A 114,005-nucleotide genomic window follows, 5' to 3' on the forward strand; every position below is an offset into this window, starting at 1 on the left:
AGCTTTCCCGGGGGACAAAAGCAGGTGACAATAATAGCTCCCTTTTCCGTCAACAGGAGCTGGAATGCATATTTGGGTTGATGCGGACGCGTGTCCAAACGTGATTAAAGAAATTTTGTTTCGTGCCGCCGAGCGCACGCAAACGCCGATGACGCTGGTGGCAAACCAGGCGCTGCGGGTACCGCCGTCGCGCGTTATTCGTACCCTACGCGTACCGCAGGGCTTTGATGTGGCCGATAATGAAATCGTTCGCCTGTGTGAGCCGGGCGATCTGGTGATTACCGCCGATATTCCGCTGGCCGCCGAAGTGCTGACCAAAGGCGGCGTGGCGCTCAATCCGCGCGGCGAGCGCTACAGCGAGGCCACCATTCGCGAGCGCCTGACGATGCGTGATTTTATGGAGACGATGCGGGCCAGCGGCGTGCAAACCGGCGGCCCGGATACCTTATCGCAGCGCGACCGTCAGCAGTTTGCCGCCGCGCTGGAGAAGTGGCTTTCAGAGACTAAGGATAGGTAGCTTAAACCCAGCTATCGTCATCGCTGCCGATGTCGTCATCGCCGAAACCGGCGTCGAAGTCGGAGCTGTAGGTACTGTTATCCGCAAGGAACTGATTGTCGTCCTGGCGGAAGAGATCGTCCGACGCGCTGCTATCCGCCGCCTGCGTGAGGTCAGCCTGCGGCTTCTCTTCAATGATATTGACGATCTCCTGCGGATGCGATCCGCTGAACATATTGGTCAGCATGTTGCCGAGCACCACGCCTCCCGCTACGCCTGCGGCGGTCTGGAGCGCGCCGGCCATAAAGCCGCCGCCGCGAGCCGCCTGAGGAGCATAGTTCTGCGGCTGCATTTGCGGGGCATACTGCGGCTGCGCGCTGGCCTGCGGCCGACCGTACTGCTCCGCGCCCGGAATAGGGTCGGAACCACGCGACTGCGACTGGCCGCCGCCGAACAGGCCGGAGAGAAATCCGCCGCTGCTCGGTTTTGCCGCCTGCAGCTGCGTCACCTGGCTTTCCAGCGACTGGATACGATCGTTGAGCTGCTTAATCGCCGCTTCCTGAATGAGGATCGTTTGCGCCATGTAGTAGGGGGCGGCCGGCTGCTCCTTGATGTGCTGCGCAATCCGCTCCTCGGCGCTGGCATCGCGCGATGCGCTCTGCGTCCCGGCCTCTTTTAGTCGGGAAAACAGCCCATCAATAAGGCGTTGTTCTTCAGATTGCATGATACATTCCTCTGTCACACTGATAAATTACGGTCAGAGTGCGTCTGAACTGACCATGTTGTAAATATGTTGCAGCGTAAAGCTTTGCATAAATGTGTTACCGTTTACGCCAGCCAGCGGCTAAAAAATAATCCCTAAGTAGCGGTAAATCTGGCGCAACATTTAATGCAATGATAAGTTTACATGCCAAATCCCTTTGCTCTCTATGATGAAAGGGAATATCTGATTATTTGTAACGTTTATTTTACGATTATCGTGACGCCGCTTTGCAGGTATCATTGCTTACTTTTCGTATTCATTTTCCCGCAAAATGCGGAACCAGAGGGTCTTCGGTAATGACACAGCCAATCTATCTCATCGGTCCGCGTGGCTGCGGTAAAACGACGATCGGCCACGCGCTGGCACGGGCGCGTAATTACCAGTTTACCGATACCGATCATGCCCTGCAGGCGCATGAGCAGCGTACGGTCGCGACGATCGTCGAGCAGGAGGGCTGGGATCGCTTCCGCGAGCTGGAGTCGCAGGCGCTAAAAGCGGTCACCCAGCCGGGAACGGTTATTGCCACCGGTGGTGGCATTGTGCTGATCGAAGAGAACCGTCAGTTTATGCGCGAAAACGGCGTGGTGATCTATCTCCAGGCCTCGGTATCAGCCCTGATTGACCGCCTTGAAGCGTATCCGAAAACCGAACAGCGCCCGACCCTGACCGGCAAACCGATCCGCGATGAAGTTGGCGAAGTGCTGGCACAAAGGGAGGCGCTGTACCGGGCTACCGCGCACCATATCATTGATGCGACCGCCGCGCCGGATGAGGTGGTCGGGCAGATTGTGGCGACGCTGCAGAGCGCCTGTACGGTCGCTAATTAATCCTTCAGGCTGGCGGATAACGGAGCGAGTTAGGACTTTACCTACGGTAAACAGAGCGCGGGTATCTATACTTTATAGCTCGTACGCTAAAAGAGGGAAGAGCTATGCCAGACCGACCGCCATATCCGCGAGAAGCGCGCGTCGTCGCCGTTGAGAAAGGTCAGAAGGGCCAGACTGAGACCTGGTACCAGCTGCGCGCCGATTATCCCACCCCCGATTCACTGATTAGCGAACATCCTGTCGAGAGCGAAGCGCTGGACGCCAAACGGCGCTATGAGGACCCTGATAAATCGTAACCCTCCTTCTGCGCTGCTGCCTGTCAGTGAAACCGCTGGCAGGTTTTTTTGACTCCGCTCACTACGTCGCTCTCCGCTGATTAGCGGATCTGCGCGGCGACCTGCTTGCTCAGTCAGGGGGTAAAACAGGATGTCCGTCACATTTTTAATTCATCACGCGTACTAATGAATACCTAAGGTGCGGATTTTTCAGGAGAGCTCCTGACTCATCCGGAATCTTTACACTCTACTGGAGCGCTAAGCTGCTACGCTTCTGGACGGTTGATTTTTAGCCACCAGGGGGGCGGATATTATGCGGTAAGCCTGTGCTGAAGGTGTGGAAGTGAAAAGGTAGATGATATGAGTACGACGATGGCCATTTTAACCGTTGGCGTGGTGCCGGTGGCGGAAGTCCTGCCGCTTTTAACCGAACATATCAGGGAAGAGCAGATCACGCATATTAGCCTGTTAGGTAAAATGACGCGCGAAGAGGTTATGGAGGATTATGCCGTTGACCCCGACGACGAGCGCCTGCTTACCTTACTGAATGACAACCGCATGGCCGAGGTCTCGCGGTGGAAGATTGAACGTGATTTAAAGCACCTTATCGCGGTGCTCGACCGGCAAGAATATGACGTCATCCTGCTGTTGAGCTCCGACATGCTCAGCGGCTTTACGGCGCACAACGCTATCCTGCTGGAGCCACAGCGAATTATTCCGCCGCTGGTGGCGTCGATTGTCGACGGTCATCAGGTGGGAGTCATCGTTCCCGTCGCGGACGCTCTGCCATTGCAGCAGCAAAAATGGCTCTCGCTGAACAGCGCGCCGTACTACGCGCTGGCGAATCCGGTTAGCGGCGGCGATAGCGATTTGCTCGATGCCGGAAGGGCGCTGCTGGAACAGGGGGCCGACGTGCTGGTGCTGGACTGCCTCGGCTACCATCAGCACCATCGGGACGTGCTGCAAAAAGCGCTGGACGTGCCGGTTCTGCTCTCCAATGTGCTGGTTTCGCGGCTGGCGGCAGAACTTTTGGTTTAAGCCGTTTTGCGGCTGCCGGCGCTCCGGCGCACCCTGACCGGTAGGCAAACGCGGTCGCCGCGGCCATCCCGCGTCACAGGATGGGCATTACGCGTTAATTTTACGTGACAGAAACGAGGAGCGCCCCCTATATTGAGGTTTCAACAAAAGATCATAAGGGCTTGTTTATGCTTCAAAGTAATGAATACTTCGATGGAAAAGTGAAATCGATTGGTTTCACCAGTAGCAGTACGGGCCGCGCGAGCGTGGGCGTGATGGCGGAAGGTGAATATACCTTTGGAACCGCACAGCCGGAAGAGATGACCGTGGTCAGCGGTGCGCTGAACGTTCTGCTGCCTGGGGAAACCGAGTGGAAAGTGTATGCCGCCGGTGAAGTATTCAACGTTCCGGGCAGCAGCGAGTTCCATCTGCAGGTTGCTGAGCCAACGTCCTATCTGTGCCGCTATCTGTAATTCAGATTCTGCCATCCTGCCGCAGCGCGGCAGGATGAAGATCCGCTTAATCGATTGATTCTGCGGATGTCATTCAGCTGATTAGCGCTGGGCTTCTCCGCCCAGGCCTTCCACCAGATTCTGAATCAGCGCGGCCAGTTCGCCGGTCATCAGAATAAAGTCGGCATCAAAGCGCTGGGCAAAATCTTCCCGATCGATATCTTCGTTCTGATCGCGCAGTTCGTCACAGAACTTCAGGCGCTTGATTGATCCATCGTCGCACATCAGGAACTGAATACGCTGCTGCCAGTCGAGCGCCAGCTTGGTGACGACTTTCCCGGCTTCAATGTGCACGGCAATTTCGTCGCTGACCAGATCCTGCTTCTTCGCGCGGATCACGCCGCCGTCTTCCAGCATGGCCTTCAGCTCGGCCTCATCCAGCAGCTGGAAGCCTTGCGCCACGGTGCCGGAGCGCACCCATTCGGTGAGCGTCAGCTCGATCGGGTTTTCCAGCGCCAGCGGAACAACCGGCAGCGATCCTAAGGTTTTGCGCAGCAGGGCCAGCGTATCTTCCGCTTTTTTGGCGCTGGCGCAGTCCACCATGATCAGGCCGTTGACGGTGTCGATCCACATCATGGTCTGGCTGAAGCGGCTGAAAGCGCGCGGCAGCAGCGAGTGCAGCACTTCGTCTTTCAGCGAATCTTTTTCGGTTTTCTTCAGCTTACGGCCCTGTTCGGCTTCCAGCTTGAAGATCTTCGCTTCCAGCGCCTGTTTGATCACCGGCGACGGCAGGATCTTTTCTTCTTTACGCGCGCAGATAACGATCTGGCCGTTTGTCGTGTGCGTCAGCGCATCGCTGTGCGATCCCATCGGCGATACCCAACCGGTTTTCGCCATATCCTGGCTACCACAAGGAGTAAACGTCAGCTCGGCCAGCTGTTTTTCCATCTCCTCGGCACGCAGGGAAATGTCGCGGCTGAGACGGTAAACCATTAAATTTTTGAACCACAGCATGATAATTTCCACGGCTTTGTCGTTAAATCCAGCGGGCATGATAGCGAATTGTCGCTATGCTTGCATTGTTAATCGGGGAGAGGAGCTTACAGTGCGTATTGGTATTGATTTAGGCGGCACGAAAACGGAAGTCATTGCCCTGAGCGATAAGGGAGAGCAGCTATTTCGCCACCGTTTGCCGACTCCGCGGGATGATTACCGGCAAACGATAGAGAATATTGCCACCCTGGTCGATATGGCAGAGCAGGCGACCGGAGAGCGCGGCAGCGTTGGAATGGGGATCCCCGGTTCGATTTCGCCGTATACCGGCGTGGTAAAAAATGCCAATTCCACCTGGCTCAACGGCCAGCCGTTTGATAAAGACCTGAGCCAGAGGCTGAATCGCGAAGTGCGGCTGGCGAATGATGCCAACTGTCTGGCGGTTTCGGAAGCGGTGGACGGCGCCGCGGCGGGCGCTCAGACCGTATTTGCGGTCATTATCGGCACCGGCTGCGGCGCCGGAGTAGCGTTTAACGGTCGTTCGCACATTGGCGGCAACGGCGCCGCCGGCGAGTGGGGACATAACCCGCTGCCGTGGATGGACGAGGATGAGCTGCGCTATCGCGCGGAGGTTCCGTGCTACTGCGCAAAGCAGGGATGTATCGAAACCTTTATCTCCGGCACCGGCTTTGCCACCGACTATCGGCGACTGGGCGGTCAGCCGTTAAAAGGCAGTGAGATCGTGCAGCGCGTTAGCGAGCAGGACCCGCTGGCGGAACTGGCGCTGAGCCGCTATGAGATGCGGCTGGCGAAGTCGTTGGCTCATGTGGTGAATATCCTCGACCCGGACGTGATCGTGCTCGGCGGCGGAATGAGCAACGTCGAGCGCCTGTACCAGACGGTGCCCGCGCTGGTTAAACCGTGGGTGTTTGGCGGCGAGTGCGAAACGCCGATCCGCAAAGCGCTGCACGGTGATTCCAGCGGCGTGCGCGGCGCGGCCTGGCTGTGGCCGCTGTAGACGGCTGAGGAGAGGCTCGTCGTCCCGGTCTCCCGGCGGCGCCGCGCTGCCGGGAAGCCGGGTGGACCTTTACTCCACCGCGTAGGCCTTATCGAGACGGCTGTATCCCAGCCCGTTGATTTTCTTCACCTTGATCTGCACAGGGATGCGCTCTTTCATCGCTTCGACGTGGCTAATCACGCCGATCGCCTTACCGCTGGCGTTGAGGGCATCCAGCGCATCCAGCGCGGTATCCAGCGTTTCGCTATCGAGAGTGCCGAACCCTTCGTCAAGGAACAGCGAATCAATGCGCGTTTTATGACTCACCAGATCGGATAGCGCCAGCGCCAGCGCAAGGCTGACGAGGAAGCTTTCGCCGCCGGAGAGGGTGCGGGTATCGCGCACCGCATCTGCCTGCCAGGTATCGACCACCTCCAGCTCCAGCGCTTCGCTGGCTTTTCGCTGCAGCTGATAGCGGCCGTGCAGGCGGTTGAGCTGATGGTTCGCCAGCCAGACAAGGTTATCCAGCGTCAGCCCCTGGGCAAATTTACGGAATTTATCGCCTTCTTTGGAGCCAATTAGCGAATTGAGCCACGCCCAGTCCTCCAGCTGCCGCGCGGCGAGCGCGATCTCCTGCTGCAGCGCCTGCTGGCGCTGCTGATTCTCGGCATTCTGCTTCAGCTGCTGGCGGATCTCCCCCTGACGGGCGCTATTTTCCCGCAGCAGCAGGGCCAGCTGCCGCAAGCGGGCCTCAATCTCTTCTACCGGCTGGGTGATGTCGGCATCCGCCGGCGGCTGCTGCCGATGCTGCGCCAGCGCTTCGCGGGCCCGCAGGGCGAGCGCGCTATTTTGCTGGAGCGTATTTTCCAGCGTTTGCCTGAACTGCTCCAGGCGCTGACGGGTCTCCTCATCGAGCAGGGCGTCGAGAAACGCCTGCTGGTCGGCAAACGGGCTGGCGGCGAGGGCGGCGGCGAACTGGCCCTGCGTTTCTGTCAGCAGCCGCAGCTGCTGGCTCTCCTGCTGGCCAAGAGTGCGCCACTGGCTCTGCAGCGCCAGGCAGTCGTCGTGCACCTGGCGCCAGCCCTCAAGCGGCGCGGGCGCTACCGCCTCTTCCGTCTCCGGCAGCGTCTCCAGCAGGGGGATCAGCTGCTGCAGGCGCTCCTGCAGGGTGACGGATTCATCGTGTTTGGCCTGCCAGCTGCGGGTTTCCTCCTCGCGCTGGGCCAGCCAGACCGCCGCCTGTTCAGCCTCCGGTGCGCTGAGGGTAAACGCCGCGAGCTCGCCGTTCAGGGCGCTATGACGCTGCGTCAGCTCCTGGCGCAGCTGCTGTAGCTGCAGCTCGCACTCCTGCTGCTGGGTCTGCCAGGCCAGCCGCTGCTGATGCTGATACAGCTGCTGCTCCAGCTCCTGCTGGGCCTCCAGCCAGCCGGAAATATCCTCCTCTGGCTGCAGGTCAATGCGCAGTTCGCCGGTGACGGCCTGCCACTGAGAGGTAAGCGCTTGCTCCTGCTGGAGCAGCGATTCTCGCTCCTCTTTTTGTTTAAGTTGTTGTTTCAACAGCGCATCCAGCTCGCCGCGCAGCTGGGCGCCTTCTTCCGCCAGCTGTTTAACCTCGCGCTCCAGGGCTTCGCGGCGGGCCTGATTAACGCCGGGCGTCAGCGCCCGATATTCGGCGACTGCCGGGTGTTCGCAGGAGCCGCAGAGCGGGCAAGGCGCGCCGGGCTGCAGGCGCGCGCGCTCCTCTTCCAGTCCGGCAATCCGCGCTTCCAGCTCGCAAATGGCTTTTACATCGCTGAACTGCTGGTTTTTATCTTTATAAGCCTGGCGCCGCTGGGTCAGCGTCGTTTCCAGCTTCTCCCGCTCCTCGCGGCCGGCCTGCTCTGTCGCCTGCAGCTGGCTGAGGCGCTGGCGCAGGGGCAGCAGACGGCTGTGCAGGGCTGCCAGCTGCTGACGCTGCGGGCGGGCGGCGGCGTGGCGGGCAAGGTCGTCGCGAACCCGATCGGCATCCAGCGCCAGCGTCGCCGGCGGCAGTTCGCCGAGCCGACGGCGGGTTTCCGCCAGCCGCTGCTCCAGCCCGGCCTGCTGCTGCGCGTCGCGCGCCTGCTGCTGGAACGCCGCCCGCCAGCCTGCCAGGGCATTGCCCCACTGACGATAGCGGTCGTTGGCCTGCAGCCATTCGGCGAGCGACTGGTGGGTCTGCTGCAGCTGGCTCGTTTGCTGTCGCGCCGCGAGACGAATACCTGCCCGCAGACGCAGCCGTTCGTGTAAGCGAGTATTTACTTCTTCCACCTGGCGGCGGGTCTGCGCCAGCGCGGCGGCCTGCTCCTGCTGTCGGGTCCACAGCGGACGCAGCTGGTCGGCAGGCTGGGCCTGCTCCAGCGCCGCAAGCTGCGGCCGGGCCTGCTCCAGCGCCTGCTGCGCCTCGCGCAGTCGCGCCTCGGTCTGGATCTGGTCGCGGCTTAGCTCCTGCTGGCGCAGCAGCCATTGCCGCGTATTTTGCTCGCGGGCCTGCTCGGCGAGCCGCTGCTGTTCTTCAGCAGTAAGTACTTGCAAACTTTGCTGCAGCACCTGCTGCTGCTCATCGCTTAACAGCACAACGCCGGAGGCCTGGGCCTGCAGTTTTTCCAGCTCGCTGCGGGCGAGCTTGTGCTTTTCAAACACCTGGGCGGAGATCTGACCGTAAATTTCGGTGCCGGTGAGCTCTTCCAGCAGCTCCGCGCGCTCTTTGGGTTTGGCGTTAAGAAAGGCGGCGAACTGGCCCTGGGAGAGGAGCATCGAGCGGGTAAAGCGGCCGTAATCGAGGCCGGTGAGCGAGGCGGTCATCTCCAGCTTGTCTTTGACTTTGTCGGCAAGGATTTGCCCATCGTCGCAGCGGGCCAGCTCGACACGGGGCGCCTGCAGGTTGCCGTCGGGCTGGTTGCGCGCGCGGTTCTGGCTCCAGAAGGCGCGGTAGGCGGTGCCTTTTACCTCAAATTCAACTTCTGCCAGGCATTCGGCGGTATTGCGGGTCATCAGATCGTTTTGCGATTGCGACACGCTGCTCAGGCGCGGCGTTTCGTGGTACAGCGCGAGGCAGATAGCGTCCAGCAGCGTCGTTTTTCCGGCGCCCGTCGGCCCGACGATCGCAAACAGCCCGTTGCTGGCGAACGGTTCGGCGGTGAAGTCGATTTTCCACTCGCCTTTCAATGAGTTAAGGTTTTTCAGGCGCAGACTCAGAATTTTCACAGGTGCTCCTCACCGTTCAGGCTGTGCAGCGTTTCGTTAAACAGCTGTTCGAGGCGCTGCTGCTGCTGCTCTTCGAGACTCTCCAGGGCCAGGCGACGGGCAAAAACGTCCTCAACCCGCAGTTCGCTGAGGGTTTCCCGCCGCTCTCCGGCCAGGATGCGCTCGCGCTGGGCGCGGCTGCGGCGCACCAGCAGCACTTCGACCGGCAGCTCTTCGCAGCGGGTCTGAATCTGGCGCTGAATATCGTGCAGGTATTCGTCGCTGGTGATTTCAATATCCAGCCAGGTGGCGGGCAGCCCCGCGCTATCCTGCCACTGGTCAAGCTGTTCGCTGATGCTGGCAAAATCGCCTTTTAGCACCGCCAGCGGCTGGACTATCGGCACCGTCAGCGGGCTAACGTCCGTCAGGCGGCCGTCGGTAAAGGTCACCAGATTGACGCTTTTATTTTTCCCGGTCTCATCAAAGCTCAGGGAGATTGGTGAACCGCTGTAGCGTATATGCTCGCAGCCGCCGACGATCTGCGCCCGGTGGATATGACCCAGCGCGATATAGTCTGCAGGAGGGAAATGGCTGGCCGGGAAGGCATCGAGGGTGCCGATATAGATCTCGCGCACCGCATCGCTTTTGCTGGCGCCGACGGTGGTCAGGTGGCCGCTGGCGATAATCGGCAGCGTTCGGTCGCCGCGCAGGGCGCAGGCCTGCTGGTACTGCTGCTGATAATAGTCGCTGATGGCGGTGAGCAGCAGCTGCTGCTTTTCACCGCTGGAGTGCCCGGCCTGGCTGGTGACCAGCTCGCGCGGGCGCAGGAAGGGGACCGGGCAGAATATTGCGCCCGGCGCGCCGTCGCGCAGCGGCAGAACGAAGGGAGCGTGGCCGGCGTTAGCCACGACCGTGGTTTTTAAAAAGGCCAGGATGTCGCGCGATTCATTCAGCGTGGCGACCGAATCATGGTTGCCCGCCAGCACCACCAGCCGACAGCCGGTTTGCTGAAGCTGAACCACGAAGTGGTTATACAGCTCGCGGGCGTAGCTCGGCGGCGAGCCGGTATCAAAGATATCGCCGGCGACAATAATGGCATCGACCTCGTGCTCCTGCGCGCTGGCCAGCAGCCAGTCGAGAAAGGCCGCATGCTCAGCGGCGCGGCTTTTGCTGTAAAAGTTTTGCCCGAGATGCCAGTCAGAGGTGTGAATGATGCGCATAAATATTCCGTAGCCTAAGAGCGTTGCCGCCATTATACCATCGACGGAAGGGGAGTTAAGTGCGTGTCACAATTCAAAATCCTCGATCGTCATACGGCCATTTTTTTTCATAAATCTGTCACAAAACTGACGCATAATGGCGCCGCACTCTATACTGATGGCTAAAAAATACAGGGTAAATAATGGCGAGAAGAATTCTGGTCGTTGAAGATGAAGCTCCAATCCGCGAAATGGTCTGCTTTGTTCTGGAGCAAAACGGCTTTCAGCCCGTCGAGGCGGAAGATTATGACAGCGCGGTGAACCAACTCAATGAACCCTGGCCTGATCTGATTCTCCTTGACTGGATGCTGCCAGGCGGATCGGGTCTGCAGTTTATTAAACTGCTCAAGCGTGAGGCGATGACCCGCGATATTCCGGTGGTCATGCTAACCGCTCGCGGCGAAGAGGAAGATCGCGTTCGTGGCCTGGAGACCGGCGCCGATGATTACATCACCAAGCCTTTCTCGCCGAAAGAGCTGGTGGCGCGAATCAAAGCCGTGATGCGGCGAATCTCACCGATGGCGGTGGAAGAGGTGATTGAAATGCAGGGGCTGAGTCTCGATCCTTCCTCCCATCGCGTGATGACCGGTGAAAACCCGCTGGACATGGGGCCGACCGAGTTTAAGTTATTACACTTCTTTATGACCCACCCGGAACGCGTATACAGCCGCGAGCAGCTGCTGAATCACGTCTGGGGGACCAACGTGTATGTAGAAGACCGAACGGTAGACGTGCATATTCGCCGTCTGCGTAAAGCGCTGGAACAGAGTGGCCATGACCGGATGGTACAAACGGTTCGCGGCACGGGATATCGTTTCTCCGCCCGTTTCTGAATGTCGACAGGAGTGTGAACCGTGCTGGAACGGCTGTCATGGAAAAGGCTGGCGCTTGAGCTTTTCTTATGTTGTATCCCGGCCCTGATTCTCGGGGCGGTATTTGGTCATTTGCCGTGGTTTTTACTGGCGGCGGTGACCGGACTTCTTATCTGGCATTTCTGGAATTTGTTACGCCTCTCATGGTGGCTGTGGGTGGACCGCAGCATGACGCCACCGCCGGGAAGCGGCAGCTGGGAACCGCTGCTGTACGGCCTCCACCAGATGCAGATGCGTAATAAAAAACGCCGACGCGAGCTGGGCAGCCTGATCAAACGCTTTCGCAGCGGGGCGGAATCGCTGCCCGATGCGGTGGTGCTGACCACGGAGGAGGGGGCGATCTTCTGGTGTAACGGCCTTGCACAGCAGATCCTCAATCTGCGCTGGCCGGACGATAGCGGACAAAACATCCTTAACCTCCTGCGCTACCCTGAATTTGCCAACTACCTAAAAAACAAGGATTTCAGTAAACCGCTCAATCTGATCCTTAATAACTCCCGTCATCTGGAAATTCGCGTGATGCCCTACAGCGACAAGCAGATGCTGATGGTGGCGCGCGACGTGACGCAGATGCACCAGCTTGAAGGGGCGCGGCGCAACTTTTTTGCTAACGTCAGCCACGAGCTGCGCACGCCGCTAACGGTGCTGCAGGGGTATCTGGAGATGATGCAGGAGCAGGTGCTGGAAGGGGTGACGCGGGAAAAAGCCCTGCATACCATGCGTGAGCAAACCCAGCGTATGGAGGGGTTAGTTAAACAGCTGCTGACGCTATCGCGCATTGAGGCGGCCCCGGTTCTGGCGATGAACGACAAAATCGACGTACCGATGATGCTGCGGGTTGTCGAGCGGGAGGCGCAAACTCTCAGCCAGAAAAAGCATACGCTGCACTTTGTGGTCGATGAGTCGCTGCAGGTTCTCGGTAATGATGAGCAGCTGCGCAGCGCGATCTCGAATCTGGTGTATAACGCGATCAACCATACTCCGGAGGGCACGGAGATTACCGTCAGCTGGCAGAAAGCGCCGCACGGCGCGCTGTTTAGCGTTGAGGATAACGGCCCGGGGATTGCGCCCGAGCACATTCCGCGGCTCACCGAGCGCTTCTATCGCGTGGATAAAGCGCGCTCGCGGCAAACCGGAGGCAGCGGTCTGGGGCTGGCGATCGTGAAACATGCGGTTAATCATCACGACAGCCGGCTGGATATTGAGAGCACGCCCGGCAAGGGAACGCGGTTTAGCTTCCTGCTGCCGGAACGTTTGATTGCCAAAAAAAGCGACTAACCGCCGCTCTGTCAACATAACTTGTCAATGACCAGCTTAGGCTGGTCATTTTCGTTTGCAGTCAATTTTCAGCTGCGTAATTAACGAACGTCCGCTGCTTTTTTGTTCGCATGATTAGCCATATGTTTTCCTTCATCATGGTTAATAAAGCCAGGTATTAATGCAGACTTAGCATAATCATCTGCTTTTACGATCCCGCCTTGCTTTAAAACGTTATAAGCGTTTAAATTGCGCCCCATGCAGTCGTAGACAGACTGTTTTTGCGTGGTAATTCAAAAAACAATTCTTTCCCACGCCGCTTCGGGAGCATATCTCGCTGAGTTTCCGGCAATAGCCGCTGTATCATCCCTAAGGGAAGGCACGGTATTTTTCCGTTTAACACCACCACATCCACAGGCAGTATGAATTTATGACCCATCAGTTAAAATCTCGCGACATCATAGCGTTGGGCTTTATGACCTTCGCGCTGTTCGTCGGTGCAGGCAACATCATCTTCCCCCCAATGGTTGGTTTACAGGCTGGTGAACACGTCTGGACCGCCGCTATCGGCTTTCTGATCACCGCCGTGGGTTTACCGGTGCTGACGGTCGTGGCGCTGGCGAAAGTCGGCGGCGGCGTTGAAAGCCTGAGCACCCCGATTGGTAAAGTGGCGGGGATCCTGCTGGCCGTGGTCTGCTATCTGGCGGTGGGGCCGCTGTTCGCGACTCCGCGTACCGCGACGGTCTCCTTTGAGGTGGGTATTGCCCCGCTGACCGGCGATGGCGCGATGCCGCTGATGATTTACAGCGTCATCTATTTTGCCTTGGTGATCCTCGTTTCGTTATATCCCGGCAAGCTGCTGGATACCGTCGGGAACTTCCTCGCGCCGCTGAAAATCATTGCGCTGATTATTCTCTCCGTCGCGGCGATTATTTGGCCCGCCGGCCCGATCAGCAACGCGCTGGAAGCCTACCGCACCGCGCCGTTCTCAAACGGCTTCGTCAACGGCTATCTGACTATGGATACCCTCGGCGCGATGGTCTTCGGGATCGTGATTGTTAACGCCGCGCGCTCTCGCGGCGTCAGCGAAGCGCGCCTGCTGACCCGCTATACCGTGTGGGCTGGCCTGATGGCGGGCGTCGGCCTGACGTTACTGTATCTGGCGTTGTTCCGCCTCGGCTCCGACAGCGCGACCCTGGTCGATCAGTCGGCTAACGGCGCGGCCATTCTGCACTCGTATGTCCAGCACACCTTTGGCGGCGCGGGGAGCTTTATGCTGGCGGCGCTGATTTTCATTGCCTGCCTGGTTACCGCGGTTGGCCTGACCTGCGCCTGCGCGGAGTTTTTCGCCCAGTACCTGCCGCTCTCCTACCGCTCGCTGGTGTTTATTCTCGGCATCTTCTCGATGGCGGTCTCCAACCTGGGGCTGAGCCACCTGATTCAGATTTCGATCCCGGTGCTGACGGCTATCTATCCGCCGTGTATCGCACTGGTGGTATTAAGCTTTACCCGCAACTGGTGGCATAATTCGTCCCGCGTTATTGCGCCGGCCATGTTTATCAGCCTGATGTTTGGTATTATTGACGGCATTAAAACGTCGGCGTTTGCCGATATGCTGCCAGCGTGGACCGCGCGTCTGCCTTTGGCAGAGCAGGGGCTGGCCTGGCTGATGCCGACCGCCGTGATGGTGGTTCTGGCGGTGGTCTGGGATCGCGCCGTAGGGCGTCAGGTGACATCCAGCGCGCACTAGCCGGCGTTTAAAATCAGTGTTAAACCACGGGACTTCAGGTCCCGTGGTTTTTTGTTTTTCAGGTAATCCTCTTTTGATCTTCGTCCGGCGAAGGCTAAAGGAGAAAAAACGGCATGGAATACGATGGAAAGTAGTAACAAACTTAAGCGCGGGCTAAGTACTCGGCATATCCGCTTTATGGCGCTGGGTTCGGCAATTGGCACCGGTCTGTTCTATGGTTCGGCAGATGCGATTAAGATGGCCGGCCCGAGCGTGCTGCTGGCCTATATTATAGGCGGCGTGGCGGCGTACATTATTATGCGCGCGCTGGGCGAGATGTCGGTGCATAACCCCGCCGCCAGCTCATTTTCACGCTATGCGCAGGACTACCTCGGCCCGCTGGCGGGCTATATCACCGGCTGGACCTACTGCTTTGAAATCCTGATTGTTGCCATCGCCGACGTGACGGCCTTCGGCATCTATATGGGCGTCTGGTTCCCGACGGTCCCGCACTGGATCTGGGTGCTTAGCGTGGTGCTGATTATCTGCGCCGTCAACCTGATGAGCGTGAAGGTGTTTGGCGAGCTGGAGTTCTGGTTCTCCTTCTTTAAAGTCGCCACCATTATCATCATGATTCTGGCCGGTTTCGGCATCATTATCTGGGGGATCGGCAACGGCGGTCAGCCGACCGGCATCCATAATCTGTGGAGCAACGGCGGCTTCTTCAGCAACGGCTGGCTGGGGATGGTGATGTCGCTCCAGATGGTGATGTTCGCCTACGGCGGAATTGAAATCATCGGTATTACCGCCGGTGAAGCGGAAGACCCGGAGAAATCCATCCCGCGCGCCATTAACTCGGTCCCGATGCGTATTCTGGTGTTCTACGTGGGCACGCTGTTCGTGATTATGTCCATTTATCCGTGGAACCAGGTCGGGACTAACGGTAGCCCGTTCGTCTTAACCTTCCAGCATATGGGCATCGCTTTTGCCGCCAGCATCCTTAACTTCGTGGTGCTGACCGCCTCGCTTTCGGCCATCAACAGCGACGTATTCGGCGTCGGGCGCATGCTGCACGGCATGGCGGAGCAGGGCAGTGCGCCTAAAATGTTCGCCAAAACGTCGCGCCGCGGCGTGCCGTGGGTGACGGTGATGGTGATGACCATCGCGCTGCTGTTCGCGGTCTACCTGAACTACATCATGCCGGAAAACGTCTTCCTGGTGATCGCCTCCCTGGCGACCTTTGCGACGGTGTGGGTGTGGATTATGATCCTGCTGTCGCAGATTGCCTTCCGCCGTCGTCTGCCGCCGGAAGAGGCCAAAGCGCTGAAGTTTAAAGTGCCGGGCGGCGTGGCGACCACGGCGGTGGGCCTGGCGTTCCTCGTCTTTATCATTGCGCTGATTGGCTACCATCCGGATACGCGTATTTCCCTGTACGTCGGCTTTGCGTGGATAGCGCTGCTGCTGGTTGGCTGGAAGCTGAAAACCCGCCGTGACCGCCAGCTGGCGCAGGCGCGCTAAGCGGGCCGCTCTCCCGCCGGCTATGTTCGCGCTAGCCGGCGGGATATTTTCGCTTGAGCGATATCCTCCTCCGCTCTCCTCCCCCAATAATTCTGCCGATGATGAGTCATACGCATACGCGCTGTGGCAAGGTGTGCCCATTCTGTAAAGAGAGGAATAACGATGTTGAAGGCATGGCACCTGCCTGTTGCCCCGTTTATCAAGGAGCAGCAGGGACGACTCTTTATCACCCTGTGGGTCAGCGGCGATGAGTTGCCGCAGCGCGTTACGCTGCGCGCGGAAGAAGACAACGAAGAGCTTTCGCTGCCGATGCACCGTCTGCGCCAGGAGCCGCGGCCGGGCGTCGTCGCGTGGCGCGGAGAGATTAATCTTGCCAGCGGCCAGCCGCGTCGGCGCTATAGCTTCAAGCTGCTGTGGGCCGACCGGCAGCGCTGGTTTACCCCGCAGGGCTTTAACCGCTTCCCGCCGGCGCGGCTGGAGCAGTTTGCGGTCGATCTGCCGGACAGCGGCCCGCAGTGGGTTGCCGATCAGGTCTTTTATCAAATCTTTCCTGACCGCTTTGCGCGCAGCGAACCGCGCGCAGCCGATCAGGACCGGCCCTACCATCACCACGCTGCCGGACAGGATATTGTTCAGAAACAGTGGGATGAACCGTTAACCGGCGAGGCGGGCGGCTCAACCTTCTACGGCGGGGATCTGGACGGTATCAGCGAGAAGCTGCCGTATCTCAAGCAGCTCGGCGTCACGGCGCTGTACCTGAATCCGGTGTTTGTCGCGCCGAGCGTGCATAAATACGACACTGAAGATTATCGTCGCGTTGATCCGCAGTTCGGCGGTGACGCCGCGCTGCTGCGCCTGCGGCACAATACGCAGCGGGAAGGGATGCGCCTGATCCTCGACGGCGTTTTCAACCACACCGGAGATTCACACGTCTGGTTTGACCGCCACCAGCGCGGCAGCGGCGGCGCCTGCCACAGCACGGATTCACCGTGGCGCGACTGGTTCACCTTTTCCCCAGAGGGCGAAGCGCACAGCTGGCTGGGCTACGCCAGCCTGCCGAAGCTGGATTATCAATCCACCAGCCTGATCAATGAAATCTACGCCGGTGAAGACAGCATCGTGCGCCACTGGCTGAAAGCGCCGTGGAGCATGGACGGCTGGCGTCTGGACGTGGTGCATATGCTGGGGGAAGGCGGCGGGGCGCGTAATAACCTGCGCCATATCGCCGGTATAACCCAGGCGGCGAAGGAGACGCAGCCGGAATCCTTTGTTTTTGGAGAACATTTTGGCGACGCGCGCCAGTGGCTGCAGGCCGATGCCGAAGATGCGGCGATGAACTATCGCGGGTTTACCTTCCCGCTGTGGGGCTTCCTGGCGAATACCGATATCTCTTACGATCCGCAGAAGATAGATGCGCAAACCTGCGTGGCGTGGATGGATAACTACCGCGCCGGGCTGTCGCACCAGCAGCAGCTGCGGATGTTTAACCAGCTTGATAGCCACGATACGGCGCGCTTTAAGTCGCTGCTGGGTAAGGACGTCGCGCGTCTGCCGCTGGCGGTGGTCTGGCTGTTCTGCTGGCCGGGGGTGCCGTGCATTTACTACGGTGACGAAGTGGGCGTTGATGGCAATAACGATCCTTTCTGCCGCAAGCCCTTCCCGTGGGACCCGGCTTTGCAGGATGCGACGCTGCTGGGGCTGTATAAACGCATGGCGAAGCTGCGTAAGGCGAACCAGGCGCTGCGCTACGGCGGGTGTCAGGTGATTTATGCCGAAGAAAACGTGGTGGTGTTTGCCCGGGTTTATAAAAATCAGCGCGTGCTGGTGGCTATCAACCGCGGTGAAGCCTGTGAGGTGGTGGTTGAGGATTCACCGCTGCTGGACGTGGGCGAATGGCAGCTCAAAGAGGGCAGCGGCGCGCTGCACGACGGCGTGCTGACGCTTCCGGCCATCGCCGCCAGCGTGTGGTTCAGCCGTCAGGGATAAAGCTGGTGTAGAAACGGTTCTTCGAGAATGGCTTCCCGCCACCAGCGCTGGGCCAGGCCGTCGTTATCCGTGCGCCAGGCCATGTAGGCGATATCCTTTTCGCGAAAAGAGATCACGGTTTTCTCCACCAGCTCGCCGCTCGCCAGCCACGGCTGGGCGACGTGGCGGGGGAGAAAACCGCAGCCGAGTCCGGCCCGCAGCAGCGCCACTTTACTGGCAAAATCATCGACGCGAATTTGTGACTGCTCGGTCAGAAGGTTGCTGTTGAGCGGGTGACAGTAGCGGGCGCTATCGCTAATCACCACCGCGCGATGCAGGCTGAGCTGCTTGTTGGTCAGCGGCTGTACCGTTTCCGCCAGCGGGTGGCCGGGGGCGACAACAAATACGTTATCCAGCGTTCCGAGCATTTTCCACGACCATTCGGCGGAGGTTGGCGGTTCGTTAATCGCGCCAAGAATGATATCCGCCCCGTTGCGGGTCAGCTCTTCCCAGGCGCCCGCCAGCGTGTGGTGGGTAAAATTGAGGCGGGTTTGCGGATTTTGCGCGTAAAACGCGTCGATAAGCGGGAGCAAACGATCGAAAGGGAAGGAGGCATCCAGGGCGATGGCGAGATCCCGCTCCCAGCCGGCATTCAGCTGAACCGCCTGCTTTTCCAGATCCTTTGCCGCATTGAGCAGCAGCCGGCCCTTTTCCAGCACCATTGTACCGGTATCGGTAAACTTCGCCCGATGTCCGCTGCGATCCAGCAGGGTGATGCCGAGATCGCTTTCCAGCTTTTGGATCATGTAGCTCAGGGCGGCGGGCGTTTTATAGAGCGATTCCGCGGCGGTGGCGAAAGAGCCGTGGGTCTCCAGGGCATCGAGGATCAGCAGTACATCAAGATTCAGGCGCATCGGCGGCTTACCGGTCATAAATAATCCCTCTGTTTTACCGAAGCCGGATGCTCAATACCAGTGAATAATTTAGAACTCTTACCCGCAAATTTTTGATAAACATCATTATCACCCTATTCACTAATAGCGGGTTTTTTATTTATTGCCTTTTATTTTTAAAATAAGTCAGAAAAATTTCTTTAATAACTCGTTAGAAATTACTGACTATACTCACCATGCTTTATCCGTCACGATCCAGACCCACAGCAGCGTTTATCGTCTCTTTTTAACTCATTGATTAAGAAGGTATGTTATGTCTATTCGGGAACTGATCGATCCAACTAACTCAACTCTTATCTTTATTGACCACCAGCCCCAGATGTCTTTTGGTGTCGCCAATATTGATCGCCAGACGCTTAAAAATAATACCGTTGCGCTAGCTAAAGCGGGCAAGATTTTTAATGTTCCGGTGATTTATACCTCCGTGGAAACAAAAAGCTTTAGCGGCTATATCTGGCCGGAATTGCTGGCCGTGCATCCGCAGGTTAAACCGATAGAACGTACCTCAATGAACTCATGGGAAGATGCGGGTTTTGTTAAGGCGGTACAGGCCGCCGGGCGTAAGAAACTGATTATCTCCGCGCTGTGGACCGAAGTCTGCCTGACTTTCCCGGCGCTGATGGCGCTGGAAGAGGGATATGAAGTGTACGTTGTGACCGACGCTTCCGGCGGAACCTCCGTCGATGCGCATGAACGCTCGATTGACCGGATGGTGCAGGCCGGCGCGGTGCCGGTGACCTGGCAGCAGGTGCTGCTTGAGTACCAGCGCGACTGGTCGCGCAAAGAGACCTACGATGCGGTCATGGATCTGGTTCGCGAACATAGCGGCGCGTACGGCATGGGGGTGGATTACGCGTACACCATGGTGCACGGCGCGCCGGAGCGCCAGGCCTAAATACACTTCATCCTTCAAGCTGCCTCTTTGTTGGCTTCGTTTGCCCGCCTCGATGCAGCATGAATGATTTTGTGTATTGTCATCGTCCTTCAAGCTGCCTCTTTGCTGGCTTCGTTTGCCCGCCCCGGCGCAGCTTGAATGATTTTGTGTATTGTCATTTATGGCTGCTGGCGGGGAAATCCCGTCACTCACCTGCAGCAAGGAACTCCCAATGGCGCAACAGAAATCGGTAACGCTGGTCATCAGTCATATGCTCGATCCTGAACACGGTAAGCGCTATGAAGAGTGGCTCGGAAAAATTATGCCCGTGGCGGCGGAGTTTCCCGGGCACCTTGGCGCTAACGTCATCCGCCCGGGCGCCGGGCAGAATCTATGGAGCGTGATTATTCGCTTCGACACCATTGAGCATCTCTATGCCTGGACGCAGTCAGAAACGCGCCGCGAGCTGGTTGCTGAAATCGCGCCCCTGCTCAATGAAGGCGATCGTACGGAAGTCCGTACCGAACCGGCGTTCTGGTTTACCCCTCCGGCGGTCAACGTGCGCCAGCCGCTGCGCTGGAAGCAGTTCCTGATGACCTTGCTGGTTATCTTCCCCAGCACCAACCTGGTGCCCTGGCTGACCGGCATGCTGCTGCCCTCAATGCGGGGAAGCCTGCTGCTGCATTTGATAAATGATGCCTGCGTGGTCGCGCTGGTGGTCTGGTTCTGGATGCCCATCGTGACCGGCCTGTTTGCTGGCTGGTTAAAGAAAAACTGAGTCAGCCTCCTTAAGGAGAGCGTTATGTCACAAACTGCCACACTGATCCTGACTCATGGTCGGATCCACACCCTCGATCGCAGCAACCCGCTGGCCGACGCGGTAGCGATCGCCGACGGTAAGATCCTCGCGGCCGGTAGCCACGATCGGATCATGAGTTTTGCCGCCGAAGGCACGCAGATCATCGATCTGCAGGGCCATACGGCGATCCCCGGCCTGAATGATTCCCACCTGCACCTGATCCGCGGGGGGCTGAACTACAACCTTGAGCTGCGCTGGGAAGGCGTTCCGTCGCTGGCGGACGCGCTGCGGATGCTTAAAGATCAGGCCGATCGCACGCCTGCGCCGCAGTGGGTGCGGGTGGTCGGCGGATGGAGCGAATTCCAGTTTGCCGAGCGGCGCATGCCGACGCTGGAAGAGCTAAACCAGGCGGCGCCGGATACGCCGGTATTCGTGCTGCATCTCTACGATCGCGCGCTGCTTAACCGCGCGGCGCTGAAGGCCGTCGGCTATAGCAAAGAGACGCCGGATCCGGCGGGCGGCGAAATTGTTCGGGATGGCAACGGCAACCCGACCGGGATGCTGATAGCGAAACCTAATGCCATGATCCTCTACGCGACGCTGGCGAAGGGGCCGAAGCTGCCGCTGGAGCTGCAGGTGAACTCGACGCGCCAGTTTATGCGCGAACTGAATCGTCTCGGGTTGACCAGCGCGATTGACGCCGGCGGCGGCTTCCAGAACTACCCGGAAGATTATGAAATTATTGAGCAGCTGCACGCTAACCGGCAGATGACCGTGCGCATTGCCTATAACCTGTTTACCCAGCGTCCGAAGCAGGAGCTGGATGATTTCGAACGCTGGACCGATATGCTGAAGCCGGGGCAGGGGACCGACTTTTTTCGCGCCAACGGCGCCGGCGAGATGCTGGTTTTTTCGGCGGCGGATTTTGAGGATTTCCTGCAGCCGCGTCCGGATCTGCCGGCCGGAATGGAGGATGAACTGGAGCGGGTGGTCCACCACCTGGTTGAACACCGCTGGCCGTTCCGCCTGCACGCCACCTATGACGAATCGATCGGCCGGATGCTGGACGTCTTTGAAAAGGTGAACCGCGAAATCCCGTTTAACGGTCTGCACTGGTTCTTTGACCATGCGGAAACCATCACCGAGCGCAATATTGAGCGGGTGAAGGCGCTGGGCGGCGGGATTGCGGTGCAGCACCGGATGGCCTTCCAGGGCGAATATTTTGTCGACCGCTACGGTATCGATGCGGTGAAACACACGCCGCCGGTGGCGAAAATGCTGGAAATGGAGGTGCCGGTTGGTCTCGGCACCGACGCCACCCGCGTGGCGAGCTACAACCCGTGGACCGCGCTCTACTGGCTGGTTTCCGGGCGTACCGTCGGCGGTATGACGATGTACGACGAGAGCAACCGCCTGCCGCGCGACGTGGCGCTGGAGCTGTGGACGGCAGGCAGCGCCTGGTTCTCCAGCGAGCAGGGTAAAAAAGGGCGTATTGAGCAGGATCAGCTTGCCGATCTGGTGGTGCTGTCGAAGGACTATTTCAGCGTGCCGGAAGAGGAGATAAAAGGCATAGAATCGGTGCTGACGGTGGTTGATGGCAAAGTGGTTTATGCCGCCGGACACTTCTCGCCGCTGGCGCCGCCGCCCATCCCGGTGCTGCCGGAGTGGTCTCCGGTGGTCAAGGTTCCGGGGCACTACCGCTCGGCGCCGCCCGCTGCGGCAAAAATCGGGGCCATCGCGCAGATGCACCAGTGCTGCGGCAGCTGCGGCGTCCACGGGCACCAGCATGATATCGCGCGCAGGTCGGCGATTCCGGTTGCCGATGAGCAGGCGTTCTGGGGCGTGCTAGGCTGTTCCTGCTTCGCGTTTTAACGTTTAAGCGCAGCCCTTACCCGCGAGTAAGGGCTCGCTGTTTTCTGAAATGTCGCTCACTTTCGCTACAGGGCAGCACAAATGCAATAATTTGTGTCAATCTACCCGCTTCTGAATCAGTGAAGGTGAAAACATGGATGAGCTGCTGATCCTTGGCTGTATTGCTCTGTTCTTCGCGCTGGTGGTGGTTCCCGTTCTGGCCATTGTCGCATTTAATCGCAGTTCGGCGGTCCGCTCCGAACTGGAAACCTTGCGTCGTCGGATCGCGGAGCTTGAGCTGCGCGGTGGCGCAGAAACGCCCGTGGCGCCGGCCGTTGCGCGTCCCACGATGCCTGCGGTTTCTCATGCTCCAGCGGAGCCGGTAAGGGGGACGGTACCTCAACCCGTCAATCCGCAGCGTCCGCCGCCAAAAGCGCAGACGGCAGAGAAGAGCGTCTCTTCACCGAAAAGCGCGCGACCTTCCGCATTGGGGGGGATGGTTTCGTCGCTGGTATGCTGGTTTATGCAGGGTAACCCGCTGGCGAAACTCGGGATCCTGCTGCTGTTTTTCGGCCTCTCTTTCCTGCTGCGCTATACCGTTGAACACTCACTTTTCCCGCTGGAGCTGCGCCTGGTGGCCGCGGCGCTGTTTGCGATCGTTCTGCTGGCGGTGGGCTGGCGGCTACGGCATAAGCAGCCGGTCTATGCGTTAATACTGCAGGGCGGGGCGACGGGGGCGCTCTATCTCACCGTGTTTGGCGCGTTCCGCTTGTGGCAAATGCTGCCGATGACCCTGGCGTTTGCTCTGCTGGTGGTGATTTGTGCGGCCAGCGTTGGGCTGGCTATCCTGCAAAAAGCGCTCAGCCTGGCGATGCTGGCGAGCCTCGGCGGCTATCTGGCGCCGCTGCTGCTCTCAACCGGCGGCGGCAGCCACGTGGCGCTGTTTTCGTTCTACCTTTTGCTGTCGGTGGGCATTCTCACCATCAGCATCTGGCAACAGTGGCGCGAGCTGAATCTGCTCGGCCTGCTGTTTACCTTTGGCGTCGGGGGATTCTGGGGGCTGGACGGCTATCGCCCGGAGTATTACCTCAGCTGCCAGCTGTTCCTGATTGCCAATATCCTCATTTTTGGCGTGCTGAGCGTGGCGCTGTCGCTGCGGGCGCAGGGCAAAGGCCAGCAGATTATTGACGGCGTGCTGCTGTTTGCGCCGCCGCTAATCGGCTTTGGCATGCAGTACGCCATGACCCAACATATGGCGTACGGCCCGGCGCTCAGCGCGCTGGGCTACGGGGGAGCCTATCTGGCGCTCGCCTGGCTTGTGCTTCGCCGCTATCCCGCTTTCGGCAGGCCGCTGGTGCTGGCCGCCCTGGCGCTGGGGGGCGCGTTTACCACTCTCGCCATTCCGCTGGCGCTTTCAGCGCGCTGGACGGCGATGGCCTGGTCGCTGGAAGGGCTCGGCATCCTCTGGCTGGGCGTGCAGCAGCGGCAGCAGCGGATGAGCTACAGCGGCACCGGGCTGCTGGTTCTGGCGGTGTGCAGCGCGCTGTGGGCGCTGGTCAATGGCACAACGGCGCTCTCTTTGCTGCCGATCTTCACGGTGCTCAGCCTCAGCTGGCTGGCCGCGGCCTGGCTGTGGCGCGGTATTAAACGGCAGGTAAGCTGGGCGCTGCTGGCGGGCGGACTGCTGTTGTGGATAGCCGCGCTCGTTGCCGTATCGCAGCTGGGGCTGAAGAAGGATTCGCTGGTTGTCTTTGGCGTACTGGCGCTGCTGGCGGCATCGGCGTGGGGCTGGCGCACGTTCGCCGCGCGTCTGCGGTGGCGAGAGCTGGATATCAGCAAATGGCTGCTCTGGCCAATGATGCTGGTGGTGCTGATTTATCAAATATCTCAGCAGCAAATCGCGGCGGCCGGCTGGCCAAATCTGGCCTGGTGCCTTGCGCTACCCGCAGCGGTAGCTCTGCTCTGGCGTGACGGAAATTCATTGCCGCCGCGCGTATCCATGCTGGTTCATCTGTCGTTGTTCTGGATGATTTTGCTGGCGCTGGCGTGCGAACTGTTTTGGTTTACGCAGGATCTGCCCTGGGGAATGGCGGCCTGGGCCAGCGGTTTGCTGATGGCGGCCGGCGGTTTGCTTATCTTCCTCGTTGCCGAGGCCACCCGTCGCCAAATCTGGCCGTTCCGGGTCTGGCCTGCGCTGTACAGCTCTCTGGCGACGATCCCGGTGGCGGCGACTCTGGCGTATCTGCTGGCGCTGACCAATTTCCAGGACGGCGTGGTCTATCGTCAGACCTATCTGCCGCTGATGAATCCGCTGGAAGAGGGGGCCGCCTTTGCGCTGCTGGGGCTGGTGATTTTTTATCGCGTTTCGCTGCGCTATTTCCCCGAGACGCTGTCGCGGTGCCGCTCCTGGCCGGTGATTGCCCTGGCGGCGCTTAGCTTCTGGTGGCTGAACGGCGCGCTGCTGCGTGCGCTAGCCTGGTACGGCGAGGTGGCCTGGAACCTGGAGTCGCTATGGCATTCACGACTGATTCAGACCTGCTTTGCCCTGTTCTGGATGCTGGCAGCGCTGGTGGCGATGCTGAACGCGACCCGACGCCTTTCTCGCCGCGAATGGCTCTGCGGGGCGGCGCTGTTAGGGATTGTCATTGTCAAACTGATGCTGGTGGATAGCGCGCGCGGCGGCGGGCTGGCGCGCGCGGTCGCCTTTATTGGCGTCGCTATTCTGGTATTAATCATCGGCTATTTCTCACCGTTACCGCCGAAAGCTGGAGCAGAAAAATGAAATGGATAAAAGCGGTGTTATGCAGCGTCCTGCTGGGTGCGACAGGAGCGGCACTGAGCAGCGAGAGCGAGCGGGAAGCGCCTGTGGACTACGCGACGGGGATCATGCTGGAAACTCCGGGCACATCGCCCTGGTATCGCATTAAGCTTCCTCAGGCCGTCTACCAGAGTACGGCCTGGCCAGATTTACGCGATGTGCGGGTATTCAATCATCAGGGCGATACGGTACCGTTCGCCCTCGAAGCGCAGAAAGCTCAGCCCGCGATGCCACAGACCATGACGCTTCGACTTTTCCCTCTGGATGTTTCGCCGGTTACGCCAAAGGATGAGGGGCGTCGCGGCGTAAAATCGTGGGTCTTACGTTCAACGGCGGGCGTTGAGATCCAGCTGGAAAGCGACGATATCAACGCCGTCGGGCAGAGCTATTTGCTGACCTTGCCGGAAACCAGCACCGACGCCTTCTCGCTGGCCCAGCTGCGCCTGAACTGGCACATTCCTGAGGGGAGCTGGCAGGGGAAAGCCTCCGTTTACGCCAGCCGTGATTTAACCTCCTGGAGCACGGTACAGGAAAATGCTCCGCTGATGGACCTGAAGCGTGATAACGATCGGCTGAAGCTGGACGCTATTAGCGCCAGGCTGACGCTCTCCGCGCAGGGTAATCGCTATCTGCTGGTGATTCTGGACTCGCAAAGCCCGGCGCTGGCGCTGGAGAGCGTCAGCGCGGTCGCCGGGAGCGCTGAGCCGGAGCCTGAACGCATCGTGCTTGACGCGCGTGCGGACAAGCTCTCGGATCGGCAAGCCGTCTGGCGCTGGAGCCAGCCGCAGCCGCTGAGCTCGCTGAGGATCGATCTGCCAGGCGAAGGGGTGTTGCCGGTAGAACTGGCGTGGCGCAGCGGCGACAAGGAGCCGTGGCGGCCGCTGACGCAAACCGTGCTTTACCATCTCGACGGGAAACGCTCGGAAGATATTCACCTTGCCGGGCAGCTGGTTGAAGCGGTTCGCATGACCACAATTAACGCCAGGCTGCCTGAGACGCTGCCAGCCCTGAGCGGCGCGCGCGATAGCTATCAGCTGGTGTTTAACACCCAGGGAAAAGGCCCCTATATGCTGGCCTGGGGAAACCGGGCGGCGGCAAGGGCCGATATCGGGCTGGATATGCTGATCCCGGCGTCGCTGCGTAAAACTCAGCAGGTGAATTACCTGCCGTGGGCCATTATTACGCAGGAGAGCGTCACCCTGGGCGGAGAGGCGCGGCTGAGCGCAACTTCGGCTGCCGATCGGCAAGGCTACTGGAAAATAGTGCTGGTATGGGGGGCGCTGATCCTCGGCGTGGCCGTTCTGCTCATGATGGCATGGCGGATCTGGCGCGAGGTGAAAAAGGGCGGCGCGGCGTGAAGCAACAAAAAAGGCTCGCGGGTGCGAGCCTTTTTATGAACGGCAGCCGATTACAGGCTGGAAACGTTCTCGGTCAGGTATTTAGCCACGCCTTCCGGAGAAGCGGCCATCCCTTCTTTACCTTTTTCCCACTGTGCCGGGCACACTTCGCCGTGCTCTTCGTGGAACTGCAGCGCGTCAACCATACGCAGCATTTCGTCGATGTTACGTCCCAGCGGCAGGTCGTTCACAACCTGGTGGCGAACAACGCCGTTAGCGTCGATCAGGAAGGAGCCGCGCAGCGCAACGCCTTCGTCCGGATGTTCGATACCGTAGGCTTTCTGGATTTCACGCTTGATGTCAGCAACCATCGCGTATTTAACCGGACCGATGCCGCCCTGGTCTACCGGGGTGTTACGCCATGCGTTGTGGACGAATTCGGAGTCGAAGGAAACGCCAACAACTTCTACGCCACGCTTCTGGAATTCTTCATAACGTTTGTCAAAAGCAATCAGCTCAGACGGGCAAACGAAGGTGAAGTCCATCGGCCAGAAGAACAGTACGGTTGCTTTACCGTTGGTGTGCTGTTTGAAGTTGAATTTCTCAACGATTTCGCCGTTACCTAAAACTGCTGCCGCGGTAAAATCCGGAGCCTGACGAGTTACCAGAACCATATGATTCTCCTGTTAATACTAAGGTTAATTGAAACGCAACGCGGGCAAGTATAGGGGCAGGGACTGACGAACTCAACGTGAGGCTGACAATCGATGAGATAGGTTTTGCCTATCAATTTATGTCGAGATGTGACCTTCAGAATAGTCTTTTTGTCAGCAAACGCAACCACTAGAGTTCGCGATTTTTAGCCTGCGCCATCATGCGCGGGTAAAAAAGCCAGAACTGCTGCTCCAGTTTGTCATAGTGGGTATCAAGGTCCTGCCACGAGTCGCGCAGGGCGTCGAGGCGCGGGCGACGGCTGGCCATTCCGTTGAGGACGCGCTGGATAAACTCCATATCCTCATAGCGCTCGAGCCAGCGCTCGGACCACATGTATGCATTGAGATTGACGAAGCGCGGCGGCGAATCCGGCAAAATGGTTGCCACCTGGGCGCGGGCATAGCGGACGAACTCGCTGAGCGGCATATCGGGGGAGATGCGGTCCCAGTGGTGCGAGAGGAAGTGATCCCACATGACGTCGAGCGTAATCGGCGCCACGCGCCGGGTCTGCGGACGAAACCACTCCCGGGCGGCCTTAACTTCCGCCAGATTATCGGTCATGACGTCGATTCGCCGATGCATAAAGATGCCGTCCACGATCTCGCTCGGATAGTCCGACTGCGGATTACCGCGGACGAAATCCGCCAGCAGGTTGCCCGGCAGCGAGCTGTCGGCAAGGTGGGCTAAGTGCAGGTGTGCGAGAAAATTCATAATACTCGTTATACTTCAAGTTGCATGTGCGTTGGCTTCCTTACTCGGCCCATCCGTGGGTCTCGCCCTTCCAGGGCCGCTGCAAGCAGCGTTCAAATCTGCTCCCGGCAGATTTGTCGTTCTTCCCGGTCACCTGGTTGACTAAGTGATCGGGATGTCCCTCACCGGAGGCCTGCCTTCGGCAGGTCAAATTCGTTCCTGACGAATTTGTCTCTCAGTTGCCGCGTTACCCGGCCTACGGCCTCGCCCCTACGGGGCCAGCGCAAGCGCTGTTCAAGGCACAAGCGCCTTGTCCTGCGACCCGAATTATTTAGAGTATTATAACTGTGCTGCGGGGTAAAGGTTGCAGGGAGAACGCCCCCGCACTAGACTACCCGCCTCTTTATTTAGTCTGAGTCACCGTCATGCGCGTTACCGATTTTTCCTTTGAACTTCCTGAATCCCTGATTGCCCACTACCCGCAGCCCGAGCGCAGTAGCTGCCGCTTGCTGTCGTTAGACGGGCCGACGGGCGCGCTGACGCACGGCACTTTCACCGATCTGCTCGATAAGCTCAATCCCGGCGATCTGCTGGTCTTTAACAATACCCGGGTGATCCCGGCGCGTCTGTTCGGGCGTAAAGCCAGCGGCGGTAAGATTGAAGTGCTGGTCGAGCGCATGCTTGATGACAAACGTATTCTGGCGCACATCCGCGCCTCAAAAGCGCCGAAGCCGGGCGCCGAGCTGCTGCTGGGCGATGATGAAAGCATCCAGGCCACGATGGTGGCGCGCCACGACGCGCTGTTTGAAGTGGAGTTTAACGACCCACGTCCGGTGCTGGATATTCTCAACAGCATCGGCCATATGCCGCTACCGCCCTATATCGACCGCCCGGATGAAGACGCCGACCGCGAGCTGTATCAGACCGTTTATAGCGCCAGGCCGGGCGCGGTAGCCGCGCCGACCGCGGGCCTGCACTTTGACGAGCCGCTGCTGGAGAAGCTGCGCGAGAAGGGCATTGAAATGGCGTTCGTGACGCTGCACGTTGGCGCGGGGACGTTCCAGCCGGTGCGCGTGGACAGCATTGAAGATCACATCATGCACGCCGAATACGCCGAAGTCCCGCAGGATGTGGTTGATGCGGTGCTGGCCGCCAAAGCGCGCGGCAGCCGCGTTATCGCCGTGGGAACGACCTCGGTACGTTCGCTGGAGAGCGCGGCCCAGGCGGCAAAAAACGATCTGATCGAACCCTTCTTCGGCGACACGAAGATTTTTATCTATCCGGGATATCAGTACAAAGCGGTAGATGCGCTGGTCACTAATTTCCATCTGCCTGAATCCACTCTGATTATGCTGGTTTCGGCGTTTGCCGGCTATCAGCACACCATGAACGCCTATAAGGCTGCGGTAGAACAAAAATATCGCTTTTTTAGCTACGGGGACGCGATGTTTATCACGTACAATCCGCGGGCTATTTTTGAGCGTCCGTAAAAAGGCTATCTCACTTGCCATTTTGACGCCGGGCAGTGCTCGCCATCCTCACGTACTGCGTGTACGCTCCGGTGGCTGCGCGCTGGCCGACCGCAAACTGGCTGCGGCGATAACGCCTCCAGGTATTTTTAGCTATGGAACCATTCCGTAGCGAGTTGTTTAACGTCAGACTGTTTTTCTGACGCAGGAGTGATAATGAAATTTGAACTGGATACCACCGACGGTCGCGCCCGCCGCGGTCGCCTGGTGTTTGAGCGCGGCGTGGTTGAAACGCCTGCATTTATGCCCGTCGGGACCTACGGTACCGTTAAAGGGATGACGCCGGAAGAAGTTGAAGCCACCGGCGCGCAGATCATTCTGGGCAACACGTTCCACCTGTGGCTGCGTCCTGGTCAGGAGATCATGAAGCTGCACGGCGACCTGCACGACTTTATGCAGTGGAAAGGGCCGATTCTCACCGATTCCGGCGGCTTTCAGGTCTTCAGCCTCGGCGATATCCGCAAGATAACCGAGCAGGGCGTGCATTTCCGCAACCCGATCAACGGCGATCCTATCTTCCTCGATCCGGAAAAATCGATGGAGATTCAGTTCGATCTCGGTTCCGATATCGTGATGATCTTCGACGAATGTACGCCGTATCCGGCGGAGTGGGATTACGCCAAACGCTCGATGGAAATGTCTCTGCGCTGGGCGCAGCGCAGCCGCGACCGCTTTGACGGCCTGGGCAACAAAAACGCGCTCTTCGGTATCATTCAGGGCAGCGTTTACGAAGATTTACGTGATATCTCCGTTAAAGGTCTGGTAGATATCGGCTTTGATGGCTACGCTGTCGGCGGTTTGGCTGTCGGCGAGCCGAAGGAAGACATGCACCGTATCCTCGAGCACGTCTGCCCGCAGATCCCGGCCGACAAGCCGCGATATCTGATGGGCGTTGGCAAGCCGGAAGATCTGGTTGAAGGGGTACGTCGCGGTATCGATATGTTCGACTGCGTTATGCCTACGCGTAACGCGCGTAACGGTCACCTTTTCGTCACCGATGGCGTCGTAAAAATCCGTAATGCGAAACATAAAAGCGATACGGCGACGCTGGATGCCGAGTGTGATTGCTATACATGTCGCAATTATTCACGCGCTTACTTGCATCATCTCGATCGTTGCAACGAAATATTGGGCGCGCGCCTCAACACCATTCATAACCTGCGTTACTATCAGCGCTTAATGGCTGGTTTACGCAAGGCTATTGAAGAGGGTAAATTAGAGAGCTTCGTGGCCGATTTTTACCAACGTCAGGGACGAACCGTTCCTCCTTTGAACGTTGATTAATTTTAATAATGAGGGAATTTCAATGAGCTTTTTCATTTCTGATGCGGCAGCAGCAACCGGTGGCGCAGCGCAGAGCAGCCCGATGTCTCTGATCCTGATGCTGGTGGTGTTTGGTCTGATTTTTTACTTCATGATCCTGCGCCCACAGCAGAAACGCACCAAAGAGCATAAAAATCTGATGAGCTCCATCGCCAAAGGTGATGAAGTGCTGACGAATGGTGGCCTGGTTGGTCGCGTCACTAAAGTTGCCGAAAGCGGATACATTGCTATCGCACTGAACGACACCACTGAAGTGGTTATCAAACGTGACTTCGTAGCCGCCGTTCTGCCGAAAGGCACCATGAAGGCGCTGTAATCCACTTTTCCCTAAGGGAACTGCCGTGTTAAACCGTTATCCTTTGTGGAAGTACATCATGCTGGTCGTCGTCATTATCGTCGGCCTGATGTATGCGCTCCCCAACCTGTATGGTGAGGATCCGGCCGTTCAAATCACTGGCGCGCGCGGTGTCGCCGCCAGTGAGCAAACGCTGATCCAGGTCCAGAAAACGTTACAAGAAGAAAAAATTACCGCTAAGTCTGTGGCACTGGAAGAGGGCGCAATTCTTGCGCGCTTCGACACCACCGATGTCCAGCTCCGCGCACGCGAAGTGCTGGTGGACGTGTTGGGTGATAAATACGTCGTGGCGCTGAACCTTGCTCCGGCAACCCCGCGCTGGTTAGCGGCTATCCATGCCGAGCCGATGAAGCTGGGTCTTGACCTGCGCGGCGGCGTCCACTTCCTGATGGAAGTGGATATGGACACTGCGCTGGGCAAGCTGCAGGAACAAAATATCGATAGCCTGCGCAGCGAGCTGCGTGATAAAGGCATTCCTTACTCCACCGTGCGTAAAGAAGACAATTTTGGTCTGAGCATCGCTTTCCGTGACGGTACCGCGCGCGATCAGGCCATCTCTTATCTTAGCCCTCGTCACCGCGACCTGGTTATCTCTACTCAGGGCAGCACCGGCCTGAAGGCGGTGATGACCGATGAGCGCCTGAAAGAAGCCCGCGAATACGCCGTGCAGCAGAACATCAACATTCTGCGTAACCGTGTAAACCAGCTGGGCGTTGCCGAGCCGCTGGTACAGCGTCAGGGCGCCGACCGTATCGTGGTTGAACTGCCGGGTATTCAGGACACCGCGCGCGCGAAAGAAATTCTTGGCGCCACCGCTACCCTGGAATTCCGTCTGGTCAACAGCAACGTTGACAGCGCCGCAGCCGCTTCCGGCCGCGTCCCTGGCGACTCTGAAGTGAAAGATACGCGTGAAGGTCGGCCGGTTGTGCTGTACAAGCGCGTGATTCTGACCGGTGACCATATCACCGACTCCACTTCCAGCATGGACGAGTTCAACCAGCCGCAGGTTAACATCTCGCTGGACAGCGCGGGTGGTAACATCATGTCTAACTTCACCAAGGACAACATCGGTAAACCGATGGCGACCCTGTTTGTGGAGTACAAAGACAGCGGTAAGAAAGATGCCAACGGTCGTGCCATTCTGGCGAAAGAGGAAGAGGTGATTAACATCGCCAACATCCAGTCTCGCCTGGGTAACAGCTTCCGTATTACCGGTATCAGCAACCCGAACGAAGCGCGTCAGCTCTCTCTGCTGCTGCGTGCGGGTGCGCTGATCGCGCCGATTCAGATCGTTGAAGAACGTACTATCGGCCCGACCTTGGGTATGCAGAACATTAAGCAGGGCCTGGAAGCGTGTCTGGCCGGTCTGGTGGTGTCTATCCTGTTCATGATTTTCTTCTATAAGAAATTCGGTCTGATCGCGACCTCCGCGCTGGTGGCTAACCTGGTGCTGATCGTCGGTATCATGTCCCTGCTGCCTGGGGCGACGCTGAGTATGCCGGGGATTGCGGGTATCGTGTTAACCCTTGCGGTGGCGGTCGATGCTAACGTACTGATCAACGAACGTATTAAAGAAGAGTTGAGCAACGGGCGTTCCGTTCAGCAGGCGATTGATGAAGGTTACCGGGGCGCATTCAGCTCGATCTTCGATGCGAACATTACGACGTTGATCAAAGTTATCATCCTGTACGCGGTCGGTACCGGTGCAATTAAAGGGTTTGCTATTACCACCGGTATCGGTGTGGCAACCTCGATGTTTACCGCTATCGTCGGCACCCGTGCCATCGTGAACCTGCTGTACGGCGGCAAGCGCGTTAAAAAGCTGTCTATCTGAGGAGTGCGTTGTGGCACAGGAATATACTGTTGAACAATTGAACCACGGCCGTAAAGTCTATGACTTTATGCGCTGGGACTACTGGGCTTTCGGCATTTCCGGTTTTCTGCTGATTGCTGCCATCGTGGTGATGGGCGTGCGCGGGTTTAACTGGGGTCTGGATTTCACCGGCGGTACGGTGATTGAAATAACCCTCGAAAAACCAGCCGAACTGGACCAGATGCGCGAAGCGCTGCAGAAGGCGGGCTTTGAAGAGCCGCAGCTGCAGAACTTCGGCAGCAGCCGCGACATCATGGTGCGTATGCCGCCGGTGCATGATACCAACGTCAGCCAGGAGCTGGGCAGCAAGGTCGTTAGCGTGATTAACGAATCGACCAGCCAGGACGCGACGGTTAAACGAATCGAGTTCGTGGGGCCGAGCGTCGGGGCTGACCTTGCACAAAGCGGCGCAATGGCGCTGCTGGCAGCGCTGATCTGTATCCTGGTGTACGTCGGTTTCCGTTTCGAGTGGCGTCTTGCCGCCGGGGTGGTTATCGCGCTGGCGCACGATGTGGTCATTACGATGGGCATCCTCTCGCTGTTCCATATCGAGATTGATCTGACCATCGTCGCCTCGCTGATGTCGGTTATCGGCTACTCGCTGAACGACAGCATCGTGGTATCCGACCGTATTCGTGAAAACTTCCGTAAGATCCGCCGCGGTACGCCGTACGAGATCTTCAACGTGTCGTTGACCCAGACGCTGCATCGTACGTTGATCACTTCCGGGACCACGTTGGTGGTGATCCTGATGCTGTACCTCTTTGGTGGTCCGGTTCTCGAAGGCTTCTCGCTGACGATGCTGATCGGTGTCTCCATCGGTACGGCCTCTTCTATCTACGTTGCGTCCGCGCTGGCGCTGAAGCTGGGCATGAAGCGCGAGCATATGCTGCAGCAGAAAGTCGAGAAGGAAGGGGCGGATCAGCCGTCAATTCTGCCGTAAGGCAGTCCCGTTCTGATAACGCAATCCCGGTCGCAAGGCCGGGATTTTTTTATTACAGCTTCGCCAATTTTGGTTACTCTCCATTATCCGCATTTTATGACATGGAGTAACGCCAATGGCCGTCGTAACCCTCTCCGCAGTCCCCCAACCGACCCTCTGGCACGACGTGCCCAGCGTGACGCTCAGCGATGAAACCTTACGCCTGCGCAAAGCAAAGGTGCTGACGCAGATGCGCCAGTGCGGATTTGATTCGCTGATTGTGTATGCCGACAAAGAGCACGGCGGCAACTTTGAATATCTCACCGGGTTTATTCCGCGTTTTGAAGAGGCGCTGCTGGTGCTGCACGGCGATGGCGAAGCGGTGCTGGTGCTGGGCAATGAAAACCTCAAGCTGGCGGCCAGCGCTCGCCTGGCGAATCGGGCGCTCCATGCGCCGTGGTTCTCGCTGCCGAATCAGCCGATGACCGGCGATAAAACGCTGCCGCAGCTGCTGCAGGAGGCCGCAGTGGGGGCCGGGAAAAGCATCGGTCTTGCGGGCTGGAAGCTGTTTACCGGCAGCGCTGACGACACGGCGCAGATGTTCGATATCCCGGCCTTTATCGTCGATGCGATTCGCCTTGCCGCCGGGCCGCAGACGACATTACGCAACGCTACGGGGATATTTATCGCCCCGGACGGCGGAGCACGAACGGTCAACTGCGCCAATGAGCTGGCGCACTACGAATATGGCGCTAACCTGGCGTCGACGGCGATCCTCACGGCGTTGAATGCCATCGAGCCGGGAAAAACGGAAAAACAGATCGGCGCGCTGCTGGCGGCGGAAGGCCAGCCCAACAACGTGGTGATGATTGCCGCCACCGGCGATCGCTTCACTTACGCTAATCTTTATCCCGGCGATAAAGTCATTCAGCGCGGGGATAAATTCTCGCTAACCACCAGCTTTAAAGGGGGGCTGAGCAGCCGTGCGGCGTACGTGGTGCGCGACGACGCCGAGCTGGCGCCGGAGGTGGCGGATTATCTGCAGGTGGTGGCGAAACCCTATTTTTGCGCGGTGGTCAGCTGGCTGGAGAATCTGCATATCGGCATGCGCGGCGGCGACATGTACGATCTTATCGAGCGGGTCCTGCCGAAGACGGAGTACCGTTGGCATCTTAATCCGGGGCATCTGGTGGCCGATGAAGAGTGGCTCTGTTCGCCCATCGGGCCGAACTCCGACGCCTGCTTGCAGAGCGGTATGATCCTGCAAATCGACATTATTCCTTCGCGAGCGGGCTACGCCGGCGCCAGCATTGAAGACACCGTGGCGCTGGCGGACGAGTCTCTGCGCCACGAGCTGGCGCAGGCGTATCCGGATCTCTGGCAGCGTATCGTCACCCGACGCCGCTATATTCGGGAACGGCTGGGGATTGCGCTACCGGAGGCGGTGCTGCCGTTTTCGAACACCGTGGGCTATCTCCGCCCCTGGCTGCTTGATAAGCAGCGGGCCCTGGTTTGCACGGCGGGTTAACCGCCGGCGGCAAACCGCGTGGCGGCAGGGACGCCGATCGCTACTGACAGTACGCTGTCAGTAGCCCTGCCATACACTCCTCCTGAACCCAAACAATGGACAGGAGGATGTATGAACAACGTAATTAACTGGTTTGAAATTCCGGTCGCCGACATGGATCGCGCGGTGGCGTTTTACGAGCCGGTGCTGCAGGTGACGCTGCGTCGGGAAAATATGGATTGTGCCGAAATGGCCGTGTTCCCGTACCAGGAACCGGCTCCCGGCGGTGCGCTGGCAAAGTTTGACGGGGTTAAACCTGCTGCTCAGGGATGTATTATCTATCTGCATACCGACAATCTGTCCGCGACGCTCGACCGCGTAAGCTCTGCCGGCGGCAGCTGCGTCTTTGGCCCGCTTGAGCTGTCGAACGATATTGGCGCCATCGCGCTGTTTATTGACAGCGAAGGTAATCGGATTGGCCTGCATCAGCCGAAGAACCTGTCCCAGTGATGCTCAGTGAGGCCTGCGGGACAGGCCCTAAACAATAAGAGAAAAGAGAATGAGCCGACGCGCCGACCGCCTTTTTCAAATCGTTCAGATCCTGCGGGGAAGAAGATTAACCACCGCCGGACTGCTGGCGGAGCGGCTCGGCGTATCGGAGCGCACCATCTACCGGGATATCCGCGACCTGTCGCTCTCCGGCGTGCCGGTGGAGGGCGAGGCCGGAAGCGGATATCGCCTGCTGGCAGGCTACAGCTTACCGCCTCTGATGCTGACGACCCAGGAGTCGGAAGCGCTGGTGGCCGCGATTCGGCTGCTGCAAACCTGGGGAGGCGAATCGCTGTCCCAGGCGCTGGAGTCGGCTCGGGAAAAGGTGCTCGCGATTTTACCTGAAGAGAGTCGGCGTAAGGCCGAGCAATCGCGGCTGTTTGCGCCGGATTTTGGCGCCCAGGGCCACAGCAAGGCGCAGTTTGATCTGGTGCATCGGGCGGTTTCCGGCCAGCGGGTGCTGGCGCTGCACTACCGCGATGAAGCGGGAAAGGCGTCGCAGCGCGAAGTGCTGCCGCTGGGGCTCTTTTTCTGGGGCGAACGCTGGCTGCTGGTGAGCTGGTGCGAGCTCCGCGACGATTACCGCTGCTTTCGTCTCGATCGCTGCCTGGACGTGGCTGCCACCGGGCGCCTTTTCAGCGAGCGGGCCGACCGTTCATTGAGTGATTTTCTGCGTAAGGTGAGGTGCGAGGAGCGTGAGCCATAATGCGGGTCAATCGATATCCCCGGCGCAGAGGCCGGGGACCATCAGGCAGGATTAGAAGTTGTAACCCACCACGAAGTAACCACCCCAGCCGGTAGAGCGAACGTTGAAGTCGCCGTCACCGAAGTTCAGATTCGCGTCATTCGCCCACTGACCGCCGTTATGGAAGTAACGAGCCACTACCGAGTAGTGCCAGTGCGCGTAGTTCAGCGCCAGGATGTGGCTGGAAGCGATGGAGTTGCTGGTGCGCGCGTGTTTGCCGTTCTGGTCGTAGAAGCTGTCATCGCCCAGATCGGAGCCCCAGTCAAAGTTGGTGAAGCCGATGTAGCTCAGCGAGCCGCCCCACAGGTCGGTCAGCGGAACAAAGTATTTCACCTTGAAGCGGTAGCCATCCCACTCGTTTTCGTTGGATGCGCCGTAGTTCTGCCACTGATATTTTGCATAGACGTTCAGGGACAGGCTCATCGGCAGACCGGTATCGATGTCGGTACCCAGACCCATATACCAGGTGCTCTGACGACCGGACGCGTTGCGGCCCATATCGTAGATGTAGTTGTTGGCGAAATACCACTCTTTGAACGGACCGAAGCTCAGGTCGGTATTGGTCAGCTTGTCGATAGAGAAACGCGGCTCAATTTCCATAAACAGTGGGGAACCGTGGTTCCAGATACCCTTGGCCGTGGTGTTACCGCCGAAGAATACCGGTGCATCCATGTAACCGTAGAAATCAAACCAGTCTTTCTTGGCAAACGCTTCGTATTCGAGATAGGTATCGTTGCGGATTTGTGGCCCAAAACGGGTGTGGTAGCTACCCACCACGTTTACACTCTGGTGCCACCAATCAGACAGGTACTGCGGTTTGTCGTTTTCTGCCGCGCCGGCAGTGAAAGATGCGGAGAGCGCCACGACGGCGCTTGCTGCCAGTAATGTTTTTTTCATATGGATGCCACTGTTTAAATTAAGCCAAAAGGCGTGAAGAAAGTTGCCGAAGCGTTTCTAAATATTTCGTATTTCTGTGGCGTCTATTATAGAAATCATTGCTCACAAAAATACGTGTTGTTTCACAGATCGAAAGCATACGTAATCGATTGCGTTCACGATTCTAAGCATTTCTTGACAGAATGCCACTGAAATTCATCACGGAGGTCAATTTTTACTGAACTGTTGTGAAAAGTTGTAAATGGATTTTCCGCGAGGGAAGCCGGGTGTCACAAACACCCGGCGGGGGAGTTTACTGCGCGTCTGCGGGCTGAATATCGTGGATGCGTACGAAGCCTAACTGTTCCGGAGTGATGCCGCTGAGGCGCAGCGGAATATCGACGTCGCTCGGCGCCAGGATGCTGGCTGGCGCGCTAATCAGCTGGTCGTGAACGTTGACCTCCCGGTAGCTCTCGGTAGTGCCGCTGATCTGCCCGTTGGCGACGGTTGCGCTAAACGCCGGCAGCGGATCGTTTGATTCGCCCTGGATACGCAGCGTCAGGCGGGTGCCGTCGCCGTCGGGGGCAATATCACGCAGCGACATCCGCAGGGTGCCTATCTGGCTGTTCAGCCGCGCGGGAGTTTTCGCCCCGGGCAGCAGATAAACGCCGCTGCTGGACTTCGCATTCAGGGCGTTTTGCTGGGTAATTTTCACCGTTTGCTGATTGAGCTGGGTCATCTCCTTGCTCAACGCGCTCACGCTCTGATTCATCTGGCGGACTTCGCTTTGCTGGGCGCAGGCGCTGAGCGTAAAAAGGCTACCCACAATCGCCAGCTTCAAATAACGTCTTGTCATGGTCGGGATTCCGTTAACAGAGGGATGATTAATGGTAGATCGTTTGCATAAGCGCACTATAGATCCTTTGTCTCAAAAGCTCTTTCTTTGTAGTCGGGTCACTTCGCGGTAAACTACCTGTCAGTTTAACTTGATGCCAGGACGCGCTATGCATTGCCCTTTCTGTTTCGCCGTAGATACTAAAGTGATCGACTCTCGCCTAGTGGGGGAGGGCTCTTCTGTGCGTCGTCGTCGGCAGTGCCTGGTCTGCAATGAACGCTTTACCACCTTCGAAGTGGCCGAGCTGGTGATGCCGCGAGTGGTAAAAAGCAATGACGTTCGTGAACCCTTCAACGAAGATAAGCTGCGCAGCGGGATGCTCAAAGCGTTAGAAAAGCGCCCGGTCAGCGCCGACGATGTAGAAATGGCGCTCAACCACATCAAAACGCATCTGCGCGGCACCGGTGAACGCGAAGTCCCCAGCAAAATGATCGGTAACCTGGTGATGGAACAGCTGAAGAAGCTCGATAAAGTCGCCTACATCCGCTTTGCTTCCGTCTATCGCAGTTTTGAAGACATCAAAGAATTCGGCGAAGAGATCGCCCGCTTACAGGATTAAGCCATGCATGACGAAATATACATGGCACGCGCGCTCAGGCTCGCCGCGCGCGGTCGCTTCACGACCCACCCAAACCCGAACGTCGGCTGCGTCATTGTTAAAGACGGCGAAATTGTTGGCGAAGGTTTCCACTACCGCGCCGGCGAGCCGCATGCCGAAGTGCACGCGCTGCGCATGGCCGGCGAAAGGGCCAAAGGCGCCACAGCCTACGTCACGCTGGAGCCCTGCAGCCATCACGGACGCACGCCGCCGTGCTGCGATGCGCTGATTGCCGCAGGCGTTGTGCGGGTGGTGGCCGCGATGCAGGACCCCAATCCGCAGGTGGCCGGGCGCGGTCTGTATCGCCTGCAGCAGGAGGGCATCGACGTAAGCCACGGCCTGATGATTGGCGAGGCCGAAGCGTTAAATAAAGGCTTCCTGAAGCGGATGCGCACCGGCTTCCCCTATATTCAGCTAAAAATGGGCGCCTCGCTCGACGGCCGTACGGCAATGGCCAGCGGCGAAAGTCAGTGGATCACTTCGCCGCAGGCGCGACGCGACGTACAGCGCCTGCGCGCGCAAAGCCATGCGATCCTCACCAGCAGCGCCACCGTCCTCGCGGATGACCCGGCGCTTACCGTGCGCTGGCACGAGCTCGCTCCTGATATTCAGGCGCGCTATCCGCAGGAGAATCTGCGCCAGCCGCTGCGCATTGTCATCGATAGCCAAAACCGCGTTACGCCGCAGCACCGCATCGTACAGCAGGCGGGAGAAACGCTGTTTGCCCGCACCCGTCAGGACTCTCGCGAGTGGCCTGAGAACGTGCGTACTCTGCAGATCCCGGAGCATAAAGGCCATCTCGATCTGGTGGTGCTGATGATGCAGTTGGGCAAGCAGCAGGTTAACAGCATCTGGGTGGAGGCCGGTCCTGCTCTGGCCGGCGCGCTGCTGCAGGCGGGGCTGGTGGACGAGCTTATAGTCTACATTGCGCCTAAACTGTTAGGAAGCGATGCGCGCGGGCTCTGCGCGCTGCCGGGGCTTGAGAAACTGGCCGACGCGCCCCATTTCAAATTCAATGAGATACGTCATGTAGGCCCGGACGTTTGCCTGCACTTAGTGAGCGCATGATCTCCCTGCCCGACGGGGAAGCCGCGCCGATACGCCTGGTTATTCAGAATGCGACGAGACGGTAAGCGAGAGGCGAAGCCTGAAGAGCGGCCGGGTCAGCCGCAGCTAACGCCAGGGCAGTTTGCAGGATGAAGTGTATAAAATATTATGGTAGAATCCGCCCCCCTTGCGGGGCCAAATGAACCCGAAGGAAGAGTATGAACATTATTGAAGCTAACGTTGCTACCCCGGACGCTCGCGTCGCCATCACCATTGCGCGTTTCAACAACTTTATCAATGACAGCCTGCTGGAAGGTGCGATTGACGCCCTGAAGCGCATCGGTCAGGTAAAAGATGAAAATATTACCGTTGTTTGGGTTCCAGGCGCGTATGAGCTGCCGCTGGCGGCTGGCGCACTGGCAAAAACCGGTAAATATGACGCGATAATTGCGCTGGGTACGGTGATCCGTGGGGGTACTGCGCACTTTGAATATGTGGCTGGCGGAGCAAGCAATGGCCTGGCGCACGTCGCTCAGGAAAGCGAAATTCCGGTAGCCTTTGGTGTTCTGACCACCGAAAGCATTGAGCAAGCCATCGAACGCGCTGGCACCAAAGCCGGTAACAAAGGCGCAGAAGCTGCGCTGACCGCGCTGGAAATGATTAACGTATTGAGAGCCATCAAGGCCTGATTTTTTTTGTAAGGGGAATTCCGTGAAACCTGCTGCTCGTCGCCGCGCCCGTGAGTGTGCTGTCCAGGCGCTTTACTCCTGGCAGTTATCGAAAAACGACATCTCTGATGTTGAATACCAGTTCCTGGCGGAACAGGACGTTAAAGATGTCGACGTTCCGTATTTTCGCGAACTGCTGTCCGGAGTGGCGACTAACAGCGCATACCTCGACGGCCTGATGAAGCCGTACCTGTCCCGTCTGCTTGAAGAGCTGGGCCAGGTGGAAAAAGCGGTACTGCGTATCGCCTTGTTCGAGCTGTCAAAGCGTGACGACGTGCCGTACAAAGTCGCCATCAACGAAGCTATCGAGCTGGCGAAAACCTTCGGCGCCGAAGATAGCCATAAGTTTGTTAACGGCGTGCTGGACAAGGCAGCCCCGGCAATTCGTCCCAACAAAAAGTAAACTCCAGGCCGGGTCTCGCGGGATGTCATCCACGCAAGGCCCGGCCTTATTCTTTTCTTTTGCTGAGGCATAACGTATGGCATGCGGCGAATTTTCCCTGATTGCCCGTTATTTTGATCGCGTAAAAAGCATGCGTCTCGATGTGGAAACCGGCATTGGCGACGACTGCGCACTCCTGAATATTCCCGAGAAAAAAACGCTGGCAATCAGCACCGACACCCTGGTGGCGGGCAACCATTTCTTACCTGATATCGATCCTGCCGATCTGGCCTATAAAGCGCTGGCCGTCAATCTGAGCGACCTTGCGGCGATGGGCGCGGAACCGGCGTGGCTAACGCTGGCGCTGACGCTGCCGGAGGTGGACGAAGCGTGGCTGGAGTCCTTCAGCGATAGCCTGTTTATGCTGCTCAACTATTACGATATGCAGCTGATTGGCGGTGATACCACCCGCGGTCCGCTGTCGATGACGCTGGGAATCCACGGCTTTGTGCCGCCGGGACGCGCCCTGAAGCGCTCCGGGGCGAAGCCCGGCGACTGGATTTACGTTACCGGTACGCCCGGCGACAGCGCCGCCGGGCTGGCGATACTGCAGGAGCGGCTGGCGGTAGATGACGCCGCTGACGCCGACTATCTGCTGGCGCGCCATCTGCGCCCGATGCCGCGCGTGCTGCAGGGGCAGGCGCTGCGCGATCTGGCGAGCTCGGCTATCGATCTTTCCGACGGCCTGGTCTCCGATCTGGGCCATATCCTTAAAGCCAGCGGCTGCGGGGCGCGCATCGATCTTGACGCGATGCCGCTATCCGAGGCGATGCGGCGTCAGGTTGCGCCGGAGACGGCCCTGCGCTGGGCGCTTTCCGGCGGCGAAGATTATGAGCTGTGCTTTACCGTACCGGAGCTAAATCGCGGCGCGCTCGATGTGGCTATCGGCCAGCTCGGGGCGCGATTTACCTGCATCGGGCAGGTTTGCGCCGAGGCTGACGGCCTGCAGTTTCTGCAGGGGGGCAAGCCGGTGAAGCTTGATTTAAAGGGGTACGATCATTTTGGCGCGCAGTAAAGATATCGCAAAAAGTCGGCTAAACCTGCTTAACCCCTGGCATCTGCTGGCGACCGGCTTCGGCAGCGGGTTAAGCCCCATCGTCCCCGGGACTATGGGGTCGCTGGCGTCGATTCCGTTTTGGTACCTGATGACGTTTCTGCCCTGGCAGCTCTATTCGCTGGTGGTGATGATGAGCATCTGTATTGGGGTCTATATCTGCCACCGCACGGCCAAAGATATGGGCACCCACGATCACGGCAGCATCGTCTGGGATGAGTTTGTCGGAATGTGGATAACCCTGATGGCGCTGCCGACTCTCGACTGGCAGTGGGTTGCCGCCGGATTCGTCATTTTCCGCATTTTCGATATGTGGAAGCCGTGGCCGATTCGCTGGTTCGACCGTAATATTCACGGCGGAATGGGGATCATGGTCGATGATATCGTCGCCGGCGTGATTTCGGCGGGCGTGCTGTACGTCATAGGCCATCACTGGCCGATTGGCCTTATCTGACGCAGAGCCCCGGTAGCGCTTTGCTTGCCGGGGCTCTGGGTTAACGCCGCCGGCGGGCTATTTGAATCCGACAACCGGATGCGGCCTGTACGGTGCTTCCAGCTTTTCCACCTGCTCCGGCGTCAGGGTTAAATCAACCGCATTCAGCAGCTCGTCCAGCTGATCCTGACGCGAGGCGCCGATAATCGGCGCGGCCACGCCGGGTTTGCTCAGCAGCCACGCCAGCGCCACCTGCGCCCGCCCGACGCCCAGCTCCTCTGCAACTTCGGCGAGATTCGCCGCGATCAGCTCATCGTTGCTATCGGTGGCGCTGTACAGCGACTGGCCAAACTCGTCGGAAACCAGCCGCGCGGTGGTTTCCCCCCACGGGCGGGTCAGCCGGCCGCGCGCCAGCGGACTCCAGGGAATAACCGATACCCCTGCGCGGTTGCACAGCGGCAGCATCTCGTTCTCTTCTTCGCGGTAAATCAGGTTGTAATGATCCTGCATGGTGACGAAGCGCGCCCAGCCGTTACGCTCCTGCAGCTCCAGCGCCTGGGCAAACTGGCGGGCATGCATCGACGAGGCGCCGATATAGCGCGCTTTACCCGCCTTCACCACCTCGTTCAACGCCTCGAGGGTCTCCTCAATGGGCGTGGCGTAATCCCAGCGGTGGATTTGCAGCAGGTCAACATACTCCATGCCCAGGCGCCGCAGGCTGTCGTCGATAGAGCGGAGAATTTGCGCGCGGGAGAGGCCTTCCGGCAGGTCCCCCACCTGGTGGTAAACCTTGGTGGCGACCACGACTTCGTCGCGGCGGGCAAAGTCGCGCAGGGCGCGGCCTACGATCTCTTCGCTGCTGCCCTCGGAGTAGCTGTTGGCGGTATCAAAAAAGTTGATGCCGCCTTCCAGAGCGCGCTGGATCAGCGGGCGGCTGCTCTCTTCCGGTAGCGTCCAGGCGTGTTTGCCCCGATCCGGCTCGCCGAAGGTCATGCAGCCGAGGCAAAGTCGGGAAACCCGGAGGTCGGTCGCTTCTGGGGTGATGTATTGCATAGCTGCGCTCCTGCTCTTTGCTTAATGGAATTCCTTTAAGCATAGCAGGAGCGTTATCGAGGGAGGGATCAGGCCAGCCAGGCGATGATTTTGGCTTCAATACCTGCGGCATCGAGACCGAGGTCAACGTGAACTTCTTCCTGGGTTCCCTGGGGGATAAAGAAGTCCGGCAGACCGATATTCAGCACCGGCACCGCGCGACGATGCGCCATCAGCAGCTCATTAACGCCGCTGCCCGCGCCGCCCATGATCGCATTCTCTTCCAGCGTGACCAGCGCCTCGTGCCCGGCGGCCAGCTGCAAAATCAGCGCGTTATCAAGCGGTTTCACAAAGCGCATATCCACCAGCGTGGCGTTGAGCTTTTCCGCCACCTGAGCGGCTTCCGGCAGCATGGTACCGAAGTTAAGGATCGCAATTTTCTCGCCTTCGCGCTTAACGACGCCCTTGCCGATCGGCAGCAAAGCCAGCGGCTCCAGCGTTGCCCCGGTACCCGTTCCGCGCGGATAGCGCACCGCGCTAGGGCCGTCGCCGTAGTGATAGCCGGTATACAGCATCTGGCGGCATTCGTTCTCGTCGCTCGGCGTCATGATGACCATCTCCGGAATACAGCGCAGGAAGGAGAGGTCGAAGGCGCCCTGGTGCGTCTGACCGTCGGCGCCGACGATGCCGGCACGGTCGATGGCAAACAGCACCGGCAGCTTCTGGATAGCGACATCGTGGATCACCTGATCGTAGGCGCGCTGCAGGAAGGTGGAGTAAATGGCCACCACCGGCTTGTAGTCGCCGATCGCCAGGCCGGCGGCGAACGTCACCGCGTGCTGTTCCGCAATCGCCACATCGAAATACTGGTCAGGGTATTTTCTGGAAAACTCGACCATCCCCGAGCCTTCGCGCATCGCCGGGGTCACGGCCATCAGCTTGCTATCTTTCGCCGCGGTTTCGCACAGCCAGTCGCCGAAAATTTTCGAATAAGAGGGCAGGCCGCCGCTGCTTTTTGGCAGCACTCCGCTGGTATGGTCAAACTTAGGCACCGCGTGGAAAGTGATCGGGTCCTTTTCCGCCGGCTCATAGCCGCGACCTTTTTTGGTCATAATATGCAGGAACTGCGGTCCTTTCAGATCGCGCATGTTCTTCAGCGTATTGACCAGCCCGAGCACGTCGTGACCGTCCACCGGGCCGATGTAGTTAAAGCCCAGCTCTTCAAACAGGGTCCCGGGAACCACCATGCCTTTGATATGTTCTTCGGTGCGTTTGAGCAGCTCTTTAATCGGCGGTACGCCTGAGAAGACCTTCTTGCCGCCTTCGCGCAGGGTAGAGTACAGCTTGCCGGAAAGCAGCTGCGCGAGATGATTATTCAGCGCGCCGACGTTCTCAGAAATCGACATTTCGTTGTCGTTCAGCACGACCAGCAGATCGGGTTTGATATCACCCGCGTGGTTCATGGCCTCAAACGCCATCCCGGCGGTGATCGCCCCGTCGCCAATGACGCAGACCGCACGCCGCTGCTTGTCTTCTTTCGCTGCGGCAATAGCGACCCCAATGCCCGCAGAAATGGAGGTCGATGAGTGTCCGACGCTCAGCACGTCATATTCGCTTTCGCCGCGCCACGGGAACGGGTGCAGCCCGCCTTTCTGCCGAATCGTGCCGATTTTGTCACGACGGCCGGTCAGAATTTTATGCGGGTAGGCCTGGTGGCCGACGTCCCAAATCAGGCGATCGAAAGGGGTGTTATAGACGTAGTGAAGCGCCACGGTCAGTTCGACCGTGCCGAGGCCGGAGGCAAAATGCCCGCTGGAACGGCTGACGCTGTCCAGCAGGTAGCGCCGCAGTTCGTCGCACAGCTTCGGCAGGCTATCTTTCGGCAACAAACGCAGCTCCTGGGTGGAATCTACCAGCGCCAGGGTCGGGTATTTGGCAATATCAAAACTCATCAGAGACTCATTTATTGTTTATTTATCGCGCTGAATTATGTAATTCGCGAGCGCTTCCAGTGCCGTTGTATCCAGAGATTGCGCGGCCAGCTCATTTAGCGACTGACGGGCGTCTTCAATCAGGCCATGCGCTTTGTTCCGGGCTTGCTCAAGTCCCAGAAGCGCGGGGTAGGTACTTTTGCCCAACTGCTGATCGGCTCCCTGACGTTTGCCAAGGGTCGCAGTATCCCCTACCACGTCAAGAATGTCATCCTGGACCTGGAAGGCGAGGCCGATATTTTCCGCATAGCGATCGAGCGCCGGCAGCGCCGCACGGCCGCGTTCTCCGGCGCTCAGGGCGCCCATGCGCACCGCCGCGCGAATCAGCGCCCCGGTCTTATGGCGATGAATGCGCTTGAGCGCTTCGAGGTCAACCTGATGGCCTTCGGCTTCGAGATCCAGCGCCTGGCCGCCGCACATTCCGGCAACGCCGCTGGCCTGCGCCAGCTCGGAGACCATAGCCAGCCGGTCCCGATCCGGTACTTCCGGCATCGTCGCATCACTTAGTATAGAAAACGCCAGCGTTTGCAGGGCGTCTCCGGCAAGAATTGCGTTCGCTTCGCCAAATTTAATATGGCAGGTAGGCAGGCCGCGACGCAGATCGTCGTTGTCCATCGCCGGCAGATCGTCGTGCATCAGCGAATAGGCGTGGATGCATTCAACGGCCGCGGCCGGCGCGTCCAGGGTCGCGCGGCTGACGCCAAACATGTCGCCGGTGGCGTATACCAGGAAGGGGCGCAGGCGTTTGCCGCCTAATAATGCGCCGTACTGCATGGCCTCAACCAGCGGAGTGTTCTGAAACGGCAGCGGCGCAAGAAAACGGCGCAGCGCGTCGTTGGCCTGCGCAACGCAGGCCTGTAGCTGTTGTGGGAAATCCATCTATTCAGCGTCCGGCGTAAAAGGCGTCAGCGGCGTATCTTCGCTCTCTGCCAGCAGAATTTGTACGCGCTGCTCGGCCTGCTGCAGCCTGACCTGTCCCTGACGCGCCAGCTGCACGCCGCGCTCAAACTCGCCGAGCGCTTCTTCTAACGGCAGAGCGCCGCTTTCCAGACGATTGACGATCTGCTCCAGCTCGCTCAGGGCGGTTTCAAAGCTGGCCGGGGCCTCATTTTTCTTTGGCATAGTGAATATAGACTCTTGTTATGTCGCGACAGCAGTATGGTAACGAAGTCACGTGGTTAAGCAAATATGCGCCTTATCCGGCAAGCGGCCCTGGCCTAAGCCCGATGCGCTCCCGGCGAACCTGTCGTCCCGGCTGCGGATGATTTAGCGTAAAACACGCAATGCCAGGTGAAAAGCTTCCATTAGTGGTATACTTCGCGCCCTGGATGCAGGCACCGCGGTGCACTGCAGTACATCTTTTGCTTAAAGCCCTGTCGGGCTTGCCAACGAACTATTGTCGCCATGAAGTTTATCATTAAATTGTTCCCGGAAATCACCATCAAAAGCCAATCTGTGCGATTGCGCTTCATTAAAATCTTAACCGGGAACATTCGTAACGTTCTCAAAAACTATGATGAGACGCTCGCCGTCGTTCGTCATTGGGATCATATCGAAGTTCGCGCGAAAGACGAAAATCAGCGTCCGGCTATTCGCGATGCGCTGACCCGAATTCCCGGTATTCACCATATCCTGGAAGTCGAAGACGTTCCCTTCACTTCGCTGCACGATATTTTCGAGCAAACGCTGCCGCTGTGGCGCGAGACGCTGGAAGGCAAAACCTTCTGCGTGCGCGTAAAGCGTCGCGGTAAGCATGAGTTTACCTCTATCGAAGTGGAACGCTACGTCGGCGGCGGTCTGAACCAGCATATCGAAACGGCCCGCGTTAAGCTGACCAACCCGGATATCACCGTCAATCTGGAGATCGAAAACGATCGCCTGCTGCTGGTGAAAGGGCGCTATGAAGGCATCGGCGGTTTCCCCATCGGCACCCAGGAAGACGTGCTGTCGCTGATCTCCGGCGGCTTCGATTCCGGCGTTTCCAGCTACATGCTGATGCGTCGCGGCTGCCGCGTGCACTACTGCTTCTTTAACCTCGGCGGCGCGGCGCACGAAATCGGCGTCCGTCAGGTCGCGCACTACCTGTGGAACCGCTTTGGCAGCTCCCACCGCGTGCGGTTTGTGGCGATTAACTTCGAGCCGGTGGTCGGTGAGATCCTCGAAAAAGTTGACGATGGTCAGATGGGCGTCGTGCTTAAGCGCATGATGGTTCGCGCCGCCTCTCAGGTGGCTGAACGCTACGGCGTGCAGGCGCTGGTGACCGGCGAAGCGCTGGGCCAGGTATCCAGCCAGACGCTGACCAACCTGCGGCTGATCGATAACGTCTCCGATACGCTGATCCTGCGTCCGCTGATCTCTCACGATAAAGAGCACATCATTAACCTGGCGCGCGAAATCGGCACCGAAGACTTTGCCCGCACCATGCCGGAATACTGCGGCGTGATCTCGAAGAGCCCGACCGTGAAGGCGGTGAAGGCGAAGATTGAAGCGGAAGAGCAGAACTTCGATTTCAGCATCCTTGAGAAGGTGGTGGCGGAAGCCAATAACGTCGATATTCGCGATATCGCCCAGCAGACTCAGCAGGAAGTGGTTGAAGTTGAAACCGTCAGCGGTTTTGGCCCCAACGACGTGATTCTGGATATTCGCTCGGTTGATGAGCAGGATGACAGACCGCTGAAGGTTGACGGTGTCGACGTGGTTTCGCTACCGTTTTACAAGCTGAGCACCCAGTTCGGCAACCTCGACCAGAGCAAAACCTGGCTGCTGTGGTGCGAGCGTGGCGTAATGAGCCGCCTGCAGGCGTTGTATCTGCGCGAGCAGGGCTTTGAGAACGTGAAGGTCTATCGCCCGTAACCTGCGGATAGCGACGGTCACCCCGTGAGGCGCCGCCCGGCGCGATCGGGGGAAGTCCCGGATAGCGGCAGCCATGCCTTATCCGGGCGACCGATCCTGCCCGTATCGGATCAGGCTTCGTAGTAGTTATATATTCCCGCCGCCATCACCAGCTGTGAAGCGACCTCGTGCGCTTTTTCACGACTGACCAGCAGATCGATCATCTTGAGCGCAAAATCAATCGCCGTTCCTGGCCCCTGGCTGGTGAGCAGGTTAACCCGCGGGTCCCAGACCACGCGCTTATCCTGCCACTGCCCGGCGGGGATCTGCTCCTTCAGCGCCGGAAAGCCGGTCATGTTGCCGATCGGGAAAAGATTGTGCGGGACCAGCACCGTGGCGGCAGCGGCGCAGATGGCGGCGACGATCCGCCCGGAGAGATGAAACTGCCTGACCGTCTCCACCAGCAGCGGGCTATCGCGGAAGCATTCCGCGCCTTTGATGCCGCCGGGAAGAACGATAATGTCATAATCGCCGTCGGCAACTTCCACCAGCGGCGCATCGGCCAGCAGCTTAACGCCGCGCGAGCAGACAATGGTCAGGCTGCCGTCGCCGGCGACGCTGGCGGTAGTGACCTGCACCCCGCCGCGTACTAGTAAATCGATAGCGGTGACCGCTTCCGTCTCTTCGCTACCAGGGGCGAGGCAAATCAGTGCCGACGCGCTCATATTCATTCTCCTTACGCTTTACCTGTTCAAACATGCGGGCGTTTTCCGGTACGGCAAGGCCGTGGGCGCGGGCGCGCTTGAGCAGAAAACCGGTGATATAGTCGATTTCCGTATGACGCTGAGCGCGGATATCCTGCAGCATCGAAGAGATATTTTCTGCCGTACTTTCAATTATCTGATGGACATAAAATAGCAGGTTTTCCGGCGATGTATGTATTCCTTCGCGCTCCATCACGGCGGCGACTTCCCGGCAGATAGTCTCCACTTCCATCGCCGCGTCGCGTAAATCGCCGTTTTTGCAGTTGCGTAGCGCCGTCAGCGGATTAATCACGCAGTTGACCGCCAGCTTGCTCCAGAGCGCCGGCTGGATATTATTGTGCCAGGCCACGTCCGGCAGGACGTTTTGCAGCGTATCGGCAAGCGTGCTGTAGTCCTGCGGATACGCCCTCGCCGGGCCAATATGGGTGGTGCCGTTAGCCACGTGGACGATAACGTTGCCGTCGCGCCGCGCGGCCTGAGTGGTTGAAGCCAGCAGCAGGGGCTGCCTGACGCCTTTAAGCTCGTCGACGGTACCCATTCCGTTATGGATAAGCAGTATCGGTGATGAGGCCGGCAGGCGTTCGGCGAGGTTCTTTACCGCCGTAGAGACCTGCCAGGCCTTCAGGGTGACCAGCAGCAGATCGCTGCTGGCGAGAAAATCGGGATCGTTAGCGGTTAACGACTCATTAAAAATGCTGCCGTCAGTCTCGATCAGATTGACGCTGCAGAAAGGTTGTGGGACGCGTAACCACCCCTGGACATCATGTCCATGTTTACACAGCGCGGTCAGCCATAGCTGTCCAAGCGCACCGCATCCGAGTACGGTTACCTTCATTAATCCTCCTCACCTGCGACAATCCCAGGCACTCATAGCTAAAGTATATACTCGTTGTCCTTCCGGCTGCAGCCAATGCCGCTGCGGCTGGAGAAACCTGGAGCATAGCGCCGTCAGCTATGCTTGCGGGATAACCAGTTGAGTTATGCCGTGTTGCAGGTATTATGCAACGCAAAAGAAACGAAAGGAGAGGAAAAGATGCCATCTTTCGATATTGTCTCTGAAGTCGATCTTCAGGAAGTTCGAAACGCCGTAGAGAATGCGACCCGTGAAGTTGAATCGCGTTTTGATTTTCGCAACGTGGAAGCCAGTTTTGAGCTGAACGAAAAAAATGAGACCATCAAGGTTCTCAGCGAGTCTGATTTCCAGATTAACCAGCTGCTGGATATTCTCCGCGCTAAGCTGTTGAAGCGCGGCATTGAGGGCAGCTCTCTCGAGGTGCCGGAAGAGTTCGTGCACAGCGGCAAAACCTGGTTTGTCGATGCCAAACTGAAGCAGGGCATTGAGAGCACGATGCAGAAAAAAATCGTTAAGCTCATCAAGGACAGCAAGCTGAAGGTGCAGGCGCAGATTCAGGGCGAAGAGATCCGCGTGACCGGCAAGGCGCGTGACGATCTGCAGGCGGTGATGGCGCTGGTGCGCGGCGGCGATTTAGGCCAGCCGTTCCAGTTCAAGAACTTCCGCGACTAATAAAAAAGCGGGTTATCCCCGCTTTTTTTTAACTCCCTTTTATCGCCTGCTCAACCTCGAAGCGATTGGTCAGCTTGCTGTCGATTTTGACGTAGACCGAACGCTCTTCGGCCACCACCAGCGCCTGTTTTACCCCGTCGAGGGTCAGCAGACGCGTCTGCAGGGTATCATCCACGGCCACATCGCCCGGGATTTCAATTCTCAGACTGCTGACGTACGGCGGTTCGCTCATCGTTCCGGCAACCAGCAGCCACAGCATCGCCAGCAGCGCGCCGAGCAGGAACACGGTCTGCGAATCGAAGAAGCCGTCAACCCAGCCGCCGAGCGCGCCGCCAATCGCCACGCCGAGAAACTGGCTGGTTGAGTAGATGCCCATCGCGGTGCCTTTGTATCCGGCCGGCGACTCCTTGCTAATCAACGACGGCAGCAGCGCTTCCAGCAGGTTAAAGGCAAGGAAGAACAGCTGAACCCCCGCGACCAGCTCCCAGAAGTATCCGCCCGCGCCCCACAGGACGATTTCGGCCACCAGCAGCAGCGCGACGCAGAACAGAAAGACGTGCTTCATCTTGCGCTTCACTTCGGCATAGATGATAAACGGCACGACCGAGACAAAAGAGATAAGCATGGTCACCAGATAAATCTTCCAGTGCTCAGCGGCGGGGAAACCTGCGGCCTCCAGCTGGCCGGGAAGGGCGACGAACGTCGACATCAGCATGATGTGCAGGCACATAATGCCGAAATTGAGCTTCAGCAGCTTTGGCTCGGCGAGGACTTTGCTAAAGCAGTCTTTTACCATGCCTGATTCGCGGTTCAGGACGTGATTATGGCTGTTGGGCACCACCCACAGGGTGAGCAGAATGCCGATCGACGCGAGTCCGGCGATCATCCAGAACAGGGCGTGAAGGCCCAGCTGGTGGGTGACTATCGGCCCCAGCACCATAGCGATAGCAAAGGTCACGCCGAAGCTGACGCCAATAAAGGCCATCGCTTTCGTGCGGTTCTGTTCGCGGGTTAAATCGGAAAGGAGCGCCATGACCGCGGCGGCAATCGCCCCGGAGCCCTGCAGCGCCCGGCCGAGAATAATGCCCCAGATGGAGTCGCTGAGCGCGGCGATAATGCTGCCGATAACGAAGATCAGCAGGCCGCCAACGATCAGCGGTTTACGCCCGATACGGTCGGAAAGCAGGCCAAAGGGGATCTGAAACAGGGCCTGGGCCAGCCCATAGATCCCAATTGCGAGGCCGATAAGCGCCTCGCTGGCGCCCTGTAAAGCCATACCATAGGTGGTCAGAACCGGCAGAACCATAAACATGCCGAGCATACGCAGCGAGAATACGGTCCCCAAACCCCAGGTCGCGCGCAGTTCGCCTGGCGTCATTTTATTATCGTTCATTACCACCTCAATCGAAAAACTGCGCCTAGTGTAGTGGGGGGAGCCGAAAGCGTAAATAAATGTTTGTTTAACAGATATTACGGGTGTGTAGCGTGGTGAGGTAAGTGCGGTAGAAATAAAGAAACCGGTGGAGGAGGCCCCACCGGGATGCAGCATTTATTGTAAATTAAAGTCAACCCATTGGCCGCCGGCGTCGGCGGATTTGACGCATTGTTCAACCCAGTAGACGCCGTGTAATCCTGCTTCCACATTTGGGTACCAGAAGTCTGCCAGCAGCTGAGCGTCGCCGCGATCCGTCGCATCAATGGCGATAGCGAAGCGGCGGTAGAGGTTTGCCCAGGCTTCGAACAGCCCCTCCGGATGACCGCCGCCGATGCGATCGTCCGCCAGCGCCTCGCGGCTGAGATAGGGCATTCCGCGTTCGAGGAGCCGGGCCGGTTCGCCCTGTACCTCATAGCTGAGCTGATTGGGCCGCTCATCCCACCATTCGATGCTGGCCTTTTCCCCGACCACGCGCACCTTTTGCGAGTGCATTGCGCCGCTGTTGATCGCGCTGGTCCACATCGAACCGACGGCACCGTTGTCGTACTCCATCAGCACGAAGGCGTTATCTTCCAGCGGCGCTCGGGACTTAACGAAGCTCTGGCGGGAGCACATCAGGCGCTTAATGTTGAGCTGCGGCACCATGGTTTCGGCGATAAACAGCGGGTGCGTTGCGAGGTCGCCCAGTACGTAGCTTGGGCCCGCGTACTCCGGCGTCACCCGCCAGCGGGTGGACTCTGCCTGCAGTTCGACCGCCTCGTTATGAAAGCCGTGGGCGAACTGCATGGTGATCACCCGAATCTGGCCGAGCAGCCCTTCGGCGATCATCTGCCGCGCCTGCTGAACCATCTGATATCCGGCGTAGCCGTAGGTGACGCCTACGATCTTGTTGTGCCGGCGGCTCAGCGTCAGCAGTTCGTTGGCTTCGGCGGCGGTGAAGCATAGCGGCTTTTCGCAGATAACGTGCAGCCCGGCTTCCAGCGCGGCTTTAGCGATCGCGAAGTGGGTATTGTTTGGCGTGGTGACCGACACCGCCTCGACGCCATCGGGACGCCGCGCCTCCTCGCGAAACAGGGTTTGATAATCGGCGTAGCAGCGCTCTGGCGCGATGCCGAGCTGCTGGCCAAACTGGCGTCCGCGTTCGGCATCGATATCGAGTGCGCCCGCCAGCAGGGTAAAGACGTTGTCGCGCAGCGCCGCAGAGCGGTGGCTGTAGCCAATCTGGCTGGTGCCGCCGCCGCCGATCATGCCCCAGCGCAGGGAACGGGACAGGGGGTTCATGCCGTTTAACATGGAGCTCTCCTTTCAAAAAACACGGGTGTCAGGGGGAACGTTGGGTGATTCCTGCCGCTTGTGCCGTCGACGGGGCATATTTCGGCATCCACATTATGGAATCGTTTATTTCATTTTATTATTATTTTGGAATTTATTTTTCGTTTGTGAGAGGGCGATCGAAAAATGGCCGTAGCGAGGAGGAAATGAAGGCGCGGCGCAGCTTTCTGCTGCGCCGCCTGCTTCTCAGATCGTACGTGAGGTGGGGCGAGGTGGTGCCGCAATATGCCTGGAGGCAGCCTCTCCGGCGGTAATAGCGGCAGGAGGTATATTATTCACGACGCGCTCCTGGCTGCGGCGGATGAGGCGGTATCGTTCGCGTGGGAGCCATCGGCAAACAGCTCTTTTGCAATAAGCCCTGCTACGGTCAGGGCCGCCGGAATACCGAGGATCAAAAAGACGCTTTCAAAGCTGAGGTTTAGCGCCATCATTTCGGCGCCGGCAAAGGCGCTGATAATAGCCCCGACGCGGCCGATGCCGTGCATCCAGCTGGAGCCGGTGGCTCGCGCCTGGGTCGGATAAAAGCGCGCAGAGAGCGCGTTCATCCCGGTATTGCCGCCGTTCAGACAGGCTCCGCTAATAAAGGCCAGAAGGCACAGAAGGGTAAAGCTGGCCGCGGCGTAGCCCATTGCCATCGTGAAAATCCCGCCAATGGCAAAAATGACCGCCAGCGCACGGTGCGGGTTAATGCGGTCCATCAGCCAGCCGGCAAACAGCGAGCCCAGGGTTCCGCCGGCCTGATATATGGCGGTCATGATTGCCGCCTGGCTTACCGTCATGCCGACCTCTTTAACCAGCGTCGGCAGCCAGCTGCCCAGCAGATAGACCAGAAAGAGCCCCATAAAATAGACCAGCCACAGCATCAGCGAGCCGAAGCGATACCGGCGGGAGAGCACGATGCGCATTGCGCTGCCGCTGACGGGCTGCGCTGGCAGGGTAAACTCCGCGTCATCGGCGATTTGTCCGGGATAAAGCCGCCGTAAAATCGTGCGGACCCGCGCCGCCGGAGCGCCCTTAATCACCAGAAAACGTACTGATTCCGGTAGCTTCCAGATAAGCAGCGGCGCAAACAAAATAGGCAGCACGCCACCTAAGGCCATTAAGGAGTGCCAGCCAAACCGCGGGATCAGCCACGAGGCGGAAAATCCTCCCGCCGCCGCGCCGAAGGTGAAGCCGCAAAAGATAATCGTAATAATGAAAGATCGCCGTCGCTCCGGGGCATATTCTGAGACCAGGGTCCCCATGTTCGGCATCGCGGCCCCCAGTCCGAGTCCGGTCATAAAGCGAAAGAAGATCATCTGATCGATATTTTGTGAAAATGCGGTGGCGATGGTCCAGAAGCCAAAAAAGAAGACGCTGTTAACGATGATTTTTTTCCGTCCCAGCCAGTCGGCAAGCGGGCCGGAAAAAATCGCTCCCAGCGCGAGGCCAATCAGCGCGGCGCTAATGACAAAGCCGAGCTCATGGTTGGTGACCCCCCACTCCTGTTTCAAGGTGGGGGCGATAAAACCCATAATCGCGATATCAAAACCGTCCAGCGCAATCACGCAGAAACCTAAGAAAACCACCAGCTTCTGATAGCGGCTCAAGGGGTTATGGTTAATTAACTCTCTGACATCCAGGCGTTGAGTCTGTGTCATAGTGCCTCCCTCAGGCGGATGGCTGCAGATAGGTCTGCGCGGCCTTGAACAGCAGCTGCGCGCGCTCAAGCGCGGGCAGGGCGCCCCGGTCGCCGCTTAACGGCACCTCGAGAGAGACGGCGAGAGTCGCCGGAAGGGCGGCCATCAGGCCCGGTAGATCGAGCCCGCCCTCGCCGGGAATGTTACGCGCGGCGCGGGCCTGATGGATAAGCTCCTGCTCATCGCTCGGGATAGCTGACGGAGCGTCACACAGCTGCATATAGTTCAGGTAATGGTGCGGGAGGCGGGAGAGCGCTTCGAGCGATTCGCCCCCTCGCCAGAAATGGATGGCGTCGATCAGAATACCAACATCCGATCTGCCGCTGGCGTCAATCAAGCTGCGGGCAGCGGCAATAGTGCGCAGGCAGGTCCACGGCATGGGTTCGAGATTCATCGTTAAACCATACTCTTGACCTGCCTGCGCCAGCGCCGCGAGGTTATCCGCGCTACGGTTGAGATGGCTATCGTTGCCGGCGACCAGCACCTGTTTCGCCCCCAGCCGCTCGGCGGTTTGCATAAACAGACGCAGTCGCGCATCCAGCGCAAAGTCTGGCGTCAGGCGAACAATTTCAACATCGGAGACGCGAATGCCGGTATCGCGCAGCGCCGCTAAGGTTTCGCGAACGGTGGCGGTATCGCCGAGCATGTCGTAGTTCGGGTCGGATGGCGTGGCGGGAAGTAGCCGCAGTCCGACGTGGGTAAAGCCGGTTTGGGCGGCAATCCGCACCTGTTCCGGCGGCGAAACATCCAGCAGGGTCAGTGCGGCGAGTGATAGGGTACGCATGTTCATAAGGACTCCGGTACAGTGGCAGATGGTTGTTGTTATGTGTACTACCGTCCCTGGCGGGTGTGACTTACTTCATTGTTTTATTTATGTTTTCTGTCAGATTTTTACCAACAAGATAACCAAAGGTCATCGCCGGGCCGAGCGTAATACCGCCGCTGGGATAGTATCCCCGCATCACGCTCGACATATCGTTACCGATGGCATAGAGGCCGGCGATGGGCTGCTGCTGCGCATCCAGCACGCGGGCCTGTTCATCGGTTTTCAAGCCGCTAAACGATCCGAGCGAACCCGGCAGAATGCGTACCGCATAGAAAGGGGGTTGGCTCAGCGCGCCTAAGGTCGGGTGGTGAGGATTGGCGGCGTCGCCCTGGGCCTGGTTATAGGCCGAGGCTCCGCGCTGGAACTCATCGTCCCTGCCGCGGGCGGCGAAGGTATTAAAGCGGCTGATGGTCTCCTTCAACCGGACGCTATCAATAGCGCATTTTTCCGCCAGCGCCTCCAGCGTCTCGCCGGACTGCAGATAGCCGGTGCGAAGCCATGCCCTGGTCGAGAAAGGGGCCGGACGAGCATGGCCCAGACCATAGCGGCGCAGCGCCCGGCTGTCGGCAAGCAGCCACGCCTGCGGAGTTTCTCCGGGCGGCGTGGCCTCCAGCAGCGCGGCAATAAAGTCGTGATAGGAGTCGGCTTCGTTGGTGAAGCGCCTGCCGTTGGGCAGCACGGCGACAAACCCGGGCTTAGCGCGTTCCACCAGGTGCGGGAACGGCAGCTGCAGGCCGCTGGCGAGGGTGACGCGGGAAACCGGCGCCCAGGCCATCGCGTGTCTGAGAGAGTCGTCAAACTGACCGCCGACCGACTCTCCCAGGCGGATCCCGTCCCCCGCGTTGCCCGGCGGGGCGGCAGAGAAGTGGCCGTAGCCGTTTGCGGCGTGGGCGACATGCTGAGCCAGGCGCTGCTTATCGTGGGGGAAGCCGCCGCAGGCGAGAATAACCGCATTTGCGCTGACCTGAACTGGACCCTCATCGCCGCGTAATACCGCGCCGGTCACGCCGGCTGATGACGTTAAGAGACGTTCTACCGGCGCATTCAGCCGGAAGTTGACGCCGGCATCCAGCGCCGCGCGCAGCAGGCGCGCCATCAGCGCGTTGCCGTTGACCAGATGCCGTCCGCGACCGTGGCGTAAGCGCTGCCAGCCGTGGCGCAGCAGGCGCCGCGCGGCATACAGCGCGGAGCGCGGAGAGCGAGTGGCGTTAAAGAAATGCGTCATGTCGGCGCCGCCAGCAATCCCCATTCCCGCAAGGCTGATTGTCTCCAGCGGCGGTCTCAGTCGATGCAGCCAGTCGCCGAGCAGGCGGCCATCGAACGGCCGGGCGGTGACGGAACGTCCGCCCTGCGCGTAGCCTGGCGAGTTGTGAAAATCAGGCATCCGGCTGCCGGAAATAAACTGCACCGCCGTGTTATGGCGAAAGAAATCAATCATTTCCGGGCCGTAGCGAAGAAAAGTGAGCAGGCGGGCATCGGCGGATTGCCCCGCCATCTCGTGTTGAAGATAGGTGAGCGGCACGCTGGCGTCCTCTTCAATGCCTTCCTCGCGGGCCAGCGGATTGCGGGGGATCCACAGCCAGCCGCCGGACCAGGCGCTGGTGCCGCCAATCACCGACTCCTTTTCCGCCACCAGCACGCTGGCGCCGTTGAGGGCGGCGGTGACGGCGGCTGAGAGACCCGCCGCTCCGGAACCGACAATCAGCACATCTACTTTCACATGCCCGCTCATCTATGGCTCCTTATTGCAGCGGTGAAAAATCGGTAGGGCGCAGCAGAACGGACTCCAGGCGCTCGACGGCCGCCAGTTCGCGGTTTTTACGAGAGAAGGTGAGCCAGCGTTCGTCCTGCGCCATGCGCGCGCGGCGCACCAGACGATCGTCAAGGCTTTTATAAGCCCAGATATGCACGACCTGATTAACGACGCCAATCTCGGTAAAGAAAAAGCCAATCAGCTTGCCGAGGTGCTCGGTTTGCACGGCGTAGGCATCGCTTTTGTAGAGCGCCAGCCAGTCGGCCATTTTTAATGGGCTGATGGTGTAGGTACGTTTTTCGTAGATCATGAAACTCTCCTGATTAAAGTGCGGGTTGTTGCGCCAGGTGCGTGGCGCAGAGATAGCCGAAGGTGAGCGCCGGGCCGAGAGTGATTCCGGGACCGGGATAGGTCCCGGCCATCAGTGAATCCATATCATTGCCCACGGCATACAGCCCTCTAATGGGCTGACCTTGTTGATTAATGACCTGAGCATCGGCGGTGGTGACCAGCCCGCGTGAGGTGCCCAAATCACCGGTGTAGAGCGTGATGGCGTAAAAGGGGGCCGCGGCGAGCGGGGCGTTACAGGCGTTAGGCTGGTGGCCGGGATCGCCCATCACACGGTTATAGCTGTTGCCTCCTTTGGTAAATTCCGTATCGCTGCCGCTGGCGGCATCTCGGTTGTAGCGGCTAACGGTAGCGGTCAGGGTTTGTCCATCGATCCCCAGCGCTTGCGCGAGCTGAGCGAGAGAATCCGCTTTGTGCAGATAGCCGGCCTTTATCAGCGCGTCGTTATTAACCGGAGCCGGGCGCGCCAGCCCCAGGCCGTAGCGCTTCATGGCCAGCGCATCGCAAATCAGATAGCAGGGCGCATTTTCCTCCTGGCTTTGCATGGCGCTGGCGAAATGGTGGTAGGAGTTAGATTCATTCACGAAACGCACGGCGCGCTGGTTAACGGCAATGACGCCGGGCTTGGCGCGATCGGTGACGAGGTGCGGGAAACGCTCTTCGCTGCCATCCGCATGGCGTAAGACGGAGACCGGCGCCCAGAAAAAGTTTGACGGTAAATCGGCTCCTTGCCTGGCGTTAAGCGTCGCCGTCAGGCGAAAAGCCGCGCCGTCATTGGCGTCGGGTGACATGGTGTAGTGTTCGCGCGTTTTCGGCCGGTACCGCGCCGCCAGCTGGCCAGCGGCAAATCCCCCGGCGGCCAGCACCACGCCCTGGCGCGCATGCAGCACGCTTCTCTGGCCGGCATGCTCAATCTCGACGCCGGTGACTTCACCGTTGCTTTCGATTAGCGACGTAACGTTTACGTTCAGCTGCAGGCTCATGCCCTTGCGAAAGGCGAGGGCGGCCATCCGCGCAATTAAGGCATTACCCATCGCCAGCCGGGTTCCGCGAGGATATTTCAGGCGATCGCGGCCATAGCGCAGCAGTAGCTTTGTGCAGTGGGTAAATGAGCGGAGCGAGCGGCGCATATCGAGAAAATGCTGAATATCGACGCGGTTGACCATCATGCCGCCGAATAGCAGCATCCCCGGCGGAGGCGATCGCAGTTCGCGAAATCGTGAGCCAAGCCTGCGGCCGTCGTATTCGACGACTTCAAGCGCGCGGCCAACGTCAACGGCGCCGGGTTCATCCGGGTAATAGTCGGGAGATAGCGGGCGCAGGCTGTATTTCACCGCGCCCTCTTTTTCCAGAAAGGCCAGCGCTTCACGGCCTGAACTGACGAAGGCATCCACCATCTCCGGGCGGTAGTGCCGTTCGCCGATAATCGTCTTCAGGTAGGTTTTTATCGCGTGTTCCGGGCCGCTTTTTCCCTGCCTGCGCGCCTGGTCGGTATCGTTGATCCATACGGCTCCGCCTGAAATGGCCGAGGTGCCGCCAAACTGAGCGGCTTTCTCCAGCATCAGTACCGAGAGCCCTTTACAGCACGCCGTCACCGCTGCGGCAAAACCGGCGGCGCCGCTGCCGATAACAATAACGTCCCAGCTTTTCATGCGATGGCCCCTTCTTCATGAGCGATGGCGCCAATGAACTGCCCCATCAGCTTCATCTGCGCTAACGCCATTTCAGGCCCGGTTTGCACCACGCAGCCCCGGGCTTGAGCGAAGGTCAGCAGGGGAGTCATCACCGGCGCGGTGACGACATCGGCGACATAAGTGGCGGCTTCCAGAGTATCCAGCAGGGTCTGCGGCAGCGGCAGCGCGTCAAAGCCGCTCATTCCGGCGGGGGAGCCGTTGACCAGCAAATCAATACCGTCCAGGGTGTCCGGCAGCGTGGCGAGGTGCAGCTCAGGAAAGCGAGTGGCCAGGCGGTTGTGCAGCAGCTGCAGAGTGGCCGAATTCTGGTCGTGGAGAGTCAGGTGGGTGATGCCCGCTTCGCATAAACCCCACGCGATGGCGCTCCCTACGCCGCCGCAGCCTGACAGCAGCGCTTTTTTTCCGCTGGCCTGAAAACCCCGCGTTTTTGCGGCAAGAAGAAAGCCGACGCCGTCCAGCATATCGCCCTCTAAGCGGCCGTCCGGCAGCTTACGCACCACGTTTACCGCGTTGAGGTGGCGCGCTCGCGGAGTGAGTTCATCGACCAGGGCGGCGACGCGCTGTTTGTGCGGAACGGTAACCAGCACGCCGCTCATATTCTGCCATCCACGTAACGCGTTCAGGTAATCAGCCACCGCCTCTGGCACGATATCAACCGGGATCATCACGCTGTCCTGGCTTTGCTCTGCAAAGTGACGGTTGAAATTCTCCGGTGATTTAACCTGGGTAATAGGGTGGCCGATGACGGCAACAACCTGAGTGGATCCACTGACCATTTCAAACCTCACTTGTTAAATGAATGTTGTGAAAGTATTTCAGTGGACGCTGGGAGCGGCAACGCAGAATTCGGACGTGTTGGTTGTTAATCGCACCATCACTGCGATAATCGCACTAAACTGATAGTCTTGTTGCAAAAGTGTGAACAACTATGCAAAACCAAATACATCCACGCGATTTGATCGTCGGGCTGCAAAAAGGGCTGGCGCTGATCCAGCTTTTTTCACGAGAGTATCCCCGTCTCTCCGTACCGCAGGCGGCAAAAATGAGCGGGCTGACGCAAAGCGCGGCGCGGCGATTCTTTCTCACGCTGCTGCATGAGCGCTACCTGCAGACCGACGGGCGCTACTACTGGCTTACGCCAAAAGCGCTGCGTCTGGGGCAGGCCTATGTTGATTCGGCCCAGTTCCCGCGGATGGTGCGGCCGATTGTCGAGTACATTGCCAGCCGCACGGAGGAGCACGCCTCGGTTGGGGTGATTGATGATGACGAGCTGGTTTATATCGCCCGCAGCAAACACACGCCGTTTAACTCCACCTCGGTTCGGCTGGGGGAGAGGGTACCGATTCACTGCACCGCCGGCGGACGTTTGTGGCTGGCATCGTTGCCGGAGGCAGAGTGCGAAACGGTCCTGCAGCGCATCAGGCGCGAACAGCGCACCCCTTATACGGTGACCGATATTGCGCCGCTGATGGAAAAGATCGCCCAAATCCGTCGCCAGGGATATGCCGCGATCGAGCAGGAGTTTGAAATTGGGATGTTAGTGCTGGCGGTGCCGCTGGCCGACAGGGAAGGGGTGTACTGGGGAGCGCTGAGCTTAACCAGCCATCTGTCGCGGACTTCGCTTGATGCCTTATGCCGCGATCATCTTGATTTACTCTACAGCGCGCAGGCGATGCTGATTAGCTAAGCGAGACAAATAAAAAACCCCGCCGGAGCGGGGTTTGTCAGAGAGCGACAATCTTATCCGACGTAGGCCAGCAGATTGTGCGAATTCGGCACCATAAAGTCGACGGACATCATCACCGACAGCGCGGTAATGGCGACGATGGAAAAGACGAACAGCTTACGCGCCCAGACTTTATCATCGGCCACTTTGTAACCGCGCAGCGCCATTCCTAGCCACCAGACGCTCACCGCGGCCGCCACGACCAGGTATTTGTACCCGGCATAGCCGCCCAGGGAGAGCATCAGCGTCGCGACGGCGAAAGCAATGATGTATACGGTGATATGGTTCTTGGCAACCGAGATACCTTTCACTACCGGCAGAACCGGAATGTTTGCCGCCTGATAATCCTTGAAGCGGAAAATCGCGATGGCATAGGAGTGAGGCATCTGCCACAGGCTAAAGATAGCCAGCAGAATGGCGGCACCGCTATCAAAATCGCCGGTAACTGCACAGTAGCCAATCACCGGCGGCGCAGCGCCGGAGAGAGAACCAATCAGCGTGCCGTAGACGGAGTGGCGTTTCATGTACAGGCTGTAGACGCCGACATAAACCACGAACCCCATCACCCCCAGCCAGCAGGCCAGGGGATTAGCGCCAAACCACAGGAGCATGAAGCCAGCAATACCCAGCAAGGTGGCGTATACCAGCGAAGCTCCTGGCGAGATCAGCCCTTTGACCAGCACCCGGTTTTTCGTCCGTTCCATCTTACGATCGATATCACGGTCGATGTAGTTGTTGAATACACAACCCGAGGCGACCACCAGGGACACGCCAAGGAGCGTCCAGGCGAACAGCGGATAGTCGATGTGGCCTTTAGAGGCCAGCAGGAAACCGCCGATCACCGAGATCAGGTTGCCGAAAATGATGCCAGGTTTCGTTACTTGCAGGTATTGCTTAAACATACTCGCCGCTCTTAGTGCATCATCATGTTGTAGTTCAGGTTCCACATAATCCAGATGGAGCCGATAACAACGATAGCAATGATGATTACGGTGAAGATAAACGCGGTCAGGTTCCAACCTTCGTCAGATTTGCTGTTCATGTGCAGGAAGTACACCAGGTGTACCACAATCTGCACAACAGCAGTGACCAGGATAGTTCCCAGAATAGCCGCATGCGATGCGGAGCCACTCATAACCATAGCAAACGGAATGACCGTCAGAATGATCGACAGGATAAAACCTGTCATGTAGCTCTTAACGCTGCCGTGAGAAGCGCCGTTATGATCGGTAGAATGACTCATTACATTGCCCCCATCAGATAAACAACAGAGAACACGCAGATCCACACCACGTCCAGGAAGTGCCAGAACAGGCTCAGGCACATGATACGGGTACGGTTAGTTGGAGTCAGGCCGCGACGCGAAACCTGGAACATCAGCACCGCCATCCAGATAAGACCGGAAGTGACGTGCAGACCGTGCGTGCCTACCAGCGCGAAGAACGCTGACAGGAAGCCGCTGCGATCCGGACCCATACCTTCAACAATCAGATGATGGAATTCATAGAGCTCCATCGCGATGAACCCTGCCCCGAAGAGGAAGGTCAGCGCCAGCCAGGAAACGACCTGGCTCTTGTTGTTTTTGTACATGGCGATAGCCGCCATGCCGTAGGTGATGGAGCTGAACAGCAGCAGAGCAGTTTCAACCAGAACGAACGGCAGTTCGAAAATATCTTTACCGGTCGGGCCGCCCGCAGTGCCGTTCACCAGAACGGCATAAGTGGCGAACAGGCTAGCGAAGATAATGCAGTCGCTCATCAGGTAGATCCAGAAGCCGAATACCTTCATCGGCCCTGTATCGTGATGCCCGTGGTCGTGTCCGTGGGCGTTATGCGCAAGAGTATCAGTTGCCATTTTTCAGCCCCGCTTTGTTAATTTCATCGAAATGCTGACCTTCCAGTTTTTCGACTTCTGCAACCGGCACGTAGTAATCCACGTCTTCGTCAAAGCTCTTAATAATCCAGGTTACAACGATGCCGACAAAGCCAACAATCGCCATCCACCAGATATGCCAGATCATCGCGAAACCAAACACCGTAGCAAAGGCAGCAATAACGATGCCGGCGCCGCTGTTTTTCGGCATATGAATCTCTTCATAGCCTGCAGGTTTCTTGTACGCTTCGCCTTTTTCTTTCATTTCCCAGAACGCATCGCGCTCGTGGACGTTCGGAACGATAGCAAAGTTATAGAACGGCGGAGGTGAAGAGGTTGCCCACTCCAGAGTACGGCCGCCCCACGGGTCACCGGTCAGGTCGCGGTTTTGCTCGCGATCGCGGATAGAGACGTAGAACTGAATCAGCTGGCAGAGGATACCGCAAGCGATCAGCGCCGCGCCGCAGGCTGCAACAACCAGCATCGGGTGGAACTGCGGATCGATTTGCTGGCTCAGACGACGGGTCATCCCCATGAAGCCCAGCACGTACAGCGGCATAAACGCCACGAAGAAGCCGATGATCCAGAACCAGAACGCGCGTACGCCCCAGGTTTCGTTCAGCGTGAAGCCGAAGGCTTTTGGCCACCAGTAGGTCAGACCTGCGAAGCAGCCGAAGACCACGCCACCGATAATAACGTTATGGAAGTGGGCAATCAGGAACAGGCTGTTGTGCAGAACGAAGTCCGCGCCCGGTACCGCCAGCAGTACACCGGTCATGCCGCCTACGGAGAAGGTGACGATGAAGCCGATGGTCCACAGCATGGCAGAGTTCAGGACGATACGTCCCTGGTACATAGTGAACAGCCAGTTGAAGATCTTCACCCCGGTCGGGATGGCGATAATCATGGTTGTAATACCGAAGAAGGCGTTTACGTTCGCGCCAGCACCCATGGTGAAGAAGTGGTGCAGCCAAACGATGAACGACAGAACGGTAATACAAATGGTTGCCCATACCAGCGAGGTATAGCCGAACAGACGCTTACGCGAGAAGGTGGCCGCGATTTCGGAGAACACGCCGAATACCGGCAGAACCAGAATGTACACTTCCGGGTGACCCCAGGCCCAAATCAGGTTGATGTACATCATCATGTTGCCACCCATATCGTTGGTAAAGAAATGGGTGCCCAGGTAGCGGTCCAGGGTCAGCAGCGCGACGGTGACGGTCAGAATTGGGAATGAAGCAATAATCAGGATGTTGGCGCACAGAGATGCCCAGGAGAATACCGGCATCTTGAACATCGTCATGCCAGGGGCACGCATCTTGATAATAGTCACAAAGAAGTTAATACCGGTTAAGGTTGTCCCGATACCGGAGAGCTGGAGAGCCCAGATCCAGTAATCGACCCCAACGCCCGGACTGTATTCGATTCCCGATAGCGGCGGGTAGGCCAGCCAACCGGTCTGCGCGAACTCACCGACGCCCAGAGACAGGTTAACCAGAATTACGCCAACGACGGTGAACCAGAAGCTCAGGTTGTTAAGGAACGGGAATGCCACGTCGCGCGCGCCGAGCTGCAGCGGAACAACGAGGTTCATCAGACCGATAACAAACGGCATCGCTACGAAGAAGATCATGATAACGCCGTGGGCGGTAAAGATCTGATCGTAGTGGTGAGGAGGCAGGAAGCCCGCATCCCCGGCCGAGGCCAGCACCTGCTGGCTACGCATCATGACGGCGTCAGCAAAGCCACGCAGCAGCATAACGATTGCTACGATGACGTACATGATACCGAGTCGTTTGTGGTCAACCGAAGTCAGCCACTCTTTCCATAGGTAGGACCACTTACCGAAGTAAGTGATTGCCGCCAGAAGCGCCAGTCCCCCGATGATGATTGCAGCTACCGTAATCACGATAATAGGTTCGTGATAGGGCACTGCATCCAGTGTTAGTTTTCCGAACATCGTTTTCTTCCTCGGTCCCTTAGTGAGCGGTTTCCGCGTGGCTCATGTCCATGCCTTCCATTCCTTCGTGCGCCGCGTGCTCGCCTTCAGGTTGGGACATGTCCATGCTCTTGCCGTGAGACATGAATTTGCCGATAACGTCTTTAAACAAATCTGGCTTCACGTTAGAGAAGTATTCCACTTTGTTGTATTCGCTAGGCGCAGCCACTTTTTCGAAGGCAGCCATGGAGTCCATGGTGTTCGAAGACTGTTTTACTTTCGCTACCCACTGATCGAAGGATGCACGATCCGGCGTGGCGAGAGCTTTGAACTTCATTCCTGAGAAGCCCGGGCCGCTATAGCTGGCGGAGATACCGTCATAAGTGCCAGTTTCGTTCGCGATGAGGTGCAGCTGAGTCTGCATCCCGGCCATTGCGTAAATCTGGCTGCCTAAACGTGGGATAAAGAACGAGTTCATCACGGAGTTAGAGGTCACTTTGAAGTGTACCGGTACGTTCGCCGGGAAGGCGATTTCGTTGACGGTAGCAATACCCTGTTCCGGATAGATAAAGAACCATTTCCAGTCCATCGAAACAACTTCGATGACGATCGGGTTCTCTTCGTGAGCTAGCGGTTTGCTTGGCTCTAATGCGTGAGTGGTTTTCCAGGTCAGAACGGCCAGGAACAGAATGATCAGGATAGGAACCGTCCAGACCACAGCTTCAACTTTGTTGGAGTGTGACCAGTTCGGGCTATACTTCGCATCTTTATTGCTCGCGCGATACTTCCAGGCAAATCCTACTGCCATTAAGACGGCGGGAATAACGACAATCATCATCAGGCCAAAGGCCGTCAGTATCAAAGAACGTTGCTCCAGTCCAATCTGTCCTTTTGGGTCAAGGAGCGCAGAATCACAACCACTGAGTAATACAGTACCTGCGATTAATGACATCCATCCCAAACTTTTATTGTATTTCCTAAGTCTCATTGAACGACCTCAATTCCACGGAATCTGGTGGCGCTTAAAGTGTGCGGGCATTTTACGGGAAGGTTGCATTACTGTAAACATGATTGGAGCTGTGTCAGTTCCGTGTTAGTGGGTTCTGCTTGCTTTGTCACATATGTAACCGAGTGTGACGCTGTCGCTTGCAAAGCCTGATTTGCGCTGGATCTATAACGAAAGGGATAAGAATGAAGTTACTTATGGGGGAATGAGTATAAACGTCGAGAAAATAGAACAACTAATTAACAATTAATTATCAAATAAAAGACATCGCCGGCGAGGCGAAATAAACGGCCTTTGCTGAATCGTTTAAATTATTTAATGAATTGAATAAAAGTTGTCAATAATTTCCCAAAATGTAAAACGCACAAAACAACAAATGAAAAAAGGAAAATATAAAATCGTTAATAAGCCGTTATAATTACGTTTAGTGATTAAAACGGCTTATTCCCTCCGCCGGGGTATCCCGGACCAGCCGCGCCGCGCTCCGCAGGGCGCGGCTACCCTAAACCAGCTCCGTTTTGCGCAGCGCCAGATAGTCCAGAAGGCTGCCGAGCAAAATACCGCCAACGGCGGTCAGCGCCGCAATCTCCAGCAGGCCGGATAAGAAGGAGAACGAGGTGTAATCGAGGGCATTCAGCACCAGCAGCAGCAGCCATATCGCGAGCATGACGCAGCCGATAGCCAGCACGATCAGGGCCAGCGAATAGGCCTGCGGATAATGCGTTCGCGGCATAAACCTCTCCGTGCGCTGGGTATGTTCCAGCGTGCGCCTGCAGATAAGCAGCAGCACGATGCCGGGAACGGCCGCCACGACCGAGAAGAGATAAAACGTCGGCCAGCCGTGGGCTTCAACAAACCAGCCGGCAATCGGCCCGACGTACACGCGCCCGACGGCGGAGAGCGCCGACAGCAGCGCAAACTGGGTGGCGGAGAACGATTTATTGCACAGCGTCATTAACAGCGCGACAAACGCCGCGGTACCCATCCCGCCGCACAGATTTTCGAAAAATACCGCCGTGGCCATCGAGTAAATATGCTTATCGGTAATCGACAGCAGCCAGTAGCCGGCGTTGGAGACCCCCTGCAGCAGACCGAAAATAAGCAGAGCGCGGAACAGGGTCAGGCGCTGCATTAACACGCCGCCGTACAGGGCGCCGATGATAGTGGCAAACAGCCCCAGCGTTTTATTCACCATCCCGACCTCACCGGCGTCAAAACCGACGCCGCGGATCAAAAAGGTGGTCGTCAGGCTCATTGCAAAAGCATCGCCGAGCTTATAAAGGACGATTAACAGCAGGATCAGCCAGGCGTTGTTGCGGCCGAAGAAATCGCGGAGCGGTTCCGCGACGGCCTGCTCAAGGCTTTTCGGTACCGGGATCGCGTCGTCAGGCTCCGGCGCCAGCAGGGTGGCGATGATGCACGGGATCAGCAGCGCGGCCATCAGCCAGTACATGCCCTGCCAGCCCAGCCAGCGGTCGGCCAGCCATAGCGCCAGGCCGCCGGAAACCAGCATGCCCAGACGGTAGCCCAGCACGCTAACCGCGGCGCCGGCTCCGCGCTCTTCGGCGGCCAGAATGTCGGTTTTCCACGCGTCGAAGACGATATCCTGCGAGGCGGAACAGAAGGCAATAACTACCGCCAGCGCCGCCATCCAGCGCAGCTGCGTCGAGGGTTCAAGGAAACCCATAGCCGCGATGGCGATGAGCAGCAGAAACTGGGTCGTCAGCAGCCAGCCGCGGCGTCTGCCGAGAAACGGCGGCGTGTAGCGGTCCATCACCGGCGACCAAAGGAACTTAAAGACGTAGGCCTGGCCGACGAGCGAAAAGAAACCGATGGTTTTCAGATCGATATTCTCGACGGTCATCCACGCCTGCAGCGTGCCGGAGGTGAGGGCGAGAGGCAAACCGGAAGCAAAGCCAAGGATCAGCAAAATAGCTGATTTAGGCTGCTGAAAAATACGTAAGTAGTGACTGGACATGGGCCTGTAGCACGGACCCGGCCAGCGGCCGGGTCCGTGATTTTATTAACGCGCGTTTTGCTTGATGAAGTCGTGGATGCTGGTGTCCTGCGCCATGTCGGCGATAGTGTCGGTCAGAACGCTGTTAACAGCATTGGCAATATTCTGGTTGGAGGCCTGGAATGCACCTTCCACGGAATAGCTTGCGCGATAGTTTTTGGTCATCTTCGTGCCGTTCGCCGCGGTGGCGATGATGGCGATATCCGCTTTCGTGGCGATGTTGTAACGCACGTTGCCCTGGGAAACGTCGGCGTACAGTTTATTCACGATGATTTGCAGATCGACGGCGCCGTTCGGCCCAATCATATAGCCGCGCGCGGTCATCTGTTTCTCCAGCACTTCCTGCAGCAGGAAGCGGAGATCGCGGGAGGCCGTCAGCGTCACCTGCTGGTTATCGCGGGTCACTTTGGCCAGGGCCTGATCCGGACGCTGATCCGCGCCGTTGATGCTGACGGTCACGCCCATCAGGCTCGGGTCCTGCTGCGGCAGGGACATTTTCGGCGATACATCAATAGTGGTCGGCGGTGTGGCGCATCCTGCCAGCATAAACATTGCGACCAGCGGGAAAAGAATTTTCTTAAACATGTTCAGGGGTCTCAAGGCATGGTGTTGTGATGAGGAAATTGCCGTCATCATAACATCGCCAACGGCGAGGGGAAGTGGCAACGTATGTAAATTCATCGCGTTGTGCGTTTTCTGGCCTTCTTCCCATTTTTATGGCGATCCAGACGGACATTACGGCATACAGAGCCAGTAAACTTGATACTTTTGAATGAAAATATAAGAGAAATGCTAATTTTTTGTTGTTTTCCGGTAATGGAAACGGTAAAAGCGGCTAACATTTAAAAGGAATGGCGGCATCCCAGCGTTGTCGGAGGAGAAAATTCATGATGATACGTGAACAGATCGAAGCAAAACTTAGGGCAGCGTTCGACCCCGTGTATCTCGAAGTCGTGGATGAAAGTTATCGCCACAATGTTCCCGCGGGCTCCGAAAGTCATTTTAAAGTGGTGTTGGTGAGCGATCGTTTCACCGGCGAGCGTTTTCTCAGCCGTCACCGTATGATCTACGGTACGTTGACCGAGGAGCTGTCAGGCCCCGTGCACGCGCTGGCGCTGCATACCTATACGATTAAAGAGTGGGAAGGACTCCAGGACACCGTCTTTGCTTCCCCTGCCTGTCGTGGAGCCGGAAGCATCGCGTAGAAATCCCATTTGCAACCGCCGGAGCTTTTCCAGTATGTTGCGTGAAGATTTATCAGAAAACGGCCTACGGGCCGTTTTATTTTGCCTGGAAATTGTGCGCTATGGTCACTTTTACAGGTAAATTTGCGCGAGAAATGTGAAAAATGCCGCAGCAGTGGGCGACAACCGTTCTCGACTCACAAAAGTGATGCCGCTATAATGCCGCGTCTTATATGAATGTCTTCGGGATGATTCTGACGACAGGGAATGTGTTTCTGAAGTGAAGAGGGCATCCCGGTTCTGCGAAGCAACCTACACGCGCTTCCAGAGTTGACCGAGCACTGTGATTTTTTTGAGGTAACAAGATGCAAGTTTCAGTTGAAACCACTCAGGGCCTTGGGCGCCGTGTAACGATTACTATCGCTGCTGACAGCATCGAGAATGCTGTCAAAAGTGAGCTGGTCAACGTAGCGAAAAAAGTTCGCATTGACGGCTTCCGCAAGGGTAAAGTGCCGATGAATGTTGTCGCTCAGCGTTATGGCGCATCCGTTCGCCAGGACGTGCTGGGCGATCTGATGAGCCGTCACTTCGTTGACGCGATCATCAAAGAGAAAATCAATCCGGCTGGCGCACCGAACTATGTACCGGGCGAATACAAGCTGGGTGAAGACTTCACCTACGCGGTAGAATTCGAAGTTTACCCGGAAGTTGAACTGCAGGGTCTGGACGCGATCGAAGTTGAAAAACCGGTTGTTGAAGTGACCGAAGCTGACGTCGACACCATGCTGGACACCCTGCGTAAGCAGCAGGCGAACTGGAAAGACAAAGACGGCGCTGTTGATGCAGAAGACCGTGTAACCATCGACTTCAGCGGTTCTGTTGATGGCGAAGAGTTCGAAGGCGGCAAAGCCTCTGATTTCGTACTGGCGATGGGCCAGGGTCGTATGATCCCGGGCTTTGAAGACGGTATCAAAGGCCACAAAGCTGGCGAAGAGTTCACTATCGAAGTGACCTTCCCGGAAGAATACCATGCGGAAACTCTGAAAGGTAAAGCGGCTAAGTTCGTTATTAACCTGAAGAAAGTGGAAGAGCGTGAGCTGCCGGAACTGACTGCAGAATTCATCAAACGTTTCGGCGTTGAAGATGGTTCCGTAGAAGGTCTGCGCGCTGAAGTGCGTAAAAACATGGATCGCGAGCTGAAAGGCGCCGTGCGTAACCGCGTGAAGACTCAGGCTATCGAAGGTCTGGTGAAGGCTAACGAAATCGACGTTCCTGCAGCACTGATCGACAGCGAAATCGACGTTCTGCGTCGTCAGGCTGCTCAGCGCTTTGGCGGTAACGAAAACCAGGCTCTGGAACTGCCGCGTGAGCTGTTCGAAGAGCAGGCTAAACGCCGCGTTGTTGTTGGCCTGCTGCTGGGCGAAGTGATTCGTACCAACGAGCTGAAAGCTGACGAAGATCGCGTGAAAGGCCTGATCGAAGAGATGGCTTCTGCTTACGAAGATCCGAAAGAAGTTGTTGAGTTCTATAGCAAAAACAACGAACTGATGGATAACATGCGTAACGTCGCTCTGGAAGAGCAGGCTGTTGAAGCGGTACTGGCGAAAGCTAAAGTATCCGAGAAAGCGACCTCCTTCAGCGAACTGATGAACCAGCAGGCGTAATTTCGCCCGGCGGTTTAAGGTTCGAGCAAAACCCGTTGCCGAGAGGCTGCGGGTTTTTTTTTAGAACAATGATAGCGTTAGGGCGAGTGCGAAAAGCCGATTTCAGTGATAGCGTTACGACAAAAGATTGTTATGCTTGAATTATGGCGACGTCGCCCCCATTACCGGGGAACGTAACTGCACGCGTGAAATCATGCATAATGACGAAGCGTGTCTTTCCGCCATCGTTGAGGACGCAGGAATTCAGCTTAAGCAGCGGTAATTCACATGATGACGGGCAGAAGACTCTGGCTGATAATCCGTCCATAAGGTTACAATCAGTGCAGCAGGTTTATTCAAAATTAATCCAGGAGACGGAAATGTCATACAGTGGCGAACGAGATAACTTTGCACCCCATATGGCCCTGGTGCCGATGGTCATCGAACAGACCTCGCGCGGTGAACGTTCTTTTGATATCTATTCCCGTCTGCTCAAGGAGCGCGTCATTTTTCTGACCGGCCAGGTGGAAGACCACATGGCGAACCTGATCGTGGCGCAGATGCTTTTTCTGGAAGCAGAAAACCCGGAAAAAGACATTTACCTGTACATTAACTCTCCGGGCGGGGTGATTACCGCCGGGATGTCGATTTACGACACCATGCAGTTCATCAAGCCTGACGTGAGCACCATTTGTATGGGCCAGGCTGCGTCCATGGGCGCGTTCCTGCTGACCGCAGGGGCGAAAGGCAAGCGTTTCTGCCTGCCGAACTCCCGCGTGATGATCCACCAGCCGCTGGGCGGCTATCAGGGTCAGGCAACGGATATCGAAATTCACGCCCGTGAAATCCTGAAAGTGAAGGGGCGCATGAATGAACTGATGGCACACCATACGGGTCAATCCCTTGAGCAGATCGAGCGCGACACCGAGCGTGACCGCTTCCTTTCTGCAGCTGAAGCGGTGGAATACGGCCTGGTCGATTCCATTTTGACCCATCGTAATTGATGCCCCTGGCGCAAGGGGGCCGCTATACTTGTCTGAAGTAGGACGGCACAACGCTTACCAGCGGCTTGCGCCTGAGAATGGCATTTGCGTCGTCGTGTGCGGCACAAAGAACTTAATAAGAGGTTTGGACTCATGACAGATAAACGCAAAGATGGATCGGGCAAATTGTTGTATTGCTCTTTTTGCGGCAAAAGCCAGCATGAAGTGCGTAAGCTGATTGCCGGGCCATCCGTGTATATCTGCGACGAATGCGTTGATTTATGTAACGACATCATTCGCGAAGAGATTAAAGAAGTCGCGCCGCATCGCGAGCGCAGTGCACTGCCGACTCCACACGAGATTCGCCACCATCTTGACGATTACGTTATCGGCCAGGAACCGGCGAAAAAAGTGCTGGCAGTAGCGGTATACAACCACTACAAGCGCCTGCGCAATGGCGATACCAGCAACGGCGTGGAGCTGGGTAAAAGCAACATTCTGCTGATTGGGCCAACGGGCTCCGGTAAGACCCTGCTGGCGGAAACGCTGGCTCGCCTGCTGGATGTACCGTTCACCATGGCTGACGCCACCACCCTGACCGAAGCCGGTTATGTGGGTGAGGACGTCGAAAACATCATCCAGAAACTGCTGCAGAAATGCGATTACGACGTGCAGAAAGCGCAGCGCGGCATCGTTTATATCGATGAAATCGACAAAATTTCCCGTAAATCGGATAACCCGTCGATTACCCGCGATGTTTCCGGTGAAGGCGTGCAGCAGGCGCTGCTGAAGCTTATCGAAGGCACCATTGCCGCCGTTCCGCCTCAGGGCGGGCGCAAGCACCCGCAGCAGGAGTTCTTGCAGGTTGATACCTCCAAGATCCTGTTTATCTGCGGCGGTGCGTTTGCCGGCCTGGATAAAGTGATTTCTCATCGCGTAGAGACCGGTTCTGGAATTGGTTTCGGCGCGACGGTTAAAGCTAAGTCCGACAAGGCCAGCGAAGGCGAGCTGCTGTCTCAGGTTGAGCCGGAAGATCTGATCAAGTTTGGTCTGATCCCTGAGTTTATCGGCCGTCTGCCGGTGGTCGCAACGCTGAATGAGCTGAGCGAAGACGCGCTGATTCAGATCCTGAAAGAGCCGAAAAACGCCCTGACCAAGCAGTATCAGGCGCTGTTCAATCTTGAAGGCGCTGAGCTGGAGTTCCGTGATGAAGCGCTGGACGCTATCGCCAAGAAAGCGATGGCGCGTAAAACCGGCGCCCGTGGCCTGCGTTCTATCGTAGAAGCGGCCCTGCTCGATACCATGTACGACCTTCCGTCGATGGAAGACGTCGAAAAAGTGGTGATCGACGCCTCGGTTATCGACGGGCAAAGCAAGCCGCTGCTGATTTACGGGAAACCGGAAGCGCAGCAGGCGTCTGGTGAATAATTAGCCAACTCGCTCAAGCAGTTAACCAAAAAGGGGGGATTTTATCTCCCCTTTTATTTTTCCTGCATTCCTGCCGTTGAATGTGTGGATTACATCCCCATATACTGGATTACATATTAACGGCGACGCGATCAAGAGTCGTGCCGCTGGCTACCTGGCGGACTTTAAACTAAGAGAGAGCTCTATGAATCCTGAGCGTTCTGAACGCATTGAAATCCCCGTATTGCCGTTGCGCGATGTGGTGGTTTATCCGCACATGGTCATACCCCTGTTTGTAGGGCGGGAAAAATCTATCCGTTGTCTTGAAGCGGCTATGGACCATGATAAAAAAATCATGCTGGTTGCGCAGAAAGAAGCTTCAACGGATGAGCCGGGTGTAAATGATCTTTTCACCGTCGGGACCGTGGCGTCAATTTTACAGATGCTGAAGCTGCCTGATGGCACGGTAAAAGTGCTGGTTGAAGGCCTGCAGCGGGCGCGTATTTCCGCGTTATCCGATGACGGAGAGCATTTTTCAGCGAAAGCGGAGTACCTTGAATCGCCTGCTATTGAAGAGCGCGAGCAGGAAGTCCTGGTTCGCACGGCTATCGGTCAGTTTGAAGGCTACATCAAGCTGAACAAAAAAATCCCACCAGAAGTGCTGACGTCGCTGAATAGCATCGACGATCCCGCGCGTCTGGCGGACACCATCGCGGCGCACATGCCGCTGAAGCTGGCGGACAAACAGTCCGTGCTGGAGATGTCCGACGTTAACGAACGTCTGGAGTATCTGATGGCGATGATGGAATCAGAAATCGATCTGCTGCAGGTTGAGAAACGCATTCGCAACCGCGTTAAAAAGCAGATGGAAAAGTCCCAGCGTGAGTACTATCTGAATGAGCAGATGAAGGCCATCCAGAAAGAGCTCGGCGAGATGGACGATGCCCCGGACGAAAACGAAGCGTTGAAGCGTAAAATCGACGCGGCGAAAATGCCGAAAGAGGCTAAAGAAAAAACCGAAGCGGAACTGCAAAAGCTGAAGATGATGTCGCCGATGTCGGCGGAAGCCACCGTCGTACGCGGCTACATCGACTGGATGGTTCAGGTGCCGTGGAACGCCCGCAGCAAGGTCAAAAAAGATCTGCGCCAGGCTCAGGAGATCCTCGATACCGACCACTACGGTCTGGAACGCGTGAAGGATCGTATTCTTGAGTACCTCGCAGTGCAGAGCCGCGTGAATAAGCTCAAAGGGCCGATCCTGTGCCTGGTTGGGCCGCCGGGGGTAGGTAAAACCTCTCTGGGTCAATCCATCGCCAAAGCCACCGGACGTAAATACGTGCGTATGGCGCTGGGCGGCGTGCGTGATGAAGCGGAAATTCGCGGTCACCGCCGGACCTACATCGGCTCAATGCCGGGTAAACTGATCCAGAAAATGGCGAAAGTGGGGGTTAAAAACCCGCTGTTCCTGCTTGATGAGATCGACAAAATGTCCTCCGACATGCGCGGCGATCCGGCATCGGCTCTGCTGGAAGTGTTGGATCCTGAACAGAACGTGGCCTTTAACGACCACTACCTGGAAGTGGACTACGATCTGAGCGACGTGATGTTTGTGGCGACCTCTAACTCCATGAATATCCCGGCGCCGCTGCTTGACCGTATGGAAGTGATTCGTCTCTCCGGCTATACCGAAGATGAAAAGCTGAACATCGCAAAACAGCATCTGCTGTCGAAGCAAATTGAGCGTAACGCGCTGAAGAAAGGCGAACTGACCGTTGAAGACAGCGCGATCGTCGGCATCATTCGCTATTACACCCGTGAAGCGGGCGTGCGTGGCCTGGAGCGTGAAATCTCCAAACTGTGCCGTAAGGCGGTTAAACAGCTGCTGCTGGATAAATCGCTCAAGCACATCACCATCAACGGCGATAACCTGCACGACTTCCTCGGCGTTCAGCGCTTTGACTACGGTCGTGCGGATAGCGAAAACCGCGTAGGTCAGGTGACCGGCCTGGCGTGGACGGAAGTAGGCGGCGATCTGCTGACCATCGAAACCGCCTGCGTTCCGGGTAAAGGCAAGCTCACCTACACCGGTTCGCTCGGCGAAGTGATGCAGGAGTCCATTCAGGCAGCGCTGACCGTGGTGCGTTCTCGTGCGGATAAACTGGGTATTAACTCAGATTTCTACGAAAAACGTGATATCCACGTCCACGTTCCGGAAGGGGCGACGCCGAAAGATGGCCCAAGCGCCGGTATTGCAATGTGTACCGCGCTGGTCTCCTGTCTGACGGGCAATCCGGTACGCGCAGATGTCGCCATGACCGGGGAAATTACCCTGCGTGGCCAGGTGCTGCCAATCGGTGGACTGAAGGAAAAACTGCTGGCGGCACACCGCGGCGGCATTAAGACTGTTCTGATTCCTGACGAAAACAAACGTGACCTTGAAGAAATTCCAGATAACGTTATCGCCGATTTAGATATCCATCCGGTGAAACGAATCGAAGAAGTTCTGACACTTGCGCTGCAGAACGAGCCGTTCGGCATGCAGGTTGCCACGGCGAAATAGTGATTTCGCGCAAATTGCGCTAAGAAAAGTAGGGCTGGTAAGTAAATTCGTGCTTGCCAGCCTTTTTTTGTGTAGCTAACTTAGATCGCTGGCAGGGGGTCATCTACAACTCTGTTGTAAGGGCATGACAGTCCTGATATAACTGCTGCGCGGTCGCGCCACGAAGGATTCTGGTGCGATATAAATTATAAAGAGAGGAAGAGAACAGTGAATAAATCTCAACTGATTGACAAAATTGCTGCGGGTGCGGACATTTCTAAAGCTGCAGCCGGACGTGCGTTAGATGCTTTAATTGCTTCTGTTACTGAATCTCTGCAGGCTGGGGATGACGTTGCGCTGGTAGGTTTTGGTACTTTTGCTGTTAAAGAGCGTGCTGCCCGTACCGGTCGCAACCCGCAAACAGGTAAAGAAATTACTATTGCCGCTGCTAAAGTTCCGGGTTTCCGTGCTGGTAAAGCGCTGAAAGACGCGGTCAACTGATCGGCTTCCCGTCAGGGAATTTGACGAAGTACAAGGGCGCATCGCGAGATGTGCCTTTTTTATTTGTCCAGAACGCGACTTTATCTGTGTTTGCGTACACTTGTGGGCTGACAATCACCCCATTTTCTTGTCAAAATAGGTCCTCACGCGCGGCGGCCATCACGTGCTATGCTGCGCGAGCTAAAGTCATCTACAGCGGAGCGTTGTTACACCATGATGGACAACCTACGCACGGCCGCCAACAGCGTCGTGCTCAAGATTATTTTCGGTATCATCATTGTCTCGTTCATTTTGACCGGGGTGAGTGGTTACCTGATTGGCGGCAGCAGCAACTATGCCGCGAAAGTTAATGACCAGGAGATTGGTCGCTCGCAGTTTGAAAATGCCGTTGCCAGCGAACGTAATCGTATGCAGCAGCAGCTCGGCGACCAGTTCTCTGAACTGGCGGCCAACGAAAACTACATGAAAACCATGCGTCAGCAGGTGCTGAACCGCCTGATCGACGAATCGCTGCTTGACCAGTACGCGCGTGAACTCGGCCTGAGCGTCAGCGATGCCCAGGTGAAGCAGGCCATCTTCCAGACCCAGGCCTTCCAGTCTAACGGCAAATTTGATAACGAACGTTTTGGCGGCATCGTTAGTCAGATGGGCATGACCACCGACCAGTACGCCCAGGCATTGCGCAACCAGCTGACGACTCAGCAGCTGATCAACGCCGTTGCCGGTACCGACTTCATGCTGCCGGGCGAATCCGATCAGCTGGCGGCGCTGGTTTCTCAGCAGCGCGTGGTGCGTGAAGCAACGATTGACGTCAACGCGCTGGCGGCGAAGCAGACGGTGACCGACGCGGAAGTCGAGGCCTACTATCAGCAGAACCAGGCGCGCTTCATGGCGCCGGAGCAGTTCCGCGTGAGCTACATCAAAATGGATGCAGCGAGCATGCAGGAGAACGCTTCTGACGCGGAAATTCAATCCTGGTACGACCAGCATCAGGATCAGTTCACTCAGCCGCAGCGTAACCGCTACAGCGTGATTCAGACGAAGACCGAAGCTGATGCGCAGGCCGTACTGGACGAACTGAAAAAAGGCGCCGATTTCGCGACGCTGGCGAAAGAAAAATCTACCGACATTATCTCTGCCCGCAACGGCGGCGATATGGGCTGGCTGGAAGATGCGGCAACGGTTCCCGAGCTGAAAGATGCCGGGCTGAAAGAAAAAGGTCAGCTCTCCGGCGTGATCAAATCTTCCGTGGGTTTCCTGGTCGTGCGCCTGGCTGACGTTCAGCCTGCGCAGGTTAAACCGCTGGCCGACGTTCGTGCGGATATCGCAGCGAAAGTTAAGCAGGAAAAAGCGCTTGATGCGTACTACGCGCTGCAGCAGAAGGTGAGCGATGCCGCCAGCAACGATAACGAATCTCTGGCCGGCGCAGCACAGGCAGCGGACGTTAAAGTTGTCGAAACGGGCTGGTTCGGACACGACAACCTGCCGGAAGAGCTGAACTTTAAGCCGGTCTCCGACGCTATCTTTAACGGTGGCCTGGTGGGCGAAAACGGCGCACCGGGAAGCAACTCCGATATCATCACCGTTGATGGCGACCGCGCCTTTGTGCTGCGCATCAGCGAGCATAAAGCGGAAGCCGTTAAACCGCTGGCGGAAGTCAAAGCGCAGGTTACCGATATCGTTAAGCACACCAAAGCTGAGCAGCAGGCTAAGCTCGATGCGGACAAACTGCTGGCTGCCCTGAAAGACGGCAAAGGCGATGACGCGATGAAGGCCGCGGGCTTAAGCTTTGGTGCGGCGCAGACGCTGGCGCGTACCGGTCAGGATCCGCTGAGCCAGGCCGCGTTCGCTCTGCCGCTGCCGCAGGAAGGTAAAGCAAGCTACGGCGTGGGCAGCGATGCGAACGGTAACGTGGTACTGCTGGCTCTGGATGCCGTTAAAGCAGGCGACATGCCGGCTGAGCAGAAACAAGCTATGGTGCAGGGTATTACGCAAAACAATGCCCAGATTGCTTTCGAAGCGCTGATGAGCAGCCTGCGTAAATCAGCGAAAATTAAGCTCGGCGATATTGTCGACCAGCAGCAGTAATTTCGCGAGCACTCGCAAAAGCAAGTAACGTAATGCAATCCCCAAAGGCCGCTTTCGCGGCCTTTTCCATTTCTGGCATTCGCCTTTTGTACTCCTTTTTTCCGCTCGCTATCGTGGCCTTGCTGTCTACAAAAAAGGAGAACACAGCATGAAACCAAGAGTTAAAGCGTTCGTTGTTGCCGCCGCATTACTTTGCGCTGCGGGAAGCCCGATAGCGCTGGGGGCGCCTGCCGACGGTAAGGCGTCGGTGGCGACAGGTAAGGAGAGTCTGCGGGCTAAAGCGCCCGACTCAGCCAAAGTGGCGGAGTCTGGGTCGGGGAAGGTCAGCATCAATAGCGCCAGCGCGCAGGACCTGATGGAGGCGCTGAACGGCGTCGGTCTGAAGAAAGCGCAGGGGATTGTGAGCTATCGCGAAGAGTTCGGGCCGTTTAAAACTATCGACGATCTCAAACAGGTTCCCGGAATGGGGCATGCGCTGGTAGAGCGCAACCTGTCACATCTGACCTTGTAATTTTGCATCGGGGGGTTGCAGCAGCGTAAATCTTTGCCAGACTAAAGAGGTTACACAAGTGGTGTGACCTCTTACCTCATCAATGATAATAAGACGAAGGCACTTGCGCTATGCAGACACAAATCAAAGTTCGCGGCTATCACCTGGATGTTTACCAGCACGTTAATAATGCCCGCTATCTCGAATTCCTCGAGGAGGCGCGCTGGGATGGCCTGGAAAACAGCGCGGCGTTCCACTGGCTCACCGCGCGCAATATCGCGTTTGTGGTCGTGAACATTAATATTAACTATCGCCGTCCGGCGGTCCTCGGAGATGTGCTAACCGTCACCAGCCACCTGCAGCAGCTGAATGGCAAAAGCGGCACATTAAGCCAGACGGTAACCCTGAACCCCGAAGGGGAAGTGGTCGCCGATGCGATGATTACCTTTGTCTGTATCGATTTGAAAACTCAGAAGGCGCTGCCGCTGGACGGTGAGCTGCGCGAAAAGCTCGAGCAGATGGAGCTGTAGCGGCAAGGGCCGGCGCGCATATTTCCCGCCACGCGCCGACCCTAATATGGACCTGTAACCCCGCTAAGCGAAGCGCGAGCGGGGGAAGCGTCTGGCGATGCTTACTGCAACCCTGTTTTTTGCTTCATCAGCGCCATGACGCCGACCTTATCGTCCTGGTACTGATTCAGGCCATTGGCGCGCAGGTTACAGGAGGCACACTGCCCGCAGCCGTCACCCTTAATTCCGTTATAGCAGGTCAGGGTTTCGGTACGGATCAGCTCCAGCTGGCCCCAGTAGTCGGCCAGCGCCCAGGTCTCAGCCTTGTTGAGCCACATCAGCGGCGTTTCAAAGCGGATATCTTTTGCCATGCCTAGATTAACGGCGTGGTTGAGCGCTTTCACGAACTCGTCCCGACAGTCTGGATAGCCGGAGAAGTCGGTCTCGCAAACGCCGGTGATAATCGCTTCGGCTTTAACCTGATAAGCGTAGATCGCCGTCAGGGTTAAAAAGAGGATATTACGCCCGGGAACGAAGGTATTCGGAATCCCGCTGGCGTCCGGTTCGTAGTCCGGAACCGGAATGCTGTCGCGGGTCAGGCTGCTCACGGCAAGTTCGTTAAGCAGGGTCACGTCCAGCACTTTATGAGCGACGGCGCCCAGCTTTAGCGCCAGCTCGCGAGCGACGTCGATTTCTGCGCGGTGGCGCTGCCCATAGTCAAAAGTGACGCAGTGCACTTCGTCATACTGTTTCAGAGCCTGCACCAGACAGGTCGTTGAATCTTGTCCTCCGCTGAAGACAACTACGGCGCGTTTCATGGTCATTCCTGGCTATTAAAATGAAAGCGGTATGGTAGCGCTTGATGAGCGCGGCGACCAGCTTCATCACGCCGATGAAGCCGGCAGCCAGGCGCTGGCGAAATCGAACCAGCCGCGCGCGTTAAGGCGCAGGCCGTTAACCCCCGGCGGAGCGCTAATGCGATAATTATAATTGAACAGCGGCGTCATGATGGCATCGTCCATCAACCTGTTGAATACGTTACGCAAGGCATCGTTACGGCTGCGCTCATCCGGCTGCATCTGTACCGCATCAAGCGTTGCCTGCAAATGAGCATACTGCGCCCCGGTCAGCAGGTTTGGCCACATGCTGTCGCAGCGTAGCCACTGCTCCAGGGTATATTCCGGCGCTTCACCGATCAGGCGATCGCCCATGATCAAATCCGCCCGCGCCAGTTCCTGGCAGCCGTCCCAGTTTTTGGCATCGTGAAAAATAAGCGTCAGGTCACAGCCGAGTTCGCTCAGCCGCTGACGTAGCTGTTCGGCCATCGTATGCAGCTCAACCGGCAGATGGTAGAGCAGGGTAAGCCGTTCGGGCAGCGCGACCTGGCGGTTTTCAGGCTCCTGCGGAATTGACCATCCGGGCAGCACTTCGTTGCTGGGGGTAATCAGATCTTCGTCCAGCGGCAGCGTTTCCAGCAGCGAGGAGCGATGAATAAGCGCCACCAGCCGCTGGGCCTGGGCTTTACTCAGACGAGGGCTTTGGCGCAGCGTCAGGTAGCAAAAGCCCAGGCTAATGCTGTTGCTGACCTGACGAAGATGAGCCAGCTCATCGGCATCGCCAATCGTTATCTGCACCGGATGACGGCAGCTGGTGCCTAAATCCTGCTCAAAAAGCTGCGGAGTGATCCAATATTCGACGGCCTGGATGAGCGGATGATTCAGATGATAGCGGGGATGATTCTCCAGCCGCACCAGCTCTGGACTCAGCAGCTTGAGGCGAAACGGGCCGCTGCCGATCGTCGGATCGTCGGGATGCGCGAGGACGCTGCAATAGCTGGCAAGGCGAAACGGCAGCCAGTAATCCGGGCGATGCAGCGTGATAGTCAGGCGCTGAGCGTGGGTAACATCAATCCGGCTGATGCTGGCGAAGAGCGTACGCAATGCCGGTATATTGAGCAGCATCAGCAGACGCTGCCGTAGCTGAGGGGTCTCTATCGGGTCGCCGTTGTGCCAGAACAGCGTCGAGCGGATGTAAAAATGCCAACGCAATCCGTCTGCCGAGACTTGCCAGTGATGAGCCAGGTCCCCCATCGGGCAGGTACTTTGCGCATCAAAACGCAGTAAACCGGAAAATATCTGCCCGGCGAGGTGCTGCTCCGCTCGGCCGGGTAAAAAGCCGGGCCGCAGCGGTTCGAGCGGGCGATAGTAGGGGATACGCAGGGTCGGCGTATTGTTCTGCCACTGGCCGCCGAGGAACGGCGACAGCAGCGCTTTAAGATCGACCGGCGCCAGCTGGGCCAGCTCCAGCGCATTTTTCTGCTGTCCGCTATTTAGCGCCAGCTCCATCATCTCGTTACGCAGCATCTCTGGCGAGGTGTGAAAAAGAAGGGTGCCGCGCTTTCCACGCCCGGAGCTGGCCTGCCAGCTCAGCCAGCCGGCGTCCTGCGCCTGGCGCAACAGCGTGCGGATATGGCGTTCGCTGCAAAAACAGCGCTCCGCCAGCTCGCCAACGGTGACCTGCTGCGGGGCGCCGGAAGAGGGCAGCCAGAGGCGCTGGTACTGGTTCAGCCTGTTCAGTAATCTCATATACACTTCATCCTTCAACCTGCCTCTGCGTTGGCTGCGCTTACTCACCCCAGTCACTTACTGGCGTAAGCTCCTGGGGATTCGCGCACTTGCCGCCTTGATGCAGGCCGAATGATGTTGTGTATATTCACCTCACCTGACAAGGCAATCTCTGTGTTGCTTGCAATTGCTCACCCCAGTCACTTACTGGCGTAAGCTCCTGGGGATTCGCGCACTTGCCGCCTTGATGCAGGCCGAATGATTTTGTGTATATTCACCTCACCTGACAAGGCTGTCTCTGTGTTGCTTGCAATTGCTCACCCCAGTCACTTACTGGCGTAAGCTCCTGGGATTCGCGTACTTGCCGCCTTGATGCAGGCCGAATGATTTTGTGTATATTCACTTCACCTGACAAGGCTGTCTCTGCGCTGGTTATGTTGCTTGTATTGCTTGCGGCGATTACCCGACCCATCCTTCGGCCTCGTCCATTTGGGGCCTGCGCAAGCGTGGTTTATAAACCCGGAACAATAAAAAATATCTATTCACTATTACTTCCGTATATCTCAGGCAATACTGGAACACAAGCAAAACCCACCTCACCTCCGGGAGCAAAACATGGCAAGACTCGCCGCATTTGATATGGACGGTACGCTGTTAATGCCGGACCATCGTCTGGGAGAACTCACGCTTGCGACCTTGAAGCGCCTGCGTGAACGCGACATTACCCTGACCTTTGCCACCGGTCGCCATGCTCTGGAAATGCGCCATGTGATCGGCGAGCTTGCGCTCGATGCGTTCCTTATCACCGGCAACGGCACGCGCATTCACTCCCTGGAGGGAGAGGTGCTGCATCAATGCGATCTGGAGCCGGGCGTTGCTGAGCTCGTTCTGCACAGCGTCTGGGATACGACGGCCAGCATGCACGTATTCAATGACGGCGGTTGGTTTACCGGGCAGGCGATCCCCGAGCTGCTGCAGGCGCATATTTTTAGCGGCTTCCGCTACCACATCTGTGATTTAAAACGCATGCCGGCGCACGAGGTCACCAAAGTGTGCTTCTGCGGCGATCATCAGGATCTCCAGCGGCTGAAAGTTCAGCTTACTGAAACCTTGGGCGATCGCGCACATATGTGTTTCTCGGCCGTTGATTGCCTGGAGGTGCTGCCGAATGGCTGTAATAAAGGCGCGGCGCTGGCGGTACTTAGCCAGCATCTTGGCCTGACGCTGCAGGATTGCATGGCGTTTGGTGACGCGATGAACGATCGCGAGATGCTGGGCAGCGTCGGGCGCGGTGTGATAATGGGCAACGCAATGGCGCAGCTTAAGGCAGAGCTGCCGCATTTACCGGTTATTGGAGACTGCCGCAACCAGGCCGTTTCCCACTTTTTAACGCATTGGCTGGATAATCCCGATCTTCCTTATTCCCCCGAATAATCAGACCATTCCAGCAAGCCAGGCCTATGCTCGTGATGATGCATTAAGCCTGGCTTTTTTTATTGCGCTGCCACTCTTGCCGCAATTTGCGCCTGCCACGGCGTGATGTCGCCGATATTGGCCGCCACCCACCGGGGATCGTAATAGCTTTCGAGGTAGCGTTCGCCGCTATCGCAGAGCAGGGTCACAATCGAGCCGGTCCGCCCTTCGGCGCGCATGCGTACGGCAAGCTCCAGCACGCCCCACATATTGGTGCCGGTGGAAGCCCCAACCTTACGACCCAGCAGCGTTTCCAGCCACAGGGCGGTCGCGACGCTGGCGGCATCCGGCACGCGCAGCATTTCATCAACCACATCCGGGATAAATGACGGTTCGACGCGCGGACGGCCGATGCCTTCTATTTTGCTGCCGATCGGGCTGCGCAGGCTGGCATCGCGGGTCTGCCAGTAGTCGAGAAACACCGAATTTTGCGGGTCAACCACCATCAGCCGGGTATCGTAGCCCTGGCTGCGGATATAGCGGCCGATAGTTGCTGAGGTCCCGCCGGTTCCCGCGCTCATCACGATATATGACGGCTGCGGATGCGGCTCATGGGTCATCTGGCGGAAGATGCTGTCGGCAATGTTATTGTTTCCTCGCCAGTCGGTCGCCCGCTCGGCAAAGGTAAACTGGTCCATATAGTGGCCGTTCAGTTCGCGAGCCAGGGTTTCGGACGCGGCGTAGATTTCGCAGGCGCTGGTCACGAAATGGCAGCGACCGCCGTAAAACTCGATCTGTTCGATTTTGCGCTTCGCCGTACAGGAGGGCATCACGGCAATGAACGGCAGGCCCAGCAGGCGGGCGAAGTAGGCCTCAGACACCGCGGTCGAGCCGGAAGACGATTCGATAATCGTCGTCCCTTCTTTAATCCAGCCATTGCACAGGCCATAAAGGAAGAGCGAGCGCGCCAGGCGATGCTTCAGGCTGCCGGTGGGATGGGTACTTTCATCCTTCAGGTAGATCTGGATCCCGGGGAATCCGGGCAGCGCCAGGCGAATAAGGTGCGTGTCGGCGGAGCGCTGATAGTCGGCGTTGATTTCGCTAATGGCGTGTTTTACCCAGGCGCTGTTCATCTTCATTTCCTGTTTGTCATTTTGTGCCCAGCTTAAAGGAAGTTGAAGGAAAAATTGTTGCTATTTAGCCTTTGAATTACAATGAAAGGAGTAAAATTTTCTCTATTGGTGACCTATGTTAGATAAAATTGACCGCAAGCTGCTTTCTTTGCTGCAGACAGACTGCACCCTTTCTTTGCAGGCGTTGGCTGATGCCGTTAATCTGACCACCACGCCCTGCTGGAAACGGCTGAAGCGGCTGGAAGATGAGGGTATCCTGCGCGAGCGGGTCGCGCTGCTGGATGCAGAAAAACTCGGTCTTAGCCTGACGGCCTTTGTGCTGATAAAGACCCAGCACCACAGCAGCGACTGGTACTGCCGCTTCGTGAGCGAGGTGACGCAAATGGCGGAAGTTCTCGGCTTCTGGCGCATGGCGGGGGAGTATGATTACCTGCTGCGGGTCCAGGTCGCGGATATGAAACGCTACGATGATTTTTATAAACGACTGGTGAACAGCGTTCCGGGACTCTCTGATGTTACTTCGAGTTTCGCGATGGAACAGATAAAATACACCACGGCCTTACCGATTGATTAACGGCGTTTGCCGCGACGATTTATACACTCAGGATTTAACTGCTTGCGATTATTTGCTCAACTTAGCTGGTACTTTCGCCGGGAGTGGCGCCGTTATCTCGGCGCTATTGCTCTACTGGCCATTATTGCCGTTTTACAGCTGATTCCGCCTAAGGTGGTGGGGATTGTGGTTGATGGCGTCACCAAAGAACATTACACCGCTGAAAAGGTGTGGATGTGGGTTGGCGTGCTGGTACTGATCGCGATAATGGTTTACCTCCTGCGCTATGTCTGGCGCGTGCTGCTGTTTGGCGCCTCTTATCAGCTGGCCGTCGAGCTGCGGGAAGATTTTTATCGCCAGCTGAGCCGCCAGCATCCGGCCTTCTACCTGCGCCACCGCACCGGCGACCTGATCGCCCGCGCCACCAACGACGTTGACCGGGTGGTCTTCGCGGCGGGGGAGGGCGTGCTGACGCTGGTGGATTCACTGGTGATGGGCTGCGCGGTGCTGATCGTGATGTCGACGCAAATCAGCTGGCAGCTCACGCTGCTGGCGCTGCTGCCGATGCCGGTGATGGCGCTGGTGATTAAGCGCAACGGCGATGCCCTGCACGAGCGTTTCCGCGTGGCGCAGGCGGCGTTCTCAAGCCTCAACGACCGAACCCAGGAAAGCCTGACCAGTATCCGCATGATTAAAGCCTTTGGCCTGGAAGACCGGCAGTCGGCGCAGTTCGCGGCCGATGCGGAGGATACCGGTAAGAAAAATATGCGCGTGGCGCGCATCGATGCGCGCTTTGACCCGACGATCTATATCGCTATCGGGACCGCCAATCTGCTGGCGATCGGCGGCGGGAGCTGGATGGTGCTGCAGGGCAGCATGACCCTGGGTCAGCTCACCAGCTTTGTCATGTATCTGGGGCTGATGATTTGGCCCATGCTGGCGCTGGCGTGGATGTTTAATATCGTCGAGCGCGGCAGCGCGGCCTATAGCCGAATTCGCACGATGCTGGAAGAGGCGCCGGCGGTCAAAGACGGCAGCGAAACGGCGCCGGAAGGGCGCGGCATGCTTAACGTTGCCGTGCGCGAGTTTATCTATCCTCAGGCCAACAAACCCTCGCTGGAAAAGGTCAATTTTGTGCTGCAGCCGGGGCAAATGCTTGGTATCTGCGGGCCAACCGGCTCGGGGAAAAGCACTATTCTGGCGCTGATACAGCGCCACTTCGACGTCACCCAGGGGGATATTCGTTTTCATGATATTCCTTTAACCCGGCTACAGCTGGACAGCTGGCGCGGTCGGCTGGCGGTGGTCAATCAGACGCCGTTCCTGTTTTCCGACACCGTGGCAAACAACATCGCGCTCGGCAGGCCCGAGGCGACGGCTGAGCAAATTGAGCGGGTGGCGCGCCTCGCCAGCGTTCACGAGGATATTCTGCGTCTGCCCCAGGGCTATGAGACCGAGGTGGGTGAACGCGGCGTGATGCTGTCCGGCGGGCAGAAACAGCGCATCTCCATTGCTCGCGCGCTGCTGCTGGAGGCGGAGATCCTGATTCTCGACGATGCCCTGTCGGCGGTAGACGGCCGTACGGAGCACCAGATACTGTATAACCTGCGGCAGTGGGGAGAAGGCCGGACGGTGATCATCAGCGCCCATCGACTATCGGCATTGACGGAAGCCAGCGAAATTCTGGTCATGCAGCATGGTCATATTGCCCAGCGCGGCCGCCATGAGGTGCTGGCAGCGCAGCCGGGCTGGTATCGCGATATGTACCGCTATCAGCAGCTGGAGGCGGCGCTGGATGACGCCCCTCATGAACTTGAGGAGGCTGCCGATGCGTAGTTTTACCGAACTCTGGCCGACCTTAAAACGCCTGCTGGTCTACGGCTCGCCGTGGCGCAGGCCGCTGCTGATTGCGGTAGGAATGATGTGGGTTGCGGCGGCGGCTGAAGTTAGCGGCCCGCTGCTGATCAGCTATTTCATCGACAATATGGTGGCGAAGAATTCGCTGCCGCTGAAGCTGGTTAGCGGCCTCGCGGTGGCCTATATCGGCCTGCAGATCCTCGCGGCGACGCTGCACTACAACCAGTCGTTGCTGTTTAACCGCGCCGCCGTCGGCGTCGTTCAGCAGCTGCGTAGCGACGTGATGGACGCCGCGCTGCGCCAGCCGCTTAGTGAATTCGATACTCAGCCGGTCGGGCAGCTTATCTCCCGGGTGACTAACGACACCGAGGTGATCCGCGATCTCTACGTCACCGTGGTGGCGACGGTGCTGCGCAGCGCGGCGCTGATTGGCGCAATGCTGGTGGCGATGTTCAGCCTCGACTGGCGCATGGCGCTGGTGGCGCTGGCGATTTTCCCGGCGGTGCTGATCGTCATGATGATCTATCAGCGCTACAGCACGCCTATCGTCCGGCGGGTGCGCGCCTGGCTGGCGGACATCAACGACGGCTTTAATGAAGTCATTAACGGCATGGGCGTTATCCAGCAGTTCCGCCAGCAGGCGCGGTTCGGCGAGCGGATGCGCGAGGCCAGCTATGCCCACTATCTGGCGCGTATGCAAACGCTGCGTCTCGACGGCTTCCTGCTGCGCCCGCTGCTCAGCCTGTTCTCGACGCTGGTGCTGTGCGGGCTGCTGATGCTCTTTGGCTTCAGCGCCACGGGAACCATTGAGGTTGGGGTGCTGTATGCCTTTATCAGCTATCTCGGTCGGCTGAACGAGCCGCTGATTGAGCTGACGACTCAGCAGTCGATGCTGCAGCAGGCGGTGGTGGCCGGCGAGCGGGTCTTCGAGCTGATGGATCGGCCGCGCCAGGCGTGGGGGCAGGATGATGCGCCGCTGCGCAGCGGGACGGTATCGATCGAGGATCTCTCTTTCGCCTACCGCGGCGATCGGCTGGTGCTGCAGGATATCAACCTTGAAATTCCGTCCCGCAGCTTTGTGGCGCTGGTTGGCCACACCGGTAGCGGCAAAAGTACGCTCGCCAGCCTGATGATGGGCTACTACCCGCTGAGCAAAGGCGAGATCCGCATTGACGGTCGTCCGCTCTCTTCTTTAAGCCACAGCGCATTACGCCAGGGCGTCGCAATGGTGCAGCAGGATCCGGTCGTGCTGGCCGATACCTTCTACGCCAACGTCACTCTCGGTCGCGATATCAGCGAGGCGCAGGTCTGGGAAGCGCTGGAAGCCGTTCAGCTGGCCGAGCTGGCGCGCGGCATGAACGGCGGGCTCTATACCCTGCTGGGCGAGCAGGGCAACAACCTCTCGGTAGGCCAGAAGCAGCTTCTGGCGCTGGCCCGGGTGCTGGTTGATACTCCGCAGATACTGATCCTTGACGAGGCTACGGCGAATATCGACTCCGGCACCGAGCAGGCGATCCAGCAGGCGCTGGCAAAGGTCCGCCAGAACACCACGCTGATTGTGATTGCCCATCGCCTGTCGACGATAGTCGAAGCGGACACGATTCTGGTGCTCCATCGCGGCCAGGCCGTCGAGCGCGGCAACCATCAGCAGCTGCTGGCGGAAAAGGGACGCTACTGGCAGATGTATCAGCTGCAGCTGGCCGGCGAAGAGCTGGCGGCGAGCTCGCAGGAAGAGTCTCTTATTGCCTGATGCACTATAAGCAGGCAGTGATTCTGCGGCGATATAGCATGGTGCAAAAATGCAACCTTTTGTGCACTGAAATGGTGCGTTTTTAGACGTCGCCGGGCGCTTTCCCCCTCGTTCCCGGGCCGTTTCTCTCTTTTCTTCATCAAAAGGGCCGCTTAGCGGTCCTTTTTCATTTCTGGCATAGCCTTTGCTTTATTCCCTGTGTGTTAGCTGCTGCCATTACGAATTCTGATCGGAGGGGACTTATGAAGCTGGTTACCGTGGTAATCAAACCGTTTAAACTGGAAGACGTTCGCGAAGCGTTATCTTCCATCGGCATTCAGGGCCTGACGGTCACTGAAGTGAAAGGGTTTGGCCGCCAGAAAGGCCATGCTGAGCTGTACCGTGGCGCCGAATATAGCGTTAACTTTTTGCCGAAGGTAAAAATTGACGTCGCGATCGCCGACGATCAGCTTGATGAGGTCATCGACGTCATCAGTAAAGCGGCATACACCGGGAAAATTGGCGATGGCAAAATTTTCGTCGCCGAGCTGCAGCGCGTTATTCGCATCCGCACCGGCGAAGCCGACGAAGCGGCACTGTAACGACCAGACCACACAGTGATGGGGATTGAGAAGATGAAAATAGCAACAACAATGAAAACAGGTCTGGGTGCGCTGGCGCTTCTCCCGGGATTAGCCATGGCCGCACCGGCGGTGGCAGATAAAGCCGACAACGCCTTTATGATGATCTGCACCGCGCTGGTGCTGTTTATGACTATTCCGGGCATCGCGCTGTTCTACGGCGGCCTGATTCGCGGCAAAAACGTGCTTTCGATGCTGACTCAGGTGATTGTCACCTTTGCGCTGGTGTGCGTTCTGTGGGTGCTCTACGGCTACTCGCTGGCGTTCGGCACCGGCGGCAGCTTCTTCGGCAGCTTCGACTGGATACTGTTGAAAAATATTGAGCTGAAAGCGCTGATGGGCTCCTTCTATCAGTACATTCACGTCGCCTTCCAGGGCTCCTTCGCCTGTATCACCGTCGGCCTTATCGTCGGCGCGCTGGCGGAGCGTATTCGCTTCTCCGCGGTGCTGATCTTTGTGGTGGTGTGGATGACGCTCTCCTATGTACCGATTGCCCATATGGTCTGGGGCGGCGGTCTGCTGGCGACGCACGGCGCGCTGGATTTTGCCGGCGGTACCGTTGTGCATATCAACGCCGCGGTTGCCGGGCTGGTGGGTGCCTACATGATGGGCAAACGCGTAGGCTTTGGCAAAGAGGCGTTCAAACCGCATAACCTGCCGATGGTCTTCACCGGCACCGCGATTCTGTATGTCGGCTGGTTTGGCTTCAACGCTGGCTCTGCCAGCGCGGCGAACGAAATTGCGGCCCTGGCGTTTGTGAATACCGTTGTGGCGACCGCCGCTGCGATTCTGGCCTGGACCTTCGGCGAATGGGTTACCCGCGGTAAGCCGTCCCTGCTGGGCGCATGCTCCGGGGCGATTGCCGGCCTGGTTGGTATTACGCCGGCATGTGGTTATATCGGCGTGGGCGGTTCACTGATTGTGGGTATTGCTGCCGGTCTGGCGGGTCTGTGGGGCGTAACGGTGCTGAAACGCTGGCTGCGCGTTGACGACCCGTGCGATGTGTTCGGCGTGCACGGCGTCTGCGGGATTGTGGGTTGTATCCTGACCGGTATCTTTGCCGCGACTTCTCTGGGCGGCGTCGGTTACGCAGAAGGCGTCACTATGGGGCATCAGCTGCTGGTACAGCTGGAAAGTATTGCCATCACCATCGTCTGGTCGGGCATCGTCGCCTACATTGGCTATAAAGTTGCCGATATGACCGTAGGTCTGCGCGTACCGGAAGAGCAGGAGCGCGAAGGTCTGGACGTCAACAGCCACGGCGAAAACGCCTACAATGCCTGAATCTTTGTGTTATCTCCAGTAGCAGCAAAGCCTCCCGCGGGAGGCTTTTTTTATGTCGTTACGTCCTACGCATTCCGGTTGCGCATCACGCCTTCCTGCACCGTCGACGCCACCAGGATGCCGTCCTGGGTGTAGAACTCGCCGCGCACAAATCCCCTGGCGCTGGAGGCTGAGGTGCTCTCAACGCTGTACAGCAGCCACTCATTAATGTTGAACGGGCGATGGAACCACATCGAGTGATCGATTGTGGCAACCTGCATGCCGGGCTCAAGGAAGCCCACGCCGTGCGGCTGCAGCGCGACCGGCAGGAAGTTAAAGTCCGAGGCGTAGCCCAGCAGATATTGATGGATGCGGATGTCTTCCGGGACGGCGCCGTTGGCGCGGATCCATACCTGGCGGGTCGGTTCTGCCGCATGGCCTTTTAGCGGGTTATGGAATTCAACCGGGCGGATCTCCAGCGGCTTATCGCAGAGGAACTTATCTTTGACCTGCGGCGGCAGCAGATGCGCCAGCTTACGGGCAATATCGGTCTCTGAAGGCAGAGAGTCCGGCGACGGGGCCACCGGCATCGTTTTTTGATGCTCGTAGCCCGGTTCCGGGGCCTGGAAAGAGGCAGTCATATAGAAAATCGGCTTGCCGTTTTGAATCGCGGCCACCCGGCGCGCGCTGAAGCTGTTGCCATCGCGCAGGACTTCGACGTCATAAATTATCGGCTTTTGGCTATCGCCAGGGCGCAGGAAGTAGCTATGGAACGAGTGGATCAGACGCTCGGCAGGCACGGTTTCTTTCGCCGCGTACAGCGCCTGGCCGACGACCTGGCCGCCAAAAACCTGACGTAGCCCCAGATCTTCGCTCTGCCCGCGGAACAGCCCTTCTTCAATTTTTTCCAGATTTAACAATGCCAGCAGATTGGTTAGTGCCTGACTCATATTTCCCCTCAATCGGTGATAACCGCTTCTCGCGGCGCGTATTGAGGCAAAGTATAACCTGGAATCGCAAGTGGTCCGATGGGTGTAATAATCTGAATAACGGTTCGTTTGCAGGAAGAGATCTGAGATCTGTGCCACACTTATGCACGATACAAATGTTCATGCCATCCAGTCGGTAGGACATGCTCATGTGTATATAGGGATGAGAAGGAGAACAACATGAAATTTGCCTATATGTTAAGTGCTTTAGCCGTTGCCTCCGCATTGACCGCCTGTGCCAATAATCACAGCAACAGTGCGAAAAATAACGCGGCTGCCGCCGATCCTTACGGCATCGCGTCTCTGACGTCCTCGCAGCAACAGCCTAACGTTTCCGGGACTATCTCTATCCGGCAGAAAGTTGCCTTACCGCCGGATGCGGTACTGACCGTGACCTTGTCTGATGCTTCACTGGCCGACGCGCCGTCCCGCGTGCTGGCGCAGAAAGCCGTACGTACCGAAGGTAAGCAGCCGCCGTATAACTTTGTTCTGCCGTACAGCCAGGCGGACATTAAGCCTAACGCGCGCATCCTGCTAAGCTCGGCAATTACGGTAAATGGTCAGCTGATGTTTATCACCGATACCGTCCAGACGGTGATCAACGGCGGCGGGAATCGTGCCGATCTGCTGCTGGTACCGGTACAGCAAACGGCGGTGCCTGTGGCCAACGATGGCGCAGCGGATACCCCGGCCGTCGCGCAATAAGACCTCATATGCCCCTGTTCAGGGGCATTTTTTTTAATAAATCCATCGATAGTGCTGCAGGTCTATATGCCCGCTGCCGGAGACCTGTACCCCCTCTGCCAGCAGCGCCTGGCGCTGACGCTGCAGGTCCGGCCCGGTCAGGGAAATATCGCCGTGCCGATTCACCACCCGATGCCACGGCAGAGCTGAGCCCTCCGGCAGACGCTTGAGCACGCCGCCAACCTGGCGGGCCGCGCGCGGCGAGCCTGCCAGCAGCGCGACGTCGCCGTAGGTGGCGACGTAGCCTTCCGGTATCGAAGCGATAATCTGCCATACCCGCTGAGGAAATGTGTCTTGAGGTTCCATGAGGCGTCCTGTTACCGGGAAAGGTTCAGGATAAGCGCTGGATAACAGGCTGTACAGCCCGCCGCTTAGGCGGGGTGCGCGAGGGTAAACTCCAGCGCCAGGCCAAGCGTCTGCATCCCGTGTATGTTGTCATGCGGGGTGATAGCCATCAGGCTTTCGAGAAATTTCAGCCGACGGGACCGGGCGTTGATAATCAGCTTTGCGCGCAGGGCGGGGAGCTTCTGCGAGGTGATGGGATAAACTATGCGCCCACAAACCGCGATGGGCAGTTTGCGTAACTCGACGCTCTGCAGCACGCCTACGGTGGAGTAGAGCACCGCCACCGGCGTTACTGCCAGCATCGTGCCGCTGCTGATGGTGACAAAATCCAGCACCAGCTCCGGGCGCAGGTAGTGCAAACCCTTGAAGGATACGGTCACGCCGTCAATCGCCGGCATCGCCAGAGTTGACGTCAAACGCGGTGATTCACTCATGGATTCCCCATACAGATAAGATGTTGATTAAAAAGAGGGCTTCGGTATCTGATAAAGTATGGATGAGCATGAAGCATCCTGCCGCGACGGCGCTCGCAATCCCTCGTATTGTCCCGGAAGGATTGTTTCGAAAATTAACAGCCCGCACGGCGGCGGCTTTTAGCCAGCTTATTGGCGGCTTTGCGCAATAAACCAGCATCCGAGCGACGTCAGCTTGCAATTCAGCGCCGCAGTGGGGATAATGCGCCGGCGCGTTGGTTAACAACGCTCTCAATGGGGGCTCTGTTGGTTCTCCCGCAACGCTACTCTGTTTACCAGGTCAGATCCGGAAGGAAGCAGCCAGAGCAGACGACGTGTGTGCCGGGATGTAGCTGGCAGGGCCCCCACCCAATTCTGCTAGCGTTTTCCCCTCGCACTTCCCCCCGGTACGTTGATATTAATCCTCTTTTCTTCGCTCGATGCGATTAACTTAATGCTGGCGTGACTTACCTTCACACGGCTGATAAAAATGGCCCCTAATCCTGCCAGGCCAAAGCACGCCGACAGATAGGGAATGGGATGCGGACCGGCCAGGTTAATCAACATTCCGCCAAGCAAAGAGCCGAGACCGATCGCTGCATTGAATACCGAGACATTGATGGAGGTCGCGGCGTCAGCGGCTCCCGGAATCCGGGACGCTTCCCGGAACACCAGCGTTTGCAGCAGAACGGGCAGTGCCCCATATGCGGCTCCCCATGCCGCCAATGCAATAAACAATGCGGCCGTGCTGGCTGCAGCCGAATTCAGACATGCCAGACTCAGCATGAAGAGGGCCGTGACCAGGCCAAGGCTTGTACGCGGGGCGCTGGAGGCAAAGGGACCGATGGCAAAGTTGGTGACCACGCCAGCAGCGCCGTAGATGAGAAGCAGCATGCCGATCTGCGCAGGGCTTTGTCCGGCGATCTGCTCCAGGTAGGGCGAGATGTAGGTATATGCCAGAAAATTGCCGGTCACGACCAGAGCGGTGATGCTGAATACAGCAAGCAGCGGCCCGTTTTTCAGCACGGACGACATTGCACCACGCCTGGCGGCTTTGGAAATGCGAACGGCGGGTACCGACCAGACAACAAGCGTGAAAACTAACAGGCTCAGCGCGGAGAGCGCGGCGAACACTGCGCGCCAGTTATACAGATCGCCCAACATCGTCCCGGCAGGAACCCCGAGCACTGCTGCCAGAGAGACGCCGCCAAAAACGATGGCAGTGGCCCTCACTGCATGACGAGAAGAAACCATATGTACCGCCGTGACAACAGCGGTAGACCAAAACACCCCAATTGCGGCTGCGACAAGAATACGCCCCAGAAAGACGACAAAGTAGCCCGGCGCCAGAAAGGTGACCAGGTTGCCGACGCAGCACGCGGCCAGCAAGCCGGCCATTAGCGCTTTACGGTTGAATCCAGCCAATATGCTGGTGAGCGGCGCGGCCGTGAGGGCCACCATGAAGGCAAATATCGTAACAAGATAGCCCGCTGCTCCGAGCGATACATGCAAACCCTCAGCCATTGCCGGCAATACGCCGACAGGCATGAGTTCGGTGCTGACAAAGGTAAAGCAGCCCATGCTTAATGCGAGTATGGCGGCAACCGCTCGCGCTTGAGAAATATTGCTACCTCGATGATGAGCGGCAGCGTGGTGCGTCTGCGATGATGAATCGACTTTAGATTCAGTACCATGAGAGTGCATGAATGTTCTCCATTAAAATGATCAATTAAATAGGTCTGGCGTCGCTGCGGCTTTTTTCAGGCATAGCGCTACCTTCCCCGGGCAACTCGACCGCGGGGTTGGATATAACCTGGACGGGATTAGTGAGCGGGAAACGCAACTCCGCTAAACCGGGCGCATCTCTTCATGAAGCGATCCTGAAGCGTAGGCTCGAATGCCGCACGCATAGCTTCTGCCGATGTCTGGTGATAGACGTCGTCGCCCGTTACGCGACGCGCGGGAGAGGCACCGGCCGCGAGCCAGGCCTGAGTACGACAGGCAAGATCGAGATCGTCAGGGGCATTTGCTCCGCCCATCTTCGATGCAACCCAGCCGGGTTCGACGCAGTTAGATAAGACTTCGGGCCAACGACAGGCAGTTGCAAAAGCGAGCAGCACAACATGTAGCTTAGGGTCAGAACAGGCTTGCATTCCGTTCCAGGGGCGTGTCTCCCACTTAAGGTCTGTCAGGGACGGATCGCCATTCAGGTGCAGTCTTGAGCTGATATAGATAAGCCTTTTGGGCACATTGATCAGCGCTGTCAGGATGTAAGGTGCAAGTGAGTTCACAGCCAACACATGGGGCAGACCGTCGACGGTTGCGATGCGCCCAGGCTCCTGAAAGCCCTCTGCCGCGTTATGAATCACGGCGTCGAAGTGCCCCATATCATTAATGCGATATGCCAGAGCCTTCGTTTCCTCAATACTCGAAAGATCGGCATCTGGTACCGACCGGGCTCCCGGGAGCTGTGCAAGGGCATATTCTGCGCGTGCTTTATTACGGGCATGCAGAACGACCTGGCGACCCTGGGCTACGAGCAGTTTCGCCGCCATTTGGCCCAGGCCATCAGACGATCCGGTGATGAAGATTCTTGCCATCTGGTTATCCTGTTTGTGCCGGTCAATCGCCCCGGCATTTAAAGAAAGCGCTTCGTTCATGGAGCAACGCTCTTTCGCGTTGGTGCAATTCTGTCCCGCCGTGCTTTGAAATGCGATAGCATGGGAATCACAATATTTATGTGTCGGAGTCATAAATGAGCGCATTCAGCAAGCAGCTTCTGGAAGGTCTGGACGTCATGGCTGCGATAGTCGACACGCGCAGTTTTGGAAAAGCGGCAGAGATTGTGGATATGTCACAGTCCGGCGTCAGCAGAGCCATCGCGCGTCTTGAGGCCAGATTGGGCATTCGCCTCTTCGAGCGCACGACACGACAGGTACGTCTGACGGATGAAGGACGGCGCTTCTATGAGGAAGTCATGCCACTTATAGGCGCTCTGGCAGAAGCGACCAGCAGCGCAGCAGGGGACGCTGAACGTGTCCGCGGAAAATTGCGAGTCAATGTCGATCCCCTGTTCGCAAGATTCATTCTGGCCCCTCGTCTTGGGGCCTTCATGGACCGTTATCCGGAATTAGAAATTGAATTGCGAAGCAAGGATGAGCCAGGTGACCTGGTTGCGGACGGTTTTGATCTTGCTCTGCGCTTTGGCCATCCTCAATCCTCATCGCTGGTAGCCAGAAAGTTATTTGATACCAGAGTGTTGGCTATGGCATCACCGGACTATTTGCAGCGATTCGGCCATCCGACGGATCCCCGCGAGCTGGAGTCTCCACCGCACAAATGTATTTTGTTCAGGGAGCCCGTCACAGGAAAACCGTTTCCATGGGAGTTTCATCAGCGTCGTAAGAAACTACTTGTTGAGCCGCAGGGTATGCTGACAGTCAACGATCCGGGGACTGTATACAGCTCTTGTCTTGCCGGACTGGGTATAGCGCAGCTTTTTGAGCTGGGTATTGAAGATTACGTGGCCGCAAATCAGCTGGTACAGGTTTTCCCTGAGTGGTCAGATCATCGGTTCCCTCTCTACGCATACTACCCTTCGCGCCGATATGTCCCCACTAAAACCCGTGTACTGCTTGACTTCGTTGATCGCCTTGTCGATTAGAAATTATAAACTGCTCTGACCCGTGAATGTCACCATCGGCTGGAATCGGCCCAGCCATTTTTGCGCAGTCCTGCAAGCAGTGGCTGAACCGGTCGCATTGTTACTCCGAGTCTGCAACACCAGGCTTTACTTTTAATACATATGGAATAACATATGTGTTAATTTTCCACTGGAGCTGCTTACGGATGCGACCTGTTCAACTTTTCAAGCTACTCGCAGACGAGACGCGCACGACGATTATTCTACTGCTGCGAGAGGCGGGGGAGCTGTGCGTATGCGAGCTTTGCTCGGTCACTAATCAATCTCAACCCAAAGTTTCCCGGCATATAGCCTTGCTGAGAGAGGCCGGATTGGTGCTGGATCGGCGTGAAGGAAAATGGATTTATTATCGACTTTCCCCGCACATGCCTGCCTGGGTGGCTTCCATCATCGAAACTGCCTGGAGTAGTCAACGCGATGAAGTGCGGGAGTCTTTAAATAGCGTCAATGCCGCGATCTGCGGCTGATAATAAATACATATTCACTAAATCGAATGTGTTTAAGGGGTTTGACGTGTTATTGGCAGGAGCAATCTTCGTACTCACCATTGTCTTTGTGATTTGGCAGCCTCGTGGCCTCAGTATTGGCTGGACGGCTTCTACTGGAGCGGCACTGGCTTTAGTTACGGGGGTTATACAAGTCAACGACATTCCGGCTGTATGGCACATTGTCTGGAATGCTACCGGGGCCTTTATCGCGGTCATCATCATCAGCTTACTGCTTGATGAATCGGGTTTTTTTGAATGGTGTGCTCTGCATGTTGCCCGCTGGGGGAATGGACGCGGGCGGATTCTGTTTACCTACATCGTTTTGTTGGGGGCTGCCGTTGCTGCACTTTTCGCTAATGATGGCGCGGCGCTGATTCTTACGCCGATCGTTATTGCTATGCTGCTGGCGCTGGGTTTCAGCAAAGGAACAACGCTGGCTTTTGTTATGGCCGCCGGGTTTATCGCGGATACGGCAAGTTTACCGCTGATCGTCTCTAATCTTGTGAACATTGTTTCCGCTGACTTCTTCCAGCTGGGGTTCAGTGATTACGCTTCCGTGATGGTACCGGTGGATCTTGCCGCTATTGCTGCCACGCTTGCTGTCCTTCATCTGTTCTTCCGTAAAGACATTCCCGCCGTTTACGAGCTATCGCGATTGAAAGCACCTGCAGAGGCTATTAAAGACCTGGCGACGTTCAGAACGGGTTGGATAGTGTTATTGCTTCTTTTAGCCGGCTTTTTTGTGCTGGAGCCTGCTGGAATCCCGGTAAGCGCTATTGCCGCAGCTGGGGCGTTAATGCTCTTCCTTGTTGCTAAACGCGGGCATTCCATCAATACGGGCAAAGTGTTGCGTGGGGCGCCCTGGCAGATAGTTATTTTCTCTCTTGGAATGTACCTGGTTGTTTATGGTCTGCGTAACGCAGGACTCACCGAATACCTTTCCGCTGTTCTCAATCAGTTTGCGGAACGGGGCATCTGGGCAGCTACGCTGGGAACCGGCTTCTTATCTGCGTTCTTGTCATCGGTCATGAACAACATGCCCACTGTCCTGATTGGCGCTTTATCGATAGATGGAAGTACGGCATCAGGGGTTATCAAGGAAGCGATGATCTATGCCAATGTGATTGGCTGCGATCTGGGGCCGAAAATCACACCAATAGGCAGTCTCGCAACCTTGCTTTGGTTACATGTACTTGATCAGAAAAACATTAAAATAAGTTGGGGGTACTATTTCCGGGTGGGCGTGGTTATGACGCTGCCTGTGTTATTGGTCACCCTTAGCGCGCTGGCTCTGCGCCTGTCGCTTTCCCTGTAAGATAGGAGAAGAACCGTGACTGATATAACCATTTATCACAATCCAGCATGTGGAACATCCCGTAATACGCTGGCTTTGATTCAAAATAGCGGTGTTGAACCAACCGTGATTCTCTATCTGGAAACGCCACCGACCAGGGCGCAACTTAAGGCGCTGATCGGCGCAATGGGGATCGGTGTTCGCGCATTATTGCGGACAAATGTTGAACCATACGACCAGCTTGGGTTAGCTGAAGACCGCTTCAGCGATGAAGAACTGATTGCAGCCATGCTAAGTCATCCGGTTTTGATCAATCGCCCGATCGTCGTTACACCACTGGGAACGCGTCTGTGTCGCCCGTCAGAGGTGGTGCTGGAGATTCTGCCTGCGCCCCAGCAGGGAGAGTTCATTAAGGAAGACGGGGAAAAAGTCGTTGATAAGGATGGCAAGCGACTGATTTAAGTTTAACCGTAGGCTATCCCGCATCATCCGTGTTGTCCGCGCCCCTGGGCGTGAGGTTCTGAGCGGATGATGTGGGCTGATTTGTATTTTGCGCGGTAGCCCGAAGTCACCCGCTGCATTGGGGCAATATGTATCTACGCTCTGCCCGCGTCATGGTCGTCAAATATTAGCAAAATGCTTCATTATCAAATTCTCGCATATTCCCCATAGCCCGGATGAGCCTCTTTTTATCGTCGGCCCATAACGAGATAATACCTGTTCAAGCGCTACGCCGTTTTCTTTCCAGGTTCCCCCGTCAGTAAATATATTAACAAGCAGTGGCTGAAAGCGATCGAGGGCCTTGGCAAATTGAGCATCTGCGGTTTCTGCCAGCTCAAACTCTTGCCACAAATTAAGGAACTCAGTGCATTGTGGCTGCGGCAATAAACCAAACAGCCGCATCGCCGCTGCGGACTCCTCTTGATACAGTTCGCCTGAATAAGAACTATGAATTGGATGATCTCCAACATCTATTTCGACAATGTCATGCAGCAAGAGCATTTTTATCACGCGACAGGGATTAACGGCTCCATCGGCATATTCGCTCAATATTAAGGCGTACATCGCCAGATGCCAGGAGTGCTCGGCAGAGTTTTCTTTGCGGCTTGTATCAAGCAGCGGTGATTGCCGTATGACCGTTTTAAGTTTGTCAATTTCTCGCAGAAAGGTTAATTGTTTTTCCAACGCCGTCATTGCATTTTCCTTCATCTGAAAATCATATAGTGGAATACGGTCACTATTTCTACTGCCTGGAGTGACGCTTAGTCCTCAGCCTCTGGGTATAGTGACTTCAGCATTGGCTCCGGCGGTATACGTCAATGCGCAAGGGCGCCAGTCCGCCCCTGCAGGCTCAGGAGGCGGACTGGCGAACACCTGAGTCTGAAAACGGTTGCGGGCTGATGACGCCCTGGAACGACCGGCATCGCAGAGGCGTAACGCTTAGCCAATACCGATAAAGAAACCGGCGATAGTCGCGCTCATCAGATTCGATAGCGTCGCTGCGAGCAGGGCCCGCATGCCCAAACGCGCTATTTCCGAGGTGCGCTCCGGCGCAACGGCGGAGAAAGCGCCCACCACCACGCCGATGGAGCCAAAATTGGCGAATCCGCACAGCGCGAATGAAACAATGGCGATAGTTTTACTATCCAGCAGGCCGGCATCATGCAGATAGGGTGAGAAGCTAAGATAGGCAACAAACTCATTCACCACCAGCTTCTGGCCGATCAGGCTACCTGCTAGCGCGGCATCACCCCAGTCAACGCCCATCAGCCACGCCAGCGGCGCCATCACCACGCCCAAAATAGACTGTAGGCTTGCATCACCATAGCCAAACCAGCCGCCGACACCGGCCAGAATCCCATTGATCAACGCTATGATACCAACGAATGCCATCACCACTGTTGCCAGTCCGGCGGCGATTTTGAGACCAATGATTGCTCCGGATGCCGCTGCTTCTATCAAGCTACGAGCGGGCGTTTCATTGAATGACAGATTATCAAAATCCACTTTAGACTCTTCCGTCGCGGGGCTAAGTAAACGAGCAAACAGAATACCGCCGGGAATGGCCATCAGTGAGGCGGCCAGTAGATACTCGATCGGCACGCCCAGCCCTGCGTATCCCACCATCGTTGAGCCGGCAATCGACGCCATGCCGCTGCAAATTGCGGTAAAGAGTTCATTACGGTTGAGACGATTAATGAAAGGTTTGACGATAGCCGGGATTTCATTCTGCCCAAGGAATATTGTCGTCACCGCGACAAAAGATTCGATCTTACTAATCTTCAGCGCCTTCTGAAATAACCCGCCTAATATCCGAATTAAAAATCCCATGACGCCTATGTAATACAGGATACTTACCAGGGCAGTTATGAATATAATTGCCGGGAGTACGCGGAATGCAAAAACAAAGCCTGCACCGTCAAATACTTTATCCATCTGCGGGCCGGCCAGGGCGCCAAAGATAAAGGCGCTACCGGCATCGCTATAGCATAATACATGATGAATTCCGTTTGCCGCTTTCTCTGCCAGCCATTTTCCCGGCGGTAGGTACAGCATAGTGCCGCCAATAACAATCTGTATTAAAAGTGCCGCACCGGTGGTGCGTAGGCTAATACTTTTTTTATTTACTGATAGCAAAAATGCAATCGCCAGCAGTACCACCATACCAGGAACGCTTCTCAGTATATCCATAATGATCTCTCTTCATGTCATCTTTGGGATGTGTCATAGCGGTATGGGCGACTGCATTCTGCCCATGGTGGTTGATTTAGTGGTATTTACGTACGCATTCTTCTACCAGGTCCCAGAACCACGCGGTATCCAACGTTATGCCAACCTTGGTATTTGCGCTTTTGCCGAGTACACCCAGTTCGTCACAGACCGTGCGGCCATAGCATGGCCCGCTGTTGACGTCGATCTCGACATACATCTCCTGCACTTTGAAAGCATCAGGATTGATGAGATAAGCGACGCAGGTGGCATCATGCACCGGGCCGCCTTCCAGGCCATAGTTGTCGTATTGTGTCTTCAGTGTGAAATTCATCATGTCGCTGAATAACTTACCGGCCGGCCCTCCGGCATTTTCCATGCGCGATATGATGTCTGGAGTACAAACCGTTTGGTGGGTCAAATCGAGCCCCATCATCACCAGAGGAACGCCAGAGGTAAAGACCACGCGGGCGGCCTCAGGGTCGGCGAAAATATTAAACTCGGCGGAAGGGGTGAAGTTGCCGGTACCATAAGCGCCGCCCATCAGTACGATTTCACGAATTTTTGGAATAATAGCTGGCTGCATCCGCATCGCTACCGCGATATTAGTTAACGGCCCCACCGGGACCAGAGTAATATCTCCTGTGCTATCCATTAATGTATCAATAATAAAGTTAACGGCGTGCTTTTTTTCTGCTTTGCGGGTAAGTGGGCCGAAAACAGGGCCATCCAGACCGGTTTCTCCATGAATATTATCGGCGACAATTTGCTTGCGCATAATCGGCTGCGGCATCCCGGCATATACCGGGGTGTCAATATTCAGCGTTTGACAAACGTTCAGGCCGTTGATCAAGGTTTTATCGAGGGTTTGGTTTCCCGCAACGATGCTGATGCCCAGTAATTCAATTGCAGGATGTTTTGCTGCCAGCATAATTGCGATGGCGTCATCATGACCCGGGTCGCAGTCCAGGATTATTTTGCGCGTTGCCATTTTTATTCCTCATCTTTTATTTTGGAACACCTGGATATAATTTCAATAAAATAATCAGGTGCAGTAGGGTTGATGTTTTCACCTTATCAGCGGCAAACTACACCGGGCATGAGAAATCTCATAGGGGCGAGCGGGTGATGAAAGAAGTACAAAATGAATCCTTTAAAAATCAACTAATAAAGGAGTATGGCTATGTTGATAAATTTTCAATGGATGTGATCCGTAACACACATTTATTCCATGCTCAGGCCGGAGACTACATTGTGCGGGAAGGTACTTTACCTACCTTTCTTTTTTATCTGGCGAGCGGACGCACCAAACTTTATGTCACATTAGCCAATGGTCGAATATCCTTAGTCGATTTTTTCAGCGCCCCTTGTTTTATTGGTGAAATAGAAGTATTAGATGACCAGCATCAATCTCGCGGGGTGCAAGCTATTGAAGAGTGCTGGTGTCTGGCATTGCCAGTAAAAACCTTACGGACGGCATTGCTCAACGATACATTATTTCTGCGCAACGTTTGTCTCGGCCTGGTTGAAAAGAATTTTCGCAATATTGTCACCTCAACGCGTAATCAGGCTTATCCGTTGATAAATCGCCTGGCGGCTTTTATTTTGCTGACCGAGCATGATGCGCTGTATAAAGAAAAACATACTCAGGTAGCAGAGTATCTTGGCGTAACCTATCGCCATCTGTTATATGTTATTGCGCAATTGAGCGCGCAAGGAATATTGATAAAACTTAATTCCGGCTACGCGATTAATAATAAAGAAGCGCTAACGGCGCTGGCACGGGAAATGGAGCCTAATACCACAATAGCCGGCAATTAATCAGGCTGCCGCCGCGTTCGGCGTTGCCAGGTTAAACAGATACAGTCAGCCCTCATCGGTCATTTATTGAGCTGACAATATCTCTCTCAGCAGACGGCGGCATTACCTGGAATGACTCAATCTATTGGCTACTTCCTGGCCGCCTTCGCTGATGGGCGGACTTCATCAATATGGCGGCAACTGGCAGGCAACCTTGGTCATGCGTGTGGTGCTTTGCCCGATCATGACCGTCCTGGGTTTGTAAGCCGGTCGCTCGGTTCGTATCTCCGATACGGGACCTGGGGCCAGAATCAAAAAGTGCAAATCCTCGGGCCGAAAACACTTTGAGCCCGACAAAAAAAGTAGCTGTCATAATTTTGAAATAATACTGAAATATATCCGTCATACATTCGTCATAAATAACTGGCAGATTAGTAGTGGGAATTTGTTGCCAGATTACAAGCCGTAAATATATGTCTGGATCAACATGTTAACTTCGTGTATTAATTATGATGAATTTATTGCACGGGAAGCGTGACTATGACCACAGTGGTTTTGAACGTAAAAATTGATGCAGAATTAAAAGAGAAGCTGCGTCACTATGCGGAATTAAATAACGAAAATCTGGGTACTGCGACGGAGAAACTGCTGCTACTCGCTTTTCAAATAGCGGATTCAGCAGACGAGGCGGGGGTTTCGGAAGAGGATATTGACAGCCAGCATACCGAAGAGGAAGAGACCCCATTAACCCCTAAAGAAATCAAAGCGTTAAGAAAGATTCTGAAGAAGAGAAAATGAAACAACAACTCTCTACAGCCAGCAACTACAGCGAAGCCTGCGACATGTTACGTTCAGGGTATGTGAAGCACGTTCGCCTGAACTGGAATATCGGCAGCGATGAGTTCTTTCGCATTGCTTCCGACTGGTGCGAAACCGGGGCGAAAATAAAAAAAGATGACGATGGTTTTATTATCTCGCTAAAAAGCTTTCCCATTCCGCGCCAGCATTAATGAAATGCGGTTAATTTTGTCATTACGCTGACATATTGCGATGACAAGATGAACTGCAATTTTATAAAAACATCTCATATCGGTCATGGATGATGACTTTTGACGGGCTGAACCCAGCCCGTCGATATTTTATTATATTATTTTACGCGTCCGCGTATTTTCACTCTGCTGTGCGAGACTATGCCACAGCGGCTGTAGCGTCGTGAAGGCGCTGCGTAATGCCTCATCCTCCAGCGTAAACGGTAGCCGCAGATAGCGATCAAAAGCTCCTGCGAGGCCAAAGCGCGTCCCGGTTCCAATATGAATACCGCGGCTTTCTGCCCGTGCGGAAAGAATTGTCGCCAGCATTCCCGGTAGCTCAACCCAAAAAGAGAGCCCTCCTTCCGGCGGCGTAAAATGCCAGTGGGGAAAATATTCAGCCATCAATTTACCGCACATGTCCCGGCGAGCGGCCAGCATTGCCCGGCGCGGCGGGAGCAGCTGTTTTTCATTTTCCAGCAGCCAGCAGCAGGCCAGCTGTTCGAGCAGAGGCGAGCCTAAGTCCAGGGAGTCGCGAGCCTGGACGAGTGAGGCGATGGTTCGGGACGATGCGCGGATCCAGCCAATGCGCAGCCCGCCCCAGAAGCTTTTGCCGGCAGAGCCGATGGTGATAACCGGCGCCTCGGGGTTGAAGGCCGCCAGCGGCGGCGGCGGCGGGGCGTTGTACCATAAATCAACCATTGTCTCATCGACCACCAGCGTGGTGCGCGTATGGGCTGCAATATCAGCCACCCTCTGGCGGGTCGCGCTATCCATACAGCGGCCGGTGGGATTGTGAAAATCCGGCATCAGCCAGGCCAGGCGCGGGGCGGTTTGCGCAATGGTTGCCGCCAGTCCGTCGCAGTCCCAGCCCTGTGAGGGCAGCGCCACGCCAACCGGCCTACAGGAGGCTCCCTGAATAGCGCTGATGGCCATGGGATAGGTTGGGGCATCGACCACCACGCGGTCGCCGGGCCCGGTCATTAAGCGCAAAACCAGCGCCAGGCCGCTAAGCGCGCCGTTTACAATCATCACTTCCTCAGGCCGGGTCGGTAAACCGCGCTCGCAGTAGCGGCGGGCTATCGCCTCGCGCAGTGCCGGCAATCCCTGCTGATCGTAGCCGGTGCTGGTCAGATGCTGCGGCATCACGCCCAGCGCATGATGGTAGGCCTGATGAATCTCCGGCCCGGCGCTGAGGGCGGCGGTGGCCAGATTAACCGAGGTTGCGATGATGGCCTGTTCCGCGACTCCAGCCTGGCGCTGGGGCAGGGCGATACGCGAGCCGCTGCCCTGGCGACTATAAAGATATCCCTCTTCCCGCAGCTGGCCGAGCGCGCTGGCGATGGTCGTGCGGCTAACGCTCAGCGCCGTCGCCAGCTCGCGTTCACCCGGCAGACGCGTTTCCAGCGTCAGGCGGCCATCGAGAATCAATAGCCTCAGGGCTTCAGCCAGCTGACGCCAGAGCGGCGTGCGGGAGGCGGACTCCTGCCAGTTGCCCAGCAGGCGAACCAAAGATTGCGTACCAAAGCGACGAGAGGTCATAGCGATCCACTTTTGTAAAACTGGCCATTAATTATCAATCCATTTTTGCTGATGATGGCGAGGTCCGCAATCATCCAGAGGTAAAAAATGTTACGTCGTCTACTGCAGCTCTATATCGGTCTTGTCCTGTACGGCGTGTCGACCGCGCTCTTTGTGCACGCCAATCTCGGAGCCGACCCGTGGGATGTTTTTCATCTGGGCATGGGTAAGCAGTTTGGCCTGGATTTTGGCACGGTCATGATCCTGACCGGCGCGGCGGTCCTGCTGCTGTGGATCCCCCTGCGCCAGATGCCCGGGCTGGGAACCATCAGTAATGTGATCGTGCTGGGCCTGGCGGCAAATGCGACCCTGGCGGTTTTGCCGCCGCTGGAATCGGTCGTGGTGCGCAGCCTGATGCTGGTCGGGGCGGTGGTCCTCAACGCCCTCGCAACCGGTATGTATATTGGCGCCGGATTTGGCCCCGGGCCGCGCGACGGTCTGATGACCGGCCTGCATGCCCGTACCGGCTGGTCGCTGCGCGGGATCCGCACCGCCATCGAGGTATCGGTACTGCTCATTGGCTGGATGGCCGGAGGCACCTTTGGCGTCGGCACCGTGCTGTATGCGCTGACCATCGGGCCGCTTATTCAGCTCTGTTTGCCCTGGTTCCGTCAGCCCGTCGCTCCGCAGTCCATTGCCGCCAGCCGCGAAGCCGCATCCTGATTTTATGCCGTCGCCGGTGATGAGAACTAAACTTAACGCTGCAGATGTCGCCGGGTTTGCCGGCTGCGCTGCTCACTTCGGAGATAACGCTCATGAAGTACGTTGATGGTTTTGTCGTTGCCGTGCCCGTGGAAAATAAGGAGGCATACCGCGAGATGGCAGCGAAGGCCGCGTCACTGTTCAGAGAGTTTGGCGCACTGCGCGTAGTGGAGTGCTGGGCGGACGACGTTCCGCAAGGCAAGTTCACCGACTTTCGGATGGCGGTAAAAGCCGAGGACGATGAAGAGGTGGTATTCAGCTGGATCGAATATCCGTCGAAAGAGACGAGGGATGCCGCCAACGCAAAGCTGATGACGGACCCGCGGATGAAGGCGCTGGGAGAGAGTATGCCCTTTGACGGCCAGCGCATGATCTTCGGCGGCTTTTCGCCGCTTCTCGATGAATAATCTGCCAGCATCCCCATCCCGCCACCTCCCGGTGCAGGGGATGGCGGTAGCCGGGCTACAGGCTGCTCCAGCCGTGCAGCATCATATACAGCCCCACCGCGATAATCAGCGCGCCGGAGATCCACGGAGCCTTGCGCGACAGATCGTTGAGAGCGGGCCAGCGCTGGGTAACATGCTTCAGGCTGAGCGCCGCGATAGCGCCGGATATGACCAGCGTCAGCGCCAGCCCAACGCTAAAGCCCAGTACCAGCGTGGCCCCCAGCGAAAACTGCTTCAACTGCAGGCAAATTAGCAGCACGGTTATCGATGCCGGACACGGGATAAGCCCGCCGGTCAGGCCAAAGATAACGATCTGCCCGGTTGTTACCCGCTGGCCGTCAAAGCGACGATTGATCTCCAGCGCGTGCGCCTGCTGGTGGGCATCCTGCCAGCCGCTGTCCACCAGCTGATGGTGGTGATGGCGATCGTCGTGGCTATGATGATGCTCGTGCTCGTGCTCGTGCTCATGTTCGTGCTGATGGTCATGATGGTCATGATGGTCATGATGGTCATGATGGTCATGATAGTCGCTATCGCGATGCGCCCGCGATTCATGCCAGGTGCGCCGCAGCATCCAGCAGGCGATGAGCACAATAACGATCCCGGAGATCAGCTGAAACCAGGGCTCCGAGGTCCGCGCATCCCAGCCGCGACCAAACCAAAGCCCGGCCATCGCCACCAGCCAGACCACCGCCGTGTGCGACACCGTTGCCGCCAGCCCCAGCAGGATCGCCTGCTTTAGCGTACCGCGCACCGCCACGATAAAGGCGGCCATCATCGTTTTAGAATGCCCAGGCTCGAGGCCGTGCAGAGCGCCCAGCAGAATCGCGCTGGGAATAAAGAGCCAGGCGTTGCCCTGGTGCAGAAGAGAGCTGAAATCGTTCATGTCGCGATCCTCGTTGAAAGTGATCGCATACTACTCCCCCCATGTATACTAATACTACCCCCCAGTAGATAAATGTGCTCAAAGGGAAGGGCGTGCTATGCTGGTCGCATTACGAATGCCGGCCCCTGGCGCCGTAGCAGACAGACTTAAACGGTGGATTGCCTCATGTCACACACGGTTCGACATAAGAAGATGTTATTAACCCGGCTGAAGAAAATTCAGGGGCAAAGCAGCGCCCTGGAAAAGATGCTTAATCGCGAGCATGAGTGCGGGGAAGTGCTGCAGCAGCTGGCGGCAATCCGCGGGGCGGTGAACGGCATGATGCTGCAGGTGATTCAGGGGCATCTGACCGATCATGTGGTCAAAGAGCCGGAAGAGCTGCAGCGCGAGGCCGATCTTGAAGTGGTGATGCAGGTGATTAAATCCTATCTGAAGTAGCCGTCAGCCCTTGGCGCCGCACCGACGCGATCCGGGCGGCGCTCAGGATGCCTTGAGGTTGTTTTCCGCCCACAGAATAAATTCCTCTTTCGCCAGCGCTTTGCTGTATAGCCAGCCCTGGGCGTACATCACGCCGTGATCGCGCAGCCAGTCGCGCTGGCGTTCGGTTTCCACACCCTCCGCGACGGTCGCCAGATTTAGCGCTTTTGCCATCTCGATGATATGCGGCGTCAGCGGTTTATACTCCAGAGTATCAACGAACGATTTATCGATTTTCAGGGTATCGACGTCCAGCTGCTGCAGGTAGCTCAGGCTGGAGTAGCCGGTACCGAAATCATCAATGGAGATGCGGTGCCCCGCCCGACGATAGCTCGCGATCACCGGGAGAGTGGTTTGCGGGTCAACGAAACCGCGCTCGGTAATTTCCAAAATGATCTGCTGTGCGGCGATATTCCAGTGCTCAAGCTGTTCGCGCAGAAGCATCGGCAGCTTTGGCGAGCGCAAATCATCAACTGACAGATTAATCGAAATATGGACCTCCGGGCGCTGTCGCAGCCAGGGGCCGAGGTCAGCAAATATTGTTCGGACGATATCCTCAGTTAAGCGGGTAATAAGCCCCGTTTGCTCGGCGAGCGGGATAAAAATATCCGGCGACAGAAAGCTGCCGTCGGGCTGCCTCCAGCGCGCCAGCGCTTCAGCTCCGGTGATTTTTCCCGTCTGCAGCGAGACAATCGGCTGATAGTAGACCTGGATGGCGCTGGAGTTCAGGGCATCCAGCATCCCATAGCGTGGCGAGCGCAGCCGACGCAGCAGCCGCAGAATTAAAAACGAGGCCAGCAGGCTGGTGAACAGGCCGATGGGCACCCACAGCAGCAGCAGATGCCGCCATCGCTCCTGCAGCGGCAGGGTTGAAGACCAGGTCGCGATCCCCAGGCCCAGCTCCGGTATGCGGTGAATGCGGAAAACGGTATTGTCGAGGGCCAGCGTTTTGGCATTCTGGTTTTTGATTTTCTCCCAGATTAGCGGATCGATCTTTTCGCTACTGACGATCGCCTGTTCGCGCCGGGTGCCAAATAAAACGGTGTGGATCTTATCCGGACTAAGCTGGACGACGTCGATAAACGACGCGGGATCTATCATCACCATATGATTATCGCTGCCCAGCGCCGTCATCCGGCGCTGCATGCCCAGATCGTTGAGGGATGTCAGCCAGGCGCGATAGCCGTCGGAGGTGATGCTATCGGGCTCGGGAAATTTGACCGGGGCGCTGTGGTCTTCAAGAGAAGAGCACTGCGGGACTGAATTATGCAGCCACAGCACTTCCTGCACGTAGCGATGGGTATAAGCAATACGCCGCATCGCCTGTAAATGCTGCGGGCTGCACGAGGCGTAGGGAATGGCCTCTGCTTCCTGCAGGGCCTCTTTCGCCCGATCGGCCACCTGCTGAACCCGCATTAAAACGCGTTTGGAGTAGTTATCCAGTTCGCTATAAAACTGCGTTTTTGCCTGACTCGTTGCCAGCCAGATGCTCAGCCCGGTGGGTAAAATAATGGCGAGAATCAGCACCCCCGTAACCAGACTCACCAGATGTCGGGTCGTCATGAGAATATCCTTATGTCAGAGGGGGTTCGATGAGTATACCCGATAGCGTAAAAAGGTTACGGCGGAGGTGAATTATTATTGGATGTAAAAAATGCCCGAACCGGAAGATGCCGCCGATATCGGGCTAAGATGGACGATCCGAGCGTTCAAAGCGTTGAACGCGCGGAAAAAACGAGGGCTGGAATGCCTTCCGCGCTAGCGTTAAGCATTCCGTAACAGCTTAATCGACGATCGTGACAGCGAGATGTTGCTCATCATGAAGGTCTAGTGGGCGTCCGGGGCGGCAATATCGGCGCTGATGCGCAGGTCATTTTCATCAAAGACCATACAGAAGCCGTCGTCGAAGGCGACGTCGATTTTCTGCCACGGGCGAAAGTGCACGTCGCCGGGGAGCAGGATTTTGACATTATCGTGACCGTAGCACTGACCAAACAGATAGGTGTTGTTCCCCAGCCGTTCAACGACTTCGCACTGGAAGCTGACGACCGTTCCGCTGTGAATATCGGTCGACAGATGCTCAGGACGGATCCCTAACGTGACGCTATCGCCGGGCCGTAGCGGGGAGGTGGTGATATTCAGCGTCAGGTTATGGTCCTGCGCCATCTTCACGCTGAGCTGCCCCGGCTGCCATGCGGTTACCGTCGCGGGCAGGAAGTTCATCTTCGGCGAGCCGATAAACCCGGCCACGAATTTATTGACCGGGTTATAGTACAGCGACATCGGCGAGCCCATCTGCTCAACCTTGCCGTAGTTCATCACTACGATCTTATCGGCAAGAGTCATGGCCTCAACCTGATCGTGGGTGACATACACCATCGTAGTTTTGAGCTCATGGTGCAGTTTGGCGATATGCAGACGCATCTCGACGCGCAGCTCGGCGTCGAGGTTAGAGAGCGGTTCATCGAACATGAACACCCGCGGATTGCGCACGATGGCGCGACCGATCGCCACGCGCTGGCGCTGGCCGCCGGAGAGCTGTTTGGGTTTGCGGTCCAGCAGATGCGAGAGCTGCAGGGTTTTCGCCACCATTTCAACCTGACGACGAATCTCGTCTTTCGGCACCTTATTGACCTTCAGGCCGTAGCCCATGTTTTCCGCTACCGTCATATGCGGATAGAGCGCATAGGACTGGAATACCATCGCCACGCCGCGATGGGCGGGAACAACATCATTCATCACCTCATCGCCAATCAGCACCTCACCATCGCTGACCTCTTCAAGACCGGCAATCATCCGCAGCAAGGTTGATTTCCCGCAGCCGGAAGGCCCAACGAAAACCGCAAATTCACCATCTTCAATATCAAGATTGACCTGATGCAGCGTCACGGTACTGCCAAACCGTTTGGTGACATTCCTCAGTCGTATATTGGACATCAACGTTCCCCGGGGTTAGTAGTCGTTATTTGCCGTTGGGATTAGGGTTGCAGCGGGTTTTTGTATTACGTGTAACAACTCGTCTGAACGATGATCAACAGCACTGAAATCATGCTATGACTATAACTTCCAGTATTTTTGAGCCCTACACCGATGTTTCATTTCTGCAATCATGATCACACAACTGGCAGCTTTATATGGTTTTATCCGTCTCCAAAGCGTAGCGTATAACAAATCATGAAAATCGGATTTTACCGTTATAAATCACCACAAAATGGCTGATGTAAACATCGACTAACGTCAGTATGATTAAAAAAACCAATAAATTGTTATACCTTCACATGAGGTTGATAATGAAAAAGAATACTCTTGCCGCACTTATCCTCACGACGCTGGCCGCCGGGCAGCTGGTTAGCCTGCAGGCGCAGGCCGCCGGACAGCTGAACGTCTGGGAAGACATCAAAAAATCCGACGGCATCAAAGCCGCGGTGAGCGACTTTGAAAAACAGTACAACGTTAAGGTCAGCGTGCAGGAAATGCCCTACGCGCAGCAGCTGGAAAAGCTGCGTCTCGATGGTCCGGCGGGTATCGGCCCTGACGTACTGGTGATCCCCAACGACCAGCTTGGCGGCGCCGTGGTTCAGGGGCTGCTGTCGCCGCTGAAGCTGGATCAGGTGAAACAAGAGGTGTTTACGCCGGCATCAATTAACGCCTTCCGCCTCGATAATGTCCTCTACGGCGTACCGAAAGCCGTAGAAACCCTGGTGCTGATCTATAACAAAGACCTGATCGACAAGCCGCTGGATAGCCTGCAGGCGTGGTATGACTTCTCGAAGGCGCAGCGGGCGCAGAACAAATATGGCCTGCTGGCGAAGTTTGATCAGATTTACTATAGCTGGGGGGCTATTGGCCCGATGGGCGGCTATATCTTCGGCAAAAACGCCAACGGCGGCTTTAACCCGCAGGACGTCGGTTTGAATAAACCGGGAGCCGTCGAGGCGGTAACCTTTCTGAAAAAATTCTACAGCGATAGCGTCTTCCCGGCGGGGATCCTTGGCGATAACGGCCTGAACGCGATCGACTCGCTGTTTACCGAGAAAAAAGCGGCGGCGGTGATCAACGGCCCGTGGGCCTTCCAGCCGTACGAAGCGGCGGGGATCAACTACGGCGTCGTGCCGCTGCCGACGCTGCCGGATGGTAAGCCAATGAGCTCTTTCCTCGGCGTTAAAGGCTATGTGGTTTCGACCTGGAGCAAAGACAAAGCGCTGGCGCAGCAGTTTATTGAGTTCATCAACCAGCCGCAGTACGCCAAGGCCCGCTACGTCGCCACCGGTGAAATCCCGGCGCTGAAGGCGATGATTGACGATCCGCTAATCAAAAATGATGAGAAGGCCAGCGCGGTGGCGGTGCAGTCGGCGCGCGCCACGGCGATGCCGGGGATCCCGGAAATGGGTGAAGTCTGGGGGCCGGCTAACGCCGCGCTGGAGCTGAGTCTGACCGGTAAGCAGGCGCCGCAGGCGGCGCTCGATAACGCGGAAAAACAGATCAAAATGCAAATTGAAGCGATGCAGGCCAGCAACCAGTAATTGCGATGTTCGCCACTCTGCAGGCGACACGTAGGCTGGCGACGTGGATTCGCGCTGTGCTGCAGCGCGAATGATTCAGGACATCGCTGTAACAGAACGGGCGGGGAACCTCCCGTTTTCAGAAGGAGTCGTGTGTGATTATCAATCCCAGCGAAAATATTGCCGCAGCGCGCGGCGCGGGACGCCATGCGTGGTGCGGCCTGCTGCTGGCTGTGGTGCCGGGTTTTGGCCAGTTTTATCATCGTCAGTGGCTGAAGGGGCTGGTTTTCCTCGTGCTGCTGAGCAGTTTTATGAGCGTTTTTTACGACTTCCTGCATCAAGGTCTGTGGGGGCTGTACACCCTGGGCGAAGAGGTACCGAGAGATAACTCTATTTTCCTGCTGGCGGAAGGGATAATCAGCGTACTGATCGTCGCTTTTGGCGTGCTGGTCTACTCTCTCTCGCTGCGCGATGCCTGGGTTAACGGCAAAAAGCGCGATGAGGGCGTGGCGCTAAACAGCGTTCGCAAGCAGTACCAGATGCTGCTCAAAGACGGCTTCCCGTATCTGATGATTACTCCCGGCTTTATTCTGCTGGTGTTTGTCGTGATCTTCCCGATTTTGTTTGGTTTCGCGATTGCGTTTACCAACTACAACCTCTACCACACGCCGCCGGCGAAGCTGGTGGACTGGGTGGGGTTAAAGAACTTTATTAATATCTTTACCCTGTCTATCTGGCGCTCGACGTTCTTTGACGTCCTGCAGTGGACGGTGGTCTGGACCCTGCTGGCGACCACGCTGCAGTGTACCGTTGGCGTTCTGCTGGCAATCCTCGTGAACCAGAAAGACCTGCGCTTTAAGCCGATGATCCGCACCATTTTCATCCTGCCGTGGGCGGTGCCGGGTTTCGTCACCATTCTGGTGTTTGCGGGAATGTTTAACGACTCGTTCGGCGTGATTAACAACGCGATCCTCTCCTTCTTTGGCATCAGCCCGAAGGCGTGGCTGACCGATCCGTTCTGGACTAAAACCGCGCTGATTATGATGCAGACC

General features: G+C 57.1%; 107 protein-coding genes and 1 other RNA gene (1 of these 108 only partly in view). 63 read left to right on the forward strand and 45 right to left on the reverse strand.

All coding sequences use genetic code 11. From position 1 onward, the window contains the following. The first annotated feature begins 64 nt into the window (after positions 1-64). Complete coding sequence (locus GO007_RS00265; RefSeq protein ID WP_095094286.1) at positions 65-517, forward strand: YaiI/YqxD family protein; 453 nt, start codon at positions 65-67, stop codon at positions 515-517. Position 518: 1 nt separating this feature from the next. On the opposite strand, the gene GO007_RS00270 is transcribed toward GO007_RS00265, so the two are convergent. Continuing rightward, the gene (locus GO007_RS00270) at positions 519-1,220 is read right to left on the reverse strand and encodes a DUF2076 domain-containing protein (protein WP_095094288.1); all 702 of its coding nucleotides are present in this window, start codon (positions 1,218-1,220) and stop codon (positions 519-521) included. Between the two features lie 335 nt (positions 1,221-1,555). On the opposite strand from GO007_RS00270, the gene aroL reads away from it, so the two are divergent. From aroL to ppnP, 4 genes are all read left to right on the forward strand, one after another. Then, positions 1,556-2,086 carry a shikimate kinase AroL gene (aroL, locus tag GO007_RS00275; protein ID WP_095094290.1) on the forward strand — a complete coding sequence of 177 codons (531 nt, stop codon included), beginning with the start codon at positions 1,556-1,558 and terminating at the stop codon, positions 2,084-2,086. Between the two features lie 104 nt (positions 2,087-2,190). Then, a complete protein-coding gene (locus GO007_RS00280; RefSeq protein WP_095094292.1) occupies positions 2,191-2,382 on the forward strand; it encodes a YaiA family protein in 192 nt (63 codons plus the stop codon). Between the two features lie 339 nt (positions 2,383-2,721). Next, the gene (locus GO007_RS00285; RefSeq protein WP_095094293.1) at positions 2,722-3,399 is read left to right on the forward strand and encodes an AroM family protein; all 678 of its coding nucleotides are present in this window, start codon (positions 2,722-2,724) and stop codon (positions 3,397-3,399) included. Between the two features lie 167 nt (positions 3,400-3,566). After that, entirely contained in the window at positions 3,567-3,851 is a 285-nt protein-coding gene (ppnP, locus tag GO007_RS00290; protein WP_095094295.1) for a pyrimidine/purine nucleoside phosphorylase, read from the forward strand. Positions 3,852-3,932: 81 nt separating this feature from the next. Here the strand turns inward: ppnP and rdgC are convergent, their stop codons facing one another. After that, on the reverse strand, positions 3,933-4,844 hold the full coding sequence (gene rdgC, locus GO007_RS00295) for a recombination-associated protein RdgC (RefSeq protein WP_095097903.1): 912 nt from the start codon (positions 4,842-4,844) through the stop codon (positions 3,933-3,935). Between the two features lie 91 nt (positions 4,845-4,935). Between rdgC and mak the strand changes: the two genes are divergently transcribed. Next, the gene (mak, locus tag GO007_RS00300) at positions 4,936-5,841 is read left to right on the forward strand and encodes a fructokinase (RefSeq protein ID WP_189339807.1); all 906 of its coding nucleotides are present in this window, start codon (positions 4,936-4,938) and stop codon (positions 5,839-5,841) included. A 69-nt stretch (positions 5,842-5,910) separates the two neighbouring features. Here the strand turns inward: mak and sbcC are convergent, their stop codons facing one another. Then, positions 5,911-9,045, reverse strand: coding sequence for an exonuclease subunit SbcC (gene sbcC / locus GO007_RS00305; RefSeq protein WP_095094298.1), 3,135 nt, complete (start codon positions 9,043-9,045; stop codon positions 5,911-5,913). Beyond that, positions 9,042-10,244, reverse strand: a complete 1,203-nt coding sequence (sbcD, locus tag GO007_RS00310; RefSeq protein ID WP_095094300.1) for an exonuclease subunit SbcD — start codon at positions 10,242-10,244, stop codon at positions 9,042-9,044. The genes sbcC and sbcD overlap by 4 nt, the downstream gene beginning before the upstream one ends. A 182-nt stretch (positions 10,245-10,426) precedes the next feature. Between sbcD and phoB the strand changes: the two genes are divergently transcribed. The 5 genes from phoB to malZ all read left to right on the forward strand — a co-directional run bounded on the left by phoB (position 10,427) and on the right by malZ (position 17,645). Then, positions 10,427-11,116: a phosphate response regulator transcription factor PhoB gene (phoB, locus tag GO007_RS00315; protein ID WP_095094302.1), complete on the forward strand. Its 690-nt coding sequence runs from the start codon at positions 10,427-10,429 to the stop codon at positions 11,114-11,116. A 21-nt stretch (positions 11,117-11,137) separates the two neighbouring features. Continuing rightward, the gene (phoR, locus tag GO007_RS00320) at positions 11,138-12,433 is read left to right on the forward strand and encodes a phosphate regulon sensor histidine kinase PhoR (RefSeq protein ID WP_095094304.1); all 1,296 of its coding nucleotides are present in this window, start codon (positions 11,138-11,140) and stop codon (positions 12,431-12,433) included. 409 nt (positions 12,434-12,842) lie between these two features. Beyond that, positions 12,843-14,162, forward strand: coding sequence for a branched-chain amino acid transporter carrier protein BrnQ (brnQ, locus tag GO007_RS00325; protein WP_095094306.1), 1,320 nt, complete (start codon positions 12,843-12,845; stop codon positions 14,160-14,162). Between the two features lie 123 nt (positions 14,163-14,285). Then, the gene (gene proY / locus GO007_RS00330; RefSeq protein WP_095094308.1) at positions 14,286-15,659 is read left to right on the forward strand and encodes a proline-specific permease ProY; all 1,374 of its coding nucleotides are present in this window, start codon (positions 14,286-14,288) and stop codon (positions 15,657-15,659) included. A 162-nt stretch (positions 15,660-15,821) separates the two neighbouring features. Next, positions 15,822-17,645: a maltodextrin glucosidase gene (gene malZ / locus GO007_RS00335; RefSeq protein ID WP_095094310.1), complete on the forward strand. Its 1,824-nt coding sequence runs from the start codon at positions 15,822-15,824 to the stop codon at positions 17,643-17,645. Here the strand turns inward: malZ and GO007_RS00340 are convergent. Further along, on the reverse strand, positions 17,636-18,538 hold the full coding sequence (locus tag GO007_RS00340) for a LysR substrate-binding domain-containing protein (RefSeq protein WP_095097906.1): 903 nt from the start codon (positions 18,536-18,538) through the stop codon (positions 17,636-17,638). The genes malZ and GO007_RS00340 overlap by 10 nt on opposite strands. A gap of 292 nt (positions 18,539-18,830) precedes the next feature. Here GO007_RS00340 and GO007_RS00345 point away from each other — a divergent pair, with 292 nt between their 5' ends. From GO007_RS00345 to GO007_RS00365, 5 genes are all read left to right on the forward strand, one after another. Further along, the gene (locus tag GO007_RS00345; RefSeq protein WP_095094312.1) at positions 18,831-19,472 is read left to right on the forward strand and encodes a hydrolase; all 642 of its coding nucleotides are present in this window, start codon (positions 18,831-18,833) and stop codon (positions 19,470-19,472) included. A 211-nt stretch (positions 19,473-19,683) separates the two neighbouring features. Further along, positions 19,684-20,229 (forward strand): antibiotic biosynthesis monooxygenase, encoded by a 546-nt coding sequence (locus GO007_RS00350; RefSeq protein WP_095094314.1) that lies wholly within the window; start codon positions 19,684-19,686, stop codon positions 20,227-20,229. 24 nt (positions 20,230-20,253) lie between these two features. Beyond that, positions 20,254-22,122 (forward strand): amidohydrolase, encoded by a 1,869-nt coding sequence (locus GO007_RS00355; RefSeq protein WP_095094321.1) that lies wholly within the window; start codon positions 20,254-20,256, stop codon positions 22,120-22,122. 133 nt (positions 22,123-22,255) lie between these two features. Continuing rightward, entirely contained in the window at positions 22,256-24,883 is a 2,628-nt protein-coding gene (locus GO007_RS00360) for a DUF2339 domain-containing protein (protein WP_095094323.1), read from the forward strand. Next, positions 24,880-26,277, forward strand: a complete 1,398-nt coding sequence (locus tag GO007_RS00365) for a DUF3999 domain-containing protein (RefSeq protein ID WP_095094325.1) — start codon at positions 24,880-24,882, stop codon at positions 26,275-26,277. Before GO007_RS00360 ends, GO007_RS00365 begins: the two co-directional genes overlap by 4 nt. Before the next feature lie 50 nt (positions 26,278-26,327). On the opposite strand, the gene GO007_RS00370 is transcribed toward GO007_RS00365, so the two are convergent. Beyond that, the gene (locus tag GO007_RS00370) at positions 26,328-26,930 is read right to left on the reverse strand and encodes a peroxiredoxin (RefSeq protein WP_004858569.1); all 603 of its coding nucleotides are present in this window, start codon (positions 26,928-26,930) and stop codon (positions 26,328-26,330) included. A gap of 169 nt (positions 26,931-27,099) precedes the next feature. Beyond that, entirely contained in the window at positions 27,100-27,681 is a 582-nt protein-coding gene (gene acpH, locus GO007_RS00375) for an ACP phosphodiesterase (protein ID WP_095094327.1), read from the reverse strand. Between the two features lie 404 nt (positions 27,682-28,085). Between acpH and queA the strand changes: the two genes are divergently transcribed. The 8 genes from queA to GO007_RS00415 all read left to right on the forward strand — a co-directional run bounded on the left by queA (position 28,086) and on the right by GO007_RS00415 (position 36,424). Then, positions 28,086-29,150: a tRNA preQ1(34) S-adenosylmethionine ribosyltransferase-isomerase QueA gene (queA, locus tag GO007_RS00380; protein ID WP_095094329.1), complete on the forward strand. Its 1,065-nt coding sequence runs from the start codon at positions 28,086-28,088 to the stop codon at positions 29,148-29,150. A 195-nt stretch (positions 29,151-29,345) separates the two neighbouring features. Beyond that, the gene (gene tgt / locus GO007_RS00385) at positions 29,346-30,473 is read left to right on the forward strand and encodes a tRNA guanosine(34) transglycosylase Tgt (protein WP_095094333.1); all 1,128 of its coding nucleotides are present in this window, start codon (positions 29,346-29,348) and stop codon (positions 30,471-30,473) included. A gap of 22 nt (positions 30,474-30,495) precedes the next feature. After that, positions 30,496-30,828 (forward strand): preprotein translocase subunit YajC, encoded by a 333-nt coding sequence (yajC, locus tag GO007_RS00390; protein ID WP_095094335.1) that lies wholly within the window; start codon positions 30,496-30,498, stop codon positions 30,826-30,828. Between the two features lie 25 nt (positions 30,829-30,853). Beyond that, positions 30,854-32,701 carry a protein translocase subunit SecD gene (gene secD, locus GO007_RS00395; RefSeq protein ID WP_095094337.1) on the forward strand — a complete coding sequence of 616 codons (1,848 nt, stop codon included), beginning with the start codon at positions 30,854-30,856 and terminating at the stop codon, positions 32,699-32,701. 10 nt (positions 32,702-32,711) lie between these two features. Further along, on the forward strand, positions 32,712-33,683 hold the full coding sequence (gene secF / locus GO007_RS00400) for a protein translocase subunit SecF (protein WP_095094339.1): 972 nt from the start codon (positions 32,712-32,714) through the stop codon (positions 33,681-33,683). Positions 33,684-33,798: 115 nt separating this feature from the next. After that, positions 33,799-35,190: a M24 family metallopeptidase gene (locus GO007_RS00405; RefSeq protein ID WP_095094341.1), complete on the forward strand. Its 1,392-nt coding sequence runs from the start codon at positions 33,799-33,801 to the stop codon at positions 35,188-35,190. 111 nt (positions 35,191-35,301) lie between these two features. After that, on the forward strand, positions 35,302-35,679 hold the full coding sequence (locus tag GO007_RS00410; protein ID WP_095094343.1) for a VOC family protein: 378 nt from the start codon (positions 35,302-35,304) through the stop codon (positions 35,677-35,679). Between the two features lie 49 nt (positions 35,680-35,728). Continuing rightward, a complete protein-coding gene (locus GO007_RS00415; protein WP_095094345.1) occupies positions 35,729-36,424 on the forward strand; it encodes a helix-turn-helix transcriptional regulator in 696 nt (231 codons plus the stop codon). Between the two features lie 51 nt (positions 36,425-36,475). Here the strand turns inward: GO007_RS00415 and GO007_RS00420 are convergent, their stop codons facing one another. After that, positions 36,476-37,360, reverse strand: coding sequence for a nucleoside-specific channel-forming protein Tsx (locus GO007_RS00420; RefSeq protein WP_095094347.1), 885 nt, complete (start codon positions 37,358-37,360; stop codon positions 36,476-36,478). Between the two features lie 292 nt (positions 37,361-37,652). After that, positions 37,653-38,195 carry a SadB/YajI family lipoprotein gene (locus GO007_RS00425; RefSeq protein WP_095094349.1) on the reverse strand — a complete coding sequence of 181 codons (543 nt, stop codon included), beginning with the start codon at positions 38,193-38,195 and terminating at the stop codon, positions 37,653-37,655. Positions 38,196-38,343: 148 nt separating this feature from the next. On the opposite strand from GO007_RS00425, the gene nrdR reads away from it, so the two are divergent. From nrdR to pgpA, 6 genes are all read left to right on the forward strand, one after another. Beyond that, a complete protein-coding gene (gene nrdR, locus GO007_RS00430; protein WP_004858609.1) occupies positions 38,344-38,793 on the forward strand; it encodes a transcriptional regulator NrdR in 450 nt (149 codons plus the stop codon). A 3-nt stretch (positions 38,794-38,796) separates the two neighbouring features. Next, the gene (gene ribD, locus GO007_RS00435) at positions 38,797-39,900 is read left to right on the forward strand and encodes a bifunctional diaminohydroxyphosphoribosylaminopyrimidine deaminase/5-amino-6-(5-phosphoribosylamino)uracil reductase RibD (protein ID WP_095094351.1); all 1,104 of its coding nucleotides are present in this window, start codon (positions 38,797-38,799) and stop codon (positions 39,898-39,900) included. A gap of 197 nt (positions 39,901-40,097) precedes the next feature. Continuing rightward, the gene (gene ribH, locus GO007_RS00440; protein ID WP_095094353.1) at positions 40,098-40,568 is read left to right on the forward strand and encodes a 6,7-dimethyl-8-ribityllumazine synthase; all 471 of its coding nucleotides are present in this window, start codon (positions 40,098-40,100) and stop codon (positions 40,566-40,568) included. A 22-nt stretch (positions 40,569-40,590) separates the two neighbouring features. Further along, the gene (gene nusB, locus GO007_RS00445; RefSeq protein ID WP_041144291.1) at positions 40,591-41,010 is read left to right on the forward strand and encodes a transcription antitermination factor NusB; all 420 of its coding nucleotides are present in this window, start codon (positions 40,591-40,593) and stop codon (positions 41,008-41,010) included. Positions 41,011-41,086: 76 nt separating this feature from the next. Continuing rightward, a complete protein-coding gene (thiL, locus tag GO007_RS00450; RefSeq protein WP_095094355.1) occupies positions 41,087-42,064 on the forward strand; it encodes a thiamine-phosphate kinase in 978 nt (325 codons plus the stop codon). Then, positions 42,045-42,557, forward strand: coding sequence for a phosphatidylglycerophosphatase A (pgpA, locus tag GO007_RS00455; protein ID WP_189339831.1), 513 nt, complete (start codon positions 42,045-42,047; stop codon positions 42,555-42,557). The genes thiL and pgpA overlap by 20 nt, the downstream gene beginning before the upstream one ends. A gap of 57 nt (positions 42,558-42,614) precedes the next feature. Here the strand turns inward: pgpA and GO007_RS00460 are convergent, their stop codons facing one another. The 4 genes from GO007_RS00460 to xseB all read right to left on the reverse strand — a co-directional run bounded on the left by GO007_RS00460 (position 42,615) and on the right by xseB (position 46,681). After that, a complete protein-coding gene (locus GO007_RS00460; RefSeq protein WP_095094359.1) occupies positions 42,615-43,589 on the reverse strand; it encodes an aldo/keto reductase in 975 nt (324 codons plus the stop codon). Positions 43,590-43,657: 68 nt separating this feature from the next. Next, positions 43,658-45,520 carry a 1-deoxy-D-xylulose-5-phosphate synthase gene (gene dxs / locus GO007_RS00465; protein WP_095094361.1) on the reverse strand — a complete coding sequence of 621 codons (1,863 nt, stop codon included), beginning with the start codon at positions 45,518-45,520 and terminating at the stop codon, positions 43,658-43,660. A gap of 18 nt (positions 45,521-45,538) precedes the next feature. Further along, the gene (ispA, locus tag GO007_RS00470) at positions 45,539-46,438 is read right to left on the reverse strand and encodes a (2E,6E)-farnesyl diphosphate synthase (RefSeq protein ID WP_095094363.1); all 900 of its coding nucleotides are present in this window, start codon (positions 46,436-46,438) and stop codon (positions 45,539-45,541) included. Further along, positions 46,439-46,681, reverse strand: a complete 243-nt coding sequence (xseB, locus tag GO007_RS00475; RefSeq protein WP_095094365.1) for an exodeoxyribonuclease VII small subunit — start codon at positions 46,679-46,681, stop codon at positions 46,439-46,441. A gap of 282 nt (positions 46,682-46,963) precedes the next feature. On the opposite strand from xseB, the gene thiI reads away from it, so the two are divergent. Continuing rightward, the gene (gene thiI, locus GO007_RS00480) at positions 46,964-48,412 is read left to right on the forward strand and encodes a tRNA uracil 4-sulfurtransferase ThiI (protein ID WP_095094367.1); all 1,449 of its coding nucleotides are present in this window, start codon (positions 46,964-46,966) and stop codon (positions 48,410-48,412) included. 110 nt (positions 48,413-48,522) lie between these two features. Here the strand turns inward: thiI and yajL are convergent, their stop codons facing one another. Further along, positions 48,523-49,116, reverse strand: a complete 594-nt coding sequence (yajL, locus tag GO007_RS00485) for a protein deglycase YajL (protein WP_095094369.1) — start codon at positions 49,114-49,116, stop codon at positions 48,523-48,525. Beyond that, positions 49,079-49,990 (reverse strand): 2-dehydropantoate 2-reductase, encoded by a 912-nt coding sequence (gene panE / locus GO007_RS00490; RefSeq protein WP_095094371.1) that lies wholly within the window; start codon positions 49,988-49,990, stop codon positions 49,079-49,081. Before panE ends, yajL begins: the two co-directional genes overlap by 38 nt. 198 nt (positions 49,991-50,188) lie before the next feature. Here panE and GO007_RS00495 point away from each other — a divergent pair, with 198 nt between their 5' ends. Beyond that, positions 50,189-50,680: a YajQ family cyclic di-GMP-binding protein gene (locus tag GO007_RS00495; protein WP_041144301.1), complete on the forward strand. Its 492-nt coding sequence runs from the start codon at positions 50,189-50,191 to the stop codon at positions 50,678-50,680. Positions 50,681-50,708: 28 nt separating this feature from the next. Here GO007_RS00495 and GO007_RS00500 read toward each other — a convergent pair whose 3' ends face one another. The 8 genes from GO007_RS00500 to GO007_RS00535 form a co-directional block, all read right to left on the reverse strand. Beyond that, a complete protein-coding gene (locus GO007_RS00500) occupies positions 50,709-52,073 on the reverse strand; it encodes an MFS transporter (RefSeq protein ID WP_095094373.1) in 1,365 nt (454 codons plus the stop codon). Positions 52,074-52,229: 156 nt separating this feature from the next. Continuing rightward, positions 52,230-53,408 carry a Gfo/Idh/MocA family protein gene (locus GO007_RS00505; RefSeq protein ID WP_095094375.1) on the reverse strand — a complete coding sequence of 393 codons (1,179 nt, stop codon included), beginning with the start codon at positions 53,406-53,408 and terminating at the stop codon, positions 52,230-52,232. Between the two features lie 314 nt (positions 53,409-53,722). Next, the gene (locus tag GO007_RS00510) at positions 53,723-55,087 is read right to left on the reverse strand and encodes an MFS transporter (protein WP_095094379.1); all 1,365 of its coding nucleotides are present in this window, start codon (positions 55,085-55,087) and stop codon (positions 53,723-53,725) included. A gap of 10 nt (positions 55,088-55,097) precedes the next feature. Next, positions 55,098-55,916, reverse strand: coding sequence for a sugar phosphate isomerase/epimerase family protein (locus tag GO007_RS00515; protein WP_095094381.1), 819 nt, complete (start codon positions 55,914-55,916; stop codon positions 55,098-55,100). Between the two features lie 64 nt (positions 55,917-55,980). Further along, on the reverse strand, positions 55,981-57,684 hold the full coding sequence (locus tag GO007_RS00520) for an FAD-dependent oxidoreductase (RefSeq protein WP_095094383.1): 1,704 nt from the start codon (positions 57,682-57,684) through the stop codon (positions 55,981-55,983). Positions 57,685-57,694: 10 nt separating this feature from the next. Further along, entirely contained in the window at positions 57,695-58,015 is a 321-nt protein-coding gene (locus GO007_RS00525) for an NIPSNAP family protein (protein ID WP_095094385.1), read from the reverse strand. A 13-nt stretch (positions 58,016-58,028) separates the two neighbouring features. Next, positions 58,029-59,705: an FAD-dependent oxidoreductase gene (locus GO007_RS00530; protein ID WP_095094386.1), complete on the reverse strand. Its 1,677-nt coding sequence runs from the start codon at positions 59,703-59,705 to the stop codon at positions 58,029-58,031. Beyond that, positions 59,702-60,523, reverse strand: a complete 822-nt coding sequence (locus GO007_RS00535; protein ID WP_095094388.1) for a shikimate dehydrogenase family protein — start codon at positions 60,521-60,523, stop codon at positions 59,702-59,704. The genes GO007_RS00530 and GO007_RS00535 overlap by 4 nt, the downstream gene beginning before the upstream one ends. Before the next feature lie 152 nt (positions 60,524-60,675). Here GO007_RS00535 and GO007_RS00540 point away from each other — a divergent pair, with 152 nt between their 5' ends. Then, the gene (locus GO007_RS00540; protein ID WP_095094390.1) at positions 60,676-61,434 is read left to right on the forward strand and encodes an IclR family transcriptional regulator domain-containing protein; all 759 of its coding nucleotides are present in this window, start codon (positions 60,676-60,678) and stop codon (positions 61,432-61,434) included. 53 nt (positions 61,435-61,487) lie between these two features. Here GO007_RS00540 and cyoE read toward each other — a convergent pair whose 3' ends face one another. The 7 genes from cyoE to GO007_RS00575 form a co-directional block, all read right to left on the reverse strand. Continuing rightward, positions 61,488-62,375: a heme o synthase gene (gene cyoE / locus GO007_RS00545; protein WP_095094392.1), complete on the reverse strand. Its 888-nt coding sequence runs from the start codon at positions 62,373-62,375 to the stop codon at positions 61,488-61,490. An 11-nt stretch (positions 62,376-62,386) separates the two neighbouring features. Next, entirely contained in the window at positions 62,387-62,716 is a 330-nt protein-coding gene (locus GO007_RS00550) for a cytochrome o ubiquinol oxidase subunit IV (RefSeq protein WP_041144311.1), read from the reverse strand. After that, positions 62,716-63,327 carry a cytochrome o ubiquinol oxidase subunit III gene (locus GO007_RS00555; protein ID WP_095094394.1) on the reverse strand — a complete coding sequence of 204 codons (612 nt, stop codon included), beginning with the start codon at positions 63,325-63,327 and terminating at the stop codon, positions 62,716-62,718. The genes GO007_RS00550 and GO007_RS00555 overlap by 1 nt, the downstream gene beginning before the upstream one ends. Then, a complete protein-coding gene (gene cyoB / locus GO007_RS00560) occupies positions 63,317-65,308 on the reverse strand; it encodes a cytochrome o ubiquinol oxidase subunit I (RefSeq protein ID WP_095094397.1) in 1,992 nt (663 codons plus the stop codon). The genes GO007_RS00555 and cyoB overlap by 11 nt, the downstream gene beginning before the upstream one ends. Before the next feature lie 19 nt (positions 65,309-65,327). Next, entirely contained in the window at positions 65,328-66,275 is a 948-nt protein-coding gene (gene cyoA, locus GO007_RS00565; RefSeq protein ID WP_041144314.1) for a cytochrome o ubiquinol oxidase subunit II, read from the reverse strand. A 520-nt stretch (positions 66,276-66,795) separates the two neighbouring features. Then, complete coding sequence (gene ampG / locus GO007_RS00570) at positions 66,796-68,271, reverse strand: muropeptide MFS transporter AmpG (RefSeq protein ID WP_095094399.1); 1,476 nt, start codon at positions 68,269-68,271, stop codon at positions 66,796-66,798. Between the two features lie 45 nt (positions 68,272-68,316). Beyond that, the gene (locus GO007_RS00575) at positions 68,317-68,895 is read right to left on the reverse strand and encodes a lipoprotein (protein ID WP_004858708.1); all 579 of its coding nucleotides are present in this window, start codon (positions 68,893-68,895) and stop codon (positions 68,317-68,319) included. A gap of 302 nt (positions 68,896-69,197) precedes the next feature. On the opposite strand from GO007_RS00575, the gene bolA reads away from it, so the two are divergent. The 9 genes from bolA to GO007_RS00625 all read left to right on the forward strand — a co-directional run bounded on the left by bolA (position 69,198) and on the right by GO007_RS00625 (position 79,675). Further along, the gene (bolA, locus tag GO007_RS00580; protein WP_041144317.1) at positions 69,198-69,515 is read left to right on the forward strand and encodes a transcriptional regulator BolA; all 318 of its coding nucleotides are present in this window, start codon (positions 69,198-69,200) and stop codon (positions 69,513-69,515) included. Positions 69,516-69,859: 344 nt separating this feature from the next. Next, a complete protein-coding gene (gene tig / locus GO007_RS00585; protein ID WP_095094401.1) occupies positions 69,860-71,158 on the forward strand; it encodes a trigger factor in 1,299 nt (432 codons plus the stop codon). Positions 71,159-71,517: 359 nt separating this feature from the next. Then, a complete protein-coding gene (gene clpP, locus GO007_RS00590) occupies positions 71,518-72,141 on the forward strand; it encodes an ATP-dependent Clp endopeptidase proteolytic subunit ClpP (RefSeq protein ID WP_002891804.1) in 624 nt (207 codons plus the stop codon). A 132-nt stretch (positions 72,142-72,273) separates the two neighbouring features. Then, entirely contained in the window at positions 72,274-73,548 is a 1,275-nt protein-coding gene (clpX, locus tag GO007_RS00595) for an ATP-dependent protease ATP-binding subunit ClpX (RefSeq protein WP_041144319.1), read from the forward strand. A 184-nt stretch (positions 73,549-73,732) separates the two neighbouring features. Further along, positions 73,733-76,087, forward strand: a complete 2,355-nt coding sequence (lon, locus tag GO007_RS00600; RefSeq protein ID WP_095094403.1) for an endopeptidase La — start codon at positions 73,733-73,735, stop codon at positions 76,085-76,087. Positions 76,088-76,294: 207 nt separating this feature from the next. After that, the gene (gene hupB, locus GO007_RS00605) at positions 76,295-76,567 is read left to right on the forward strand and encodes a nucleoid-associated protein HU-beta (RefSeq protein ID WP_002444653.1); all 273 of its coding nucleotides are present in this window, start codon (positions 76,295-76,297) and stop codon (positions 76,565-76,567) included. A gap of 213 nt (positions 76,568-76,780) precedes the next feature. Continuing rightward, positions 76,781-78,655 (forward strand): peptidylprolyl isomerase, encoded by a 1,875-nt coding sequence (gene ppiD / locus GO007_RS00610; protein ID WP_095094405.1) that lies wholly within the window; start codon positions 76,781-76,783, stop codon positions 78,653-78,655. 148 nt (positions 78,656-78,803) lie between these two features. Beyond that, positions 78,804-79,166, forward strand: a complete 363-nt coding sequence (locus tag GO007_RS00620; RefSeq protein ID WP_095094410.1) for a ComEA family DNA-binding protein — start codon at positions 78,804-78,806, stop codon at positions 79,164-79,166. Between the two features lie 110 nt (positions 79,167-79,276). Then, positions 79,277-79,675: a YbgC/FadM family acyl-CoA thioesterase gene (locus GO007_RS00625; protein ID WP_095094412.1), complete on the forward strand. Its 399-nt coding sequence runs from the start codon at positions 79,277-79,279 to the stop codon at positions 79,673-79,675. A 101-nt stretch (positions 79,676-79,776) separates the two neighbouring features. Here the strand turns inward: GO007_RS00625 and queC are convergent, their stop codons facing one another. Continuing rightward, a complete protein-coding gene (gene queC, locus GO007_RS00630) occupies positions 79,777-80,472 on the reverse strand; it encodes a 7-cyano-7-deazaguanine synthase QueC (protein ID WP_095094414.1) in 696 nt (231 codons plus the stop codon). Between the two features lie 66 nt (positions 80,473-80,538). Beyond that, positions 80,539-82,239 carry an SgrR family transcriptional regulator gene (locus tag GO007_RS00635; protein WP_095094417.1) on the reverse strand — a complete coding sequence of 567 codons (1,701 nt, stop codon included), beginning with the start codon at positions 82,237-82,239 and terminating at the stop codon, positions 80,539-80,541. 594 nt (positions 82,240-82,833) lie between these two features. Between GO007_RS00635 and cof the strand changes: the two genes are divergently transcribed. Then, positions 82,834-83,652, forward strand: coding sequence for an HMP-PP phosphatase (cof, locus tag GO007_RS00640; RefSeq protein ID WP_095094419.1), 819 nt, complete (start codon positions 82,834-82,836; stop codon positions 83,650-83,652). Positions 83,653-83,711: 59 nt separating this feature from the next. Here cof and GO007_RS00645 read toward each other — a convergent pair whose 3' ends face one another. Continuing rightward, positions 83,712-84,764: a PLP-dependent cysteine synthase family protein gene (locus tag GO007_RS00645; RefSeq protein WP_095094421.1), complete on the reverse strand. Its 1,053-nt coding sequence runs from the start codon at positions 84,762-84,764 to the stop codon at positions 83,712-83,714. A gap of 115 nt (positions 84,765-84,879) precedes the next feature. On the opposite strand from GO007_RS00645, the gene GO007_RS00650 reads away from it, so the two are divergent. The 5 genes from GO007_RS00650 (at position 84,880) to amtB (ending at position 90,828) form a co-directional block, all read left to right on the forward strand. Further along, positions 84,880-85,338, forward strand: a complete 459-nt coding sequence (locus GO007_RS00650; protein ID WP_041144328.1) for an Lrp/AsnC family transcriptional regulator — start codon at positions 84,880-84,882, stop codon at positions 85,336-85,338. Between the two features lie 42 nt (positions 85,339-85,380). Next, positions 85,381-87,153 (forward strand): SmdA family multidrug ABC transporter permease/ATP-binding protein, encoded by a 1,773-nt coding sequence (locus GO007_RS00655; protein WP_095094423.1) that lies wholly within the window; start codon positions 85,381-85,383, stop codon positions 87,151-87,153. After that, on the forward strand, positions 87,146-88,924 hold the full coding sequence (locus tag GO007_RS00660) for a SmdB family multidrug efflux ABC transporter permease/ATP-binding protein (protein WP_095094425.1): 1,779 nt from the start codon (positions 87,146-87,148) through the stop codon (positions 88,922-88,924). The genes GO007_RS00655 and GO007_RS00660 overlap by 8 nt, the downstream gene beginning before the upstream one ends. Positions 88,925-89,166: 242 nt before the next feature. Further along, positions 89,167-89,505, forward strand: coding sequence for a P-II family nitrogen regulator (gene glnK / locus GO007_RS00665; protein WP_002891893.1), 339 nt, complete (start codon positions 89,167-89,169; stop codon positions 89,503-89,505). A gap of 33 nt (positions 89,506-89,538) precedes the next feature. Then, on the forward strand, positions 89,539-90,828 hold the full coding sequence (gene amtB / locus GO007_RS00670) for an ammonium transporter AmtB (protein WP_189339808.1): 1,290 nt from the start codon (positions 89,539-89,541) through the stop codon (positions 90,826-90,828). A gap of 65 nt (positions 90,829-90,893) precedes the next feature. Here amtB and tesB read toward each other — a convergent pair whose 3' ends face one another. After that, on the reverse strand, positions 90,894-91,757 hold the full coding sequence (gene tesB / locus GO007_RS00675; protein WP_095094429.1) for an acyl-CoA thioesterase II: 864 nt from the start codon (positions 91,755-91,757) through the stop codon (positions 90,894-90,896). Between the two features lie 219 nt (positions 91,758-91,976). On the opposite strand from tesB, the gene GO007_RS00680 reads away from it, so the two are divergent. Then, positions 91,977-92,501, forward strand: a complete 525-nt coding sequence (locus GO007_RS00680) for a YbaY family lipoprotein (protein WP_095094431.1) — start codon at positions 91,977-91,979, stop codon at positions 92,499-92,501. Between the two features lie 33 nt (positions 92,502-92,534). On the opposite strand, the gene GO007_RS00685 is transcribed toward GO007_RS00680, so the two are convergent. After that, entirely contained in the window at positions 92,535-92,846 is a 312-nt protein-coding gene (locus GO007_RS00685) for an MGMT family protein (RefSeq protein WP_095094433.1), read from the reverse strand. A gap of 65 nt (positions 92,847-92,911) precedes the next feature. After that, a complete protein-coding gene (locus tag GO007_RS00690; protein ID WP_095094435.1) occupies positions 92,912-93,319 on the reverse strand; it encodes a dTDP-glucose pyrophosphorylase in 408 nt (135 codons plus the stop codon). A gap of 20 nt (positions 93,320-93,339) precedes the next feature. On the opposite strand from GO007_RS00690, the gene GO007_RS00695 reads away from it, so the two are divergent. Continuing rightward, on the forward strand, positions 93,340-93,510 hold the full coding sequence (locus GO007_RS00695; RefSeq protein ID WP_157349054.1) for a hypothetical protein: 171 nt from the start codon (positions 93,340-93,342) through the stop codon (positions 93,508-93,510). A 92-nt stretch (positions 93,511-93,602) separates the two neighbouring features. Then, positions 93,603-93,699: signal recognition particle sRNA small type (gene ffs, locus GO007_RS00700), an RNA gene on the forward strand. A gap of 16 nt (positions 93,700-93,715) precedes the next feature. On the opposite strand, the gene GO007_RS00705 is transcribed toward ffs, so the two are convergent. Both GO007_RS00705 and GO007_RS00710 read right to left on the reverse strand, forming a co-directional pair. Next, complete coding sequence (locus tag GO007_RS00705) at positions 93,716-95,041, reverse strand: MFS transporter (RefSeq protein WP_157349055.1); 1,326 nt, start codon at positions 95,039-95,041, stop codon at positions 93,716-93,718. A gap of 119 nt (positions 95,042-95,160) precedes the next feature. Then, positions 95,161-95,997, reverse strand: a complete 837-nt coding sequence (locus GO007_RS00710) for an SDR family NAD(P)-dependent oxidoreductase (RefSeq protein ID WP_223261736.1) — start codon at positions 95,995-95,997, stop codon at positions 95,161-95,163. A 95-nt stretch (positions 95,998-96,092) separates the two neighbouring features. Here GO007_RS00710 and GO007_RS00715 point away from each other — a divergent pair, with 95 nt between their 5' ends. The 4 genes from GO007_RS00715 (at position 96,093) to arsC (ending at position 99,284) form a co-directional block, all read left to right on the forward strand. Then, positions 96,093-97,001 (forward strand): LysR family transcriptional regulator, encoded by a 909-nt coding sequence (locus GO007_RS00715; RefSeq protein WP_095094437.1) that lies wholly within the window; start codon positions 96,093-96,095, stop codon positions 96,999-97,001. A gap of 185 nt (positions 97,002-97,186) precedes the next feature. Further along, positions 97,187-97,507 (forward strand): metalloregulator ArsR/SmtB family transcription factor, encoded by a 321-nt coding sequence (locus GO007_RS00720; RefSeq protein ID WP_095094439.1) that lies wholly within the window; start codon positions 97,187-97,189, stop codon positions 97,505-97,507. Between the two features lie 46 nt (positions 97,508-97,553). Beyond that, a complete protein-coding gene (locus tag GO007_RS00725) occupies positions 97,554-98,843 on the forward strand; it encodes an arsenic transporter (protein WP_095097921.1) in 1,290 nt (429 codons plus the stop codon). A 15-nt stretch (positions 98,844-98,858) separates the two neighbouring features. After that, on the forward strand, positions 98,859-99,284 hold the full coding sequence (gene arsC / locus GO007_RS00730) for a glutaredoxin-dependent arsenate reductase (RefSeq protein WP_095094441.1): 426 nt from the start codon (positions 98,859-98,861) through the stop codon (positions 99,282-99,284). Between the two features lie 159 nt (positions 99,285-99,443). On the opposite strand, the gene GO007_RS00735 is transcribed toward arsC, so the two are convergent. The 3 genes from GO007_RS00735 to rihB all read right to left on the reverse strand — a co-directional run bounded on the left by GO007_RS00735 (position 99,444) and on the right by rihB (position 102,522). Next, on the reverse strand, positions 99,444-100,016 hold the full coding sequence (locus tag GO007_RS00735) for an HD domain-containing protein (protein WP_095094443.1): 573 nt from the start codon (positions 100,014-100,016) through the stop codon (positions 99,444-99,446). A 246-nt stretch (positions 100,017-100,262) separates the two neighbouring features. Then, positions 100,263-101,513 (reverse strand): NupC/NupG family nucleoside CNT transporter, encoded by a 1,251-nt coding sequence (locus GO007_RS00740; RefSeq protein ID WP_095094445.1) that lies wholly within the window; start codon positions 101,511-101,513, stop codon positions 100,263-100,265. Positions 101,514-101,589: 76 nt separating this feature from the next. Then, positions 101,590-102,522: a ribosylpyrimidine nucleosidase gene (rihB, locus tag GO007_RS00745; RefSeq protein WP_095094447.1), complete on the reverse strand. Its 933-nt coding sequence runs from the start codon at positions 102,520-102,522 to the stop codon at positions 101,590-101,592. 137 nt (positions 102,523-102,659) lie between these two features. Between rihB and yeiL the strand changes: the two genes are divergently transcribed. The 3 genes from yeiL to GO007_RS00760 all read left to right on the forward strand — a co-directional run bounded on the left by yeiL (position 102,660) and on the right by GO007_RS00760 (position 104,341). Continuing rightward, positions 102,660-103,352 (forward strand): transcriptional regulator YeiL, encoded by a 693-nt coding sequence (gene yeiL, locus GO007_RS00750; RefSeq protein ID WP_095094449.1) that lies wholly within the window; start codon positions 102,660-102,662, stop codon positions 103,350-103,352. 519 nt (positions 103,353-103,871) lie between these two features. After that, entirely contained in the window at positions 103,872-104,129 is a 258-nt protein-coding gene (locus tag GO007_RS00755) for a hypothetical protein (RefSeq protein WP_095094451.1), read from the forward strand. Further along, the gene (locus GO007_RS00760; protein ID WP_041144338.1) at positions 104,126-104,341 is read left to right on the forward strand and encodes a hypothetical protein; all 216 of its coding nucleotides are present in this window, start codon (positions 104,126-104,128) and stop codon (positions 104,339-104,341) included. Before GO007_RS00755 ends, GO007_RS00760 begins: the two co-directional genes overlap by 4 nt. Positions 104,342-104,473: 132 nt before the next feature. On the opposite strand, the gene yczR is transcribed toward GO007_RS00760, so the two are convergent. Then, positions 104,474-105,901 carry a MocR-like transcription factor YczR gene (gene yczR, locus GO007_RS00765; RefSeq protein ID WP_095094452.1) on the reverse strand — a complete coding sequence of 476 codons (1,428 nt, stop codon included), beginning with the start codon at positions 105,899-105,901 and terminating at the stop codon, positions 104,474-104,476. Positions 105,902-105,988: 87 nt separating this feature from the next. Here yczR and yczE point away from each other — a divergent pair, with 87 nt between their 5' ends. Both yczE and GO007_RS00775 read left to right on the forward strand, forming a co-directional pair. Beyond that, the gene (gene yczE / locus GO007_RS00770; protein WP_095094454.1) at positions 105,989-106,603 is read left to right on the forward strand and encodes a membrane protein YczE; all 615 of its coding nucleotides are present in this window, start codon (positions 105,989-105,991) and stop codon (positions 106,601-106,603) included. Positions 106,604-106,695: 92 nt separating this feature from the next. After that, on the forward strand, positions 106,696-107,049 hold the full coding sequence (locus GO007_RS00775; protein WP_095097924.1) for a DUF1428 domain-containing protein: 354 nt from the start codon (positions 106,696-106,698) through the stop codon (positions 107,047-107,049). A gap of 55 nt (positions 107,050-107,104) precedes the next feature. On the opposite strand, the gene GO007_RS00780 is transcribed toward GO007_RS00775, so the two are convergent. Continuing rightward, positions 107,105-107,974, reverse strand: coding sequence for a nickel/cobalt efflux protein RcnA (locus GO007_RS00780; RefSeq protein WP_095094456.1), 870 nt, complete (start codon positions 107,972-107,974; stop codon positions 107,105-107,107). A gap of 165 nt (positions 107,975-108,139) precedes the next feature. Between GO007_RS00780 and GO007_RS00785 the strand changes: the two genes are divergently transcribed. After that, entirely contained in the window at positions 108,140-108,412 is a 273-nt protein-coding gene (locus GO007_RS00785; protein ID WP_095094458.1) for a metal-sensing transcriptional repressor, read from the forward strand. A gap of 42 nt (positions 108,413-108,454) precedes the next feature. On the opposite strand, the gene GO007_RS00790 is transcribed toward GO007_RS00785, so the two are convergent. Together GO007_RS00790 and GO007_RS00795 are read right to left on the reverse strand one after the other, a co-directional pair. Then, a complete protein-coding gene (locus tag GO007_RS00790; RefSeq protein ID WP_095094460.1) occupies positions 108,455-110,014 on the reverse strand; it encodes an EAL domain-containing protein in 1,560 nt (519 codons plus the stop codon). A 264-nt stretch (positions 110,015-110,278) separates the two neighbouring features. Beyond that, complete coding sequence (locus GO007_RS00795; protein WP_095094462.1) at positions 110,279-111,388, reverse strand: ABC transporter ATP-binding protein; 1,110 nt, start codon at positions 111,386-111,388, stop codon at positions 110,279-110,281. A gap of 353 nt (positions 111,389-111,741) precedes the next feature. Here GO007_RS00795 and GO007_RS00800 point away from each other — a divergent pair, with 353 nt between their 5' ends. Both GO007_RS00800 and GO007_RS00805 read left to right on the forward strand, forming a co-directional pair. Further along, a complete protein-coding gene (locus tag GO007_RS00800; RefSeq protein WP_095094464.1) occupies positions 111,742-112,974 on the forward strand; it encodes an extracellular solute-binding protein in 1,233 nt (410 codons plus the stop codon). 134 nt (positions 112,975-113,108) lie between these two features. After that, positions 113,109-114,005 carry the 5' portion of a carbohydrate ABC transporter permease gene (locus tag GO007_RS00805; RefSeq protein WP_045854241.1) on the forward strand. The gene runs 411 nt beyond the window's last position, so 897 of the gene's 1,308 nt are visible here — the first part of the coding sequence; it begins with the start codon at positions 113,109-113,111; the stop codon falls past the right edge of the window.

This window comes from Klebsiella sp. 10-1, from assembly GCF_009758445.1.
Lineage (GTDB): Bacteria > Pseudomonadota > Gammaproteobacteria > Enterobacterales > Enterobacteriaceae > Klebsiella > Klebsiella scottii.

Excerpts from the sequence above, each read along its gene's own strand:
- GO007_RS00265 (WP_095094286.1), top strand. The coding sequence starts at position 65 with ATGCATATTTGGGTTGATGCGGACGCGTGTCCAAACGTGATTAAAGAA.
- GO007_RS00270 (WP_095094288.1), bottom strand. The coding sequence starts at position 1,220 with ATGCAATCTGAAGAACAACGCCTTATTGATGGGCTGTTTTCCCGACTA.
- aroL (WP_095094290.1), top strand. The coding sequence starts at position 1,556 with ATGACACAGCCAATCTATCTCATCGGTCCGCGTGGCTGCGGTAAAACG.
- GO007_RS00280 (WP_095094292.1), top strand. The coding sequence starts at position 2,191 with ATGCCAGACCGACCGCCATATCCGCGAGAAGCGCGCGTCGTCGCCGTT.
- GO007_RS00285 (WP_095094293.1), top strand. The coding sequence starts at position 2,722 with ATGAGTACGACGATGGCCATTTTAACCGTTGGCGTGGTGCCGGTGGCG.
- ppnP (WP_095094295.1), top strand. The coding sequence starts at position 3,567 with ATGCTTCAAAGTAATGAATACTTCGATGGAAAAGTGAAATCGATTGGT.
- rdgC (WP_095097903.1), bottom strand. The coding sequence starts at position 4,844 with ATGCTGTGGTTCAAAAATTTAATGGTTTACCGTCTCAGCCGCGACATT.
- sbcD (WP_095094300.1), bottom strand. The coding sequence starts at position 10,244 with ATGCGCATCATTCACACCTCTGACTGGCATCTCGGGCAAAACTTTTAC.
- phoB (WP_095094302.1), top strand. The coding sequence starts at position 10,427 with ATGGCGAGAAGAATTCTGGTCGTTGAAGATGAAGCTCCAATCCGCGAA.
- brnQ (WP_095094306.1), top strand. The coding sequence starts at position 12,843 with ATGACCCATCAGTTAAAATCTCGCGACATCATAGCGTTGGGCTTTATG.
- proY (WP_095094308.1), top strand. The coding sequence starts at position 14,286 with ATGGAAAGTAGTAACAAACTTAAGCGCGGGCTAAGTACTCGGCATATC.
- malZ (WP_095094310.1), top strand. The coding sequence starts at position 15,822 with ATGTTGAAGGCATGGCACCTGCCTGTTGCCCCGTTTATCAAGGAGCAG.
- GO007_RS00340 (WP_095097906.1), bottom strand. The coding sequence starts at position 18,538 with ATGCGCCTGAATCTTGATGTACTGCTGATCCTCGATGCCCTGGAGACC.
- GO007_RS00345 (WP_095094312.1), top strand. The coding sequence starts at position 18,831 with ATGTCTATTCGGGAACTGATCGATCCAACTAACTCAACTCTTATCTTT.
- GO007_RS00350 (WP_095094314.1), top strand. The coding sequence starts at position 19,684 with ATGGCGCAACAGAAATCGGTAACGCTGGTCATCAGTCATATGCTCGAT.
- GO007_RS00355 (WP_095094321.1), top strand. The coding sequence starts at position 20,254 with ATGTCACAAACTGCCACACTGATCCTGACTCATGGTCGGATCCACACC.
- GO007_RS00360 (WP_095094323.1), top strand. The coding sequence starts at position 22,256 with ATGGATGAGCTGCTGATCCTTGGCTGTATTGCTCTGTTCTTCGCGCTG.
- GO007_RS00365 (WP_095094325.1), top strand. The coding sequence starts at position 24,880 with ATGAAATGGATAAAAGCGGTGTTATGCAGCGTCCTGCTGGGTGCGACA.
- GO007_RS00370 (WP_004858569.1), bottom strand. The coding sequence starts at position 26,930 with ATGGTTCTGGTAACTCGTCAGGCTCCGGATTTTACCGCGGCAGCAGTT.
- acpH (WP_095094327.1), bottom strand. The coding sequence starts at position 27,681 with ATGAATTTTCTCGCACACCTGCACTTAGCCCACCTTGCCGACAGCTCG.
- queA (WP_095094329.1), top strand. The coding sequence starts at position 28,086 with ATGCGCGTTACCGATTTTTCCTTTGAACTTCCTGAATCCCTGATTGCC.
- tgt (WP_095094333.1), top strand. The coding sequence starts at position 29,346 with ATGAAATTTGAACTGGATACCACCGACGGTCGCGCCCGCCGCGGTCGC.
- yajC (WP_095094335.1), top strand. The coding sequence starts at position 30,496 with ATGAGCTTTTTCATTTCTGATGCGGCAGCAGCAACCGGTGGCGCAGCG.
- GO007_RS00405 (WP_095094341.1), top strand. The coding sequence starts at position 33,799 with ATGGCCGTCGTAACCCTCTCCGCAGTCCCCCAACCGACCCTCTGGCAC.
- GO007_RS00410 (WP_095094343.1), top strand. The coding sequence starts at position 35,302 with ATGAACAACGTAATTAACTGGTTTGAAATTCCGGTCGCCGACATGGAT.
- GO007_RS00415 (WP_095094345.1), top strand. The coding sequence starts at position 35,729 with ATGAGCCGACGCGCCGACCGCCTTTTTCAAATCGTTCAGATCCTGCGG.
- GO007_RS00420 (WP_095094347.1), bottom strand. The coding sequence starts at position 37,360 with ATGAAAAAAACATTACTGGCAGCAAGCGCCGTCGTGGCGCTCTCCGCA.
- GO007_RS00425 (WP_095094349.1), bottom strand. The coding sequence starts at position 38,195 with ATGACAAGACGTTATTTGAAGCTGGCGATTGTGGGTAGCCTTTTTACG.
- nrdR (WP_004858609.1), top strand. The coding sequence starts at position 38,344 with ATGCATTGCCCTTTCTGTTTCGCCGTAGATACTAAAGTGATCGACTCT.
- ribD (WP_095094351.1), top strand. The coding sequence starts at position 38,797 with ATGCATGACGAAATATACATGGCACGCGCGCTCAGGCTCGCCGCGCGC.
- ribH (WP_095094353.1), top strand. The coding sequence starts at position 40,098 with ATGAACATTATTGAAGCTAACGTTGCTACCCCGGACGCTCGCGTCGCC.
- thiL (WP_095094355.1), top strand. The coding sequence starts at position 41,087 with ATGGCATGCGGCGAATTTTCCCTGATTGCCCGTTATTTTGATCGCGTA.
- GO007_RS00460 (WP_095094359.1), bottom strand. The coding sequence starts at position 43,589 with ATGCAATACATCACCCCAGAAGCGACCGACCTCCGGGTTTCCCGACTT.
- dxs (WP_095094361.1), bottom strand. The coding sequence starts at position 45,520 with ATGAGTTTTGATATTGCCAAATACCCGACCCTGGCGCTGGTAGATTCC.
- ispA (WP_095094363.1), bottom strand. The coding sequence starts at position 46,438 with ATGGATTTCCCACAACAGCTACAGGCCTGCGTTGCGCAGGCCAACGAC.
- xseB (WP_095094365.1), bottom strand. The coding sequence starts at position 46,681 with ATGCCAAAGAAAAATGAGGCCCCGGCCAGCTTTGAAACCGCCCTGAGC.
- thiI (WP_095094367.1), top strand. The coding sequence starts at position 46,964 with ATGAAGTTTATCATTAAATTGTTCCCGGAAATCACCATCAAAAGCCAA.
- yajL (WP_095094369.1), bottom strand. The coding sequence starts at position 49,116 with ATGAGCGCGTCGGCACTGATTTGCCTCGCCCCTGGTAGCGAAGAGACG.
- panE (WP_095094371.1), bottom strand. The coding sequence starts at position 49,990 with ATGAAGGTAACCGTACTCGGATGCGGTGCGCTTGGACAGCTATGGCTG.
- GO007_RS00495 (WP_041144301.1), top strand. The coding sequence starts at position 50,189 with ATGCCATCTTTCGATATTGTCTCTGAAGTCGATCTTCAGGAAGTTCGA.
- GO007_RS00500 (WP_095094373.1), bottom strand. The coding sequence starts at position 52,073 with ATGAACGATAATAAAATGACGCCAGGCGAACTGCGCGCGACCTGGGGT.
- GO007_RS00505 (WP_095094375.1), bottom strand. The coding sequence starts at position 53,408 with ATGTTAAACGGCATGAACCCCCTGTCCCGTTCCCTGCGCTGGGGCATG.
- GO007_RS00510 (WP_095094379.1), bottom strand. The coding sequence starts at position 55,087 with ATGACACAGACTCAACGCCTGGATGTCAGAGAGTTAATTAACCATAAC.
- GO007_RS00515 (WP_095094381.1), bottom strand. The coding sequence starts at position 55,916 with ATGAACATGCGTACCCTATCACTCGCCGCACTGACCCTGCTGGATGTT.
- GO007_RS00520 (WP_095094383.1), bottom strand. The coding sequence starts at position 57,684 with ATGAGCGGGCATGTGAAAGTAGATGTGCTGATTGTCGGTTCCGGAGCG.
- GO007_RS00525 (WP_095094385.1), bottom strand. The coding sequence starts at position 58,015 with ATGATCTACGAAAAACGTACCTACACCATCAGCCCATTAAAAATGGCC.
- GO007_RS00530 (WP_095094386.1), bottom strand. The coding sequence starts at position 59,705 with ATGAAAAGCTGGGACGTTATTGTTATCGGCAGCGGCGCCGCCGGTTTT.
- GO007_RS00535 (WP_095094388.1), bottom strand. The coding sequence starts at position 60,523 with ATGGTCAGTGGATCCACTCAGGTTGTTGCCGTCATCGGCCACCCTATT.
- GO007_RS00540 (WP_095094390.1), top strand. The coding sequence starts at position 60,676 with ATGCAAAACCAAATACATCCACGCGATTTGATCGTCGGGCTGCAAAAA.
- cyoE (WP_095094392.1), bottom strand. The coding sequence starts at position 62,375 with ATGTTTAAGCAATACCTGCAAGTAACGAAACCTGGCATCATTTTCGGC.
- GO007_RS00550 (WP_041144311.1), bottom strand. The coding sequence starts at position 62,716 with ATGAGTCATTCTACCGATCATAACGGCGCTTCTCACGGCAGCGTTAAG.
- GO007_RS00555 (WP_095094394.1), bottom strand. The coding sequence starts at position 63,327 with ATGGCAACTGATACTCTTGCGCATAACGCCCACGGACACGACCACGGG.
- cyoB (WP_095094397.1), bottom strand. The coding sequence starts at position 65,308 with ATGTTCGGAAAACTAACACTGGATGCAGTGCCCTATCACGAACCTATT.
- cyoA (WP_041144314.1), bottom strand. The coding sequence starts at position 66,275 with ATGAGACTTAGGAAATACAATAAAAGTTTGGGATGGATGTCATTAATC.
- ampG (WP_095094399.1), bottom strand. The coding sequence starts at position 68,271 with ATGTCCAGTCACTACTTACGTATTTTTCAGCAGCCTAAATCAGCTATT.
- GO007_RS00575 (WP_004858708.1), bottom strand. The coding sequence starts at position 68,895 with ATGTTTAAGAAAATTCTTTTCCCGCTGGTCGCAATGTTTATGCTGGCA.
- bolA (WP_041144317.1), top strand. The coding sequence starts at position 69,198 with ATGATGATACGTGAACAGATCGAAGCAAAACTTAGGGCAGCGTTCGAC.
- tig (WP_095094401.1), top strand. The coding sequence starts at position 69,860 with ATGCAAGTTTCAGTTGAAACCACTCAGGGCCTTGGGCGCCGTGTAACG.
- clpP (WP_002891804.1), top strand. The coding sequence starts at position 71,518 with ATGTCATACAGTGGCGAACGAGATAACTTTGCACCCCATATGGCCCTG.
- clpX (WP_041144319.1), top strand. The coding sequence starts at position 72,274 with ATGACAGATAAACGCAAAGATGGATCGGGCAAATTGTTGTATTGCTCT.
- lon (WP_095094403.1), top strand. The coding sequence starts at position 73,733 with ATGAATCCTGAGCGTTCTGAACGCATTGAAATCCCCGTATTGCCGTTG.
- ppiD (WP_095094405.1), top strand. The coding sequence starts at position 76,781 with ATGATGGACAACCTACGCACGGCCGCCAACAGCGTCGTGCTCAAGATT.
- GO007_RS00620 (WP_095094410.1), top strand. The coding sequence starts at position 78,804 with ATGAAACCAAGAGTTAAAGCGTTCGTTGTTGCCGCCGCATTACTTTGC.
- GO007_RS00625 (WP_095094412.1), top strand. The coding sequence starts at position 79,277 with ATGCAGACACAAATCAAAGTTCGCGGCTATCACCTGGATGTTTACCAG.
- queC (WP_095094414.1), bottom strand. The coding sequence starts at position 80,472 with ATGAAACGCGCCGTAGTTGTCTTCAGCGGAGGACAAGATTCAACGACC.
- GO007_RS00635 (WP_095094417.1), bottom strand. The coding sequence starts at position 82,239 with ATGAGATTACTGAACAGGCTGAACCAGTACCAGCGCCTCTGGCTGCCC.
- cof (WP_095094419.1), top strand. The coding sequence starts at position 82,834 with ATGGCAAGACTCGCCGCATTTGATATGGACGGTACGCTGTTAATGCCG.
- GO007_RS00645 (WP_095094421.1), bottom strand. The coding sequence starts at position 84,764 with ATGAACAGCGCCTGGGTAAAACACGCCATTAGCGAAATCAACGCCGAC.
- GO007_RS00650 (WP_041144328.1), top strand. The coding sequence starts at position 84,880 with ATGTTAGATAAAATTGACCGCAAGCTGCTTTCTTTGCTGCAGACAGAC.
- GO007_RS00660 (WP_095094425.1), top strand. The coding sequence starts at position 87,146 with ATGCGTAGTTTTACCGAACTCTGGCCGACCTTAAAACGCCTGCTGGTC.
- glnK (WP_002891893.1), top strand. The coding sequence starts at position 89,167 with ATGAAGCTGGTTACCGTGGTAATCAAACCGTTTAAACTGGAAGACGTT.
- amtB (WP_189339808.1), top strand. The coding sequence starts at position 89,539 with ATGAAAATAGCAACAACAATGAAAACAGGTCTGGGTGCGCTGGCGCTT.
- tesB (WP_095094429.1), bottom strand. The coding sequence starts at position 91,757 with ATGAGTCAGGCACTAACCAATCTGCTGGCATTGTTAAATCTGGAAAAA.
- GO007_RS00680 (WP_095094431.1), top strand. The coding sequence starts at position 91,977 with ATGAAATTTGCCTATATGTTAAGTGCTTTAGCCGTTGCCTCCGCATTG.
- GO007_RS00685 (WP_095094433.1), bottom strand. The coding sequence starts at position 92,846 with ATGGAACCTCAAGACACATTTCCTCAGCGGGTATGGCAGATTATCGCT.
- GO007_RS00690 (WP_095094435.1), bottom strand. The coding sequence starts at position 93,319 with ATGAGTGAATCACCGCGTTTGACGTCAACTCTGGCGATGCCGGCGATT.
- GO007_RS00695 (WP_157349054.1), top strand. The coding sequence starts at position 93,340 with ATGTTGATTAAAAAGAGGGCTTCGGTATCTGATAAAGTATGGATGAGC.
- GO007_RS00705 (WP_157349055.1), bottom strand. The coding sequence starts at position 95,041 with ATGCACTCTCATGGTACTGAATCTAAAGTCGATTCATCATCGCAGACG.
- GO007_RS00710 (WP_223261736.1), bottom strand. The coding sequence starts at position 95,997 with ATGAACGAAGCGCTTTCTTTAAATGCCGGGGCGATTGACCGGCACAAA.
- GO007_RS00715 (WP_095094437.1), top strand. The coding sequence starts at position 96,093 with ATGAGCGCATTCAGCAAGCAGCTTCTGGAAGGTCTGGACGTCATGGCT.
- GO007_RS00720 (WP_095094439.1), top strand. The coding sequence starts at position 97,187 with ATGCGACCTGTTCAACTTTTCAAGCTACTCGCAGACGAGACGCGCACG.
- GO007_RS00735 (WP_095094443.1), bottom strand. The coding sequence starts at position 100,016 with ATGACGGCGTTGGAAAAACAATTAACCTTTCTGCGAGAAATTGACAAA.
- GO007_RS00740 (WP_095094445.1), bottom strand. The coding sequence starts at position 101,513 with ATGGATATACTGAGAAGCGTTCCTGGTATGGTGGTACTGCTGGCGATT.
- rihB (WP_095094447.1), bottom strand. The coding sequence starts at position 102,522 with ATGGCAACGCGCAAAATAATCCTGGACTGCGACCCGGGTCATGATGAC.
- yeiL (WP_095094449.1), top strand. The coding sequence starts at position 102,660 with ATGAAAGAAGTACAAAATGAATCCTTTAAAAATCAACTAATAAAGGAG.
- GO007_RS00755 (WP_095094451.1), top strand. The coding sequence starts at position 103,872 with ATGACCACAGTGGTTTTGAACGTAAAAATTGATGCAGAATTAAAAGAG.
- GO007_RS00760 (WP_041144338.1), top strand. The coding sequence starts at position 104,126 with ATGAAACAACAACTCTCTACAGCCAGCAACTACAGCGAAGCCTGCGAC.
- yczR (WP_095094452.1), bottom strand. The coding sequence starts at position 105,901 with ATGACCTCTCGTCGCTTTGGTACGCAATCTTTGGTTCGCCTGCTGGGC.
- yczE (WP_095094454.1), top strand. The coding sequence starts at position 105,989 with ATGTTACGTCGTCTACTGCAGCTCTATATCGGTCTTGTCCTGTACGGC.
- GO007_RS00775 (WP_095097924.1), top strand. The coding sequence starts at position 106,696 with ATGAAGTACGTTGATGGTTTTGTCGTTGCCGTGCCCGTGGAAAATAAG.
- GO007_RS00780 (WP_095094456.1), bottom strand. The coding sequence starts at position 107,974 with ATGAACGATTTCAGCTCTCTTCTGCACCAGGGCAACGCCTGGCTCTTT.
- GO007_RS00785 (WP_095094458.1), top strand. The coding sequence starts at position 108,140 with ATGTCACACACGGTTCGACATAAGAAGATGTTATTAACCCGGCTGAAG.
- GO007_RS00790 (WP_095094460.1), bottom strand. The coding sequence starts at position 110,014 with ATGACGACCCGACATCTGGTGAGTCTGGTTACGGGGGTGCTGATTCTC.
- GO007_RS00795 (WP_095094462.1), bottom strand. The coding sequence starts at position 111,388 with ATGTCCAATATACGACTGAGGAATGTCACCAAACGGTTTGGCAGTACC.
- GO007_RS00800 (WP_095094464.1), top strand. The coding sequence starts at position 111,742 with ATGAAAAAGAATACTCTTGCCGCACTTATCCTCACGACGCTGGCCGCC.